The organism is Streptomyces sp. NPDC051310 (assembly GCF_044455245.1).
Lineage (GTDB): Bacteria > Actinomycetota > Actinomycetes > Streptomycetales > Streptomycetaceae > Streptomyces.
The window spans coordinates 56993-170086 of sequence record NZ_JBITEO010000007.1; the positions used below are offsets into that span (position 1 = coordinate 56993).

The window sequence follows — 113094 nt, forward strand, 5'->3', positions numbered from 1 at the left end:
AGGGTGGGGCGCTGGAGCTTCTCGATCATCCAGGCGGTGGTCGCCGACTTGCCGGTGCCGGTCGCCCCGAGCAGGACGACGTCCTTCTCGCCGGCGCGGATGCGCCGGGCGAGGTCGGCGATCGCCGTCGGCTGGTCGCCGCTGGGCTGGTAGGAGCTGACGACCTCGAAGGGCGCCACCGTACGTTCGATCTGGGAAACGGGCCGCATGCAACAACCGTACGACCCCCCACTGACAGTCGGGGCCGAACGGCGTCCGCGCCCCTGTGACCTGCCGTGACGCGGCTCGGCGCCCGGACGGGAAACCGCTGCGGGGCCGGCCGTCAGCGGGGGCGGGAGCGTTCGCGGCGGCGGGCCGGGGCGGCCGCCGACCAGTTGGCGGGCTCCCCGTAGGCGTAGCTCCGCTCCCCTGCCGGGGCACGCCGCAGTGCGGGCGGCCGGCGGTCGCGCTCCCCCGCCCCCGGCAGCGGGTCGAACGTCACCATGACGCCCGCGACCAGCAGGAAGACCGCCGGGCCGATCAGCATGGGCCCGAGGAGGGAGGTGGCGGTGTCCCCGCCGCCCGCCGCCGCGTCGCCGTGGAGGTGGACCCTGACCGCGGCCATGCCCGTGTAGTGCATGCCGGTGACCGCGATGCCCATGATCAGTCCGGCTCCCAGGCTGGGCATCAGCCCGTGGACCGAGACGGCGGCCCAGAGCGCCGAGGTGGCCGCCACGACCGCGATGACGACGGAGAGGGCGACGGTCGCCGTGTCGTACTCGAGCCGGCCCGGGAGCCGCATGCCGGCCATCCCGAGGTAGTGCATGGTGGCGATGCCCAGCCCGGTGATGGTGCCGCCGGTGACGAGCGCCAGCGCGGTGGCCCCCCGGTGGCCCACGATCAGGAGGCCGACGCCGGCCATGGCGACGGCGACGGGCAGGCCGGCGAAGGTCGTGGCCGGGTCGTAGCCGACCGGTGACTCCTGGATGCTGAAGCCCATCATGGCGATGAAGTGCATGGTCCAGATGCCGGAGCCGATGGAGGTGGCGCCGAGGGCCAGCCAGCCGAGCCGCGGCCGGCCGCCGGTGCGGAGCGATCTCGTGGTGCAGCGCAGGCCGAGCGCGCCGCCGAGGCACGCCATCAGAAAGGCGGCCACGGGTGTGACGAGGCCGTAGCTGAATCCGTCGACTGTGCCCTGCATACGTAAGCCCTTCGCCCCTGGTGCCCCGCCGCCTGCCCCGAGTCGTCGTACGTGGTGCGGTCGTGCTGGTGGTGCCATGTGTACCCGCTGGTAGGGGGGTGAGGCTATGCCCCACGACGCTCCGAACGAACATTCCCGGGCCGATCGGTGGCCGCAGCCCCCGGAACCGGGGCGGCCGGCGTTGTCGGTGGCCGGTCGTACCGTGGTCCCCATGGGCAGCAACGGGGAGAACAGCGGGCAGGTCGTGGAGTGGGCCGTCGTCGGGAGCGACATCGGTCCCCTGCTCCTCGCCGCCACGGGCGAGGGGCTGGTCAGCGTGGTGTTCCACGCCGACGAGGAGGTGCGTGACCGGGCGCTGCGCCGGCTGGCGGCGCAGCTCGGCGCGCGGCTCGTGGAGGAGGCGTCCGGACGGCTCGCCGAGCCGGTCCGGGCCCTGGAGGCGTACTTCGCGGGCGGCCTGCGGGAGTTCCGCCTGGAGCTCGACTGGTCGCTGACGACCGGCTTCAACTGGCAGGTGCTTCGCGAGCTGGCGTCCGGGGTGCCGTACGGGACCGTCGTCGGGTACGGCGAGCTGGCGAAGCGCGTCGGACAGCCGGGGGCGGCGCAGGCGGTCGGTGCGGCGATGGGGTCGAATCCGCTTCCGGTGGTGGTGCCGTGCCACCGGGTGGTGGAGAGCGGCGGAGGGCTCGGCGGGTTCGGCGGCGGACTGGAGACCAAGCGCCGGCTGCTGGCGCTGGAGGGGTTGTTGCCACAGCCACTGTTCTGAGATCTGTTCCGCGCGTGTAAGGGGTGACACACTGCCGCAGTGACTACACACTCCGACATGCCCGGCGCTGTGCCGCCCGGGCCGTCCTCCGCCGAGGGCCCGGTGGCGGCGGCCGCGCTGCCCTCCCTGAGGCGGCGGATCACGGCCGTCCTCATCGCCACCCAGATCCTCGGCGGACTGGGCGTGGCGATCGGCATCGCGCTCGCTTCCGTACTGGCGCAGCAGGTGAGCGGGACGGAAGCGCTGTCCGGGCTCGCCCCGACCTCCATGGTGGCCGGGACGGCGCTGCTGTCCATGCCGCTGGCCGCCCTGATGACCGCGCGGGGGCGACGGCCGGGACTGGTCCTGGCGTATGTGATCGGCGCGGCCGGTGCGGGGGTGGTGGTGCTCGCCGCGGTAGCCGGGAGCTTTCCGCTGCTGCTCGTGGGCATGGCGGCCTTCGGTGCGGGGTCGTCGGCGAACCTCCAGGCGCGGTTCGCCGCCGCGGACCTCGCCGAGCCGGCCCACCGGGGCCGCGCCATCTCCACCGTCGTGTGGGCGACGACGATCGGGGCCGTGCTGGGGCCGAACATCGCCGCGCCCGCGGGGCGCAGCGTCACGGGGCTGGGCGTTCCCGCCGCGGCGGGGCCGTTCCTGTGGGCGGCGGGCGTCTTCCTGGTGTCCGCGGTGCTGGTGGCCCTCCTGCTGCGCCCGGACCCCCTCCTCACGGCGCGTGCCCTGGCGGCGGGCACCGAGGAGGACGCGGAGGCCAGGCGCGGGCGCTCCCTGAAGGCGGGCATCCGGGCGGTCCGGGAGTCGTCGCGGGCCCGGCTCGCGCTCGTGACCGTGACGGCGTCGCACACCACGATGGTGTCGATCATGTCGATGACCCCGGTGGCGCTCAGCCACCACGGCGCCGGCATCGAGCTGATCGGCCTGGTCATCAGCGGTCACATCGCGGGGATGTACGCGTTCTCCCCGGTGATGGGCTGGCTGTCGGACAAGCTCGGCCGGCTGTCGGTCATCGGCCTGGCCGTCGGGCTGCTGTCCTGTGCGGCGCTCCTGGCCGGTACGGCCGGCGGGAGCCACGGCCGTACGGCCGCCGGGCTCTTCCTGCTGGGACTGGGCTGGTCCGCGGGCCTGGTCTCCGGCTCCGCGCTGCTGACGGACGCCGTGCCGCAGGCCGCGCGGGCGGCTGTGCAGGGCCTGTCCGACCTGACGATGAACACCGCGGCCGGGATCGGCGGGGCGGCGGCCGGCCTGATCGTCGCCGGCGCCGGTTACGGCTGGCTGAACGCGGTGGGCGCATGCCTTCTCCTGCCGCTCGCCGTGCTGGCGCTTCGGTCGCCGTCGAAGGGCCGGTGAGTCACCGCCGACTGCGGGAGACGCCGGGCGGCGAGCGACGGCCGAGGTTTGCGGGACCCTTCTCCGCGCCAGGGATGGGGACATGCCGGAGACCACAGTGGTGTTGTCCGAAGAGGTACGGGAGGCGACGGCCGCGCACCGCCCCGTCGTCGCCCTCGAATCGACGATCATCGCCCACGGGCTGCCCCGCCCGCGCAACCTGGCCGTGGCCCGAGAGCTGGAGGCGCTCGTCCGGGAGGGCGGCGCCGTCCCGGCCACGATCGCCGTCCTGGACGGCGTCGCGCACATCGGGCTCGACAAGGGGCAGTTGGAGCGGGTCGCGGGCGATCCGGCGGTGCGGAAACTCGGGCACCGCGACCTGGCGCCCGCTCTGGCGGCCGGGGCGAGCGGCGCGACGACGGTCTCCGCGACCGCCTTCCTGGCCGCACGGGCGGGCATCCGGGTCTTCGCGACCGGCGGCCTCGGCGGCGTGCACCGGGAATGGGCGCAGACGCAGGACGAGTCGGCGGACCTGCGCCTGCTGGCGAGGACGCGGATCACGGTGGTGTGCGCGGGGGTCAAATCCATCCTGGACGTACCGGCGACGCTGCAACGCCTGGAGACGCTGGGCGTGGGCGTCGTCGGGTACCGCACGGAGCACTTCCCCGGCTTCTATCTGACCTCCTCCGGAGCGCGGGTCGACTGGACGGTGCGCTCCCCCGAGGAGGTGGCGGCCGTCATACGGGCCCAGGACACCCTGGGCGGGCCCGAGGCGGCGCTGATCGTCGCCAACCCGGTGCCCCGGGCGGAGCAGCTGGACCCGGAGCTGCACGACAGCGTGCTGGCGGCGGCGCTGGAGGCCTGCCGGGAGCAGGGCATCGGGGGGCAGGCGGTGACACCGTTCCTGCTGGAGTACCTGATGCGGCACACCGACGGGGCGTCCCTGGAGGCCAATCTGGCGGCGGTGCGCGGCAATGTGCCGCTGGCGGCGCGCATCGCGGTGGCGGCAGCGGCAGCGGCAGCGGCAGCGGCCGGACGGTGAGCGGCGGACTGCTGGTCGTCGGGGACGTCGTCACCGACGTGGTGGTCCGGCACCGCGCGCCGCTGGCCCGGGCGACGGACACGGCGGCGGAGATCCGTACGCTGCCGGGCGGCGCGGGCGCGAACGCGGCCTGCTGGGCGGCGCGTTCGGGCTGCCGCGACGTGCGGCTCCTGGCACGGGTGGGCACCGACCGGGCGTCATGGCACGAGGAGCGGCTGGCGGCCGCCGGGGTACGCCCGCTGCTGGTACGGGACGAGGAGGCACCGACCGCGACGGTCGTGGCGCTGGTCGACGCGGCGGCGGAACGGACGTTCCTGACGGACAGCGGTGCGGCACTGCGGCTGGAACGTGGCGACTGGTCGCCACGTCTGCTGGACGGCGTGTCACACCTCCATCTGTCCGGGTACCTCTTCTTCGCGGGACCCAGCCGGGAGGCTGCGTCCCAGGCCATGGCCACGGCACGGAAGAGGGGCGTGCCGGTGAGCGTGGACCCCGCGTCGGCGGGCTTCATCGAGGACTCCGGTGTGTCCGGGTTCCTGGCGGCGGTGAAGGGCGCCGACGTCCTGCTGCCCAATGCCGACGAGGCCGCGCTGCTGACGGGACTACCCGACCCGTCGGACGCGGCCGCCGAGCTGAGCCGCGGCTTCCCGCTGGTCGCGGTGACGCTCGGCGCGTCCGGCGCCCTGGTGGCGGCGTCGGGCCGCACCCTCGCACGTGTGTCGGCACCACGCGTGCGGGCGGTCGACTCGACCGGCGCGGGCGACGCGTTCACCGGCGCGTTCCTGGCCGCCCGCCTCTCCGGCGCGACCCCGGCCGCGGCGGCGTCGGCGGGCTGCCGCGCGGGCGCGGAGGCGGTGACGGTACCGGGCGGCAGACCACCGGCCCGGTGAGCACCGCGCCGGCTTCCGGCGCCGGCCAGGCAGGACGGTCCGGCCACGGCCTGCCTGCCTGCCTGCCTGCTAACGGATGCCGGTCCAGGCCGGGTGCCGGGGGTCGTCGGCGCGGACGAGGACATCCGCCGTGTCCGCGGGGGCGACCTCGGCGTCGTAGCGTTCGAACGCCGGCAGCGTCCAGCGCTCGGCCGTACGCCGGGCCAGGGCGCCCCGCGTCAGGCCCACGTGCACGGTCAGGTCGAACGGGAACCAGTGGCCCAGCAGGAAAGGGCCGTGCAGCACCAGCGCACCGCCCGGTGCGAGCCGCGTGTACGGGCTGCGCGTCGCGCGATCCCTGACCGGGTCCCACAGGTCGGGGAGGATCCGCCCGCTGCCGCCCGGCTCCAGCGGTGCGAAGACCTCGCGCCACAGGGCGCCGGTGTCGAACCAGCCGCTGTAGTACGAGTCGGGGTCCTCCTTGCCGTACTCGTACCGCAGCGACGCCGGCCGCAGGAAGCCGCCCGTGCCGACGACCGCGACGGCCCGTCCGCGCAGCCGCAGCGCATCACCGAGCAGCGCGGCCGGCTCCTCGGGCCGCGCTGCCGGCGGTCCGTCGACACCGACCTTCAGCCAGGGCCCGCCGTCACCGGGGTCCAGCCCGTCCACGTGCGCGGCGAGGGCGTCGGCCAGCCGTTCCCAGGTGATCGGTTCGAGTCTCACGCACCCATGCTGCCGCAGCTCCCGGGGAGCGGCGTCCCGGACGTCGCCGCGGCGTCACCCCGGTGCCGGAGCGCGTCCCCAACAACACCGGCCGGACTCGTGGTTGGGGCGTCACCGTACTCTGTTCGCCGCCCGGTCTGCCGACGGGCGCGTCCGCGTCATAGGGTTCTGACAGCCGCGTGCGGGATCGGACCACGGAGGGGTGCGGAAGCGATGGAGACGGCGCTGATTGCTGTGATCGGCACACTGCTCGGCGCGGTGGTCACGCACTTCTTCCAGGGCCGGGCGGCGCAGCGCACCGCCGCGCTCACCCGCGCCGAGCAGCTGCGTCAGGAACGGATCGCGACGTACAGCGCGTTCGCCGACGCGGTCGTCGAATACCGGCAGGCACAGAACGCACGCTGGTACCGCAGGAACGGCTCGCACGCGGAGGCCACGCGCCTGGAGTCGTACGATCGGCGCGCCGCCGCCCGGCAGGCCCTGGTCCGCGTGCAGTTGGTGTGCTCGGACCCGGCGACCGTCCAGCTGGCCGAGAAGGTCTTCGAGGTGACGCACTGCATGCACGAGGCGAGGGACGAAGCGGACCGGGAGCGCCGCTCGGGTCAGGCCGTCGAAGCGCTGACCGCCTTCATCGAGGCGGCGGCGCCGAGCGTGCGCTGACGTGAGCGTACCGGCCCCGATTGTGGTGATCGAGCCGCTGCGGCGCCGGCGCCACTGCGCGGAGTGCCGCAGCGGCCCGCTGGCCCGGATGGTCCTGGAGTTCAACGCTCCACTGTGCTTGGACTGCGCCGATCTCGGGCACTTGGTCCACCTCCCGCGGGGTGACGCGGCGCTCACCCGGCGCGCCCGCGAGGCGAGCACGCTGTGGGCGGTGGTCGTACGGCACAACCGGCACCGTACGCGCTACGAGCGCCAGGGCATCCTCGTGGAGGAGGAGGCCCTGGCGCGGGCGGAGGCCGCGTGCCTCGCCGACGCGGAGGCGCGGGCGCGCCGCCGGGCGAGGGACGCGGAACGGCGCGCGGCCGAGGACGCGCGGTTCACCGCCGCCCTGACCGCCGAGATCCAGCGGCTGTTCCCCGGCTGTCCGCCGGAGCGCGCGGCCGGTATCGCGGCGCACGCCTCCGCCCGCGGCAGCGGGCGCGTGGGGCGTACGGCGGCGGGCCGGGCCCTGGACGAGGGCGCGGTGACGGCGGCGGTGCGGGCGTCGGTGCGGCACCTCGACACCGAGTACGACGCGCTGCTGATGCGCGGTGTCCCCCGCCGCCAGGCGCGTACCCGGGTGGCACCGGCCATGGAGGCGGTGCTGGGGTCCTGGCGGCGGTGAGACCGTGTTCCCTGGAGCGGGCTCAGGCACCGACGCGCGCGGCGTGGCGGAAGCGGCGGTAGAGGACCGCACCCCCGAGCATCAGGCCCAGGGCGGAGGGCAGGCCGATGGCGAGCAGGTCGCTGTCGGAGCCGGTTTCGGCCAGCGGAGTCGTGCTGGTCTCCAGACCCGGCCCGGGGCGGGGCACGGAGACCTCCGGTCCGTCCGGCAGCGGCGCGGTGGGCTTGTCCGTCGTCGGCGGCGTGACCGGCTTCTCGGGCTTCGAGGGCTTCGGCGGCGTGACGGGCGTCGTGCTGCCCCCGTTGCTGGAGGCGTTGCCGAAGACGGGGTTGAGCACACCGACGAAGCTGACCGAGTTGCCGCTGACGTTCACGGGCAGATCGACGGGCAGCTGGATGCCGTTGCCCGAGATGACGCCCGGGGAGCCCTCCATCACGCCTTCGGCGGTCGCGCCGCCGCCGTTCCCGCTGCCGGCGCCGGTGCTGCCGGTGCCGCTGCCGTTGTGCGGCGTACCGGGCTTGTCCTTGTGCGCGGCCTTGCCGCCGCTCTTGTTCGCACACGTGTTGCCGGCCGCGGGGTTGAGCAGCCCCACGACGTTGACGGTGTTGCCGCAGACATTGACCGGGACGGCCACCGGCAGCTGTACGGCGTTGCCGGAGACCAGCCCCGGCGATTCGGCGGCTACACCGGCCGCCTCGGAGTCGGCGTACGCGTAACTCGCAGCAAGGGCGAGCGCGCCACCGGTGGCCACCAGGGTGGCCAGACCACTTCGGCGAGTGTGCCTCATGGCTTCCTGCCTTCCGGAGACTTTCACGGGCACCCGCCCGCACCGGAAATAACGCCTTACAGCCAAGCCGGGTTATGACGCTTCCACCATTCACTCCATCGAGTGGCGACGTAATCGAACCCTCACAGGTCCTCTACGGGCCGTACTCCTGGGTGCCCGCTTGGTGGGGGGGGTTGGGCCGGCCGGCCCAACCACGCCGGTACGGGTGCGGCTGTCCTCCTGCCTACCGTGGCGATCACGACGCATCGGACTACCGGGTGGTCATCCTGCCGACGGGGCCGGACTGGATGACGGGGGCGTGATGCACCCCACCGTCGATGCGGTTGTACGTCGTGATGGTGGTCTGCCCGGCGGAGGTGGCGGGGGCCAACTCGTCCAGGATCGCGCGCAGTTCGTCCGCGGCCTGCGGGTCCGCCCGGAGGGTGCGGCGGATCCGGGCGCGCCACTCGATGCGGGCGTCGTCCCGGGCCTCCGCGGTCGTCCGCTCGTCCCCGGATTCCTCGGCGGCGAGCAGCTCCTCGCGTACCGTGTCGAGTTCCTCGCCCACGGCCTGCGGGTCGGAACCGGAGCGGCGGGCGAAGAACGTGGTGATCCGTCCTCTGGCCTGCTCCCACGTCTCGCCGACCATCTGCTGCACGAGCGCGGTCGCCCCCGCCGTCGCCAGTGCCACCAACTCCGCTTCCATCGGGCCCCCTTCGCGTCCTGCGCCGTCCATGCAGCCTACCTGTCAGCGTCCGAGCAGGGCGGCCAGTGCACCGACCGGGTCCGCGTCCGGGAAGCCGCGCGGCCACCAGTCCTCGCGGTCGGGGTCGGACTCGTACCCGTACCAGAGGCCGTCGCGGCCGTAGCGGAGCTGGAGCGACCGGGTGGAGAGGCGGTTGCGCCAGGGCCGGAAGTGCGGGAAGTCCGCGGCGATGAGGGCCGGGCGGGCGCGGTCGAACGGGCCGGCCGGCGGGTCCCACGACTCCTCCAGGACGGCGAGGCCCGCCGGGCCGCCCTGCCGCCAGGCGGCGACCGCGCGGGCCAGGTCGGCCGGGGTCCGGTCGAGGGCGGCGGCGAGGTCGCGGTAGAGGGCACGGGTGGAGGCCGTCAGGCCGGAGCCGGGGTGGGCGGCGGCCAGGCGGACGGCGTCCTGCCAGGGCGTGAGGGAGGCGACCGGGTCGTGGCCCGTCACCAGGAAGGCGTGGGCGCGGGCGGCCGCCTCGGTGGCGAGGAGCTCCAGTGCCAGCGGGTCGGGGGCGTCGGGGTCCTCCGGGTAGACGGGCGGACGGCCGGGCCGGTCGGGAGCGGGCAGCGGCGGCGGCAGGGCGGGGCCGTCCACGAGCGGGCGGGAACCGGATGCGGAGGTCTGCGCGAGGACCTCACGGGCGGGGACGGTCGGCATCCTCGGGGGCGCGGCGGTGGTCTCGGCTGCCGCACGGGTGGCGTTGCGGTGGCTGAGGGCGGCCAGGATCTCCTGCTCACCGCGGCCCCTCATGAGGAACAGCACGAACGGATCCTCGTCGAGCAGCCGCGCCGCCTGGTAGCAGAGGGCCGCGGTGTGCTTGCAGGGATAGCCGTGGTCAGGGCAGGAGCAGTCGGGGATGAGGTCCCCCGGTCCGGGCAGCAGGTCCACTGCGGCGGCCAGGGCGTGCGGGACGTCCTTGTCGAGGAGCGCCGCGATGTGGTCGGGGCGGGACGCGGCCGCGTCGAGGAAGCGTTCCCAGTCGTCGTCGCCGAGGACGCGCAGGCGGATCTCGGCGCGGTACGGGCGGGGCCGGCTGCCGTGCACGTAGGCGACGACGCGGCCGGGGGTGACGGTGATCGCGTCCACGTGCCCGGTGGACGCGTAGGCGCGCCCGCGCGCCAGTCGGGCCGGGTCCAGGGCGGTGTCCTCCAGTGCCTCCACCCAGGCGTTGCCCCACCAGGTGGCGGCGAACCTGCCGTCGGCGTGCTGCGCGGGGGCGAGCTGGGGGAACGTACGGCGGTGGTCGTCGTGCAGCGGTGCGCGCCGGGCGGGGCCGGGGCGGTGCGGGCTCATGACGGCCTCCGCAGGGAGACGAGGTCGGCCAGCTCGCGGTCGGTGAGCTCCGTCAGGGCCGCCTCCCCGGAGCCGAGGACCGCGTCGGCCAGGGCGCGCTTCGTGCGGAGCATCTCCGCGATGCTGTCCTCCACCGTGCCTTCCGCGATCAGCCGGTGGACCTGGACGGGCTGGGTCTGGCCGATGCGGTAGGCCCGGTCGGTGGCCTGCTCCTCGACGGCCGGGTTCCACCAGCGGTCGTAGTGCACGACATGGCCCGCGCGCGTCAGGTTGAGGCCGGTGCCCGCCGCCTTGAGGGACAGGACGAACACCGGCACCTCCCCCGACTGGAACCGGTCGACCATCCGCTCCCGCTCCGCGACGGGAGTGCCTCCGTGCAGCAGTTGTGCGGGGACCGCGCGGGCGGCCAGGTGTGCCATGAGGAGCCGTGCCATGGAGACGTACTGGGTGAAGACCAGGACCGCGCCGTCCTCGGACAGGATCGTGTCGAGCAGTTCGTCGAGCAGGGAGAGCTTCCCGGAGCGGCCGGCCAGCCGGGCCGGCTCCTCCTTGAGGTACTGGGCGGGATGGTTGCAGATCTGCTTGAGGGAGGTGAGCAACTTCATGATCAGGCCACGGCGTGCCATGCCCTCCGCCGCCTCGATCTGCGCCATCGTCTCGCGCACCACGGCCTCGTACAGGGAAGCCTGTTCGCGGGTGAGGGCGACCGGGTGGTCGGACTCGGTCTTGGGCGGCAGCTCCGGGACGATGCCGGGGTCGGACTTCCGGCGCCGCAGGAGGAAGGGGCGCACGAGCCGGGCGAGGCGCTCGACCGCCTCGTCGTTCTCGATCTGCTCGGCGTTCTCGACGGCTCGGGCGTGGCGGGAGCGGAACGCCTTGAGCGGACCGAGCAGCCCCGGGGTCGTCCAGTCGAGCAGCGCCCACAGCTCGGAGAGGTTGTTCTCGACGGGGGTGCCGGTGAGGGCGACGCGCGCGGGCGAGGGGATGGTGCGCAGCGCCTTGGCGGTGGCGGAGAACGGGTTCTTGACGTGCTGGGCCTCGTCGGCGACGACCATCCCCCACTGCTGTGCGGCCAGTTGCTCGGCGCTGGTGCGCATGGTGCCGTAGGTGGTGAGGACGAATCCCCCGCCGTCCGGACCGTCCAGTCCGTCCAGGGTGCGGTCGGTGCCGTGGAAGCGGCGCACGGGCACCCCGGGCGCGAAGCGCGTGATCTCCCGCTGCCAGTTGCCGAGAAGGGAGGCCGGGCAGACGACGAGGGTGGGGGCGCGGTGGGCGCGCCGCAGGTGGAGGGCGATCAGCGTGACGGTCTTGCCCAGACCCATGTCGTCGGCGAGGCAGCCGCCGAGCCCGAGGGAGGTCATCAGGTCCAGCCACGCCAGGCCGCGCAGCTGGTAGTCGCGCAGGGTGGCGTCCAGGCCGGGCGGCTGCGGGGCCTCGGCCGGGCCGGCGACCAGCCGGTCGCGCAGCGCCGCGAGCGCCCCGGCCGGGACGGCCTTGACCGATTCGCCGTCCACTTCGGCGGTGCCGGTCAGCGCGACGGCGAGCGCGTCGACCGGTTCGAGCAGCCCCAGCTCGCGCTTGCGGGCCTTGCGGACGAGCGCGGGGTCGATGACCACCCACTGGTCGCGCAGCCGCACGATCGGGCGGTGGGCCTCGGCGAGGGCGTCCATCTCGCGCTCGGTGAGCGGGTCGCCGTCCAGCGCAAGCTGCCAGTTGAAGCGCAGCAGCTCCGCACTGTCGAAGAACGCGGTGCCGTCGGTGGCCGAGCCGGGCGCCGGCCGGACCACCGCGGCCGCGGTGAGCGACCGGGCCAGCTCCTTCGGCCAGTGGACGGTGACGCCCGCCGCGCCGAGCCGGGCCGCGGCGGGGCCGAGCAGCTCGTACAGCTCGTCCTCGGTGAGCGACAGCACGTCGGGCACGTCCCGCTCCAGGAGGCGGGCCAGCGGCGGCCAGACGCGGGCGGCGCGGCGCAGCGCCAGCACGGCGTCGATGCGGGCACGCGGGCCGAAGTGGTCGTCGCCCTCCCCCGCCCACAGTCCGGCGGCGTCGACGACCAGCGACGGGTCCGCGAGGCTGTGCACCTGGACCAGCGCCGCTGCCGCCTGCCGCTCGTCGCCGCCCTCCTCGGCGGTGTCGAACAGCTCGTACCCCGCCAGGTCGAGACGGAGCGAGACGCGGACCCCGGCGTCCATGCCCGCCGCCGCCTCCGCGGCCCATGCCCGCGCGCGCGGCAGGTGCTGGGGCGTACGGGCCGCGAACGGTTCGCCCGCGGCGTACGCGGCGGCGGGGGTCCGGGGCAGGGTGTCGGCCACCGCGTCGAGGAACGCCCGCACCAGCGCCTCCGGCTCGGGCAGCCGCAGCGGCCGCAGGCCGGGAACGGGCGCGGCGTGCGCTTCGTACGGCATGGCGGCGGCGATCGCGCGCAGATGGGCGATGTCGTCGGCGTCCAGCGGCCCCGCCCGCCAGGCGTCCAGGTCACCACTGGTCAGCCCCGGCAGCAGCCGGCCGCGCGCGACCAGCTGGAGGGCGTGCAGCGCGGCGGCGCCCCAGCAGGCCGCCGCGGGGTGCGCGCCGCCCGTGCGCCGGGCGGCGACGAGCAGCGGCAGCGCCTCGTCCACCGGCAGGACGACCGCGGGCACGGCACGGCTGCGCGCCCCGTCGCCGTGCGGCCGCACGAGGGTGACCGTGGCCGGGGTGGCACTCCCGGCGGCGTCCGGCCCGGCGTCCCGGGCCGCAGGCACCAGGTCGGGCAGGGCGTCGCCCGTCACGGACCAGAAGGCGACGCGGCCGTCGCGGGGCAGGGCGGCGGGCAGGAAGGTGGCGGCGCACACGGCCGGCAGGGACGGTCGCGCGGAGTGCGCGGCCGACCGCCCGGCGGGTGTGCCGGAGGCCGGCGCGGACGGCGGCGCGGCGGATGTGCCGGGCAGCCGCGCGGCGGCCGGCCGGCTTGTGCCGGAGGCCGGCGCGGACGGCAGCCGGTCGTGCTGCGGCGGACCGGGGCGCATGGCCGGTCACCTCCCCTCACGTGCGTCGTGCCGGGCTGTTCACCTCGTGGAACAGCCTGGATCTACGACCTTACGGCCGGGGTCTGACAATCGGTCCGAACGCCCTCCTCGGCCGGACGGCCGGACGTCACGCCCGGCGGCGGACGAGGGCGAGCAGCTGTGCCGTCCGGTGACGCCGGGTCCAGGCGATCAGCCCGAGCGGCAGCGCGAAGAGGACCGGCGTGAGGGCGTACCGGCCGTCGAACACGGCCAGCTGGGTGATGAAGGCACCGGCCATCAGGCCGATCAGCGCCAGCGCGGACGCCCCGGCGAGGAGGGGGATCACCAGCGCGACGGCGCCGGCGAGCTCCAGGGCCCCGACCACGTACATGAACCAGTCGCCGAAGCCGATCCTGTCTAACGACTCGGCTGCCGACCAGTGCCCCACCAGCTTGGGCCTGGCGCTCGGGACCGCGAAGAACAGGGCCAGGACGATCTGCAGCACGCGCACGCCGATGTCGGCGCGGCGGCCGAGTCCGTCGGCGGAGGACGGGGCGGACAGGTCGGACGGGGAGGACGGAGAGGACGGGGAGGGAGCGGGCACGGTCGCGGTCATGGTGGTCGGTCGCCTCGGGTCCGGCGTGCGGGGTGGTCCCGCAGGCGCCTGCGGGAAACAGGACCGAGGAGGGGGCGCGAACTCATCGCTCCACCGGCGCGGAGTTCCGCGCCGCCGTGGGTACCCGGCGCTCGGGGGTGGCCGGACGAAAGGACGGACGAGGGACGGATCAGGAACGGCCGAGGAACGGATCAGGGACGGACGAACGACGAGGGACGGGCGGAAAAGCCATCATGCGACGTACGGGCAATGAACCGGCGACCGCACGCAGCCCGCTGCGGATCCGCTTCTGGCTGAGTGTCTGGGGCCTGATCTGGGCGGTCGCCGGCACCGTCGGCTTCGCCCTCGCCGGGCGGACCGGGTGGGCCGTCGCCTGTGGCGTGCTGTTCCTGGTCGTCACGGCGGATCTCGTCTTCGTGGTCCGCCACCTCCGTCAGGGCCCGCACTACCAGCCGGGCCGCGACGTGCCTCCGTACGAGCCGTAGCCCCGGCGCTATGAATCCGTGTCGAAGCGCGCCGCTTCGAGGTACTCGGGCTTCGGGTCGAGCGCGGCGGCCAGCCGGAAATGGCGCTTGGCCTGGTCCGGGCGGCCCGAGCGCTGGAAGGTGCGGGCGAGCGCGAAGTGGGCGAAGGCGTTGTCCGGCTCGCGCTCCAGGACCAGCTCGAACTCGAGCTGGGCGGGGCGCAGCTGGGCCGCCGCGAAGAAGGCACGGGCGCGCAGCAGGCGCGCGGCGGTGTTCTCGGGGTGGGCCGCGATCACCGAGTCGAGGAGCTTGACGGCCCCGCGCGGGTCGCGCGCCGCGAGCAGCTGTTCGGCCGCGCGGAAGTCGATGACGTGGGTCTCCGGGTTGCTCTCGGGCACGGTCACATCCTTCCCTTTGCTGCGGCGGTTCAACATCCGCGGCACAGCCGGTATTCCGCGGGTCGCCGACCAGGGCGAGCGGCCCGGCGACCGCCCGAAACCCGGCGACAACCGCCGGAACCGACCCACGACCGCGCGCAGTCGGCCCGCGACCGCCGCGAGGCGGACCGCCGGCCGCCCCCTGCGCTAGCCGGCGGCTCGTTCCGTGAGCTCCGCCCACACCTTGCGCACCTGGGGCTCCAGCGCCTCCAGCGGTCCGTCGTTGTCGATGACCAGGTCGGCGACGGCCAGGCGCTGCTCGCGGGTCGCCTGCACGGCCATCCGGGCCCGTGCTTCGGCCTCGGTCATCCCCCGGAGCCGTACGAGCCGGTCCAGCTGGGTTTCGGGCGTCGCGTCGACCACGACCACCAGGTCGTAGAGCGGCGCCAGGCCGTTCTCGGTGAGCAGGGGTACGTCGTGGACCACCACCGCGTCCGCCCCGGCGGCCGCCTCCAGTTCGGCGGAGCGCGCGCCGACCAGGGGGTGGACGATGCCGTTCAGGGTGGCGAGGCGCTCGGGGTCGGAGAAGACGAGGGCACCGAGGGCGGGCCGGTCGAGGGTGCCCTCGGGCGTGAGGATCCCGGCCCCGAACGCCTCCACGACGGCCGCGAGCCCGGGCGTCCCGGGCTCGACGACCTCACGGGCGATCTTGTCGGCGTCGACGAGGACCGCTCCGTACGAGACGAGCAGCCGCGACACCTCGCTCTTGCCGGCCCCGATCCCGCCGGTCAGCCCCGCTTTCAGCATGAGCGGAAGCTTAGGCCCTGGGGCCCCGGCGTCACAGGTCGCCCTCGCGCTCGGCGAGGAAGCGCTCGAACTGCCGGCCCAGCTCGTCGGCGGACGGCAGGTCGACGGGCTCGGCGACCAGGCTGCCGCGCGTCTCCGCCCCGGCGACCGCGTCGTACTGGTGCTCCAGGCCCCGTACCAGGGAGACCAGTTCCTCGTCGCCCTCGCCGATCTGGCGCTCGATCTCCGTCTGGGTCCGCTGGGCCTCGGCGCGCAGCGCGTGGGCGACACCGGGCAGGACCAGTCCGGTCGCGGCCGTGATGGCCTCCAGGGCGGTCAGCGCGGCGTCCGGGTACGGGGAGCGGGACACGTAGTGCGGCACGTGCGCGGCGACGCCCAGGACGTCGTGGCCGGCGTCCATCAGGCGGTACTCGATCAGCGACTCGGCGCTGCCGGGGACCTGGGCCTCGTCGAAGGGGCTGCGGTGACCGGGCATGAGGTCGGTTCGGTTGCCGTGCGGGGTGAGCCCGACGGGGCGGGTGTGCGGAACCCCCATGGGGATGCCATGGAAGTTGACCGAGAGGCGGACGCCGAGCCGCTCGACGATCTGGCGTACGGCCACGGCGAACCGCTCCCACTCGACGTCCGGTTCGGGCCCGGAGAGCAGCAGGAAGGGCGCCCCGGTGGCGTCCTGTACGAGGCGGACCTCGATGGCCGGCGTCTCGTACCCGCTCCAGCGGTCGCGCCGGAAGGTCAGCAGCGGGCGGCGGGCCCGGTAGTCCACGAGCCTGTCGTGGTCGAAGCGGGCCACCACCTGGTGGGGCAGCGATTCCAGCAGGCCGTCGACGATCTGGTCGCCGGTCTCACCCGCGTCGATGTATCCGTCGAAGTGGTAGAGCATGACCAGGCCGGCCGACTCCTGTGCCAGCGCCATGTCGACGGCGGCCAGGCCCTTCGGCTCCCATTCGTACAAACCCTGCGGATCAAGCACGGTTACCGCTCCTCCTCGTGTCCATAGGGGGGAACGTCACTCAACGCACCCGCATTCCCACTCCTCGCCCGTTCCCCGCGCGTTCCCCGCGCGTCGCCCGTCCGTTCGCAGCACCGTTCACCGGCGGCCCGGCCCGCAGCGCCGGCCGGCGGCCCCGGTCGGGCGCCCCGGAGGCGATGCGCACGCCGTCGGCGATTGGTCCATACCTTGACATGCCCACTCCCCCTCTCTACCGTCACGGGACACCACCCTCGTTCACCATTCCGCTCGCCGTACACGTACAGGAACAGCTACGGGAACACCGACCGGGCTCGACGGGAAGGCAGACCCCACCCATGCGCACCCGGCCGCGGACTGGTCACGCCGGGCGTCCCCCTCAGCTGGACCGCCGGACGGGCCCTCAGCCGCCCCTCTCGGCCGGACCCCTGCAAACCGGACCCCCTCGGCCGCCCTGAGGGAACCGGACCCCCGGAACGCGACCGAGGCCCGCCCCCCTGAAGGGGACGGGCCTCAGTGCTGGTGCTAGCTACTGCTCAGCGGTGAGCCGGGATTCAGCTCTGGCCGCCGGCCAGCTTCTCGCGGAGCGCGGCCAGGGCCTCGTCCGACGCCAGGGCGCCGGAGTTGTCGTCCGACTCCGAGGAGTACGAGCCACCGGAGGCACCCGCCGGGGCACCGGCCGGAGCGGCGGCGCCACCCTCGGCAGCGGCGGCCTCGTCGGCCTCGCGGGACTTGATGACCTGGGCCTGGTGCTGCTCGAAGCGCTGCTGCGCCTCGGCGTACTGGGTCTCCCACGCCTCGCGCTGGGCCTCGTAGCCCGGCAGCCAGTCGTTGGTCTCCGGGTCGAAGCCCTCGGGGTAGATGTAGTTGCCCTGGTCGTCGTACGACGCGGCCATGCCGTACAGGGTCGGGTCGAACTCGACCGAGGCCGGGTCGGCACCGAAGGACTCGTTGGCCTGCTTCAGCGAGAGGCTGATGCGACGGCGCTCGAGGTCGATGTCGATGACCTTGACGAAGATCTCGTCGTTGACCTGGACGACCTGCTCCGGGATCTCCACGTGGCGCTCGGCCAGCTCGGAGATGTGGACCAGACCCTCGATGCCCTCGTCCACGCGGACGAACGCACCGAACGGAACCAGCTTGGTGACCTTACCCGGGACGACCTGACCGATCTGGTGCGTACGGGCGAACTGCTGCCACGGGTCCTCCTGCGTCGCCTTCAGCGACAGGGAGACACGCTCGCGGTCCATGTCGACGTCGAGAACCTCGACGGTGACCTCCTGGCCGACCTCGACAACCTCGGACGGGTGGTCGATGTGCTTCCAGGAGAGCTCGGAGACGTGGACCAGACCGTCGACGCCACCCAGGTCCACGAAGGCACCGAAGTTGACGATCGAGGAGACGACGCCGGAACGGACCTGACCCTTCTGCAGGGTCGTGAGGAACGTCTGGCGGACCTCGGACTGGGTCTGCTCGAGCCAGGCGCGGCGGGACAGGACCACGTTGTTGCGGTTCTTGTCCAGCTCGATGATCTTGGCCTCGAGCTCCTTGCCCACGTAGGGCTGGAGGTCGCGGACACGACGCATCTCGACGAGGGAAGCCGGCAGGAAGCCACGGAGGCCGATGTCGAGGATGAGACCACCCTTGACGACCTCGATGACGGTACCGGTGACGATGCCGTCCTCTTCCTTGATCTTCTCAATGGTGCCCCAGGCACGCTCGTACTGGGCGCGCTTCTTCGAGAGGATCAGGCGGCCTTCCTTGTCCTCCTTCTGGAGAACAAGGGCCTCGATCTCGTCGCCGACCTTGACGACCTCGTTCGGGTCGACGTCGTGCTTGATCGAGAGCTCGCGGCTCGGGATGACACCTTCGGTCTTGTAACCGATGTCGAGCAGGACCTCGTCCCGGTCGACCTTCACGATGACGCCGTCGACGATGTCGCCGTCGTTGAAGTACTTGATCGTCTCGTCGATCGCGGCGAGGAAGGCTTCCTCGTTACCGATGTCGTTGACCGCAACCTGCGGGGTGGTGGCGGTGGTCTCGGTGCTGCTCGTCATGTGGGAAAGGGCTCCGGTACGGACATTGAAGTCGTAGGTACTGCTACGCCGAGAGCCCGTATCGCCTCTGCAGAAGCCGGACAGCCAAGGAAGCGCTCGTCCCGGGAAGGGGGGCGCCTCGACAACCGAGGGGACATACATACAGATGCGAGCGCGGCCTGCTCCGTCTGAGGCGCGCAGGCCCGCAGCGCAACCTTTAGCATACGGGGACGGCCGGACACGGTCAATGCGCGAAGGCGCACACCCGGGGCAGAACGTCATATACCCGGCACATTTAAAGTTTCCCAAGGCCAAAGTGGCCGCGACTCGCGCGACGACGCGTCGAGCCGTGCGCAACCTACAACGGCGGGCGGGAATGATCCAAGAGTACGAGTCCGACCACGAGCCCCAGGCGACGCGGCGCCAGGCCGGTGACGCCGAGAGCAGCCGGGCGAACCGGAGCTGGTGGGACCGGAACGCCGACGAGTACCAGACCGAGCACGGAGCGTTCCTGGGGGACGACCGCTTCGTCTGGGGCCCCGAGGGGCTGGACGAGGCGGAGGCCCGGCTCCTGGGCGACGTCGCCGGACTGGACGTCCTGGAGATCGGCGCGGGAGCCGCCCAGTGCTCCCGCTGGCTGGCCGCGCAGGGCGCCCGCCCCGTGGCCCTGGACCTCTCCCACCGCCAGCTCCAGCACGCCCTGCGCATCGGCGGGGGCGTCCCCCTGGTCGAGGCCGACGCCGGGGCCCTCCCCTTCCGGGGCGGCTCCTTCGACGCGGCCTGCTCGGCGTACGGGGCGGTTCCCTTCGTCGCCGACCCGGTACGGGTCTTCCGGGAGGTCCGCAGGGTGCTGCGCCCCGGGGGCCGGTGGGTGTTCTCCGTGACGCACCCGGTCCGCTGGGCCTTCCCGGACGAGCCCGGACCGGAGGGCCTGTCCGTGACCTCCTCCTACTTCGACCGGACGCCGTACGTCGAGCAGGACGACGAGGGCCGGGCCGTGTACGTGGAGCACCACCGGACCCTGGGCGACCGGGTGCGGGACGTGGTCGCGGGCGGGTTCCGCCTGCTGGACCTGGTCGAGCCGGAGTGGCCCTCCTGGAACACCCAGGAGTGGGGCGGCTGGTCGCCCCTGCGGGGGAACCTGATCCCCGGGACGGCGATCTTCGTCTGCGAGCGGGCGTGAGACTGCGCGCGGAGGCCCTGGACCTTCCCGTACGCAGCGCCCTGCCCGCCCTGGAGCGGGCGCTGGACGGGCACGGCACGGCGGTGCTGTGCGCACCGCCCGGCACCGGCAAGACCACCCTGGTGCCGCTGGCGCTCGCCGAGCGGGGTGCCAGGGTCCTGGTCGCCGAGCCGCGGCGGATCGCGGCGCGGGCGGCGGCCCGGCGGATGGCGTGGCTGCTCGGCGAGGAGACCGGCGGCAGCGTCGGGTTCACGGTGCGCGGTGAGCGGGTGGTGTCCGCCTCGACGGCCGTCGAGGTGGTGACGACGGGCGTCCTGCTCCAGCGGCTCCAGCGGGACCAGGAGCTCGCCGGCGTGGACGTGGTGGTGCTCGACGAGTGCCACGAGCGGCACCTGGACGCGGACACGGCCGCGGCGTTCCTCCTCGACGTACGGGACGCCCTGCGGCCGGAGCTGCGGCTGGTGGCCGCGTCGGCGACGACCGACGCCGAGGGCTGGGCGCGGCTGCTGGGCGGCGCGCCGGTGGTGGAGGCGACGGGCACCGCGCATCCGGTCGAGGTCGTGTGGGCTCCCCCGGCCGCGGCGGTGCGGCCGCCGCACGGGATGCGGGTGGATCCGGCCCAGCTCGCGCACGTCGCGTCGGTGGTGCGGCGGGCGCTGGCCGAGCGGGAGGGCGACGTGCTCTGCTTCCTGCCGGGCGCCGGGGAGATCGCGCGGGTGGCGGGGCTGCTGTCCTCGGTGGACGCGGAGGTCCTCGCGGTGCACGGGAGGGCCCCCGCGGCGGTCCAGGACGCGGTGCTCTCGCCCGGCCGCCGGCGGCGGGTCGTGCTGGCCACGTCGGTGGCGGAGTCGTCACTGACGGTCCCCGGTGTGCGCGTGGTGGTCGACTCGGGCCTGGCCCGCGAGCCGCGCGTGGACCATGCGCGGGGCCTGGGGTCGCTGACCACGGTGCGGGCGTCCCGGGCGGCGGCCCGGCAGCGTGCGGGCCGGGCCGGGCGTGAGGCGCCGGGCGCGGTCTACCGCTGCTGGGCGGAGGCGGAGGACGGCATGCGGCCGCGGTTCCCGGCGCCCGAGATCCAGGTGGCCGACCTGAGCGCGTTCGCGCTGCAGGCCGCTGCCTGGGGTGACCCGGACGCGTCGGGCCTGGCGCTGCTGGACCCGCCGCCCGCGGGCGCGATGGGCGCGGCCCGGGAGGTGCTCACGGCGGTCGGGGCGGTGGACGCGGCGGGCCGGGTGACGGAGCGCGGGGCCCGCATGTCCCGGCTGGGCGTGCATCCGCGGTTGGCCCGCGCGCTGCTGGACGCGGCGCCGCGGGTGGGTGCGCGGCGGGCCGCGGAGGTGGTGGCGCTGCTGAGCGAGGAGCCGCCGCGCGAGTACGGCGACGACCTGCCCGCCGCGTGGCGGGCGGCGCGGCGCGGCGGCGACGCGTACGGCGCGCGGTGGCGGCAGGAGGCGCGGCGGCTCGCGGGCCGGCTCGGCGCCGGCGGCGCGCCGGAGAGCGCCGGCACGCTGTCCGAGGACGCCGCCGCCGGGCTGGTCGCCGCGCTGGCCTTCCCCGAGCGGGTGGCGCGCGCCCGCGGCGAGGGGTCGTACCTCATGGCGTCCGGGACCCGGGCGGAGCTCGGGGACGGGTCCCGTCTGCGGGGCTCGGAGTGGCTGGCCGTCGCCGTGGCGGACCGGCCGGCGCACGCCGCGTCCGCGCGGGTGCGGCTCGCCGCGGTGATCGACGAGGAGACCGCGCGGGCGGCCGCCGGGGGACTGCTCTCGGCGGGCGAGGAGGTGCGGTGGGAGGACGGTGACCTGGTCGCCCGGGCCGTGGAGCGGCTCGGCGCCGTCGAGCTGGCCGTACGGCCGCTGGCGGACCCGGACCCCGTCCTCGTGCGGGAGGCGCTGGTGGAGGGGTTGCGGCGGGACGGGCTGGGGCTGCTGCGCTGGTCGCGGGAGGCGGCGGAGCTGCGCCGGCGGCTGGCGTTCCTGCACCGGGTGCTGGGCGGGCCGTGGCCGGACGTGTCGGACGCCGCGCTGCTGGAGCGGGCCGGCGAGTGGCTGGAGCCGGAGTTGTCGCGGGCCCGGCGGCGGGCGGATCTGGGGCGCCTGGACGCCGGTGGGGCGCTGCAGCGGCTGCTGCCGTGGGCCACGGGTGACGCGGCGCGGCTGGACGAGCTGGCGCCGGAGCGCATCGAGGTGCCGAGCGGGTCGCGGATCCGGGTCGAGTACGGCGACGGTGAGCAGCCCGTCCTGGCCGTGAAGCTCCAGGAGATGTTCGGCCTGGCGCGGACCCCGTCCGTGGCGGGGGTGCCGGTGCTGGTGCATCTGCTGTCCCCCGCGGGCCGGCCGGTGGCCGTCACGGCGGACCTGGCGTCCTTCTGGCGCGACGGCTACCGCTCCGTACGGGCCGAGCTGCGCGGCCGGTACCCGAAGCACCCGTGGCCGGAGGATCCGGCGGCGGCGGAGCCGACCCGGCGGACGAACGCGCGCCGCTGAGGGCCGGGCGCCGGGAGCGCGCCTCCAGGTACAGGGACAGGGCGAGCAGGACCGTGCCGAGGAGCAGGCAGGTCCACGGGAGGTACGAGGTCATCAGCAGCACCAGCCGCCGCTGGGAGGAGACCAGGGCGACGGTGTGGTCGACGTAGTCCTCGCGCATCCTGACGTGCCCGGCGAAGGCGGTGACCTTGTCGCGGCCTCCGAGCAGGGTGCCGCCGCGCAGTTCCTCCCGGTGGATCTCCTCGCCGTTGACGGGGGCTCCGGTGACCGGCTCCACCCAGAACATCCGCTTGGTGGTGTACCAGCGGGTGGTGCCGGTCCGCTGCTCCAGCCGGGTGGCGTCGATGCCGGGCAGGGGCATCTTCCTGGGGTACGGGACCTTCGTCCACGGGACGGTCTGCTCGAAGTAGTAGACCTCCAGGCCGCGGAAGGTGCGGGTGCCCCTGTAGTGGATGGGGGCGGAGGTGCGCGTCTGGGCGTCGAAGTACCGGTAGTCGCGTTTCCCGGTGAGGAACGGCCATTTGAACTGGATGCCGTCGCGCCGCACCGGGTCGCCGTCGACGGATTCGCCGGTGGCGTGGACGGGCGCCTGGGTGTGGGCGTCGAAGACGTACCGCTCGGGGATCTGGGAGACCGTCCGGCCGTCGGGGCCGACGACGTGGGAGAGCGCGTCCCAGACGACGACGTCACGGCCGGCGTCGCGTTCGATCCGCCGCGACTCCTCCACGTTGCCCTTGAGGGTCTGGACGATGGTGACCTTGTCGACCCGGACCGCCCGCATCGTGTCGTAGCGCAGGAGGGTGGCCGGCTTCGCCTCCAGCACCATGTCCTGGTACTGGCCGGCCGGCACCTTGGCGAGCCGCGGGAAGGCGTACCAGCGCAGCGTGGGCGCCAGGGCGGCGCAGAACACGGCGAGGGAGAGGAGGACGAGGCCGGCCCGGTGCCGCATGCCGCCCGCCTACCTCTTCGGTCCGGGCACGGTGGTCAGGAGGGGCCGGGGGGAGGTCTCGCCCTCGGGGGCGAGGTCCGCCACGGCGAGCAGCAGGACCAGCAGCAGGACGGGGACCAGGCCGATGGCGGCGGCTACGAGGGCGCGCATGGGCGGCCTCCCATCTGATGGACCGTCAGGTCGCCTCCGGCCCGCACCGTAGCAACGGCACCGCGAGATGGGAACACGTCGCACCGCCCGCCCCCCGGGGGGGGAGGCGGGCGGTGCGGGGACGGCCGGTGTGCGTGGAGGCCGCCGGTGTGCGCGAGCCGGGTCAGGCGACCGTGAGCTCGACGGTCAGGGTCGCACCGCCGGGGGCGGTCAGCCGGAGCAGGAACGTGCCGGCCTGGCCGTCCGCGTACATCCTCGGGAGCCGCAGGACGCCGTCGGCATCGGTCTTCAGCCCCTCGAGGGTGCGGACCGGCTTGCCTTCCTCGTCCTTGAAGTAGGGGCCCTTGTCGTTGACCGCCGGGTCGTCCGCGGAGGTGATCATGGTGGCGGTGAGCGCGACACCGGACGCCACGGCGCCCTTGTGGGTGGCCTTCACCTCGACCTGGTCGGCGAACTCCGCATCGGGGGCCGCCGTCAGCGCCTTGTCGTCCGTGCGGGTCAGCGCATCGGCCTGGCGCTCGGTGACCGTCGCCGTGAAGTCGACGCCGGGCAGGGCGCGGCGTACGACCGTGGCGCGCACGGTGAACCCGCCCGTCCGCTCGCCCGCCTGGAGCGGGGGCGCGGTGGCGGTTCCGTCGGCGGACGTGGTGACGACCGCGCTGGTGGCGGCACCGGTGGCGGTCGCCAGGCGGGCGTCCGTCGCACCGACGATCTCGAACTTGACCGCGACCTTGGCGACCGGCCGGCCGGCCCTGTCGACCGCCACGACCGCCGGGCGCTCGACGAACCGGCCGCCCGCCGTCGCGCTGAGCGCGCCCGTGCCGGCGTCCTTGATGCGCGCCACCAGGTCGGAGGGCGACGGGGACGGGACGGGGGTGGGAGGCGGCGTCGGCGTCGGCTTGGCCGGCGGGACCGGCTTGGACGGGCCGGGCGCGGGGGTCGGCTTCGGGCTCGGCGACGGCGTGGTGACGGGCGGCGTGACGGACGGCGACGGAGTGGGCACCGGGCGGGTGACCGGCTTGTTGTCGCTGCGGTCGACCGGCAGGACGCCCGTGCCGTCGGGGACCTGGTGCGTACCGCGCTTGTAGTACTCGAACCAGGACAGGACCGTACGGAGGTACTCCGTCGAGCGGTTGTAGCTGAGGATCGCCCTGTCGAGGTCGGCCTTGACGGCGAGGTTGCGGTCGTTGGCGCAGAGGTACATGCCGGCCGCCTGCGCGGCGTCGTAGATGTTGTTGGGGTCCTTCAGACCGTCGCCGTTGGCGTCCTGGCCCCAGGTGGCCCAGGTGGACGGGATGAACTGCATCGGACCGACCGCGCGGTCGTGCGTCTTGTCGCCGTCGTACGCACCGTCGTCGGTGTCGGAGATGTTGGCGAAGCCGACGCCGTTGAGGACCGGGCCGAGGATGGGCGAGGTGGTGGTGCCGTTGGCGTCGACACGGCCGCCGCGGGCCTGCCCGGACTCCACCTTGCCGATGCCCGCGAGGAGCTGCCACGGGAGGTTGCAGCCGGGGTCGGCGGTCTTGAGGTGCGTCTCGGCCTGCTTGTAGGCGGCGAGGACGGTGGCCGGTATGCCCGCTTCCGACGGTCCGGCGGCGGGGAGGTCCACGGAAGTGCCGGATTTGTCCGGCGTGTTGAGCGGGGGCAGGTCCGTGTAGTACGGGGAGCCGCCCGTGGCGGAGCCGCCGGGGGACGACGAGGTCGCGTCGGCGGCCTGAGGGTCGCCGCTGCCGCCGTCGGCGGAAGGCGTCACGCCGGGGGCCTGCGAGGCGGACAGGGCGGCCACTGCGGCCGCGGCAACGGCGGTGCTGGTTGCTCCCTTGCGCAGCCGGCGGCCGATGTGCGCTGCCATAGGTGCGGTCCTCCCCCTGGTGACGGCTGGTCCGTACTCCCCTGCACGGATGCTCAGCAGACCCTACGTCAATCGGCCGCCCCGGCACACCGCCCTCTGACCGCTTTTCACGCTTTCGTCACTACTTGGCGTACCGGAATCCGGAAGGCGAACGTCACGCATACTTGCGGTCATTGACGACCGGATCCAGGGGGACGCACCAGTCATGCCGTTCACGCTCAGCCATGCGGCTGCCGTACTGCCGGGGATACGCAGGTCCGGGGCAGGGCGCGGGCCGCTCGTCGCCTCGGCGCTCGTCGCCGGGTCGTTCGCGCCCGACATGACCTACTTCGCGGACACCGCGCTTCCGGGCGCGATGCGCTTCGGTGATGTCACGCACGCGCCGGCGGGCGTGCTGACCGTCGACGTGGCGGTGACGGCGTTGCTGGTCGCGGTGTGGCTGATGGTGCGTGAGCCGTTGGTGGCGCTGGTGCCGCGGCGGTGGCAGGGGCCCGTGCACACACTGGTACGGGGCCGGGCGTGGCACGGGCGGCCGCGGGTGGCGCTGGCGGCGTGGTTCTACGTCTCGGCGGTCATCGGGGCGACGACGCACGTGGTGTGGGACTCGTTCACGCACCTGGACCGGTGGGGCACGCAGGCGGTGCCCTGGCTGAGCGAGGTGGTGGCCGGGTTCCCGGTGTACCTGTACGCGCAGTACGGCGGGTCCGCGGTGGCGCTGGTCGTGCTGGCGTGGTTCGCCGGCAGTGCGCTGCGGCGGCAGCGGGCGGCGGCGCCTGCCGCTCCCCCGGTGCCGGCACCGGTGCCGGTGCTGGGGCGGCGGGGGCGGTGGCTGGCGGCGGGGCTGCTCGGCGGGTGCGTGGCGGCTGGGGCCGTGCACCGGTGCCTGCGGTGGTACGCGTACTGGGGGCGGGCGCCCGAGACGCCGCTGGACATCATCCCGACGGTCTGCTTCGGCGCGGGCGCGGGGCTCGCCGCGGGGCTGCTGCTGTACGGCGCGGCGATGCGGCTGCGCCAGACGGTCTGAGGGACTCCCCCGCCCGGGGCCGGACCGGTCGGCGGGCCGTGCGCCATGACCCGCCCGGCCCCCGTCCACCCCTCCGCCCGCGGCGCACGACGGTGCCGCGGGCGGAGGGGTGGACGGGGCGGGGCGTCAGTGGGCGGCGGAGTCCCAGTCCGGGCCCACACCGACCGAGACGTCCAGGGGGGCACGGAGGTCGACCGCGGACGACATCTCGTGCCGGACGATCTCCTCCACGCGCTCGCGCTCGCCGGGGGCGACCTCCAGCACGATTTCGTCGTGGACCTGGAGCAGCAGCCGCGTCCTCAGCTCCGCGTCCCGCAGCGCCCGGTCGACCCGCAGCATCGCGACCTTCACGATGTCGGCGGCCGTGCCCTGGATCGGGGCGTTGAGCGCCATGCGCTCCGCGGCCTCGCGGCGCTGGCGGTTGTCGCTGTTGAGGTCCGGCAGGTAGCGGCGGCGGCCGAGCATCGTCTCGGTGTACCCGGTCGCGCGGGCCTCGTCGACGACGCGGCGCAGATAGTCCCGCACCCCGCCGAACCGCTCGAAGTACGTGTCCATCAGGGCGCGTGCCTCACCGGCCTCGATGCTGAGCTGCTGGGACAGGCCGAAGGCGGACAGCCCGTACGCCAGGCCGTACGACATGGCCTTGATCTTGCGGCGCATCTCCGCGTCGACCGCGGTCCGCTCCACGCCGAACACCTGGGAGGCGACGGTGGTGTGCAGGTCCTCGCCGGAGGTGAACGCCTCGATCAGGCCCTCGTCCTCGGAGAGGTGGGCCATGACGCGGAGCTCGATCTGGCTGTAGTCGGCCGTCATCAGCGCCTCGAAGCCCTCGCCGACCACGAAGCCGTGCCGGATGGCGCGGCCCTCGTCGGTGCGGACCGGCACGTTCTGCAGGTTGGGGTCCGTCGAGGACAGGCGGCCGGTCGCCGCCACGGTCTGGCTGAAGGTGGTGTGGATGCGGCCGTCGGCGGCGATCGTCTTGATCAGGCCCTCGACCGTGGAGCGCAGCCGCGCCTGCTCGCGGTGGCGCAGCATGATGACGGGCAGTTCGTGCTCGGTCTGCGCGGCCAGCCAGGCCAGCGCGTCCGCGTCCGTGGTGTAGCCGGTCTTCGTCTTCTTCGTCTTGGGCAGGTTCAGCTCGCCGAAGAGGACCTCCTGGAGCTGCTTGGGCGAGCCCAGGTTGAACTCGTGGCCGACGGAGGCGTGCGCCTCCTTGACCGCCTGCTGCACCGCGCCCGCGAACTGCTGCTCCATCGCCTCCAGATGGGCCCGGTCGGCGGAGATGCCGTACCGCTCCATCCGGGCCAGCAGCACCGACGTGGGCAGTTCCACGTCGTGGAGCAGCTCGGTGGCGCCGACCTCCTTCAGCTTCTCGCCGAACGCCTCACCCAGGTCGAGGACCGCACGGGCCTGCGCCATGAGGGCGTCGGCCTCGGCGCGCTCGTCGGTGCCGAAGGCGAGCTGCCCGTCGGCCGCGGCGGGGGCCAGCTCCCGGTGGAGGTACTCGACGGACAGGGCGTCCAGCGCGAAGGAGCGGCGGCCCGGCTTGACCAGGTAGGCGGCGAGGGCGGTGTCCATGGTGATGCCCTCGACGTGCCAGCCGTGCTCGGGGAAGGTCCGCAGCGCCTCCTTGGCGCTGTGCAGGACCTTCGGGCGGGCCGGGTCGGCGAGCCAGGCGGCGAAGGCCTTGTCGTCGGCCTCGTCCAGCTGGGTCGTGTCGAACCACGCCGCCTTGCCGTCGGCGCCCGCCAGCGCGACCTCGCTGACGTTGCCGACGCCCAGCGCCCAGGTGGCGACGGTGGCCACGCCCAGCGGCTGCGCGCCGTGCCGCTCCAGCCAGGACGCCAGCTCGCCGGCGCCCAGCACCGTGCCGTCGAGTTCCACCCCGGCGTCCGGGACGGGGGCCGCTTCCTCCTCGGCGCCCGGGTCGACCGCGAGGAGCCGCTCGCGCAGGCTCGGGTTGCGGATCTCCAGGATCTCCAGGAAACCCTTGAGCGCGGTCCGGTCGTAGGGCCGGCGCTCCAGCTCCGTGACGGTCTTCGGCAGCTCCACGTCACGGACCAGCTCGGTCAGGTGGCGGTTGAGCTTCACGGACTCCAGGTGGTCGCGCAGCGCCTGCCCGACCTTGCCCTTGACCTCGTCGGCACGCTCGACCAGCTCCGCGAAGGAACCGAACTGGTTGATCCACTTGGTGGCGGTCTTCTCGCCGACGCCGGGGATGCCCGGCAGGTTGTCGGACGGGTCTCCGCGCAGGGCGGCGAAGTCGGGGTACTGCGACGGGGTCAGCCCGTATTTCTCCTGGACCTTCTCCGGGGTGAACCGGGTCAGCTCGGAGACGCCCTTGGTGGGGTAGAGCACGGTCACGTGGTCGGAGACCAGCTGGAAGGAGTCCCGGTCGCCGGTGACGATCAGCACCTCGAAGCCCTCGGCCTCGGCCTGCGTGGCGAGCGTCGCGATGACGTCGTCGGCCTCGAAGCCCTCGACCGCGAACCGCTCCGCGTTCATGGTGTCCAGCAGCTCGCCGATCAGCTCGACCTGGCCCTTGAACTCGTCGGGCGTCGAGGAGCGGTTCGCCTTGTACTCGGGGAAGTCCTGCGAGCGCCAGGTCTTGCGGGACACGTCGAACGCCACCGCGAAGTGCGTGGGCGCCTCGTCACGCAGCGTGTTCGCCAGCATCGACGCGAAGCCGTAGATGGCGTTGGTCGTCTGGCCGCTCGCGGTGGTGAAGTTCTCCGCGGGCAGCGCGAAGAACGCCCGGTACGCCAGGGAGTGCCCGTCCATGAGGAGCAGGCGCGGACGGTTGTCGTCTGGGGTCTTCTTCGATGCTGTCTCAGCCACGGGGACGATCCTGCCACGGACCACTGACAATCCGGCTCCCGGCCGAGGGGCGGTCCCGGCTGTCGGTGGGGCGTGACAGGATCGGATACGTACACGGGACGCAACCGCTCAAGGGAGAGCGCGATGGTCAGCAGGCCGCCGGCAGATGATCCGGTCCAGGACGCGCCGCAGGTCGGGGCGCCGAAGCACTCCGCGGTCGGCCTCCCCGCGATCGGGCACACCCTGAAGGTGGGCCGGGAGCAGATGGGACTGCGGCGGGCGGCGCGGACACTGCTCAAGGTCAACCAGAAGGACGGCTTCGACTGCCCGGGCTGCGCATGGCCCGAGGAGGACAAGCGGCACGTCGCGGAGTTCTGCGAGAACGGCGCGAAGGCCGTCGCCGAGGAGGCGACGCTGCGCCGCGTGACGCCGGAGTTCTTCGCCGCCCATCCGGTCGCGGACCTGGCGGGCCGCAGCGGCTACTGGCTGGGACAGCAGGGCAGGATCACGCACCCGGTGCTCCTCGAGGAGGGCGCCGACCGCTACGCGCCGGTGACCTGGGAGCGGGCCTTCGCGATCATCGCGGAGGAGCTGGCGGCGCTCGGCTCCCCCGACGAGGCCGTCTTCTACACCTCCGGGCGCACCAGCAACGAGGCCGCGTTCCTGCTGCAGCTGTTCGCCCGCGAGTTCGGCACGAACAACCTGCCGGACTGCTCCAACATGTGCCACGAGTCGTCGGGCTCCGCGCTCACCGAGACCATCGGCATCGGCAAGGGCAGCGTCTCGCTGGAGGACATGCACCGGGCGGACCTGATCATCGTGGCGGGGCAGAACCCCGGCACCAACCATCCGCGGATGCTCGTCGCCCTGGAGAAGGCGAAGGCGGCGGGCGCGAAGATCATTTCGGTGAACCCGCTGCCGGAGGCGGGCCTGGAGCGGTTCAAGAACCCGCAGACACCACACGGCATGCTCCGGGGCGCCGCCCTCACCGACCTGTTCCTGAAGATCCGCATCGGCGGCGACCAGGCCCTCTTCCGGCTCCTCAACAAGCTGATCCTCCGGACGGACGGAGCGGTGGACGACGAGTTCGTACGGGAGCACACGCACGGCTTCGAGGAGTTCGCCGCCGCGGCCGAGGCCGCCGACTGGGACGAGACGCTCGCCGCGACCGGTCTGCGGCGCGACGAGATCGAGCGCGCGCTCGCCATGGTGCTGGCGTCGGAGCGCACCATCGTCTGCTGGGCCATGGGGCTCACCCAGCACAAGCACTCCGTGCCGACCATCCGCGAGGTGGTCAACTTCCTGCTGCTGCGCGGCAACATCGGCCGCCCGGGCGCGGGGGTGTGCCCCGTCCGCGGCCACTCCAACGTCCAGGGCGACCGCACCATGGGCATCTTCGAGCGCCCCTCGGCGGCCTTCCTCGACGCCCTGGACAAGGAGTTCGGCATCTCCTCGCCCCGCCACCACGGCTTCGACGTGGTCCGCTCCATCCAGGCGCTGCGGGACGGCGAGGCGAAGGTGTTCTTCGCGATGGGCGGCAACTTCGTGGGGGCCACGCCCGACACGGAGGTCACCGAGGCGGCCGTGCGCCGTGCCCGGCTGACCGTCCACGTGTCGACGAAGCTGAACCGGTCGCACGTGGTCACGGGCGCGCGGGCGCTGATCCTTCCCACGCTCGGCCGCACCGACAAGGACGTGCAGGCGAGCGGCAAACAGTTCGTCACCGTCGAGGACTCGATGGGCCTGGTCCACGCATCCCGCGGGAACCTGCCGCCGGCGAGCCCGGAGCTGCTGTCCGAGCCGGCCATCGTGGCACGCATGGCGCGGGCCGTGCTGGGCGAGGCGTCGGCCACGCCGTGGGAGGAGTTCGAGAAGGACTACGCCACGATCCGCGACCGCATCGCGCGCGTGGTCCCCGGCTTCGAGGACTTCAACACCCGGATCGCCCGTCCCGGCGGATTCACCCTGCCGCACGCCCCGCGCGACGAGCGCCGCTTCCCGACCGGTACCGGCAAGGCGAACTTCACCGCCGCGCCCGTGGAGTACCCGAAGGTCCCCGAGGGCCGGCTGCTGCTGCAGACGCTGCGCTCCCACGACCAGTACAACACCACGATCTACGGCCTCGACGACCGCTACCGGGGCATCAAGGGCGGCCGGCGCGTGGTCCTGGTCCATCCGGACGACGCCCGCGCGCTGGGCCTGGCGGACGGGGCGTACGCCGATCTGGTCAGCGAGTGGCGGGACGGCAGCGAGCGCCGCGCGCCCGGCTTCCGCGTGGTGCACTACCCGACCGCGCGGGGCTGCGCCGCCGCGTACTACCCGGAGACCAACGTCCTGGTGCCGCTGGAGTCGACCGCGGACGTCAGCAACACCCCCGCCAGCAAGTCCGTGATCGTACGTCTGGAACAATCACCGACCGTCTGAGCGTTCGCTTAGGCAGCCAGCGGCCAGTGCCGGCGGCACACATCAGGGACATGACCGTACGACGATCGGAGCCGGGCCCCATGGGCGAGCAGACCACCGTGAAGTTCCCGCAAGAGGTCCTCGACGAGTACAGCGCACTCGGTGTCGACCTGCCCGCCCTCTTCTCCGCCGGGCACCTGGGCACCCGCATGGGCGTGCAGATAGTGGAGGCCTCGGCGGAGCGGGTAGTGGGCACCATGCCGGTCGAGGGCAACACCCAGCCCTACGGGCTGCTCCACGGCGGCGCGTCCGCCGTGCTCGCCGAGACCCTCGGCTCGGTCGGTTCGATGCTGCACGGCGGCGTCTCCAGGATCGCTGTCGGTGTGGACCTGAACTGCACCCACCACCGCGGTGTCCGCAGCGGAGTGGTGACCGGCGTCGCCACCCCCGTGCACCGCGGGCGCTCCACGGCCACGTACGAGATCGTCATCACCGACGAACAGGACAAGCGGGTGTGCACGGCGCGGCTCACCTGCCTGCTCCGCGAGGTGACCGCCGCCGACGAGCAGCGGGTGCGCGGCACCGACTGACCGACCGACCTGCCGTCCGCGGCGCGGGACGACCGGGCCGCGGACAGGACGTCCGCGGCCCGATCCGCAGGCCGCCGCCAGGCGGACGGCGGACACGGCGGGCTCATGCGGCAGGTGCCGCACCGTCCGGCGCCGCCCGGCCGTGACTGCCGCCCCGCGCCGGTGCCGGGCCCGCAGGCTGCGCGCTCATCCGCCGGCCGGTGCCGGGCCAGCGGGCCGCTCGCTCATCCGCCGGGCGGGGGCGCCACCGGGAGCGTCACGCTGCTGAGCCCGGCCCGTACCGTCATCCGCGTGCCCGCCGGGTGGCGCAGCGTGTAGTCGTGGTCGGTGGAGATCAGCACCACGCCCAGCCGGTGCCCCTTCTCGACGACGTAGTCCTGGGGCTGCATGGCCCACCGCAGCCGGTACTCGCGGCCTTCGACGACCGGGGACTGCCGGGCGGCCGAGTGGCGGTTGCGGACGTCGAGCCAGCCCCGGGTCACGATCTTGAAGTCGGCGGTCTCGGTCCGGTGCTTCGTCCGGTACGTGCAGCCGGTGTCGCCGGGGATGCCCTCGCCGTAGCAGACGAGCTGCGAGGTGTCCTGGACGGTGCCGGCGACCGCACGGGTGGCGGTCCCGTAGTCGACGAGCAGCGCCGTCGTATAAGGGGAGGTGCCGTCCAGCGAGCCCCGCACCGACACCTCGGGCGCGCCGTTGACGCGCAGGTCGCGCGGGAGGGGCTCCGTCGTCCAGGCGAGGCGGTGGGGGTGCGGGGTGGCGGGGTCGGCGACGAGCTGCTCGGCGCGCAGGGTGCGGCCGGCGTCGTGCAGCGTCCGCTCGGCCGGCCGGCCGGGCAGCGGTGACAGACCGCCGTCGGCGTTCAGCCGCAGCGTCACCCGCCGGGTGCCGGGCGCCGGCCACGCCGGCTGCTGCCGCCAGGTGAAGTCGGCCTGCTCGATGTCGACCGCGGGTTCGTCGAGGGCGCCGTTGTCGAGGCCGTACAGCCAGTGGTCGTACCACTGGTGCAGCTGGCGCAGCCATTCCTCCATGCGCAGCGGCATGGGGTTGTTGTGCCCGGCCTGGTGCAGCCACAGTTTGCGCGGGACGCCGTGCCGGCCGAGGGCCTCCCACAGCCGGGCGGTGTGCCGGGTCTTCACGTTCCAGTCGTTGAGGCCGTGGACGAGGAAGACCCCGGCCTTGATTTTGCGTGCGTCGGGCAGGTAGTCCCGCTCGCGCCAGAAGGGGCTGTAGTCGCCGGTGGCCCGGTCCTGCTCCGCGGTGAGGCGGTCCAGGACGGGCTTGCAGATCTCGCGGTCGGCTCGGCTGTAGACGGCCTTGGCCAGGACGTCGGTGTCCTCGCCCTGGAAGCCGCCGGGTGCGACGACACCGCCGCCGGCCCGGTAGTAGTCGTACCAGGAGGAGATCCCGGCGATCGGGACGACGGCCTTCAGGCCCTCGACGCCGGTGGCGGCCACCGCGGTGGGCAGGGTGCCGTTGTAGGAAATCCCCATCATCGCCGCGTTGCCGGTGGACCAGTCGGCCCGGACCGGCCGGCCGTCGGGGTCCCAGCCGCGGGCCCGGCCGTTCAGCCAGTCGACCGCCGCCTTGGCGCCGAGCGTCTCCTCGCGGCCGCCGGAGGTGGGGCAGCCGGTCGAGTCGCCCGTCCCCACGCTGTCGACCTGGGCCACGGCGTACCCGCGGGGCAGGAAATAGTTGTCGGTGTAGCCCGGGAAGACGACCGAGGAGGCGGAGACGGCGGGGCCGGTGGGCCGCTCGGTTCCCTGCAGAAGCCCCGGAAGGCCCTTGCGCCCCTTACCACCGGGCAGTCCGTCCTCCTCCAGGTCGACCTCGTGGAAGGGGACGTCGTTGCCGCCACCCCAGTACGGGCTCGCTTCGATGATGGTCGCGACGCGCAGTCCGGCATCCGTTTCGCGGGGCCGGAGGATCCTCATCCGGACGGTGTCCCGCTTGCCGTCCTCGTCACTGTCCGTCTCCGTTTCGACGTCGACCAGCTGGTGGACGGCGTCCGCGCGGGAGAAGGCCGGGTGGGTCCGGCCGTCGATGACGCGCAGGGCAGGACCGCCCGACGCGCCGGCCTGCGCGGCCGGTGCGGGCAGCGCCGCGACCAGTAATCCCGCCAGAGCCACCAGGCCGATCCGGCGGTGCGTGCGGTAGGGGCGTACGGCGTCGCGTACGCGCTGGGGTCTCGCCATCGTGCCTGCCTCCAAGGGGGCCGCGGGGGTGACGATCACGCGGTGGGCGCGGCTCACATTCCATCGCTTCCATCCCAGCCGCACCAGACCCAACACCCGGACAATCACAGGCCATTGTGTGACCGATGGTGACCGCCTAGCGTGCCCGGCATGAGGTTCAGGGACACTCTCGGAGCCGTTTCACGACGCGCCGGGACCGGCTTCACAGCGTCCGGCATTCTGCTCATCCTCCTTACTGGGGGCGGCTGTTCGGATTCCGGATCCCCCGCACCGCAGAGCAGCACACCGGCCGACATCTGCACCCGTCTCGTCTCGTACTGGGCCAAGGAGGCATTGAAAGACAGCACTTGGGCAGGGCTGGACTGGGAACAGAAGGGCCTGTCGAACGAGCAGCTGGAGATCCATGACGACGTGCTCGCCGAGGCCCGCGCGACCGACCGGCGCGAGGGGCGGGAGGCGGCCGAACGCCTCGTCGACCGGGACACCCGGCGCCGCTGCGAGGCGGCCCGCGGGGCGACCGGGAGCTCCGAGAACTGGCGCCCTCCGGACACCGAGGCGACCGGCACCGGCACCGGATCACCACGGCCGAAAAGACACGCACCGATGTAACACTGAGTAACAGGGGCGCCATGAGGAACCGAGCCCGCCGCACCGGCCGCACCGCCACCCCGAGCACACCCCGGGCCCCTCGCCAGGCCCGTCCCGGCCCACACCCCTGTCAGGACCAAGATCCGCTCAAGCCCCTTAGCGGAACTGGGCGTTCTCACTATGTGGGCAACCTCCGGGCGACCGGAAAGCCCGGATGTGTCCACACCGCAAGCACCGACTCTCCCCTCCGGCATAACAAGACAGTCACATCCTGACTTCCCTGGTCCCGGACTCCACCCCCTGCGCCTAGAGTCACGGCCAGTCACCGCGCCGCCGGGCGCGTCTGCTGCACGGACCCGTACCAACCCAGTGCGTACCAACCCAGTGCGGCCCGGCGACCACACGGCACCTCAAATCCGAGGAGGCCGCGCCAGGGAAAGGATTCAACGTGCGACAGCGTTCCTTGCTCATACTCACCACCGTGATCACCACGGGAGCACTCACCCTCACCGCCTGTGGGTCCCGCGACGACAGCAAGGGCGGTAAGGACGACAGCAGCGGCAAGACGACCGTGGTCATCGGCGTCGACGCCCCGCTCACCGGATCGCTTTCCGCGCTCGGCCAGGGCATCAAGAACTCCGTGGACCTGGCGGTCAAGACCGCCAACAAGAACAACGAGGTCCCGGGCGTCGAGTTCAAGATCGAGGCCCTCGACGACCAGGCCGTCCCGGCCTCCGGCCAGGCCAACGCCACCAAGCTCGTCGGCAACAAGGACGTCATCGGCGTCGTCGGCCCGCTGAACTCCGGCGTCGCCCAGTCCATGCAGGGCGTCTTCGAGAAGGCCGGCGTCACGCAGGTCTCCCCGGCCAACACCAACCCGGCCCTCAGCCAGGGCGACAACTGGGGCAAGGGCGAGTTCAAGCGCCCCTTCAAGACCTACTTCCGCACCGCCGCCACCGACGTCGTCCAGGGCAAATTCGCCGCCCAGTACCTCTTCAACGACGCCAAGAAGCGCAAGGTCTACGTCGTCGACGACAAGCAGACCTACGGCGCGGGCCTCGCCGCGATCTTCTCCAAGGAGTTCGAGCGCCTCGGCGGCAAGGTCGTCGGCACCGACCACGTGACGGTCAAGGAGACCGACTTCTCCAGCACCGCCGACAAGGTCAAGAGCTCCGGCGCCGACTCCGTCTACTTCGGCGGCCAGTACCCCGAGGGCGGCCTGCTCTCCGACCAGATCAAGAAGACGGGCGCCAAGATCCCCACCATGGGTGGCGACGGCATCTACGACCCCGCCTTCATCAGCGCCTCCGGCGTCGCGAACGACGGCGACCTCGCGACCTCCATCGGCTACCCGGTCGAGAAGCTCCCGACGGCCAAGAAGTTCATCGACGACTACAAGGCCGCCGGCTACAAGGACCCGTACGCGGCGTACGGCGGCTACTCCTACGACGCCGGCTGGGCGATCATCCAGGCCGTCAAGGCCGTCGTCGCCGCCAACGACGGCAAGCTCCCCGCCGACGCCCGCGAGAAGGTCGTCGAGGCCATGTCCAAGGTCTCCTTCGACGGCGTGACCGGCAAGGTCGCCTTCGACGAGTACGGCGACACCACGAACAAGCAGCTCACCGTCTACAAGGTGGCAGGCACCACCTGGAAGGACGTCAAGAGCGCCACGTTCGAGGACTGATCCGCCGCACCGCCCCGCTCCACCTGATCCAAGCCGCGCGAGGGCGCAAACAGCGCCCTCGCGCGGTGTCATATCCGACAAGCTCATCGGAGGCCCTGCGGTGAACGAACTGCCGCAACAGCTGGCCAACGGCCTTGCCCTCGGCGCCCTTTATGGCCTCATAGCCATCGGGTACACGATGGTGTACGGCATCGTCCAGCTCATCAACTTCGCCCACGGCGAGATCTTCATGATCGGGGGCTTCGGCGCCCTCACTGCATACCTCGTACTTCCCAGCGGGACATCCCTCCTGGTGGCCATCCCGCTCATGATCGTCGGCGGCGCCCTCGCCTCCGTCGCCGTGGCCACCGCCGCCGAACGCTTCGCCTACCGCCCCCTGCGCAGCGCACCCCGGCTGGCCCCGCTGATCACGGCGATCGGCCTCTCGATCGTCCTGCAGCAGCTCGTCTGGGGCTTCTACCCCGACGCGAAGAAGCCGCGCAGCTTCCCCGAGTTCCAGGGCGAGTCGTTCAAGCTCCTCGACAACCTGTACCTCCAGCGCGCCGACCTCTTCGTCCTCGTCCTCGCCCCCCTGTGCATGCTCGCCCTCGGCCTCTTCGTCTCCAAGAGCCGCAGCGGCCGCGCCATGCAGGCCACGGCACAGGACCCGGACACCGCGAAGCTGATGGGCATCAACACCGACCGCATCATCGTGATGGCCTTCGCCATCGGCGCCGCGTTCGCCGCGGTCGCCGCGGTCGCCTACGGACTCGACAAGGGCCAGATCAACTTCGAGATGGGCTTCATCCTCGGACTCAAGGCCTTCACCGCCGCCGTCCTCGGCGGCATCGGCAACATCTACGGCGCGATGGTGGGCGGAGTCGTCCTCGGCCTCGCCGAGTCCCTCTCGATCGCCTACATCGAAGAGATCCCCGGCATGCAGCAGCTCGGCGGCGGCGCCTGGGCCAACGTCTGGGCATTCGTACTTCTCATCGTCGTGCTCCTCGTCAGGCCGCAGGGCCTGCTCGGCGAGCGCGTCGCGGATCGGGCGTGAGAGCCATGACAACCGACACCCTCAAGGTCACCGACGCCACCCCGGCCGACGACACCTCCCGTGTCACCACGCTGCGCTGGACCATCGCCGCCGGCGGCCTGGCCACCATCGCCAGCACCTTCCTCGCCTGGACCTACACCGACGCCTTCCCCGGCGACCTCACCGTCTACGGCTACCCCGGCGGCCTCCAGGTCCTCACCCTCGTCGCCGGCCTCCTCACCGTCGTGTACGCGCTCGCCGCACTCGGCATCCGGGGCCTGCGCTGGCTCGCGCCCACCGGCACCACCAAGGCCCTGCAGCTGCTGGCCCTCGGCGCCTTCGGCACCACCTGGTTCACCGTGATCGCCATCGCGGTCGAACTCGGCGGACTCGCGCACCTCGACCCCGGCGCCTACGTGGCAGCGGTCGCCTCCGCCGTCCCCGCCGTCGCCTTCCTCCTCCCCGACGACACCCGCAAGGCCCAGCGGCCCAAGGCACTGCCCTCCTGGGCCGAGATCCTCGTGATCGTCGCCGCCTTCGGCCTCGGCCTGTACGTCGTCACCTACGGCATCGACACCGAGTACGCCGAACTCTTCACCGGCTACCTCATCACCGCCGGCTTCGCCATCGCCGCCCTCTTCAAGGCCGGCCTCATGGCCCGGCTCTCGGCCCTCACCGCCAAGTACCGGTCCATCACGGTGGCCGCCGCCTTCGTCGCCGCCGCGGCCTTCCCCTTCACCCAGACCACCGACCAGTTCACCCTGATCGCGGTCAACATCCTCATCTTCGCCACCGTCGCCCTCGGCCTGAACATCGTCGTCGGCCTCGCCGGCCTGCTCGACCTCGGATACGTCGCCTTCCTCGGCGTCGGCGCGTACACCGCGGCCCTGGTCTCCGGCACCACCGCCTCGGCCTTCGACATCCAGTTCCCCTTCTGGGCCGCCGTCCTCACCGGCGCCGCCGTGTCCCTCGTCTTCGGCGTCGTCATCGGCGCCCCGACCCTGCGGCTGCGCGGCGACTACCTCGCCATCGTCACCCTCGGCTTCGGCGAGATCTTCCGCATCGCCGTCGGCAACCTGGACGGCGTCTCCGGCCCCCAGGTCACCAACGGCCCCAACGGCATCCCCAACATCCCCGACCTCGTCTTCTTCGGATACGACTTCGGCGAGTCCCACACCGTCCTCGGCTTCGAGCTCGGCTCCTACGCCAACTACTACCTGCTGATGCTGCTCGCGATGATCCTCGTGGTCCTCGTCTTCAGCCGCGCCGGCAGCTCCCGCATCGGCCGGGCCTGGGTCGCCATCCGCGAGGACGAGACCGCCGCCACCGCCATGGGCATCAACGGCTTCCGGGTCAAGCTCATCGCCTTCGCCCTCGGCGCCACCCTCGCCGGCGTCGCCGGTACCGTCCAGGCACACGTCCAGAGCACCGTGGTCCCGGAGATGTACGTCTTCGCCGGACCCGTCCCGCCCAACTCGGCGTTCCTCCTGGCCGCCGTCATCCTCGGCGGCATGGGCACCATCAGCGGACCCCTCATCGGTGCCGCCCTGCTCTACATGATCCCGGCGAAGCTGCAGTTCCTCCAGGACTACCAGCTCCTCGGCTTCGGCATCGCGCTCATCATCCTGATGCGCTTCCGCCCCGAGGGCCTCATCGCCAACCGCCGCGCCCAGCTCGAATACCACGAGACCGGCCAACTGGACGTACCCGACGACAAGCTGCCCGACTCCGCCGTCGGCACCACGAAGGCGGGGGCGTGAACGACATGACGACCACCACCACGACCAAGACCGCAGAGGCCGCCCCGGTCCTCGAAGCCAGCGGCGTCACCATGCGCTTCGGCGGCCTCACCGCCGTACGCTCGGTCGACCTCACCGTCCGCGAAGGCGAGATCGTCGGTCTCATCGGCCCCAACGGCGCCGGCAAGACCACCTTCTTCAACTGCCTCACCGGCCTGTACGTCCCCACCGAGGGCAAGGTCTCCTACAAGGGCACCGTCCTGCCGCCCAAGCCCCACCTCGTCACCCAGGCAGGCATCGCCCGCACCTTCCAGAACATCCGGCTCTTCGCCAACATGACGGTCCTGGAGAACGTCCTCGTCGGACGCCACACCCGGACCAAGGAAGGGCTCTGGTCCGCACTGCTGCGCGGCCCCGGCTTCAAGAAGGCCGAAGCCGCCTCGCACGCACGGGCCATGGAACTGCTGGAGTTCATCGGCCTGGAGCACAAGGCCGACCACCTCGCCCGCAACCTGCCCTACGGCGAGCAGCGCAAGCTGGAGATCGCCCGCGCCCTCGCGAGCGAACCCGGCCTGATCCTGCTCGACGAGCCCACGGCCGGCATGAACCCGCAGGAGACGCGGGCCGCGGAGGAACTCATCTTCGCGATCCGCGACAAGGGCATCGCCGTGCTCGTCATCGAGCACGACATGCGCTTCATCTTCAACCTCTGCGACCGGGTGGCCTGCCTCGTCCAGGGCCAGAAGCTCATCGAGGGCACGCCGTCCGTCGTCCAGGGCGACGAGCGCGTGGTCGCCGCGTACCTCGGCACCCCCTTCGAGGGCGAACCGGGCGCGGAGGAGGCGGCGGAGGTCGCCGCGGCGGAGGCGGCGGCAGGCACGGACGCCCCGCAGGACGCCGAGGCCCCGGAGGCCGCGGCTGCCACCGGCACCACGAAGACCCCGGAAGCTACTGAGGCTTCTGAGGCTTCGGACACCCCGGAGGCGCCGGAGGCCGACGCAGCCGGTGACGGCGACGCACCGACGCAGGCCGCGGCGTCCGCCGAAGCCGCGACCGGGACCGCCGCCACCGCCGCCGAGGCGGCCGCGGTGGCCCAGCAGGCGGAGGAGGCCGACGCAGCCGAAGCCGAGGCCGAGACCGCCGACGGCGAAGCTGCCGACGGCGACGACGCGGCGGCCCGCCCGGAGGCGGCGGACAGCGACGCCGCCACCGCGGACAGCACCACCTCCGCGGACAGCACCACCACCGAAGGAGACACCAAGTGACCGCACTCCTCGAAGTCGAGGACCTCAGGGTCGCCTACGGCAAGATCGAAGCCGTCAAGGGCATCTCCTTCTCGGTCCAGGCCGGCCAGGTCGTCACCCTCATCGGCACCAACGGCGCCGGCAAGACCACCACGCTGCGCACCCTCTCCGGGCTCCTCAAGCCCTCCGGCGGCAAGATCCACTTCGACGGGCAGGTGCTCAACGGCATCCCCGCACACAAGATCGTCGCCCTGGGCATGGCCCACTCCCCCGAGGGCAGGCACATCTTCCCCCGCCTGAGCATCGCCGAGAACCTCCAGCTCGGCGCCTTCCTGCGCAGCGACAAGGCCGGCATCGAGAAGGACATCCAGCGCGCCTACGACCTCTTCCCCATCCTCGGGGAACGCCGGAAGCAGGCCGCGGGCACCCTGTCCGGCGGCGAGCAGCAGATGCTCGCCATGGGCCGGGCCCTGATGTCCCAGCCCAAACTGCTCATGCTCGACGAGCCCTCCATGGGCCTCTCCCCGATCATGATGCAGAAGATCATGGAAACGATCAGCGCGCTCAAGGCCCAGGGCACCACCATCCTGCTCGTCGAGCAGAACGCCCAGGCCGCGCTCTCCCTCGCGGACCAGGCGTACGTGATGGAGACCGGCACCATCAAGCTGTCGGGCAGCGGTCAGGACCTGCTCCACGACGAGTCCGTCCGCAAGACGTACCTCGGCGAGGACTGAGCCCCTCGCACACCGAAGGGCCCGCCCCGCGCGCATCCACTGCCGCGGGGCGGGCCCCTTCGTACGCCCGGGCGGGGGGCTACTGGCCCTTCGCCGCCTTCTTCTCCTCGGCGTCCTCGATGACCGCCTCCGCGACCTGCTGCATCGACATGCGCCGGTCCATCGACGTCTTCTGGATCCAGCGGAACGCGGCGGGCTCCGACAGCCCGTACTGCGTCTGCAGGATGCTCTTCGCCCGGTCCACCAGCTTCCGCGTCTCCAGCCGCTGGGCGAGGTCGGCGACCTCCTTCTCCAGCGCCTTCAGCTCCGCGAACCGCGACACCGCCATCTCGATGGCCGGTACGACGTCGCTCTTGCTGAACGGCTTGACCAGGTACGCCATGGCACCGGCGTCGCGCGCCCGCTCCACGAGCTCGCGCTGCGAGAAGGCGGTGAGCATCAGCACCGGCGCGATCGACTCGCCGGCGATCTTCTCGGCGGCGGAGATCCCGTCGAGGACGGGCATCTTCACGTCCAGGATCACCAGGTCGGGCCGGTGCTCGCGGGCCAGCTCGACGGCCCGGGCGCCGTCACCGGCCTCGCCGACGACGGAGTAGCCCTCCTCCTCCAGCATCTCTTTCAGGTCGAGGCGGATGAGGGCCTCGTCCTCGGCGATGACCACGCGGGTCGTCATCGGCGGGACGTGCGACATGTCGTCGTCGGCGACGGGCTGGGGCGACTCGGGGGCGGTCACGTAGGCTCCTCGTTCCAAGGCTGGTACAGCTCCCCATGAGCCTACCTAGCTGCCGGGGATCATGGGCACCGGGTACACTCCGACAAGCAACCTCGCCGGGTTGGCGGAACGGCAGACGCTGATGTCTCAAACACATCTGCCCGAAAGGGCGTGCGGGTTCGAATCCCGCACCCGGCACAGCGCACCGTTCAAGCGGATGTTCCCGTTCTCGTGAACATCCGCTTTTTCCATGCCGGGCTACGGAGTCATCACGCACAGTAGCCGCATGCAATTCCATGGCACAGAAGTGCGACAGAAGGCCCTTGCGCTGCTCCGCGGCGGATGCCGGAACGCGGACGTCGCCCGCCGGCTCGGTGTGCCGCCGGGCACGGTCGCGTACTGGCTCCACAAGGACCGGGCCGAGCGAGGGGAATGTCCGGGCAGGCACGATCCCGAGTGTCCGCGGTGCGACGGCACGGACCTCGACAGAGCCGCCTACGCGTACCTTTTCGGCCTGTACCTCGGCGACGGGCACATCAGCCACTACTCGGCGCATCGGGTGCCGAACCTCATGATCACCTGCGCCGAGACCTGGCCGGGCCTCATGGACGCATGCGAGCAGGCCATGCGGTCCGTCTTCCCCGGCAATGCCGTGTGCCGGGTCCGCCGCACCGGATGCCGCAACGTGAAGGTGTACTCGAAGCATCTCGCATGCCTCTTCCCCCAGCACGGCCCCGGCAGGAAGCACGAGCGCCGCATCGTGCTCGAGGGGTGGCAGCGGGAGATCGTCGACGCGCACCCGTGGGGATTCGTCCGGGGGCTCATCCATTCCGACGGGTGCCGGATCACCAACTGGACCACGCGCAGGGTCGGCGGCGAGGTGAAGCGGTACGAGTATCCGCGGTACTTCTTCACCAACGTGTCCGACGACATCAGGCGGCTGTACACCGACACCCTCGACACGCTCGCGGTGGAGTGGACGCACTGCGCGCGGGGCGGGAACCCGTACAACATCTCCGTCGCCCGACGGGCGTCCGTCGCGTTGATGGACGCCCACGTCGGGCCGAAGTACTGAGGTGCGTCAGGTGACCCGGTCGCCGATGCGGTGGACGCGGACCAGGTTCGTGGAGCCGGGGACGCCGGGCGGGGAGCCGGCGGTGATGACGACGAGGTCGCCCTCGCGGCAGCGGCCGATCCGGGTGAGCTGCTCGTCGACCTGCGCGACCATCGCGTCCGTGGAGTCCACGTGCGGGCCGAGGAAGGTCTCCACGCCCCAGGTGAGGGTGAGCTGGGAGCGGGTGGCCGGGGCCGGGGTGAAGGCGAGCAGGGGGATCGGGGAGCGGTAGCGGGAGAGGCGCTTGACGGTGTCGCCGGACTGGGTGAAGGCGACGAGGTACTTGGCGCCGAGGAAGTCGCCCATTTCGGCGGCGGCGCGGGCGACGGCGCCGCCCTGGGTGCGGGGCTTGTTGCGTTCGGTCAGGGGGGTCAGGCCCTTGGCGAGGAGGTCCTCCTCGGCGGCTTCGACGATGCGGCCCATGGTGCGGACCGTTTCGATGGGGTAGCGGCCGACGCTGGTCTCGCCGGAGAGCATGACGGCGTCGGTGCCGTCGATGACGGCGTTGGCGACGTCGCTGGCCTCGGCGCGGGTGGGGCGGGAGTTGTCGATCATCGAGTCGAGCATCTGGGTGGCGACGATGACCGGTTTGGCGTTGCGCTTGGCGAGCTTGATGGCGCGCTTCTGGACGATCGGTACCTGTTCGAGGGGCATTTCGACGCCGAGGTCGCCGCGGGCGACCATGATGCCGTCGAAGGCGGCGACGATGTCGTCGATGTTGTCGACGGCCTGCGGTTTCTCGACCTTGGCGATGACGGGGACGCGGCGGCCTTCCTCGTCCATGACCCGGTGGACGTCCTCGATGTCGCGTCCGCTGCGGACGAAGGAGAGGGCGATGACGTCGGCGCCGGTGCGCAGGGCCCAGCGGAGGTCGTCGATGTCCTTGTCGGAGAGGGCGGGGACGGAGACGGCGACGCCGGGGAGGTTCAGGCCCTTGTTGTCGGAGACCATGCCGCCTTCGACGACGGTGGTGTGGACGCGGGGGCCGTCGACGGAGGTGACGTCGAGGGCGACGCGGCCGTCGTCGACGAGGATGCGTTCGCCGGGGGTGACGTCGCCGGCGAGGCCGTCGTAGGTCGTGCCGCAGAGGTGGCGGTCGCCTTCGACGGGTTCGACGGTGATGGTGAATGCGTCGCCCCGTTCGAGGAGGACGGGGCCTTCGCGGAAGCGTCCGAGGCGAATCTTCGGGCCTTGAAGGTCGGCGAGTACGCCGACGCTGCGGCCGGTTTCGTCGGAGGCTTTGCGTACGTGCTGGTAACGCTCCTCGTGCTCGGCGTAGGAGCCGTGGCTGAGGTTGAGTCGGGCGACGTCCATTCCGGCCTCGACCAGTGCCTTGATCTGGTCGTATGTGTCGGTGGCGGGCCCCAGGGTACAGACGATTTTTGCTCGGCGCATGGTTCGACCCTAGAGCTTACCGACGGGTAGAGAATTGGCCGCGCATGACGACTCAACAACCTTTCCGTGAAAGGTTATTGACAAGTGTTGAATTGTGCGGGGGCCCGCTCCGATGAGCGTTGTTCAGGGGGTGTCGTCTCATGGGACGAGATAGCCGCGCAGCCCCTTGGAGCGGCTCGGGTGGCGGAGTTTGGACATGGTCTTGGCTTCGATCTGCCGGATGCGTTCCCGGGTGACGCCGTAGACCTTGCCTATGTCCTCGAGGGTGCGCGGCTCGTCGCCGTCGAGGCCGTACCGGAGGGTGATGACGCCGGCTTCGCGCGGGGTGAACTTGCCGAGGAGGGCGCGGAGGTGGGTGCGCAGGAGGTCGGCGCCGACGACGTCCTCGGCGGTGGGGGTGGCGGTGTCCTCGATGACGTCGCCGAGTTCGCCGTCGCCGGCGGAGTCGCCGAGGGGGGTGTGGAGGGAGACGGGGGTGCGGTCGTAGTGCTGGAGCCGGGTGACGCGTTCGACGGTGGTGTCGAGGGCGGCGGCGAGTTCGCCCGGTGTGGGTTCGCGGTCGAGGGTGGCGGTCAGATCGCGCCGGACGCGGGCGAGCCGGTTGATCTCCTCGACCGTGTGGACGGGGATGCGGATGGTGCGGGACTGGTCGGCGAGAGCGCGGCCGATGGCCTGTTTGATCCACCAGGTGGCGTACGTGGAGAGCTTGAAGCCCTTGGTGGGGTCGAACTTCTCGATGGCGCGCAGGAGGCCGAGGTTGCCTTCCTGGACGAGGTCGGCGAGGGGGAGGCCGCGGTTCGTGTGGTGTTTGGCGATGGAGACGACGAGGCGGAGGTTGGCCTCCAGCATGTGGTTCTTGGCGCGGCGCCCGTCGCGGACGAGGTGTTCGAGTTCGGGGGTGGGGGTGCCGGTGGAGGCGATGCGTTCTTCGGCGCGGAGGCCGGTCTGGACGCGGTGGCCCAGGGCGACTTCCTGGGCGGCGGTGAGGAGGGGGGTGCGGCCGATGGAGCGGAGGTAGTCGTTCAAGCGGGTGCCCTTCCCTGTGTTTGGGTGCGACCTAAATTTATGCTCGACCTAGCAGCTAGGTCAAGCATAAATTTGGGTTCGACCTATGAGAGGGTGGTTCCATGAGTACGGCACAGGGCCTGCGGGAGCAGAAGAAGCAGCAGACCAGGCAGGCGATCTCGGACGCGGCGACCGGCCTGTTCATCGAGCGGGGTTTCGACCGGGTGACGATCGCGGACGTCGCCGCGGCGGCGGGCGTGGCGAAGATGACGGTCACGAACTACTTCCCGCGCAAGGAGGACCTGGTCCTCGATCTGAGCGAGGATTTCGTGGCCGGGCCGGCGCGGGTGGTGGCCGGACGCGCGCCGGGTACGTCACCGGTGGAGGCGCTGCGGGACGACTACCTGGCGGCGGTGGCGCGCCGCGATCCGGTGATCGGCTTCGCTCCGGAGCCGTTCGCGCGGATGCTGGCCGACAGTCCGGTCCTGCTGGCGCGGCTGCGGGAGTTCCACGACCAGCGCGAGGCGGCGCTGGCGGAGGTGCTCGTGGCGGAGTGGGACGGGGCGGAGGAGGACGCCGGGGACGCCCCCGCGGTGGAGGAGGACATCGCACCGCGCGCCGAGGCCGCTCAACTGGGAGCGGCGCTGCGGCTGTTGTTCACCCGGCTGCTGGACCGCGTGCTGTCGGGTGCCGGTGCGGACGCGGTGGCGCGGGCGCACGAGGCGGAGGCGCGCCGGGTCTTCGCGCTGCTGGAGCGGTGAAGCCCCCGCTCGGGGTGCGGTCGCGTGCAGGGCCGGCGGGGCGCTGCGGACACTCGGACATCGAGGGTCCGGCGCGGGCCACTCCCCTGGGAGCGGCGCGGGTCCGGCCGATCCCCCGGGCCGGCACTCGGGGCGCAGGGGCCGGCTACAGCTGAGGGGGGTGCATGGTGAAGCGTGCGTTCACCTGGGCGGTGACCGTCTGGCGCTGCGGTTCGAGGTCGAGGGCGGGGGCCGCTTCCGTGGCTTCGGCGGCGAACGCCATGCGGGGCGCGCCGGCCCGGGTGCCGGGGACCGCGGGGTAGGGGGAGGCGTTCTCGGCGCCGAGGTCGGCGAGTTCGACGAGGGCCGCGAGGCGGGTGCCGAGGGCGTCGGCGTACTCGCGGGCACGCTGGACCGCTTCCCTGACGGCTTGGCGGCGGGCCTCGCGGTGGGCGGGTGAGTCGGGGCGCAGCGCCCACCAGGGGCCGTCCACGCGGGTGAGTTCCAGGTCGGCGAGGCGGGTCGTCAGTTCACCGAGGGCCGTGAAGTCGGTGAGTTCGGCGGTGAGGTGGACGCGGCCGTGGTAGGCGCGGGCGCGTTCGCCCTTGCCGTGTCCGCTCAGTTCGGGGCTGATGGAGAAGGAGCCGGTCTCGAGCTTCTCGACGGCGTCGCCGTAGGTCTTGACCAGGTCGGTCACGGCGGTGTTGCGGCGGGTCAGGTCCTCCAGGGCGCTGCGCCGGTCCTTTCCGCGTGCGCCGACCGTGATGGCGATGCGGGCGACTTCGGGGTCGACCTCCAGGTGGGCTTCGCCGCGCACGGCGACGCGCGGGGCCTCGGCGGTTCCGTACGGCAGGTCACTGGTCATGGCGGGTCCCTTTCCTCGTGGTCATCAGATCGAAACCTGGCACACCTATCCGGCGGGAGCGCCGCTGCGTCAGAATCTACGCGCGTTGTGCGACGGAACGAAGGAGATCTCATGCCGCTGAACCGTAGGACCTTCCTGGAGCGGTCGGCCGCCGCCGGAGCCGGTGCGGCCCTGGCCGGGGCCCTGGTGGAACCCGCCGCGGCCGCGCCGGGGAAGGGTGGGGAGAAGCGGTACTCCTTCACCGTCATGGGCACGACCGACCTCCATGGCAATGTCTTCAACTGGGACTACTTCACGGACAGGGAGTTCGACGACAAGGCGCACAACGACGTCGGCCTCGCGAAGATCTCGACGCTCGTGGAGCAGGTGCGGGCGGCGAAGGGCCGCCGCAACACGCTCCTCATCGACGCGGGTGACACCATCCAGGGCACCCAGCTGTCGTACTACTACGCGAAGGTCGACCCGATCACGGCGCGCCGCGGTCCGGTGCATCCCATGGCGCAGGCCATGAACGCCATCGGGTACGACGCGGCCGCGCTGGGCAACCACGAGTTCAACTACGGCATACCGGTCCTGCGGAAGTTCCAGGAGCAGTGCGACTTCCCGCTGCTGGGCGCCAACGCGCTGGACGCCAAGACGCTGCGGCCGGCGTTCCCGCCGTACAGCATGCACCGGCTGCGTACGCCGTGCGGGCGGGACGTGCGGGTGGCGGTGCTCGGGCTCACCAATCCGGGCATCGCGATCTGGGACAAGGCGAACGTGAGCGGCAAAATGGTGTTCCCGGGGCTGGAGGAGCAGGCCGCGAAGTGGGTGCCGCGGCTGCGGTCGATGGGCGCGGACGTGGTGATCGTGTCGGCGCACTCGGGGTCGAGCGGGACGTCGTCGTACGGGGACCAGCTGCCGTACATCGAGAACGCCGCGGCGCTCGTGGCGGAGCAGGTGCCGGGCATCGACGCGATCCTGGTCGGGCACGCGCACACCGAGATCCCCGAGTACCGGGTGAAGAACAAGGAGACGGGCCGGGACGTCGTGCTGTCCGAGCCGCTCAAGTGGGGTCAGCGGCTGACCCTGTTCGACTTCGGCCTGGTGTGGCGGAAGGGCCGCTGGGTGGTGGAGACGGTCGGCGCGCAGGTGCTGAACTCCAACACCGTCGAGGAGGACCCGGAGATCGTCAAGCTGCTCGGTGACGAGCACGAGAAGGTCGTGGCGTACGTCAATCAGGTCATCGGCACCTCCACCGCCGCGATGTCCACGGCCGACGCGCCGTGGAAGGACGAGCCGATCATCGACCTGATCAACCACGTGCAGGCGGAGACGGTGAAGGCGGCGCTGGCGGGCGGCGCGTACGCGGGGCTGCCGGTGCTGTCGCAGGCGTCCTGCTTCTCCCGTACGGCGAAGATCCCGGCCGGCCGGGTGACGATCCGCGACGCGGCGGGGCTGTACCCGTTCGAGAACACGCTGGAGGCCCGGCTGATGACGGGCGCCCAGCTCAAGGACTACCTGGAGTACTCGGCGCGGTACTACGTCCAGACGCCGGCCGGTGCGCCGGTCGACACGGCGAAGCTGACCAACGCGGGCGGCACGCCGGACTACAACTACGACGCCGTGTACGGGCTGACGTACGAGATCGACATCGCCCGGCCGGCCGGTTCGCGGATCGTGAACCTGTCGTTCGAGGGCGAGCCGCTCGACCCGGCGGCGCGGTTCGTGCTGGCGGTGAACAACTACCGTGCGAGCGGCGGTGGCGCGTTCCCGCACGTCGCCGCGGCGCAGCAGCTGTGGGCGAACTCGGACGAGATCCGCAACACGATCATCCAGTGGGTGCAGGCGAAGGGGACGGTGGACCCGGCCGCGTTCGCGTCGGTGGGCTGGAAGCTGACCCGGGACGGCGTCCCGGTGTTCCAGGCGGCGTCCTAGCGGCCGGCGCCGCGCTGCTGCGGCAGGAGCCCGAACCTGGTGAACGCCGTGCGGCGGGGCAGCGGGTAGGGCTCCTTGCCGGTGAGGGAGTTGAGGATGGTGGCGGCGCGCCAGGCCGCGAGGCCGAGGTCGGGGGTGCCGACGCCGTGGGTGTGCGTCTCGGCGTTCTGCACGTGGACGGCGCCGGTGACGGAGGGGTCGAGGACCATCCGGTACTGGTCGTCGATGCGCGGCCGGCCGGCGGAGTCGCGGCGCAGGTAGGGGTCGAGGCCGGCGAGGATGGTGTCCAGGGGGCGCTCGCGGTAGCCGGTGGCGAGGACGACGGCGTCGGTGACGATGCGGTCGCGGGTGCCCTGCTGGACGTGCTCGACGTGCAGTTCGACCTTGGTGGTGGCGAGGCGGCCGGCGGTGCGGACGCGGACGCCGGGGGTGAGGACGGCGTCGGGCCAGCCGCCGTCGAGGCTGCGGCGGTAGAGCTCGTCGTGGATGGCGGCGATGGTGCCGGCGTCGATGCCCTTGTGGAGCTGCCACTGGCGGGGGACGAGGTCGTTGCGGACGTGCTCGGGAAGGGCGTGGAAGTAGCGGGTGTAGTCGGGGGTGAAGTGCTCCAGGCCGAGCTTGGAGTACTCCATGGGGGCGAAGGCCTCGGTGCGGGCGAGCCAGTGGATGCGTTCGGCGCCGGCGGGGCGGGCGCGCAGGAGGTCGAGGAAGACCTCGGCGCCGGACTGGCCCGAGCCGATGACGGTGACGTGGTCGGCGGCGGTGAGCCGGGCGCGGTGGTGCAGGTAGTCGGAGGAGTGGAAGACGGGGACGGTGGGGGCGGCGGCGAGGGGCCGGAGGGGTTCGGGGACGTACGGCTCGGTGCCGACGCCGAGGACGAGGTGCCGGGCGTGGGTGCGGCCGAGGGCTTCGGCTTCGCCGCCCGGGTCGAGCTGGGTGTAGTCGACCTCGAAGACGTCGCGTTCGTTGTTCCAGCGGACGGCGTCGACCTGGTGGCCGAAGTGGAGTCCGGGCAGGTGGTCGCTGACCCAGCGGCAGTAGGCGTCGTACTCGGTGCGCTGGATGTGGAACGTCTCGGCGAAGTAGAAGGGGAAGAGGCGCTCGCGGCGGCGCAGGTAGTTGAGGAACGACCAGGGGCTGGTGGGGTCGGCGAGCGTGACGAGGTCGGCGAGGAAGGGCACTTGGAGGGTGGTGCCCTCGATGAGGAGCCCGGGGTGCCAGCGGAAGGACGGCCGCTGCTCGTAGAAGGCGGTGGCGAGTCCGCCGGGGACGCCGTGGGCCAGGGCGGCGAGGGACAGGTTGAACGGGCCGATGCCGATGCCCACCAGGTCGTGGGGCTGTTCGAGGCTGCTCTGGGGTCCGGGTGCGGTCATCGGGTGGTGCTGCCTTCCACGAGGTTGAGGATCTGTGCCAGGTCGTCGGGGGTGGTGTGGGGGTTGAGCAGGGTGGCCTTCAGCCAGAGGCGTCCGTCGGCGCCGCGGGCGCGGCCGAGGACGGCGCGGCCTTCGGTGAGGAGGGTGCGGCGGATCGCGGCGACCCCGGTGTCGTCGGCGCCGGCCGGGCGGAAGAGCACGGTGGAGAGGGCGGGGCGTTCGTGGAGTTCGAGGCGGGGGCGCTTCTCGACGAGGTCGGCGAGGTGCTGGGCGAGGTCGCAGACCCGGTCGACGAGGGCGCCCAGTCCGGTGCGGCCGAGGGCCCGGAGGGTGACGGCGATCTTGAAGATGTCGGGGCGGCGGCTGGTGCGCAGGGAACGGCCGAGGAGGTCGGGCAGGCCGGCTTCGGTGTCGTCGTCGGCGTTGAGGTAGTCGGCGGTGTGGGCGAGGGGCTGCAGCAGGGCGCGGTCGGGTACGGCGAGGAGTCCGGCGGCGAGCGGCTGCCAGCCCAGTTTGTGCAGGTCGAAGGTGACGGTGCGGGCGCGGTCGAGGCCGGCGAGGAGGTGGCGGCGGGTCTCGCTGAACAGCAGCGGGCCGCCGTAGGCGGCGTCGACGTGGAGGTCGGCGCCGTGGGCGTCGCACAGGTCGGCGATCTCGGTCAGCGGGTCGATGCGGCCGGTGTCGGTGGTGCCGGCGGTGGCGGTGACGAGGAGGGGGCCGCGCAGCCCGGAGAGGACGGCGTCGAGGGCGGTGAGGTCGAGGGTGCCGTCGGGGGCGGGGACGGTGACGGGTTCGGGCAGGCCGAGGAGCCAGGCGGCGCGGTGGACGGAGTGGTGGGTGCCGGCGCCGCACACCGTCTGGACGGTGGCGCCGAGGCGGCCGTGGCGTTCGCGGGCGAGGAGCAGGGCGAGCTGGTTGGCCTCGGTGCCGCCGGTGGTGACCAGGGCGTCGGGGTCGGGGCCGGTGGGATACGCCTCGGTGGCCAGGGCGCGGGTGACGGACTCTTCGAGCGCGGCGGCGGCGGGGGCCTGGTCCCATGAGTCGAGGGACGGGTTGAGCGCGGCGGCGGCGAGGTCGGCGGCGGCGGCAAGTGCGAGCGGCGGGGTGTGCAGGTGGGCGGCGCAGTGGGGGTGCGCGGGGTCGGCGGCGCCGTAGGCGAGGAGGCGGGTGAGGGTGGTGAGCGCTTCGTGTTCCCCGGTGCCGGTACGGGGGATCGCGCCGGTTTCCGGCGGGGCGGTGCCGTGCCCGGCGGGGGCCGCGTGGGCGGGGGCCGGAGCGGGGGCGGCGGCGAGGGTCCGGCGGACGTGGGCGGTGACGGCCGCGGGGCCGCCGGGCGGCAGGGGGCCGACGCGGGCGGCGGCGCCTTCGTGCAGGGCGTCGAGCACGGTGTCGACGAGGGGGCGCAGCGCGTCGGGGCCTGCGGGACCTCCGGCGAGGGACGGGGTGCTCATGGGCCCAGCGTGGACCGGGCCCGCGCCGGGTGGTTCCCGTGGAGGGCGATCACAACCCGAAAGGAGGACGGCCGCGGCGAGGGGTACGCCGCGGCCGTCCGAGCCTGCTATGCGTCCTGCGGCTGTACCGGTGGTGCGGCCTGCGCCGGTGGCTGCGGCTGCGACCCGGTCTGTGTCTGCGCCGCGGTCCGGACGCGCAGCGCGCGGCGGAGGTCGTCGAGCTGGTCGACGAGCTTGCGGCGCAGCGCCGGGATGAGGTCGTCGGAGGCCAGGTGCTGCTCGCCCAGTGCGAGGGCTTCGGCGTCGACGGCGTGGGCGGGGAAGGCGTGGCGACCGGCGGCCTCGGCGATGGCGGGGCCGCGGCGCCGGGCGAGGGCGGCGGCGTCGGGGTAGAAGCGCGGCACGTACTGCCGTACGAGGTCGGCCTGCTCGGGCTGCCAGAAGCCCTGCGCGATGGCGGTGAACAGGTAGTTGGACAGGGAGTCGTCGGTGAACATGCGCTCCCAGGCTGCGGCCTTGGCCTCCGCGGTCGGCAGGGCGGCGCGGCAGCGGGCGGCGCCTTCCTGGCCGGTGGCGCTGGGGTCGCGGTCGAGTTCGGCGGCGATCGCGGCCTCGTCGACGGCGCCGAGGACGGCGAGGCGGCCGAGGATCCGCCAGCGCAGCTCGGGGTCGAGGTCGGGTCCGCCCGGTACGGCGCCCTCGGCGAGCCAGCCCTGGAGGGTGCCGGGCCGCGCGGCGGCGTCGATGCAGTGGCGTACGGCGGTGAGCCGCAGGCCGGGGTCCTTGCCGTCCTCGGTGCGGCGGATGAGGTCGCGGGTGAGGTCGGTGAGCAGGGACAGCGCGGCGGGCCGGTCCTCGGGGGCGAGGTAGCGGTCGGTGATGTGGGCGGACGCGAAGCCGAGGACGCCCTGGACGATCGCGAGGTCCTTCTCGTGCGGCAGGTGCGCGCGGGCGGCGGTCAGGTAGGCGGTGGGGGCCAGTTCGCCGTCGCGGACCATGTCGCGGGCGGCGTTCCAGACGACGGCGCGGGTGATCGGGTCGGGGATGCCGGAGAGGGACCGTACGGCGGTGTCCCACGAGGCGGCGTCGAGGCGCACCTTGGCGTAGGTGTAGTCGCCGTCGTTGAGGACGAGCAGGGCGGGGCGGGGTCCGGGGACGGTGGTGGGGGCGGTCTGCGGTACGTCGATCTCGATGCGGTCGCGCAGCACGAGCCGGGCGTCGTCGCCGAGGTCGTGGTCGTAGAGGCCGACGGTGATGCGGTGCGGGCGGCTGCCGCTGCGGTGCACGTCGAGGGTGCCGGCGGCGGGGTCGTACACGGGGGTGAGGGTGTCGATGCCGGTGGTGCGCAGCCAGGTCCCGGCCCAGCCGTGGACGTCGCGGTCGGTGGCTGAGGCGAGGTTGTCGATGAAGTCGGCGAGGGTGGCGTTGCCGAACTTGTGCCGGGCGAAGTGGGCGTTGATGCCGGCGAGGAACTCCTTCTCCCCCATCCAGGCCACGAGCTGGCGTAGGGCGGAGGCGCCCTTGGCGTACGAGATGCCGTCGAAGTTCAGCATCGCGGAGGCGGTGTCGGGAACGGCCTCGGGGTCGGGGGCGACGGGGTGGGTGGAGGGCCGCTGGTCGGCGTCGTACCCCCAGGGCTTGCGGACGACGCCGAAGTCGACCCAGGTGTCGGGGAAGCGGCTCGTGGCCTCGTTGACGGTCTGGTAGCCCATGTACTCGGCGAACGACTCGTTGAGCCAGATGTCGTCCCACCACTGGAGGGTGACGAGGTCGCCGAACCACATGTGGGCCATCTCGTGGGCGATGACCATGGCGCGGGTCTGCCGCTCGGTGACGGTGACGGCGGAGCGGTAGACGAACTCGTCGCGGAAGGTGATCAGGCCCGGGTTCTCCATGGCGCCCGCGTTGAACTCGGGCACGAAGGCCTGGTCGTACGAGTCGAAGGGGTACGGCTCCTCGAACTTCTCGTGGTAGCGGTCGAAGCACTGGCGGGTGACGTCGAGGATCTCGTCGGCGTCGGCGTCGAGGTAGGGCGCGAGGGAGCGGCGGCAGTGGATGCCGAAGGGCAGACCGGCGTGCTCGGTGCGGATGGAGTGCCAGGGGCCGGCGGCGACGGCGACGAGGTAGGTGGAGATGCGGGGGGTGGGGGCGGCCTGCCAGCGGCCGTCGGAGCCGCGGGTGGTGATGCCGTTGGCGAGGACGGTCCAGGTGTCCGGTGCCGTGACGGTCAGCTCGAAGACGGCCTTCAGGTCGGGCTGGTCGAAGGCGGCGAAGACCTGCTGGACGTCCTCCATGAACATCTGGGTGTACGTGTAGGTCTCGCCGTCGCTGGGGTCGGTGAACCGGTGCATGCCCTCGCCGGTGCGCGAGTAGCGCATCGCGGCGTCGACGCGCAGCTCGTGGGGGCCCTCGGTGAGGGTGAGGGGGAAGCGGTTGCCGGTGAGCGCCTCGGGGTCGAGGGGCTGCCCGTCGAGCGTGACGGAGCGGAGGGTGGCGGGCCTGAGCTCGACGAAGGTGTCCCCGGCGGTACGGGCGGTGAACCGGATGAGACTGGTGGAGTCGAAGGTCTCGTCACCGGTGGTCAGGTCGAGGTCGACGGTGTACCGCTGGACGTCGAGGAGCTGGGCTCGGGTCTGCGCTTCGTCGCGCGTCAGTACGGGCATGGCCCCATGCTGCCCGATGCCCGAACGCCGGACACGCCAGTTCTTCTCACGGCTGAGCGCGGGGACGCGGCGGGCGGTACGCGGGAGCGGGCGCGGGCGGCGGCCGGGCGCGGGCGCTCGGTACGCGCGGCGCGGCGGCCGGGCGCTCGGTACCCGGTGCACGGCGGCGGTACGCGGAAGCGAGGCGTGCGCGGGTGCGGCCGGCCCAGGAGGCGGCGCCGGGGCTCAGTCCGCCCGCGGGGGGCGGGGGGCGTCCGCGATCTGCTCGTGGTGCCTGATCACTTCGGCGATGATGAAGTTCAGCAGCTTCTCGGCGAACGTCGGGTCGAGCTTCGCGCTCTCCGCGAGGCGGCGCAGCCGGGCGATCTGGCGGGCCTCGCGGGCCGGGTCGGCCGGGGGCAGGTGGTGCCGGGCCTTGAGGTGGCCCACGCGCTGGGTGCACTTGAAACGCTCGGCCAGCATGTGGACGACCGCGGCGTCGATGTTGTCGATGCTCTCGCGCAGCTCGTTCAGTTCCGCCTGGACGGAATCGTCGATGCCGTCGATCTCGCTGGTGCTCATGAGGGGCGAGCTTAGACGGGTCCGGTGCCGATCGTCGGCGGGTGTTCGGGATCTGGGACCCGGGTGCTCCACCCGCCGGGCACCGTACGCCCCTGCTGCTCGCGGAAGCGGACCGGCGCGGTGCCCACGCGGCGGGCGAACAGCCGCGAGAAGTACGCCGGGTCGTCGTAGCCGACGCGGCGCGCCACCGCGGCGACGGGCAGCTCGGTGCCGGCGAGGAGCTCCTTGGCGCGCCCGAGGCGGATGCCGAGGAGGTAGTCCTTGGGGGTGCACCCGGCGCCGCGGCGCACCGCCGTGCGCAGCTCGGCGGGGGTCATGCCGTGGCGGGCGGCGTGCTCGGCGACCGACAGCGGCCGGCAGGCGTCGCGGGCGAGGGCGTCCAGGACGGGGTCGCCGTCGGCGGTGGTGCCGGCGCGGGCGCGGCGCAGGGCGACCAGGAGTTCGTGGACGGCGGCGGACGTCTCCACCTCGAGGAGCGGGTTGCCGTGCCGGGCCGCCCGCGCGATGCGGCCGATGACGGAGCGGGCGGGGCCGGCGTCGCCGAGCGGGACGAGGGGGCGGTCGGGCTCGATGTAGCCGAGTTCGGTGTAGGTGGCGGTGACGGGGCCGGTGAAGTCGACGAACCCCTCGTCCCAGCCGGTGGCCGGGTCGGGTGCGTAGTGGTGCGGGACGCCGGGGGTGAGCCAGAGCAGGGCGGGCGCGGTGACGGTCAGGCGCCGCCCGTCGGGGCAGCGGTACCAGCCGCTGCCCGCGGTGATCACGACGGCGACGTGGTGGTCGAGGGTGCGGGGGCCGACCGTGGGCAGGGTGCCGTGCTGGAGGCCGACGCCGAGGCAGACCAGGCCCAGGCGCCGGTGCTGGGGGCCGGGCGTGAAGAAGCGCATCCAGGTGTGGTACATCCTTCGGCCTCCCTGACCCCCGTGTCCGCGTCGTCCTCGGGTCCACACAGCGCTGCATCTTTGTCCATGGACCGGCCTGCCGCCAGAGGGCGAGGCTCGGGTCGCGGGACGTGACCGGAAGAGGGGTGGGGCCGTGGCCGGGTTCGCGGTGGGTGACGAGGATTTCCTGCTGGACGGGCGGCCCGTGCGGCTGCTGTCGGGTGCGCTGCACTACTTCCGGGTGCACGAGGAGCAGTGGGACCACCGGCTGGCGATGCTCCGCGCGATGGGCCTGAACTGCGTGGAGACGTACGTCCCCTGGAACCTGCACGAGCCGGAGCCCGGCCGGTACCGGGACGTGGAGGCCCTGGGCCGCTTCCTGGACGCGGTGCGGGAGGCCGGTCTGTGGGCGATCGTGCGGCCGGGCCCGTACATCTGCGCCGAGTGGGATAACGGGGGGCTGCCGCACTGGCTGACGGGCCGGCTGGGGCGGCGGGTGCGGACGGGGGACGCCGCGTACCTCGGCCATGTCACCCGCTGGTTCCGCTCGCTGCTGCCCCAGGTGGTGGCGCGGCAGATCGACCGCGGGGGCCCGGTGCTGATGGTGCAGGCGGAGAACGAGTACGGCAGTTGGGGCTCGGACCGGGGCTGTCCGCGGTACGTCGCCGATCTGCTGGGGGCCTGCGGGGTGACCGTGCCGCTGTGCACGTCGGACGGGCCCGAGGACCACATGCTCACCGGCGGGTCGGTCCCGGGCGTCCTGGCCACGGTGAACTTCGGGTCGGGGGCGCGGGAGGCCTTCGAGGTGCTGCGGCGCCACCAGCCGCGGGGGCCGCTGATGTGCATGGAGTTCTGGTGCGGCTGGTTCGGCCACTGGGGGGACGGGCACGCCGTGCGGGACGCGCGGGACGCGGCGGCGGCACTGCGGGAGATCCTGGAGTGCGGGGCGTCGGTCAACGTGTACATGGCGCACGGCGGCTCGACCTTCGGCGGCTGGGCGGGGGCGAACCGGGCGGGTCCGCTGCACGACGGACCGCTGGAGCCGACGGTGACGTCGTACGACTACGACGCGCCGGTCGACGAGGCGGGGCTGCCGACGGCGAAGTTCTGGGCGTTCCGGTCGGTGCTGCAGGAGTACGCGGCGGCTCCGCTGCCGGACGTGCCCCCGCCGCCCGCGCGGCTGGCGGCGCCGGTGCGGGCCGCCGCGGTGGAGTGGGCGCCCCTGGACGGCGTCCTGGAGGCGCTGGGCGACGAGGAGCGGAGCGGTCCGGTGCCCCCGGACTTCGAGGAGCTCGGCGTGGACCGCGGGCTGGTGCGCTACCGGCTGCGGGTACCGGGGCCGCGGCGGCCGTACCCGCTGTCGGTGTCGGGACTGCGCGACCGTGCGGTGGTGTACGTGGACGGGGTGCGCGTGGGCGTGCTGGATGCGGGGGACGCGGTGCTCGCGGAGCCGGTGGCGGGGCCGGCGGCGGTGGAGCTGTGGGTGGAGTCGCTGGGCCGGGTGAACTACGGGCCGCGGCTCGGGGAGCGCAAGGGCATCACGGGCGGGGTGCGGCACGAGCGCCAGTACGTGCACGGGGTGCTGGCGCGGGGGCTGCGGCTCGACGCGTTCACGGCGGAGGGGGTGGCGGAGGTGCCGTTCACGCCGTGCACGCCGCTCACGCCGGCGACGGGCGCCGGCGGGCCTGCGGGTCCGGGAGGGCCGGGGCTGTACCGGGCGGTCGCGGAGGTGTCCGGGCCGGGGGACGCGGCGCTGGAACTGCCGGGCTGGACCCGGGGGTTCGTGTGGGTGAACGGCTTCTGCCTGGGGCGGTACTGGCACGTGGGCCCGCAGGAGTCGCTGTTCGTGCCGGGCCCGGTGCTGCGGCGGGGCGCGAACGAGGTGTGGGTGCTGGAGGTGGAGGGCGCCGCGGGTGGCTGCGTACGGCTGGCGCCGCGGCGGGCGCAGGAGGGGCCGGTCCCGGTGGAACGGCCCCTCCCCCGGTCGGCTAGAGCGTGGCGGCCGCGGACTTGATGGCGGCGGCGAAGGTGGACACCTCGGTGTAGACGCCGGGGTAGCCGGGCCGTGCGCAGCCCTCACCCCAGCTGACGATGCCTACCTGGATCCACGCCCCGGCGTTGTCCTTGCGGAACATGGGGCCTCCGGAGTCGCCCTGGCAGGTGTCGACACCGCCCTGGGCGTAACCGGCGCAGATCTCCTCGCCCGGCACGAGGTCGTTGCCGTACGACTGCTGGCAGCTGGCGTCGGAGACGAACGGCACCTGTGCCTTGAGCAGGTAGCGCTGCTGGCTGCCGCCCTCGCGGGCCGCGCCCCAGCCGGCGACGGTGAACGTGCCGCTGTTGTACGCCGTGGTGGTGGCGATCGGCAGCGTGGGCAGGTTGATCGGGCGGGCGAGCTTGATCAGCGCCCAGTCCTTGCCCTTGCCGTTGTAGCCGGGGGCCTGGAGGACCTTGGTGGACTTGACCTTGATGGCGCTGGCGCTCTGCAGATCCACGACACCGGCGGTGGCGGTGATGCTCGTGTTGTTCCCGGATCCGCTGACGCAGTGGGCGGCGGTCAGGACGATCTGCTGGGTGTAGAGCGCGCCGCCGCAGCCCATGGAGAGCCGGACCATCCACGGGAACTCGCCCTGCGCGGCGCGGGTGCCGCCGACGACGGGCTGGGGGGCGGCCTGGGCGGAGGAGAGGGGCTGGAGGCTGATCGCGGCGAGTATCACGGCACCTGCCGCCGCGCATCTCTTGAACGTGCGAAGAAGCTTGTTCAACTGTCTGCCTTTCGTGGGGGGTTGTGCCTTGCGCGCGAGACGGCCCGGTGCCACCCGGCAGTTCGGTGACATGGGCTCGTCAAGGCGTGGCTCCGATTGTCCGGAGGTGATCTCGGGCGCCACAAGAGCGTCTTTTCGGCCACCCGGCCCCTCGCCCGCCCCTGGCCCGCCCCTCACCCGCACAGCGCGCATACCTCACATGCCGCGCACACCGCCCATGCCGCATACGCCGCGCATACCGCCCGTACGTGCCGCCGTACAGTTGAAGCAGGTCGGCTCGGCGTCGTGCTTGGGGGTACGGGACGTGGCGAACGGCAATGTCGGCAGCGAGGTCGTGCACGGCTACCCGCACCTCGCCACCGTGCGGGCGGCGATCACGGCGGTGTACCGGCGGCTGAGCACCGAGGGTCTGTACGCCTACGGCACGAGTGTCGCCCCCGCGGACGTGGCCTTCGCGGACGCCGACGACCTGCACCTGGGGGCGCAGCGGGTGGCGCACGCGCTGGTGCAGCAGCTGCGGCTGCCGGAGGCGCGGATGATCGTGAGCTTCCGGGAGATGGAGCACGCGGCGAGCGTCGAACTGGCTGCCGGGCCGGAGTACTTCATCGAGCTGAACGACCGCTTCCGCACCCACCGGCGGGACATCGGGGCCGCGCTGGCCCACGAGATCACGCACGTGCTGCTGCACCGGCTGGGCCTGAGCTTCCCGGGGACGCGGGACAACGAGATCCTGACGGACACGGTGACGACCTACCTGGGCGCCGGGTGGCTGCTGCTGGACGCCTACCGGGAGGACGGCGTGACGAGCCAGAAGCTGGGCTACCTCACGCCGGAGGAGTTCGGGTACGTCCTCGCCAAGCGCGCGCTGGCGTTCGACGAGGACCCGTCGCCGTGGTTCACCAGCCCGCAGGCCTACACCGCGTACACCCGGGGCCGCGCGGAGGCGCTGTGCGACGGCCGCCGGCCCCCGCTGACGGCCGCGGGCCGGGTGGGCCGCCACCGGTACGCCAAGGACCGGCGCGCCGCGCAGGACCGACCGGGCGCCCGGCCCGCCGCGCCTGCCGCCCCCGAGGTGCCGTACGCCTTCGAGGGCGGCGGGCCCGGCGGCCCGGGGCTGCGCGTCTCCTTCCCGTGCCCCACCTGCCACCAGCGCATCCGCGTCCCGGTCCGGGGCCGGGTGCGCGCCCGGTGCGGGCTGTGCCGGACGGTGCTGGAGTGCGACACCTGAGACGCCGCGGCCGCCGGGTGCCCCGCCGGCGGCGGTGAGCGCCGGCGGCCCCGGCCGTCCGTCAGCAGCCGTGGTCGACCAGGTCGAAGGACGCGTAGTGGTCGGCCGTGTAGTAGTGCTCCTCCGGCGCGCCCGTGACGACGCGGCGCGCGCCGCGGTCGGGGGAAACGGGGGTGGCGACGGTGTACTCGCGGTAGTAGCCGGTGTCGTGGCGCGGCAGGATCCCCTCGCGGTTCTCGAAGACGTCGCCGTCCTCGGGGTGGGGGTAGGGACCGCCGGAGTCGATCAGGTCGAGGGTGTCGTGGGCCTGCGCGGGCAGGGCGGACAGGCAGACGTCGCCGACGTCCTGCCGGTCGGGCCGTACGGGTGCGCTCGCGGCGGCCGGGCCCGCGAGCAGCGCGGGCAGCAGGGCGGTGGCGGCGGCGAGCATGCTGATACGCGGGGGGATGCGCATGGGCTCATCCTGGCGGCGAACACCCGTGCGCCGGGGCCACGTTGACGCGATCCGCACGTTTGGGCGGAACGGTGAACGCGGCCTTCACCGGGCGCCGCGGGTGCCGCCGCCCCGGACGCGGCTGTCCCCGGGCGGCGGGTGCCGGGCCGCTCCGGACGCGGCTTCCACCGGGCGCCGCGGGGCCGCCCCCGAGCGCGGCCTTCACCGGGCGCCGCGGGTGCCCCCGGGCGGGACGGCGTCCGCGGCCCGGCCCGGCGGGGCCGCGTCCGGGCGCGCGCGGGCCGGCGCGCCGTCGCGCGCCAGCAGGCCGCCCAGGGCGGTGCGTTCGTGCAGGACGGACTTGCCGGCGCGGACGGTGGTGATCAGGCCCGCGGCGCGCAGGGCGGCGGTGTGGGCGGAGACGGTGGCGTCGCTGACCCGCAGCCGCCGGGCGAGCCCGCCGGTGGTGTGCTGCTCGGCGAGCAGCAGCAGGATGTCCAGGCGGGTCCGGCCGAGCACCCCGGCCAGCGCTTCGTGCGTGCCGCCGGGGCCGTACGGCGTGGGCGGCGGCCCCGTACCGGCGGGGTAGGTCACGCCGAGGGGGCCGCCGGGCGGTTCGGCGAGCAGCGGGCGGCCGGTCCAGTGGAAGGTCGGCAGCAGGACGAGGCCGCGGCCGTTCAGTGCGATGTCCTGGTCCCCCGGGGCCGCCTCCCCCGCCGCCTCCCACTCCCACACCCCGCCGCGCAGCCGGCTGCCCGGGACGAGCTCGGTGAGCGCGGCGCCGACGCCGTGCTCGGCCACGGTCACGGCGTGGCGTGTGAACTCCGCCCGGTGCAGGTCCCGCACCACCTCCCACACCGGGCCCAGGACCGTGCCGAAGGCCGCGCTCTGCGCCCGGCGCAACCGCTGCCAGGCGTCGGTGTCGCCCCGGTGCAGGCCCCGGACCCACGGCGGGGCGGGAGCGGCGTGGTGGGCGTACGCCCGCTCCAGCTCGGAGCGTACGAAGGCGGGCGGGGCCGCCCGTACGCCGTCCAGCGCGTCCTCCAGGCCGTCGCCGAGCACATCGAGGAAGCGCGGCGCCACGGCCGCGGGCACCAGGTCGGCCAGCGGTGCGGCGGCGGCCGGCAGGGAGCGGAGCAGCCGCTGCCGCCAGTGGCCGAGGAGCAGGTCGCCGCCGGGGCGGAACAGCTGCATGAAGGCCGCGTTCAGCTCCTGCAGCGGGGCGGGGCGGGCGGGGAACCGCACCCGCGCGAAGTCGTCGGCCGTGAGGTGGATCCGGATCACTGCGCTCCCCCGGCGGCTGTGCGCCATCCTTTCGGGCAGGGCCTCGATGATCGCCCGTGCTCCGCGTCGCCCGCCAGCATGCACCACACGACACCGGCGTACGACGCACGAGGAGAACATCATGTCCGGAGGCACCATGGACCGGCGAACCGTGACCAGGTCGGCTGCCGTACTGGCGGCCGCGCTGCTGAGCGGCGGGGCCGGCGCGACCGCGCAGGCACGGGCGTGCGAGGCGGCACGGGCGGGGACGCGCGACGCTGCCCCGGCGGGGGCGCGCGGGCCGTCGCGGGCGGGGACGCGCGACGCGGCACGGGCTGCCGGCGAGGACGTCGTCCTGACGCTGCCGGCCCCGACCGGCCGCCACCGGGTCGGAGTGACCACGCTGTACCTGGTCGACCGCGACCGGCGCGATCCGTGGGCGCCGGAGGTTCCCGTACGGGAGGTCATGGCCACCGTCCTCTACCCGGCCCGCACCGTGCGGGGCTGCCCGCGGGCACCGCAGATGACGCGGGGGGCCGCGGAGTTCTTCGCGGGGTTCGTCCCCGCTCACCAGCACCCCGAGCTGCCGAAGGCGGGGGTGGACTGGGCGGCGACCCTGACCCATGCCCACACCGGCGCCCCCGCGCAGCCCGTGCGGCGGCCGGTGGTGCTGTACAGCCCCGGTGGCGGTGACGCCCGCACGTTCGGCACCGGGGTCGCCGAGGAGCTGGCGAGCCACGGGTACGTGGTGGTGACCGTCGATCACCCCGGGGACGCCAGCGAGGTCGAGTTCCCCGGCACCACGGCGTACCGGGACGACCCCCTGCGCACCACCGTCTTCCGCGGTGACCCGCGGACGGACCCCGGGCTCTTCCGCACCATGATCGAAACCCGTGTCGCGGACGTCCGGTTCGTCCTCGACCGGCTGGCGGTCCTGGCGGCCGGCGGCAACCCCGACGCCGCCGGGCGTCCGCTGCCGGAGCATCTCGGCAGGGCGCTGGACCTGCGCCGGGTGGGCGTCTACGGCCACTCGGCGGGCGGCACCACCGCGGCCCAGGCGCTGTACGAGGACCGCCGCATCGCCGCGGCGATCGATCTTGAGGGCTATCTGGACCATCCGGCCCGGACGCCCGGCGGGGCGGGAGAACTGTTCCCGGTCGCGCGGGACGGGGTGGACCGGCCGCTGCTGCTGGTGCGTACGGACGGCTTCCGCCACGGGCAGGCCCTGGAGCCCTCGTGGTCGGCGGTGGCCGCCCGCTCGGGGGGACGCGTCCGGCGCTGCCGCGTCGACCGCGCCGGCCACGCGGTCTTCACCGACTACGCCGCCATCGCACCGCAGTTGCAGGCCGCCGGGCTGATGAGCTCCGAGGACCGGGCCGGACTGGTCGGCACACTGGAGCCCGCCGTGTCGGTGCCCCTGGTGCGCGACCGGGTGCGCGGCTTCTTCACCCGGCACCTGGGGAGGCCGGGCCTCGTCTAGGCCCGGTCGGGCCAGGGGTCCGGGGCCGCGGCCGACGCCGGGCCGCGGGCCGGGGCAGCGGTGGGGCGAGGCCGTGGCCAGAGGAAGCCGAAGCCGGTGGCGCGCACCGCGAGGCGGCGCATGGCGCCGTACGGCTCGTCGGGCCCGTACGCCCCGCCCGGCCGCGGCTGGGCGCGCAGGCTCAGGCCCCGGCGCCCGAGGCCGCGCAGGAAGAACGGCAGGCCCGCCGCCCACATCAGCGCCGCCGCGACGAGCCCGCCCAGCAGGAAGGTGCCCGAGCCCGAGACGTGGAGCGTGGGCCGCAGCGCCGTGCTGAACCAGGACACCAGCCACAGCATCAGCGCGCTGCCGGCGACGGAGCCCAGGGCGAGGAACGGCAGCGTCCGGAGCACCATTCGCCGCAGGGCGGGCCACCCCAGGTCGTGCCAGAGCGTGAACCCGGTGCCGAGCAGGGAGAACAGCACGGCGAGCGCCACCATGACGAGGAGGGTCCGCCACCACGCGCCGGCGTCCGGCCGGATGCCGTCGAGCACCGCCGTCAGGAGCCACAGCACCCCGAAGCACACGGCCAGGCGGCCGAGCCGGCCCACCGCGCCCTGCGCCCTGCCTGCCGCCGTGAGCGGACCGCGCAGTGCGGTGAGAGCCATGCCCAGCAGCAGGTCCGCCAGCGCGACGACCACCAGGGGCCGGGCGCCGGAGATGCGCAGGGGGAGGTCCAGCAACCCGCACACGGCCTCCGCCAGCCACCACAGGAAGGGGGCCGCCACCACGACGCCGCCCACCATGGCGGCGGTGACCGTGCAGCCCACCGCCCCCTCGTGACGGCGTACGGCGCCGACGCGCCCCAGCCGGGGCAGTCCGTGCTTCAGCGCCAGGACCGGCAGATGGGCCAGCCTCGCCAGTGCGAGCACGATGAGCACGACCGCCGCCTGCCGGCCGGCCGGGCCGTCCAGTTCCACCCCGCGGGTGACCTGTGCCGCACCCCATGTGGAGGCGCTGCCCGCGACCAGCCCCCACACCGCTTTCGTCGCCCGTTCCCGCATCTGCGTCCGCATCTGCGCCCCCTCGCACTTCGTACGGGATGTGCACGTACGGCCCCCTCGTACGGGCCACCTCCTGCGGGCCCGTTCGCACGGGCCTCCTCCTGCGGGTCTCCTCCTGTGCCCTGCCCGCCCCTGCGCCTCCCCCATGCTGAGGGTCCCGCCCGGCCCTGTGAAGACGCCGTGCGGGACGCCGTGCGCGGTGTGCCGGGTGTGAGCGGTGCGCCGGGTGTGGGCGGTGCGCGGCCGGGCGGCTACGTCGTGCCGTAGACGGGGAGCGGCTTCTGCGCCGCGGCCAGGAGGGAGCGGGCGGCCTGTCCGGCGGCGGCGGGGGTCCAGCGGCCGGGCCGGTCGGCGGTGGGGCCGCGGCGCCAGCCGTCCATGACGGTGATGCGGCCGGCCTCCGCCTCGAAGACGCGTCCGGTGACCCCCTCGCACGCCGGGGAGCCGAGCCAGACCACGAGCGGTGAGACGTTCCCGGGTGCCATGGCGTCGAAGCCGCCGTCGGCCGGAGCGGCCATGGCGGCGGCGAAGGTGCGCTCGGTCATGCGGGTGCGGGCGGCGGGGGCGACGGCGTTGACCTGGACGCCGTAACGGGCGAGTTCGGCGGCCGCGACGAGGGTGAGGGCGAGGACGCCCGCCTTGGCGGCGGCGTAGTTGGCCTGTCCGACGCTGCCGAGGAGCCCGGCTCCGGAACTGGTGTTGACCACGCGGGCCCGGGGGGTGCGGCCCGCCTTCGCCTCGGAGCGCCAGTGGGCCGCGGCGTGCTTGAGAGGCAGGAAGTGACCCGTGAGGTGGACGCGTACGACGGCGTCCCAGTCCTCCTCGCCGAGGTTGACGAGCATGCGGTCGCGCAGGAAGCCCGCGTTGTTGACGAGGGTGTCGAGCCCGCCGAAGGCGTCCAGCGCGGTGGCGACGAGCGAGGCTGCGCCGTCGGTGGTGGCGATGTCGCCGCCGTGTGCGACGGCTTCGCCGCCCGCGGCACGGATCTCCGCCGCAACCTCCCGCGCGGGGCTGTCGGCGGCCGGGGTGCCGTCGGGGCCGACACCCAGGTCGTTGACGACGACGCGGGCGCCCTCGGCGGCGAAGGCGAGGGCGTGGGCGCGTCCGAGACCCCGGCCGGCGCCGGTGACGGCGACGACGCGGCCCGGGCAGAGTCCGGCCGTGGGGTTCATGTCGGGTCTCCTTGGGGGCTGGCGGTCGCGGCGTCAAGGAACGCGGGGCGTTCGCCGCCGCCGTGGACGAGGAGCGAGGCGCCGGTGATGTACGCGGCACGGTCGGAGGCGAGGAAGACCGCCGCGTCGCCGGCGTCGGACGGCTCGGCGAGCCGCCCCAGGGGGACGGTGCGCGCGACGGCGGCGACGCCCTCCTCGTCGCCGTAGTGCAGGTGGGCGAGTTCGGTGCGGACCATGCCGAGGAGCAGGGTGTTGACCCGTACGCCGGGCGCCCACTCGGCGGCCATCGAGCGGGCCAGGTGGTCCAGGCCGGCCTTGGCCGCGCCGTACGCCGCCGAGCCGGGTGACGGGCGCGTCCCGCTCACGCTGCCGACCATCACGATCGAGCCGCGGGCGGCGTGCAGGTGCTCGTACGCGGCGAGGGAGGCGGTCAGCGGCGCGAGGAGGTTCAGCTCCACGACCCGCCGGTGCTGCTCGGCGCTCCCGCCGGCGAGCGTCCGGTACGGCGTGCCGCCCGCGTTGTTGACCAGGACGTCGAGACGGCCGTGCGTGGCCGCCACGTCCGCGAAGAAGTCCCGTACGGCGGCCGGGTCGCGCAGGTCGAGCGGGCGGAACGCAGCCCGGCGGCCGGCCGCCCGCACCGGCTGCGGCGGTGGTCTCCGGGCGCAGACCACCACCTGGGCGCCCGCCGCCAGGCAGGCCCGTGCGATGCCGGCGCCGACGCCGCGCGTGCCGCCGGTGACGACCGCGACCCTCCCGTCGAGCTCCATCCGCTGCTACCTTCCGCCTAACAAACGTTTGGTGGAAAGGTAGCTGATCGGCTCATGGGTGTCTCCACCACGAACCCCGCCGAGGGGGTCACGGTCGTCGAGGTCGACGTGCCGCCCGTCAACGCCCTTCCCGTGCGGGGCTGGTACGGGCTCGCCGACGCCGTGCGCGCCGCCGGGCATGACCCGGACACGCGCTGCGTGGTCCTCGCGGCGGCCGGCCGGGGCTTCAACGCGGGTGTCGACCTCAAGGAGTTGCAGCGGGACGACGCCGGCCGCACGGCGCTGATCGGCGTCAACCGCGCCTGCGCGGAGGCGTTCGCGGCGGTGTACGAGTGCGAGGTGCCGGTGGTGGCGGCGGTGCAGGGCTTCTGCCTGGGCGGCGGCATCGGGCTGGTCGGCAACGCCGACGCGGTCGTGGCCTCGCACGACGCCGTGTTCGGGCTGCCCGAGCTCGACCGGGGCGCGCTGGGCGCGGCCACCCATCTGGCCCGGCTGGTCCCCCGGCACCTGATGCGCGCCCTGTACTTCACCTCGCGGACCGCCACGGCCGCCGAGCTGCACGCCCACGGGTCGGTGTGGCGGGTCGTGCCGCGTGAGGGGCTGCGGGAGGCCGCGCTGGACCTGGCACGGGAGATCGCGCGCAAGGACGGGTACCTGCTGCGGCTCGCCAAAGCCGCGATCAACGGGGTCGACCCGGTCGACGTGCGCCGCAGCTACCGCTTCGAACAGGGCTTCACCTTCGAGGCGGCCCTGAGCGGGGTCGCCGACCGGGTTCGCGGCACCTTCGGGGCCGCCGGGACGGGAGAGGGCGGCCGGCCGTGACGGACAGGGCGACGAACCACCGGACCACGACGGACGGAACCATGGCGGACGGAACCGCCGGAGGCAGGGCCGCGGCCGAGAGGACCGGGAGCGAGCGGGCCGGGACCGGCAGGCCCCGGAGCGACGGGACCGGGAGCGACGGGACCGGGAGGGACGGGCCCGGGACCGACCGGGTCGCGAGGGGCAAGGTCATGACGGCGGACGAGGTCGTGGCGCGACTGCGCAGCGGCATGACCATCGGCATCGGCGGCTGGGGGTCCCGCCGTAAGCCCATGACTCTGGTAAGAGCGCTGCTCCGGTCGGAGATCACCGATCTCACCGTGATCTCGTGCGGTGGTCCGGACGTCGGCCTGCTCGCCGCCGCCGGCCGGATCCGCCGGCTCGTCGCCGCCTTCGTCACCCTCGACTCCATCCCGCTGGAGCCGCACTTCCGGGCGGCCCGCGAGAGCGGTGGTCTCGCCCTCACGGAGCTCGACGAGGCGATGTTCCTGTGGGGCCTGCACGCCGCCGCGAACCGCCTGCCCTTCCTCCCCGCCCGCGCCGGCCTCGGCTCCGGCGTCATGCGGGCCTTCCCCGGCCTGCGCACGGTCCGCTCCCCGTACGACGACGGCGAGGAGTTCGTCGCCGTCCCGGCCCTGCGCATGGACGCCGCTCTCGTCCACGTCAACCGCGCCGACCGCCTCGGCAACGGCCAGTACCTCGGCCCCGACCCGTACTTCGACGACCTGTTCTGCCGCGCCGCCGACACCGCGTACGTCTCCTGCGAGCAGTGCGTCCCGACCGCCGCCCTCACCGCCGACGCGGCACCGCAGACCCTGCTGATCCAGCGGCAGTACGTCACCGGCGTGGTCGAGGCGCCCAACGGCGCGCACTTCACCTCCTGCGCGCCCGACTACGCGCGCGACGAGGCGTTCCAGCGGCTGTACGCGTCCACGCCCTGGCCCGCGTTCGCCGGCCGGTTCCTGGCGGGCGGCGAGGGCGCCTACCAGGCGGCCGTCCGGGCCTGGCACGAGGAGGGGAAGTGACCGTGTCCCGCGCCGAGTACTGCGTCATCGCCTGCGCCGACGCCTGGCGCGGCGACGGCGAGGTGCTCGCCGGCCCCATGGGGCTGATCCCGTCCCTGGGCGCCCGGCTCGCCCGGCTCACCTTCTCCCCCGACCTGCTGCTCACCGACGGCGAGGCGCTGCTCGTACGGCCCGACGGCACGGTCGAGGGCTGGCTGCCCTACCGCGACCACCTCGCGCTCGTCACCGGCGGGCGACGGCACGTGATGATGGGCGCGAGCCAGCTCGACCGGTACGGCAACCAGAACATCTCGTGCATCGGTGACCGGTCCCGGCCCCTCCGCCAGCTCCTGGGCGTGCGCGGTGCGCCGGTCAACACCCTGAACCACCCGACCAGTTACTGGGTCCCCCGGCACTCCCCGCGCGTCTTCGTGGAGCGGGTCGACATGGTCTGCGGCATCGGGTACGACCGTGTCCCGCCGGGCTCCGCGCCCTTCCACCGCATCCCGCGCGTGGTCACCGACCTCGCCGTCCTCGACTTCGCCACGCCCGACCGTTCGATGCGGCTGGCCTCGCTCCACCCCGGCGTCACGGTGGAGCAGGTCCGGGCGGCGACCGGTTTCCCGCTCGCGGGCGGCGATGACGTCCCGTACACCCGGGAGCCGACCGCCGAGGAGCTGCGGATCATCCGGGAGGTCCTCGACCCGGACGGGGCGCGCGAGCGTGAGGTGCGGTGACCGTGCGGACGGCACTGACCGGGCTGACCGGCGTGAGGTACCCCCTCGTGCAGACCGGCATGGGCTGGGTCGCGGGGCCCCGCCTGGTGACCGCCACCGCCCGGGCCGGCGCCCTCGGGATCCTCGCCTCGGCGACGATGACGGCCGACGAGCTGCGGGCGGCGGTGCGGGAGGTGAAGTCCCGCACGGACGCGCCGTTCGGGGTGAACCTGCGGGCGGACGCGGCCGACGCCCGCGAGCGGGTCCGGATCGTCGTCGACGAGGGCGTCCGGGTGGCGTCGTTCGCCCTCGCGCCGTCGCGGGACCTCATCGCCGAACTGAAGGACGCGGGTGTGGTCGTGATCCCGTCCGTCGGCGCCCGCCGCCACGCCGAGAAGGTCGCGGCGTGGGGTGCGGACGCGGTGCTCGTGCAGGGCTCCGAGGGCGGCGGTCACACCGGCGGGGTGGCCACCTCGGTCCTGCTCCCGCAGGTCGTGGACGCCGTCGGCATCCCGGTGGTGGCGGCGGGCGGCTTCCACGACGGGCGGGGGCTGGTCGCGGCGCTGGCCTACGGAGCGGCGGGCATCGCCATGGGGACCCGTTTCCTGCTCACCTCGGACTCGCCCGTGCCCGGCCCGGTGAAGGCCGCGTATCTGGCGGCGACGGTCGACGACGTGACGCTGACGCGGGCCGTCGACGGGCTGCCGCACCGCATGCTCCGCACGGATTTCGTCGCCTCGCTGGAGCGGGCGGGCCGGGTGCGGGCCCTCGCGGCGGCGGTGCGGCGGGCGGCCCGCTTCCGCGCGCTGTCGGGCCTGTCGTGGCCCCGGATGGTGCGGGACGGGCTGGCCCTGAAGCGGGGGAAGGACCTGACCTGGAGCCAGATCCTGCTCGCCGCGAACACCCCCGTGCTGCTGCGGGCCGCGATGGTCGAGGGCCGCACCGACCTGGGCGTCATGGCCTCGGGGCAGGTGGCGGGGCTGATCGACGACCTGCCGAGCTGCGAGGAGCTCGTCCGGCGCGTCATGTCCGAGGCGCGGCAGGTGCTGGGCTCCCTGCCGGCGCCGGACGGGAGCGGGCCGTGACGTGACCGCCGGCGGCGCCGCGGCGCCCGGCCCGGCGGACGCGCACCCCGCACCTCACCGGCGCCATGCGCCACGCGTGACGCGTCACGCCCGATGCCACGCGTCACGCGTCACGCCCGGCGGACGCCCCGCCCGGCTCAAGGCCACGCCCTGGGGCCGCACGCCCGGCGGCGCGGCCCCGGGGCAGCACCGCCCCCGAGCGCCGGCCTCCGTCGAACGACCGCGACTACGACCGCGACCGAATATCGGCCTCCGTCAGGCGGCCGTGCGGCGTCCCCCGCGGGCGGCGCCGCCGGATCCGCCGGCGCGGTGGCGCCTGGGGCTCGCCTGGGTGCTCGCGCCCGCGCTCGCGCCCTGGCCGGCGCGGCGGGGCCGGCGCCGGCGGGCGGGCTTGTCGCCGCCCTGCGCGGACCTGGCCGCCGGGGCCGGCTGCGGCACCTCGATGGTGACCGGGACGCCGGACGGCTCGCGGGCGCCGGTCAGCCGGGCCAGCTCCTCGTCGGACGACTTCACCCGGGCGGCGCTCGGCGTGATGCCCGCGTGGGACATCAGCCGGGTCATGTCGCGCTTCTGGTCGGGCAGGACGAGCGTGACGACGCTGCCGGACTCGCCCGCGCGGGCGGTGCGGCCGCCGCGGTGCAGGTAGTCCTTGTGGTCGGTGGGCGGGTCGACGTTCACGACGAGGTCGAGGTCGTCGACGTGGATGCCGCGGGCCGCGACGTTGGTCGCGACGAGCGCGGTGACCCGGCCGTCCTTGAACTGCTCCAGGGTGCGGTTGCGCTGCGGCTGCGAGCGGCCGCCGTGCAGGCCCGCCGCGCGCACGCCGCTGGCGAGGAGCCGCTTGACCAGCCGGTCCACGGAGCGCTTGGTGTCCAGGAAGAGGATCACCCGGCCGTCGCGGGCCGCGATGCGCACGGTGACGGCCTTCTTGTCGGTCTCGTCGGCGACGTACAGGACGTGGTGCTCCATGGTGGAGACCGCGCCGGCGGAGGGGTCGACCGAGTGCACGACCGGGTCGGTGAGGAACATCCGCACCAGCCGGTCGATGTTCTTGTCGAGCGTCGCGGAGAACAGCATGCGCTGCCCGTCCGGCTCGACCTGCTTCAGCAGCGCGGTGACCTGCGGCAGGAAGCCCATGTCGGCCATCTGGTCGGCTTCGTCCAGGACGGTGACGGCGACCTGGTCGAGGCGGCAGTCGCCCCGTTCGATGAGGTCCTTCAGGCGGCCGGGCGTGGCCACGAGGATCTCGGCGCCGCGCCGCAGCGCGCCCGACTGACGGCTGATCGACATACCGCCGACGACGGTGGCGATGCGCAGCTGCACGGAGGTCGCGTACGGGGTGAGCGCGTCGGTCACCTGCTGCGCGAGCTCGCGGGTGGGCACGAGGACCAGCCCGAGCGGCGCCTTGCTCTCGGCGCGGCGGCCCGCCGTGCGGGCGAGCAGCGCCAGCCCGAAGGCGAGGGTCTTGCCGGAGCCGGTGCGCCCGCGGCCGAGGATGTCGCGGCCGGCGAGGGAGTTCGGCAGGGTGGCGGCCTGGATCGGGAACGGCTCGGTGACGCCCTGCGCGGTGAGCGTCTTCAGCAGCGCGGCCGGCATGTCGAGGTCGTCGAAGCCGGCGACCGGGGGCAGCGCGGGGGTGAGGGTCTGCGGCGGCGTGAACTCCCGCGGCGGGGGCGGGGACGCCGGTGCCGTGCTCTTCGCGCCGCGGCGCGACGTCGCTGCGCGGGCGGGGCGGTTGCGGGTGGTCGTGCGGTCGGGTCGGGTCATGCAGCAGCCTTTCTGGGCCTGAGGACAGCGCAAGCCGGGACCCGCACCTGCGACTGCATGGTGCGGGCCCCGGCTGCGGGAGTCGCGTCCGGCGATCAGGCGGGGAGGATGTTCTCCGCCTGCGGGCCCTTCTGGCCCTGCGTGACGTCGAAGGTCACCTTCTGGCCTTCCTGGAGCTCACGGAAGCCCGAGGTGGCGATGTTCGAGTAGTGGGCGAAGACGTCGGCACCGCCGCCGTCCTGCTCGATGAAGCCGAAGCCCTTTTCCGAGTTGAACCACTTCACGGTTCCAGTAGCCATGTTGTTCTCCTGAATGGTGTCGAGGGCCCCATCCGGAGATGCCGGAAACAAATGATGCGCCTGCGGAGCATTCCCGTCAGGCGCACACAAAGTTCATGGGTACCAAAACTGCAACTCGGAAACCGTAGCACGACCCGCGCCACTGTGCGGAGCCGGTCGAGTGAGCTGTGCCACGTCGGCCGGGGGAGGTGGGGGAAGACGGCCGGAGGTCGCTGCGCCACGTCGGCGAGGGCCGGGGGGGAGACGGCCGGAGGCGCCCGGAGGCCGACGCCCAAGCCGCGGCCCGAGCCCCGGCCCTCAGAGCCGCTCGATGATCGTCACGTTCGCCTGGCCGCCGCCCTCGCACATCGTCTGCAGGCCGTAGCGGCCGCCGGTGCGCTCCAGTTCGTGCAGGAGCGTGGTCATCAGGCGGGCTCCCGTCGCGCCGAGAGGGTGGCCGAGCGCGAGGGCGCCGCCGTTGACGTTGACCCGGGCGGGGTCCGCGCCGGTCTCCTTCAGCCAGGCGAGGACCACCGGGGCGAACGCCTCGTTGATCTCGACCAGGTCGATGTCGTCCATCGCCAGGCCCGTCCTTCCCAGGGCGTGGGCGGTGGCCGGGATGGGCGCGGTGAGCATGCGGATCGGGTCCTCGCCCCGCACGGAGAGGTGGTGGACGCGGGCGCGGGGGGTGAGTCCGTGGTCCGCCACCGCACGTCCGCTCGCCAGCAGCAGCGCCGCGGCGCCGTCGGAGACCTGCGAGGAGCAGGCGGCGGTGACGGTGCCGCCGGGCAGCACCGGCGGGAGGGCCGCCATCTTCTCGGGGGTCGTGTCGCGGCGCGGCCCCTCGTCGGCGGTGAGCGTGCCGTACGCCGTGATCTCGCGGTCGAAGCGGCCCTCGTCGGCCGCGCGTATCGCCCGCCGGTGGGAGATGAGCGCGTACTCCTCCTGGTCGCGGCGGGTGATGCCCCACCGACGGGCGATCATCTCGGCGCCGGCGAACTGGTTGACCGGCGCGTCGCCGTACCGGGCCCGCCATCCCCGCGAGCCGGCGAACGGCCCATCGGTCAGCCCCAGCGGTTCGGCCGCCTGCCGTGAGGCGTACGCGATGGGGATCATGGTCATGTTCTGGGTGCCGCCCGCCACGACGAGGTCCTGGGTTCCGGACAGCACCGCCTGGGCGGCGAAGTGCACCGCCTGCTGCGAGGAGCCGCACTGCCGGTCGACGGTGACGCCGGGCACCTCCTCGGGCAGCCCGGCGGCCAGCCATGCCGTGCGGGCGATGTCCCCCGCCTGCGGCCCCACCGCGTCGAGGCACCCGAACACGACGTCGTCGACGGCGGCCGGGTCGATGCCCGCGCGGGCCACCAGCTCGCGCAGGACGTGCGCGCCGAGGTCGGCGGGGTGGACGGCGCCGAGGCCCCCTCCGCGCCGTCCGACCGGGGTGCGGACCGCTTCGACGATGTAGGCCTCGCCCATGACGACTCCTTGTCGGGTCAGTTCCGTACGGCGATACCGTCCAGCACCATCGACAGGTACTGGCGGGCGATCTCCTCGGGGCTGTGCAGGCCCCCGGGGCGGTACCAGGACGCCGCGACCCACACCGTGTCGCGCACGAACCGGTAGGTGAGCCGGATGTCGAGGTCGGCGCGGAACACCTGCGCCGCCACACCGCGTTCCAGCGTGCCGAGCCAGGCCTTCTCGAACTTCCGCTGCGACTCGGTGAGGTACCGGAAGCGCGGCTGGGCGGCCAGGTGCCGGACTTCCTTCTGGTAGATGGCGACGGCGGCGCGGTGCCGGTCGATCTCCCGGAACGACTCGGTGACGAGCGCCTCGATGGTCTCCCGCGGTCCGAGCCCGGCGGCGAGGACGGCGTCGTACCCCGCCCAGAGCTCGTCGAGGAAGGCGGAGAGGATCTCGTCGACCATCGATTCCTTGGAGTCGAAGTGGTAGTAGAGGCTCCCGGCGAGCATCCCGGCCTCGTCGGCGATGCGGCGGACCGTCGTGGCGTTGTACCCCTGGGCGGCGAACACCTCGGCCGCCGTGGCGAGGATCTCGTCGCGCCGCAGCGGCGCGGCGGCGGTCACCTGGGTCTTCTTCTTGTTCGGCACGTGCCCATTCTGGGCCTACGCGTGCTGGCTGCTGACGGAGACGACCTCGCCGGTGAGGTAGGAGGCGTAGCCGCTGGCGAGGAAGACGATGACGTTGGCGACCTCCCAGGGCTCCGCCCACCGGCCGAACGCCTCGCGGGCGGTGAGTTCGTCCAGCACCCCGGCGGAGGTGACCTTCACCAGGTGCGGGTGCATGGCGAGGCTGGGGGCGACGGCGTTGACGCGGACGGGGTCCCCCGGGTACGCCGCCGCTTCGGCCGCCGCGCAGCGGGTGAGGGCCATGACGCCGGCCTTGGCGGCGGCGTAGTGCGCCTGTCCGGCCTGGGCGCGCCAGCCGAGGACGGACGCGTTGTTGACGATCACTCCGCCGCCGCCCTGGTCGCGGAGCAGCCGCAGCGCCGCGCGGGTGCAGCGGAAGGTGCCGTTGAGTGTCACGTCGACGACCCGTTCCCACTGCTCGTCGGTCATGTCGGCGAGCGGGGCGGTGCCTCCGAGTCCGGCGTTGTTGACGACGACGTCGAGTCTGCCGTGGCGGCTCACGGCCGCCGCGAAGAGCGCCTGGACCTGGTCCTCGCGGGTGACGTCGCACGGCAGCGCGGCGACGGCATCCGGCCCGAACTCCGCCGCGAGCGCCCGCCCGGCCTGCTCCAGGCGGCGCGGGTGGGTGTCGCTGATGAGCACCCGCGCGCCCTCCTCCAGGAGCCGGCGGGCGGTGGCGCCGCCGATGCCGGCGCCTGCGGCGGCGGTGACGACGGCGGTGCGCCCGGCCAGCAGACCGTGTCCCGCGACGTACTCGACGCTCCTCATGGCCGTACGCTAACCTGCCAAACGCTTGTTAGGGAAGGTGCTGGCATGGACCTGACGTACACCGGCGCACAGCAGGAGTTCCGCCGCCGGGCCCGGGCGTGGCTGGCGGCGCACGTACCGGAGGACCCCCTCCCCTCCCTGGAGACGCCCGAGGGCTTCGCCGCCCACCGCGCCTGGGAGGCGGAGCTGCACGCCGGCGGCTGGTCGGTGGTGTCCTGGCCGCGGCGGTACGGCGGCCGGGACGCCGGTCTCACCGAGTGGCTGCTCTTCGAGGAGGAGTACTGGGCGGCCGGTGCGCCCGGCCGCGTCTCGCAGAACGGCATCGGCCTGCTGGCCCCGACGCTCCTGGCCCACGGCACCGCGGAGCAGCGGGCGCGGATCCTGCCGCCGATGGCGGACGGCGGGACGGTCTGGGCGCAGGCGTGGTCCGAGCCGGAGGCGGGCTCGGACCTCGCCTCGCTCCGCTCGCGCGCGGTCCGCGCGGACGGCGGCTGGCTGCTGCACGGCCACAAGACGTGGTCGTCCCGCGCCGCCTTCGCCGACCGGGCCTTCGGCCTCTTCCGTACGGATCCGGACGCCCGGCGGCACCACGGCCTGACGTACCTGATGTTCGGCCTGCGCGCGCCCGGGGTGACGGTGCGGCCGATCGGGCGGCTCGACGGCCGGCCGGCTTTCGCCGAGCTGTTCCTGGACGGCGTCTTCGTGCCGGACGAGGACGTGATCGGCGCGCCGGGCGAGGGCTGGCGGATCGCCATGTCGGCGACGCGTGACGAGCGCGGCCTCACGCTCCGCTCCCCGGGCCGCTACCTCGCGGCCGCCGACCGTCTCGTACGGCTGTGGCGGGAGCGCGGCGAGGACCCGGGGCTGGGCGACCGGGTGGCGGACGCGGTGATCGGGGCGCGGGCGTACCGGCTGTTCGCGGCGGCGGCCGCGGCGGGCGGGACGGCCGCCGCGGAGTCCAGCCTGACCAAGCTCTTCTGGTCCGCGTACGACATCGCCCTGCACGAGACGGCCCTCGATCTGCTGGGCGGGGAGGGCGAGTTCGCGGACCACGCGTGGGCGGAGGGGTACACCTTCGCGCTCGCCGGGCCCATCTACGCCGGGACGAACGAGATCCAGCGCGACATCGTCGCCGAGCGGCTGCTCGGCCTGCCGAAGGGCCGCCGCTGATGCGCTTCCGGCTCACCGGGGAGCAGCAGGCGTTCGCCGGCTCCCTGCACGCCCTGCTGTCGGCCTCCGCCGTCCCGGCCGCCGCGCGGTCCTGGGCGGCCGGGGACGCGCGCCCCGGCCGGGCGCTGTGGTCGCGGCTGGCGGGGGCGGGGGTGTTCGCGCTGGCGGTCCCGGAGGCGTACGAGGGCGGGCTGGGCCCCCGGCCGGTCGAGGTCGCCGTCGCCTTCACCGAGCTGGGCCGCCACGCGGCGCCGGGCCCCCTGGTGGAGACGGTCGCGGCCGCGGCCCTGCTCGCGCGGCTCGCGGAGCGGGGCGGGGACGGCCCGGCCCGGCGGCTGCTGCCGCCCCTGGCCTCGGGTGCGCTGACGGCGACCCTCCCGTCCGCGCACGGCTGGGCCCTGGACGCCGACACCGCCGGCGTGACGCTCGTCGCGGACGCCGCCACCGGGGAGCTGCGCCTCGCGCCGGGCCACGGGCCGGTCCGCGCCTCCGCCGACCCCGTGCGCCGCCTCGCGCGCCCGTCACCCGGCGGGGAGCTGCTGGCGGCGGGGCCGCAGGTCGCGGAAGCGGCCCGGTACGCGGCGGACTGGGCCGCGCTCGCCACGGCCGCGCAGTCGCTCGGCGTCGGGTACGCGCTGCTGGACCGGACCGTCGCGTACGTCGGACAGCGCACCCAGTTCGGCGCGGCCGTCGGCTCCTTCCAGGCGGTCAAGCACCGGCTGGCGGACACGCTGCTGGGCCTGGCGTTCGCCCGGCCGCTGCTCCTCGGGGCGGCGCTGTCCCTGCGGACCGCGGACATCGCGGCGGCCAAGGCGGCGGCGGGCGACGCGGCGTACGCGGCCGCCCGCACCGCGCTCCAGCTGCACGGCGCCGTCGGCTACACCGATGAGCTGGACCTCGCGCTGTGGCTGCGCAAGGCGCGCCCGCTGCGCGCCGCGTGGGGGGACCCCGCGTGGTGCCGCCGGGAGGTCCTGGCCGACGCGGGGTGAGGGAGCCGTAGGCTGCCCGCGGGCGGGCACGCGGCCCGGCCCCGGGAGGAGCGACCGTGCGCGACTGGCGAAACGAACCTGGGATGGAACCGCATCCGGAGGGCGGCTTCTTCCGCCGCCTCTACACGAGCCCCGGGCACGTCGCGCTGCCCCGGGGCGAGCGTCCGCTCGCCACGTCGATCCACTACCTGCTCACCCGGGAGCAGCCGCGCGGGAGGCTGCACCGCAACCGCAGCGACATCCTGCACTTCCTCGTCGACGGCGGGCCGGTGCGGTACGTGACGGCCGGCGAGCGGGGGACGGTCGAGTACGTCACGCTGCGGTCGGGCGCGGACCACTTCCTGGTCGTGCCCGGAGGGCGGTGGAAGGCGTCGCACCTGGTCGAGGACGCGCCGTACGCCCTGGTGGCGGAGGTGGTCACGCCGGGGTTCGACTACGCCGACCACGAGTTCGCCACCGCCGAGGACGTCGCGCACCTCGGTCAGGCCGCCGCGGAGCTGGCACCGTTCCTGCCCTGACGCCGCCGCAGCGCCTGGTGCACCGCCCACACCACGGACACCAGCGGGACCGCGATCACCGCGCCCAGCACCCCCGCCGCGACGGCTCCGCCGATGACGGCGAGGGCAACCACGACGGGGTGCAGCCGGACGGCCCAGCTCATCACGACCGGGTGCAGCACATGGCCCTCGATCTGCCCGATGACCACGATGAGGGCGACGACGACGGCGGCGGTGACCGGCCCCTTGGCGGCGAGCGCCACGACCGCCGCCACGGCGAGCGCGACGGGCGAGCCGATCAGCGGGACGAAGGCGGCGAAGAACTCCAGCAGCGCGAGCGGCAGGGCCAGCGGCACGCCGAGGAGGAAGAGCGCGATGCCGACGAGGACCGCGTTGGTCGCGGCGACCAGGACGATGCCGTGCGTGTAGCCGGTGAACGTCCGCCACGCCGTGGTGCCCGCGAGCGCCACCCTGTCCCGTGCCGACGCCGGGAGCTGGTCGCAGAACCAGCGCCACTGCCGGCCGCCCGAGAACAGGAAGAAGACGGAGCAGAAGAGCGCGAGGGCGATGACGGTCACGACCTCCACGAGCCGCCGGCCGCCGCTGATGGCGGTGGAGATGAGGGTGGAGCGGTGGCTGGAGAGGAACTGGCCAAGCCGCGCCTGGATGTCGCTCAGCGCTTCCGGGTGGAGCCGGAACGGAGGCCGTTCCAGCCGGCGCTCGACCCGCTCCACCCCCGTGACGAACTCCTCCTGCAGCACCCGGCGCTCCCCCGCGACCGCCTCCCCCACCAGCGCCAGGGCGCCCAGCACCAGCACGACGCCAGCGAGCAGCGACAGGGCCACCGCCAACTGCCGCGGCAGCGCGCGGTCCAGCAGGTCGACGACCGGGCGGAGCAGTGCCGTCACCACCATGCCCAGGAACACGGCCGCGGCGAGCTCGTGGAACCGGCCGAGGAGCGCGAACACGGCGTAGACCAGCACTCCGACCACCAGCAGGCGCCAGGAGTGGGCAGCGGCGGTGCGCAGCGCGGGAGCGACCCGCACCCCCGCCTCGGGGCCGCTCGCGGCGGCGGCCGGGGCGGCGCCGGGGCTCCGGCCGGCCGGCGGGACGGCCCCCGGCCCGCCGCGGCGCGCGGGACGGGCCGCCGCGCGGGGGTACGGGCGGGGCGACGGCCGTCTCCGGGGCCGGCGGGCCGGCCGCCCGGGCGGCCGGGGTTCGATGGGCACCCCCCACCTCGTACCACCGGGGAGCGGTGCCTTCCCGGCACGGCGCGCGCGGGCCGGGGAAGTCCGCCCGGAGAGCGCTCTCACAGTTATTGACAGGGTCGCGCCAACGGCGCTTCACTTCCCGAAGGCAGGTCCGGACCAAGGCCGGTGAACCGGCCCCACTTCCTCCACACTCCGAAGGCACTCCCATGTCCCCACGGATACGACCCCACGCCCTGCGCGGCGTCGCCCTCGCGGCCGCCGCCCTCACCGCCTTACTGAGCTGGTCGCCGGGACCGGCGACCGCGACCTCCCCGGCCTCCCCCACCGCCCCGCCCGCCGCGGAGCCCGCGGCGGCGGTCCGCGCGGTGACCTTCGAGGACACCTTCGACGGTCCCGCCGGGGCGGCGGTCGACGGCCGCAAGTGGCAGACCGAGACCGGCGACAACGTTGCCAACCACGAGCGCCAGTACTACACGGCGGGCGCGGCCAACGCCGCGCTGAACGGCCGGGGCCAGCTCGTGATCACCGCCCGCCGGGAGAACCCCGGCAACTACCAGTGCTGGTACGGGCGGTGCGAGTACACCTCCGCCCGGCTCAACACCGCGGGCCGCTTCACCACCACGTACGGCCGCGTCGAGGCCCGTATGAAGGTCCCGCGGGGCCAGGGCATGTGGCCGGCGTTCTGGATGCTCGGCAACGACATCGGCCAGGTCGGCTGGCCCGCCAGCGGTGAGATCGACGTCATGGAGAACGTCGGGTTCGAACCCGGCACCGTGCACGGCACGCTCCACGGCCCCGGCTACTCGGGCAGCGGCGGCATCGGCGCCGGGTACACCCTGCCCGGCGGCCAGGCCTTCGCCGACGCCTTCCACACCTTCGCCGTCGAGTGGTCGCCCGGCGTCATCACCTGGTCCGTCGACGGCACCGTCTACCAGCGCCGCACACCCGCCGACCTCGGCGGCCGCCAGTGGGTCTTCGACAAGCCGTTCTTCCTGATCCTCAACCTCGCCGTCGGCGGCTACTGGCCGGGCGACCCCGACGGGTCCACCGTCTTCCCCCAGCAGCTCGTCGTCGACCACGTCCGCGTCACCACCGCGGACACCCCCGGCACCACGGGCTCCCTGCGGGGCCTGGCCGGCAAGTGCCTGGACGTGGCGGGCGCCGGGACCGCCAACGGCACGCCGGTCCAGCTGTACGGCTGCAACGGGACGGCGGCCCAGCGCTGGACCGTGGGCGGCGACGGGACCGTCCGGGCCCTCGGCAAGTGCCTCGACGCCGCCTCGGCGGGCACGGCCGACGGCACCCGCGTCCAGCTGTGGGACTGCAACGGCACCGGTGCGCAGCGCTGGTCGTACAACGCCGCGACGAACGACCTGGTGAACCTGCCGGCGAACAAGTGCCTGGACGTCCTCGGAGCCGATGCCGCCGACGGGACACCGACGCAGCTGTGGACGTGCACCGGCGGCGCCCACCAGAAGTGGTCCCTGGTGACCTGAGCCCCCGGGGCGGGTGCCGGGCCCGGGGCGCGGGACTGCTCCGGACGACACCCCCGGGCCCTGCCTTCCGGATCAGGCCGCGCGGACCCGGCAGGATCCGGAGGACAGGCCCCCCGGGCAAGGACTCGCCGCCCCGCTCGCGCGGACGGACGCCTGGACGCCGTCGGCCGGCCCGGACAGCCGAGCCGGGCTTCCTCGTCGAGGACCCCACGCGGGCAGTGGCCCACCGGGAAGAATGTGGGCCGTCACCCTCACGGGCTGCCGTCGCCGGCATCTCCGCCGGCCGGCATCCCGGAACGATCAGCAAGAGGCCCACGGCGCCCGTGCCGCGGCGGATTCCGGAGTTCTGGCAGTGCTTTTCGACGTCGATCGCAGCGACCTCGCCGACATCTTCGGCGAGGACCGGCTCGCGACCCTGCCCGCCACCGCCTTCCCACCGTCCACCGAGGACACCGAGGGCGCCCGCCTCCTGCGAACCGTCGGCGTCCCTACCGGGACGCTGCGGCTGCGTGAGCCCGATGAGGACTCCGGCCGGCTGCCGCTCGTCCGGGACGTCATCGACACGGAGGACTTCGTGGACGCCTCGGAGGACGCGGGCGAATGGCCCGTCATCGGCTGGCTGCTCACCGCTCACCTCGCCCTCGACACCGGTTCCGGCAAGGTGTACGCCTTCGACACCGGCGAGGATGCGGTGCAGGAACTCCACACGGACGTCTCCTCCCTCGTCCAGGTCACCCTCCGGTTCCAGCGCCTGCTCGACGAGTTCGCCTTCAGCGGCGACGGCGGCGACGGGGCAGCCGATTTCGAGCGCCTGGAGCGCGAGGTCGAGCGCATCCGTCAGGAGACGAGCAGCGTCGACCCGCTCCCCTTCCGGGACGACGGGACCGTCTGGTCGGTGGTCGGGGACGAGATCGCTGCGGGCCGGCGTTTCCGGGGCACCAGCCCGGGTGGGCGGTCGCTCTACGGGTGATCACCGGTCGGTGTCGCCCGGGCATCACCGCGTCAGTCGTTGCCCCGCCGTACCGTGCGCAGGGGCTCGCCCGGGTGCCAGGTCTCCACGACGAGCAGTTCGCCGTCGACCGAGGTGCGCACGACCTCGGAGAGCTCCGCGCGGAAGAGGTGGAAGGCCTGCGGCGCGTCCGCCTCGTCGGCGAACCGCGCCATCACCGCCGGGTCCGTCACCTCGACGGCCCGGCCCCCGATCCGCACGTCACCGCCGCCCATGGCGGTCCCGCCGCCCGGATTGGCGAACAGGGCGAAGCGGGGGTCGCGCCGCAGGTCGTACGCCTTGTACGACCTCGGCATCATGCCGAGCCACAGCTCGTCGAAGCGGAAGGTGGCTTCGAGGCCGCTCAGCCGCGGTGAGCCGTCCTTGCGCAGGGTGCCGAGGACGTGGTGCGTGTACGCGGCGAAGCGCTGTTCGACGAGCTGCGCGAACTGCGGCTCCGCCGCCCGGAAGTCTGCCCAACGGAATGCCATGGCACCAGGGAAGCCGGGATACCGGACATCTTGTGTCGGGTATCAGAAGGGAAGCGCGTCCAGCCGGTACGGGTTGGCCCCCTCGTAGCGTGTCTCACAGGTGCCGCCGTCCCGGCAGATCGTCAGCGTCAGCCGGCGGATCCCGCTGTCGTCGGACGCGGCGATGTCGCGGAACTCGGCGCTCGTGCCGCAGCCGCCCGCATGGCGCCGGTCGCCGAGCGACACGTTTTGGCCGGCGCCGGTGGTGACCGCGACGGAGACGGACACGGGGCGGTCGTCGCAGGTGGTGTCGGTGATGATGAGGGTGCCGCCCTCGACGGTGTGCCGTTCGGTCCAGGTGAAGCGGAGCTGGGCGCGGTCGCCCCAGCTCGCCGACACGCCGGCGGCCACGGTCGAGTCCGCCCGGGCGGTCCCGCCGCCCGCCCCCAGCGCGAGTGCGGTCGCCGCGGCGACCACGAGTCCTGTACGGCGCATGTGTGTGTCTCCCATCCGGTAGCCGGTACCGAGGAGCAGCCCTACCCCGGGGCTCCCGGGCATCCCGCGGCGGGGGCGACAATCACACGTCAGGCCGAGCGCACGATGCCCCGGGCCCGTGCCGCGGCGAGCCAGGCCGGGAACTCCCCGACCAGCCGGTCGTAGAGCTCGGCGTCGGGGACGCGGGACGGGTCGGTGCCCGCGTGGAAGAAGCCCGCGTTGTCGACGCAGCGCTTCGCGGGTACGGCGAGCTCGTCGAGCCTGCGCAGGAAGTCGAACTGGTGGCTGTCCGGGTCGCCGAAGCCGATGAACTGCCAGAACATCGGCAGCTTGGCCGCCTTGCACACATAGCGTTCGGCCGCGAGCTTGCTGCTCGGTCCGCCGTCCGTCTGGAAGACGACGAGCGCGGGGGCGGTGGTACCGCTGTCGAGGTAGTGGTCGATGACCGCGTCCATGGCCAGGTGGTAGTTGGTCCTGCCCATGTGGCCGAGGTTCGCCACGATCCGGTCGATCCGGCCGTGGTGGTTCGCCAGGGCGATCTCGGTCTCGGCGTCGATGTCCGTCGAGAAGAGGACGACGGGGACGCGTCCGTCGTCGTCGAGGTGGGCCGACAGCCCCAGCACCCGGTCGGCGAGGGCCTGGACGCTGCCGTCCCGGTAGTACGGCCGCATCGAGCCGGAGTGGTCGACCACGAGGTATACAGCCGCGCGCTCGCCGCTCAGCCCGTGCTTGCGGAGGGAGACACCCGCGCTCTTGTAGAGGTCGACCAGCGCGGGCGCGGTCTCCTCCATCTTCCGGAGGCTGATCGGCATACGAGGAGCGTAGGGGACGGTCGCGGTTCCCCGCGGGGCCTTCGGGAAAGGGCGCAGCGCCTGCCGAAGGTCCGGTCGGGGACACGGCAGGCGCTGCTGTGTTCCGCACGCCGTTGTACGGGACGTATGAGGGGTGCCTCGGGCCGCCGAGGGCCGGGGCCGGTGGAGAAGGCGGTCCGGCCGGGGGCACCGCGTACGTCATCGTACGCGGTGCCGGCCGGTGTGCGGCACCGGCCGTCCGGGACGCCGGTCGGCAGGGGCCTCGGTGGCCGGGCGGTCAGACCGCCAGGGCGCGGTCCGTCGGGCGGATGGGGGCGGGCAGTTCGCTCGTGCCCGTCAGGTAGCGGTCCACTCCGCGGGCGGCGGAGCGGCCCTCGGCGATGGCCCAGACGATGAGCGACTGGCCGCGGCCGGCGTCACCGGCGACGAAGACGCCGTCGACGTTGGTCGCGTAGTTCTCGTCCCGCGCGATGTTGCCGCGCGCGTCGAGCTCCAGGCCGAACTGATCCACCAGGCCGTTGGACCGGTCGGTGCCGGTGAAGCCCATGGCGAGGGTGACCAGCTGGGCCGGGATCCTCCGCTCGGTGCCCGGCTTCTGCTCCAGCTTGCCGTCCTTGAACTCGACCTCGACGAGGTGGAGGAACTGGACGTTGCCCTCCTCGTCGCCCTCGAAGTGGGTGGTGGAGACGGAGTAGACCCGCTCGCCGCCCTCCTCGTGGGCCGAGGTGACCTTGTAGAGCATGGGGAAGGTCGGCCAGGGCTGCGTGACCGGGTTCCGGTCCTCGCCCGGCTTGGGCATGATCTCCAGCTGCGTGACGGACAGCGCGCCCTGCCGGTGGGCGGTGCCGACGCAGTCCGCGCCGGTGTCGCCGCCGCCGATGACCACGACGTGCTTGCCCTCGGCGGTGATCGGGGGCGCCACGAAGTCGCCCTCCTGCACCTTGTTGGCGAGCGGCAGGTACTCCATCGCGAAGTGGATGCCCTTGAGCTCGCGCCCCGGCACGGGCAGGTCGCGCGAGACGGTGGCGCCGGCGGCGATGACGACCGCGTCGTACCGCTGCCGCAGCTTCACGGCGTCGATGTCGCGGCCGATCTCGATCTCGGTGCGGAACTTGGTGCCCTCCGCGCGCATCTGCTCGATGCGGCGGTTGATGTGCACCTTCTCCATCTTGAACTCGGGGATGCCGTACCGCAGCAGACCGCCGATGCGGTCGGCCCGCTCGTACACGGCGACCGTGTGGCCGGCGCGGGTCAGCTGCTGCGCGGCGGCGAGGCCCGCCGGGCCGGAGCCGATGACGGCGACGGTCTTGCCGGACAGCCGCTCCGGCGGCTGCGGCGTGACGTCACCGCTGTCCCACGCCTTGTCGATGATCGAGACCTCGACGTTCTTGATGGTGACCGCCGGCTGGTTGATGCCCAGCACGCACGCCGACTCGCACGGGGCCGGGCACAGCCGCCCGGTGAACTCCGGGAAGTTGTTCGTGGCGTGCAGGCGCTCGCTCGCGGCCTGCCAGTCCTCGCGGTAGGCGTAGTCGTTCCACTCGGGGATCAGGTTCCCGAGCGGACAGCCGTTGTGGCAGAACGGGATGCCGCAGTCCATGCACCGGCCGGCCTGCTTGCTGATGATCGGCAGCAGGGAGCCGGGGACGTAGACCTCGTTCCAGTCCTTGACGCGCTCGGCCACGGGGCGGGTCTTGGCGACCTCGCGCCCGGTGGTCAGGAAGCCCTTGGGGTCAGCCATTGGTCGCCGCCTCCATCATCTTCTCGGTGGTCTCCTGCTCGGAGAGACCGGCGAGCTCAGCGGCGTCCTTGGCGGCGAGCACGGCCTTGTACGTGGTCGGGATGATCTTGCTGAACCGCTCCACGGCGGTGGACCAGTCGGCAAGGAGCTTCTCGGCTACGGTCGAGCCCGTCTCCTCGTGGTGGCGGCGCACGACGTCGTGCAGCCACACCCGGTCGGCCTCGTCCAGGGCCTCGACGGCCCCGAGGTTGCCGGAGTTGACGTTGTCCCGGTCGAGGTCGATGACGTACGCGGTGCCGCCCGACATACCGGCCGCGAAGTTGCGGCCCGTCTCGCCGAGGACCACCGCGTGCCCGCCGGTCATGTACTCGCAGCCGTGGTCGCCCACGCCCTCGGAGACGACCAGCGCGCCGGAGTTGCGGACGCAGAACCGCTCGCCGGTGCGGCCGCGGAGGAAGATCTCGCCGCCGGTCGCGCCGTACGCGATGGTGTTGCCCGCGATGGTGGAGTACTCGGCCAGGTGGTCGGCGCCCCGGTCGGGGCGGACGATCACGCGGCCGCCGGACAGGCCCTTGCCGACGTAGTCGTTGGCATCGCCCTCCAGGCGCAGCGTGACGCCGCGCGGCAGGAACGCGCCGAAGGACTGGCCGGCCGAGCCGGTGAAGGTGATGTCGATGGTGTCGTCGGGCAGGCCCGCGCCACCGAACTTCTTCGTCACCTCGTGGCCGAGCATGGTGCCGACCGTGCGGTTGATGTTGCGGATCGCGATCTGCGCGCGGACCGGTCGGGCGTCCTCGGCGGAGGCCGCGTTCAGGGCGTCGGCGGCGAGCTCGATGAGCTCGTTGTCCAGCGCCTTCTCCAGACCGTGGTCCTGCTCGACGACCTGGTGGCGCACCGCGCCCTCCGGCAGCTCGGGGACGTGGAACAGCGGGGCCAGGTCGAGGCCCTGCGCCTTCCAGTGGTTCACGGCCTCGGTGGTGTCGAGCAGCTCGGCGTGGCCGACGGCCTCCTCCAGGGTGCGGAAGCCGAGCTCGGCGAGGAGCTCGCGCACCTCCTCGGCGATGAACCGGAAGAAGTTGACGACGAATTCGGCCTTGCCGGAGAAGCGCTCGCGCAGCACCGGGTTCTGGGTCGCGATGCCGACCGGGCAGGTGTCCAGGTGGCAGACGCGCATCATGACGCAGCCGGAGACGACGAGCGGCGCGGTCGCGAAACCGAACTCCTCGGCGCCGAGCAGCGCGGCGATGACGACGTCGCGGCCGGTCTTGAGCTGACCGTCGGTCTGGACGACGATCCGGTCGCGCAGGCCGTTGAGCAGCAGGGTCTGCTGGGTCTCGGCGAGGCCGAGCTCCCAGGGGCCGCCCGCGTGCTTCAGCGACGTCAGCGGGGACGCGCCCGTACCGCCGTCGTGGCCGGAGATGAGCACGACGTCCGCGTGGGCCTTGGACACGCCGGCGGCGACCGTGCCGACGCCGACCTCGGACACCAGCTTCACGTGGATGCGGGCGGCCGGGTTGGCGTTCTTGAGGTCGTGGATCAGCTGAGCCAGGTCCTCGATGGAGTAGATGTCGTGGTGCGGCGGCGGGGAGATCAGGCCGACGCCCGGGGTGGAGTGCCGCGTCTTGGCGACCCACGGGTAGACCTTGTGGCCGGGCAGCTGGCCGCCCTCGCCGGGCTTGGCGCCCTGGGCCATCTTGATCTGGATGTCGTCCGCGTTGACCAGGTACTCGGAGGTGACGCCGAAGCGGCCGGAGGCGACCTGCTTGATCGACGAACGCCGCGCCGGGTCGTACAGGCGCTCGGGGTCCTCGCCGCCCTCACCGGTGTTGGACTTGCCGCCCAGCTGGTTCATGGCGATGGCCAGCGTCTCGTGCGCCTCCTGGGAGATGGAGCCGTACGACATGGCGCCGGTGGAGAACCGCTTGACGATCTCGCTCGCCGGCTCGACCTCCTCGATCGGGATCGACGGGCGGTCGGACTTGAAGCCGAACAGGCCGCGCAGCGTCATCAGGCGCTCGGACTGCTCGTTCACCCGGTCCGTGTACTTCTTGAAGATGTCGTAGCGGCCGGCGCGCGTGGCGTGCTGGAGGCGGAAGACCGTCTCCGGGTCGAACAGGTGCGGCTCACCCTCGCGGCGCCACTGGTACTCGCCGCCGATCTCCAGCGCGCGGTGCGCGGAGGGGACGCCGGAGGCGGGGTACGCCTTGGCGTGGCGGGCGGCGACCTCCTTGGCGACGACGTCGAGGCCGGCGCCGCCGATCTTGGTGGCGGTGCCGTTGAAGTACTTCTCGACGAAGGCCTCGTCGAGGCCGACGGCCTCGAAGACCTGGGCGCCGCGGTAGGAGGCGACGGTCGAGATGCCCATCTTGGACATGACCTTCAGGACGCCCTTGCCGAGGGCGTATATGAGGTTGCGGATGGCCTGCTCGGGCTCCAGGCCCTCGACGAAGGTGCCGGCGCGGACCAGGTCCTCGACGGTCTCCATGGCGAGATACGGGTTGACGGCGGCGGCGCCGTACCCGATGAGCAGCGCGACGTGGTGGACCTCGCGGACGTCGCCGGCCTCGACCAGCAGGCCCACCTGGGTGCGCTGCTTGGTGCGGATGAGGTGGTGGTGGACGGCCGAGGTGAGCAGCAGCGACGGGATCGGCGCGTGCTCGGCGTCGGAGTGCCGGTCGGACAGCACGATCAGGCGGGCGCCGCCCTCGATGGCGGCGTCGGCCTCGGCGCAGATCTCCTCGATGCGGGCCGCGAGGGCCTCGCCGCCGCCGGAGACCCGGTAGAGGCCGGAGAGCGTGGCGGCCTTCATGCCGGGCATGTCGCCGTCGGCGTTGATGTGGATGAGCTTGGCCAGCTCGTCGTTGTCGATGACCGGGAACGGCAGGGTGACGCTGCGGCAGGACGCGGCCGTCGGCTCCAGCAGGTTGCCCTGCGGGCCGAGCGAGGAGTGCAGCGAGGTGACGAGCTCCTCGCGGATGGCGTCCAGCGGCGGGTTGGTGACCTGCGCGAACAGCTGGGTGAAGTAGTCGAAGAGCAGGCGCGGCCGCTCGGAGAGCGCGGCGATCGGCGAGTCCGTGCCCATGGAGCCGATCGGCTCGGCGCCGGTGCGGGCCATCGGCGCGAGGAGGACGCGCAGCTCCTCCTCGGTGTAGCCGAAGGTCTGCTGGCGGCGGGTGACCGAGGCGTGGGTGTGGACGATGTGCTCGCGCTCGGGGAGGTCCTCGAGCTCGATGATCCCCGTCTCCAGCCATTCCTGGTACGGGTGCTCCGCGGCGAGGGCGGCCTTGATCTCGTCGTCCTCGATGATGCGGTGCTCGGCGGTGTCGACGAGGAACATCTTGCCGGGCTGGAGACGGCCCTTGCGGACGACCTTGGCGGGGTCGATGTCGAGGACGCCGACCTCGGAGGAGAGGACGACGAGGCCCTCGTCGGTGACCCAGTACCGGCCCGGACGCAGACCGTTGCGGTCGAGAACGGCGCCGACCTGGACGCCGTCGGTGAAGGTGACACAGGCCGGGCCGTCCCAGGGCTCCATCATCGTGGAGTGGTACTGGTAGAAGGCGCGCCGGGCCGGGTCCATGGAGTCGTGGTTCTCCCACGCCTCGGGAACCATCATCAGGACGCTGTGCGGCAGCGAACGGCCGCCGAGGTGGAGCAGCTCCAGCACCTCGTCGAAGGAGGCGGAGTCGGAGGCGTCCGGCGTGCAGACCGGGAAGATCCGCTCCAGGCCCTTGTCCCCGAACAGGTCGGACAGGAGCTGCGACTCGCGGGCCCGCATCCAGTTGCGGTTGCCCTTGACCGTGTTGATCTCACCGTTGTGCGCGACGAAGCGGTACGGGTGGGCCAGCGGCCAGCTCGGGAAGGTGTTCGTGGAGAAGCGGGAGTGGACGAGCGCGACGGCCGTGGCGCAGCGCCGGTCGGACAGGTCCGGGAAGAAGGGCTCCAGCTGACCGGTGGTGAGCATGCCCTTGTAGACGATGGTGCGGGCGGAGAGCGAGGGGAAGTAGACCCCGGCCTCGCGCTCGGCGCGCTTGCGCAGCAGGAACGCCTTGCGGTCGAGGGCGATACCCGTGCTGGTGCCGCCGTCGCTCACGAACAGCTGGCGGAAGGCCGGCATGGTCGAGCGGGCGGTGGCGCCGAGCAGCTCGGGGGCGACGGGGACCTCGCGCCAGCCGAGGACGGTGAGGTTCTCCTCGGCGGCGATCGTCTCGATCCGTGAGACGGCCTGTGCGGAGCCGTCCGCGGGGAGGAAGGCGATGCCGACGGCGTACTCGCCGGCTGCCGGGAGCTCGAAGTCGGTGACCTCGCGGAGGAAGGCGTCCGGGACCTGGAGCAGGATGCCCGCGCCGTCGCCGGAGTCGGGCTCGGAGCCGGTGGCGCCCCGGTGCTCCAGGTTGCGCAGAACGGTCAGCGCCTGCTCCACCAGCGCGTGGCTGGCGACACCGGTGAGGGTGGCAACGAAGCCGACACCGCAGGCGTCGTGCTCGTTGCGGGGGTCGTACATACCCTGCGGGGCGGGGCGACCGTCCATGGGCGACCAGGCGTCGGAACGCATCGGCTCTCCCGTCGTCGTCGTGGCATATCCAAGTGCCAGAGGGACGACGTTGGCCCTCCGCGAAATTTCGTGCAGGTTACATGATGGAGTGTTTCTCGGGAAGCGGATACTTCATTCCAACATGCGGACACCGCATGAGGCGGTGGAGTGTGTTGTCGCAGGTGGGACCGGATGGGCGTGGTGGGCCGTCCGACGGCCTGCGAGGGGGAGCGGGCTTCGTTGCCCGCAGCGCTCACGGCTCATGCCCGCTGATGAAGGAATCGAAACCGCCGTGTTACGGGTCAGTATGCGCCGCGGCGCATAGTGTCTCACCGGCGGGTGGCGTCCCGCCATTGGAGGTTCATCACATCCGGCAGTGGGGCGCGTCCGCCGTGTCCGGAGCGCGGGGATACGGGAGGAACGGGAGCTTCCACCGTAACCGCCGCTCGCCCGGCGCGGAAGCGGAACCAGCGGCGCCGCGAGCACCCCGGCCGTTCCGGCCGCCCCCGGCTCGCCGGCCCGGGCACGGGCGGCCGCGTCGGCGTGTACGACTCCCCGCGGGGCCGGGGCAGTCGCGGCGCGTGCCGGGGGCGAGAGGTGCGGGCGCCGGTGCACCGCTCACGAGACCGCCGGCGGCGGTCGCAGCGCGGGCCGGGAGCGCCCCGCCGGGGCGGGGGCGGTCGCGGCGCGCGCGGGCGTCCCTGCGCCGGGCGTCCGCCGAACGCGTGCGCAGGCCCGGATGCCTCGCGACCCGCGCCGGGGCCGCCGGCGGTTCGCGGCGCGCGCGGGGGCAAGAAGTGCGGGCGCCGGTGCCGCCCGCCGCCGGGCCGACACCGGCGAGCCCCGCCGGCCGGGTGCGGGCGGAACGGCCGCGGCGGCGTCGGAGCGGGCGGCGCATGCACCCCACGGCGGCGGAGCATGCCGCCGCCACAGCCACGGCGAGGGCAACGGCGGCAGCCCGATGCAGGGGCCGCTGTTCACCGCCCGGTGCGGCCGAGCGCCGGGGGCTCGGCCCGCACCGGTCCGCGCGGGGCGCCGGCCCGGTGGGTCAGAGTGCCGCGCCGAACAAGGCGCCGAGACCGTAGGTGACGGCGGCAGCCGCGCCGCCGAGGGCGAGCTGGCGCAGGCCGCTGTACCACCAGCTGCGCGCGGTCACGCGCGCCACCAGCGCACCGCAGGCGAACAGCCCGAGCAGCGCCAGCAGCACGGCCGGCCAGAGCGCGGTCGCGCCGAGCAGGTACGGCAGGACGGGCAGGAGCGCGCCGAGCGCGAAGGACCCGAAGGAGGAGACCGCGGCGACCACCGGCGAGGGCAGGTCGTCGGGGTCGATGCCGAGTTCCTCGCGGGCGTGGATCTCCAGCGCCTGCTCGGGGTCCCTGGACAGCTGCATGGCCACCTCGCGGGCGAGCGGCGGCTCGACGCCCCGCGCCACGTACAGCGCGGCCAGCTCCTCCATCTCGTCGACCGGATGCTTGCGCAACTCGCGGCGCTCGACGTCCAGTTCGGCCTCCACCAGCTCGCGCTGGGACGCCACGGACGTGTACTCGCCCGCCGCCATGGAGAACGCGCCGGCGGCCAGTCCGGCGAGGCCCGTGAGGACGATGGCCTGCTGGGACACCGCACCCCCCGCGACACCGGTCATCAGGGCGAGGTTCGACACGAGCCCGTCCATCGCGCCGAACACCGCCGGCCGCAGCCACCCGCCGTTCACGTCGCGGTGCGTGTGGTTGTCGCGGTGCGCTTCGTGAAGCGTCGCCTCGGTCTCGATGATGGACACAGCTCTCCCCTTGCTCCGGTGCAGCGGGTCCGGGTGACCCCGCTCCCCCAACACCTCGAAAATACGCGCGATGTAAGGGGCTCGCTAGCAAGGCAGGCTTTACTTACCACCTGTCATCAGGGTGACAGAGCCGTCATTCGCGACACCGCCGGGCCGCCGCGGGGCACACATCCGGGAATCGGATCGCCGCGCACCGAAGGGCCACGCGATGGAGTCGACGGCAGCCCCGCCCCTCCTCGACCGGGCGCGGGGCGCACTGCTCGGACTGGCCGTCGGGGACGCGCTCGGGGCTCCGGCCGAGAACATGCGTCCGTCCGAGATCCGCCGCACGTGGGGCCGTATCGAAGGGTTCGTGGCGGACGAGCCCGCGGGCACCGACGACACCGAGTACGCGATCTTCTCCGGGCTGCTGCTGGCCCGGCACGGCTCGGCGCTGACCGTGGCGCACGTCGAGAAGGCGTGGCACCACTGGATCGCGGACCTGGACGAAGGACCGTTCCGCGGCGCCGGGTTCAGCGAGCGCGGCACGCTGGAGAACCTCCGGCGCGGCCTCGCCGCCCCGATCTCCGCACAGCACCGCCACGCCTGGAGCGACGGTCTGGCGATGCGGGCGGCGCCGTTCGGGGTGTTCGCCGCGGGGCGCCCGGCGGAAGCGGCACGGCTGGTGGCGATCGACGGCTCGGTCAGCCACGAGGGCGAGGGCATCTACGGCGGCCAGGCGGTCGCGGCGGGCGTGGCGGCGGCCATGTCGGGCGCGGACCCGGCCTCGATCATCGCCGCGGCCCTGTCGGTGGTGCCGATGGACTCGTGGACCGCCCGCTCGATGCGCCGCGCGGTCGTCGCGGCGCAGCGCGTCCAGCCCGACCCGCTCGTCCGCGAACGCACCGTCCGCTCGACCGTCGTCATCGGCGGCTACCCGTGGACGGATCTGGCGCCGGAGGCCGTCGGCCTGGCCTTCGGGGCGTTCGCGGCCGCGCGCGGCGACTTCCGTACGGCCGTCCTGACCGCGGTCAACATGGGCCGGGACGCCGACACGACCGCCGCGGTGGCGGGCGCCCTGGCCGGTGCGATGTCGGGCGCCTCGGCCATCCCCCCGGAGTGGGCCTCCGCGATCGGCCCGGTGCGCGGGAGCTGTCTGCCCTCCATGCGGGGCCACCACGTCCTGGACATCGCGGAACTCCTCATCCCCGACGACGAACCGGAGGCCCCGTGACGCCCCCCACCCCGGCCGAGCACGCCCCCGCCCCTGCCCGTCCCCAGGCCGGCCGGTCCGACACCGCGCACCTGGACACCGTCCGGTCCGACCCGCGGGACCCGGCCCCGGCTCCACCGCCCGAGGGCGAGCGGACCCGGCCGCCGGCCCCCGGGAGCCGGCAGCGGAACGGCGGCCCCGGCCCGCGGCCCGCCGTGCCTCCGGCAGCCCGCGCCGCGGGGGTACGGCGGATCGAGGGGCTCCTCCTGGGCCTCGCCTCGGGCGACGCCGCCGGGTGGCCCGCCGCCCGTCACCGTGCCGCCCGCATGCCCGAGTGGACCCGCCGCCTGACCCGCGAGCTGGACACCTTCGCCGAGCAGAACGCCACCACCACCCTCCCGGTCCCCATCGCCCTCAACCAGCCGCCGGAGCCGCTGCGACTCGGCCCCTCCGACGACGCCGAGTGGGCGGTCTTCACCGCCGAGACCCTGCTCACCGCGGCCGGTGACCTCTTCCTCGCGCTGCCTCCCGCACGCCGCATGTGCGCGGCCGTCGACCTGGCCTGGAACTCCCTCGCCGCCGAGATCGCCGCCGCCGCCGACCGCGCGCCCGAGGTCGAGTCGGCCGTGCTCCCCCTGCGCGCGCGCATCTCGGTGCGGGCCGGGCTCGGGAACCTCGCCACGGGTCTGCGCCCGCCCGCCACCGGCCACGACAACCCGCACTACTTCGACGACGCCGCCTGCGTCCGCGCCGCCGTCCTCGCCGTCGCCCATCCCGGGGACCCCCGCGCCGCCGCCGAACTCGCCGAGTTCGACGCCCGCTACACCCAGGACGGCGACGGCGTGCACGGCGCCCGCGCGATGGCCGCCGCCGTCGCCGCGGCCCTGGGCGGCGCACCGGTCGGCGACGCCGTGGAGGCCGCGCTCGGCCAGCTCCCGGACGCCACCGAGATCGGCCGCAACGCCCGGCACGCCACCCGGCTGGCCCGTACCGCCGGCAGCGCCTTCGAACTGGTGCCGCTGCTGGAGCACCAGATCGTCGACCACGTCTACAGCTACGGCATCGCCGCCGCCGAGACCGTGCCGGTCGCCCTCGCGCTCGCCCTCGCCGCCCGCGGCGAGGTCACCGAGGCGGTGCCGGCCGCCGCGTGCCTGTCGCGGGTGGCCGACTCGGCGCCCGCCCTCGCGGGGGCGCTGACCGGCGCGCTCACCGGAGGCGACGGTGTTCCGGCCACCTGGCGCGACGCCTGCCGCACCCTCGCCGGCTGCGCGCTCCCCCGCCTCGCGGGCACGGACCTGGTGGAACTCGCCGAGCGGCTCGCACACACGGGACTCGCCACCCCGGGTGGACAATTCCGACATGACGACCTTTCCGACCTCTCCGACGCCTCCGCCCTCACCGACGCCGCGGATCACTCCGACGTCCAGGAGCGGACCCGCGGCGACGACCTCGCCCACGCCGCCCGCGCTCACGCTCGAGGACCGGATCACCGGTAGCCTCGTCGGGGCCGCCGTCGGTGACGCGCTCGGCGGGCCCGTCGAGGGCTACACCCCCGAGCAGATCGCGGAACGCCACTTCGGCCGCGTCACCGGCATTGTCGGCCCCTGGCACGGCGACGCCTGGCGCACCGCCCGGCCCCTCGCGCCGTACCACAAGGGCGACGGGCACGTCACCGACGACACCCTGATGACGCACGCGCTGATCCGGGTGTACGAAACGGTCCGCGACCACCTCGACGCGTACGCCGTCGCCGACCACCTCGTCCCCGACCTGATCTCCCACCCCCGCTGGATCCCGGAGCTGGAGGCCGAGGCCCTGCCGCTGCAGCGGATCTTCCTCGCCGAGAAGTGGCTGGTCACCCGCCTCCACTACGGCCACGCCGACCCTCGCGAGGCCGGCACCGGAAACATCGTCAACTGCGGTGCCGCGATGTACATGGCGCCCGTCGGCCTGGTCAACGCCGCCAACCCGGCCGCCGCCTACGCCGAGGCCCTCGACATCGCGGGCGCCCACCAGTCCTCGTACGGCCGCGAGGCCGCGGGCGTCTTCGCCGCCGCGGTCGCCGAGGCATGCCGGCCCACCGCGACCCCGGCCACGGTCGTCGACGCGGCGCTCGCCCTGGCGAAGGACGGCACCCGCGCGGCGATCGAAGCCGTTTGCGAAGAGGCCGTGCGCCACACCGACTTCGAGGCGGCGCTGCGGCCCCTGCGCGACGCCGTGGCCCCCTTCGACACGGTCGGCCCCGATTATCGCTCCCCCTCCCTGGCGGCGCGGCGCCCTTCCCGGCTGCACTCCATCGAGGAGCTCCCCATCGCCCTCGGCATGCTGCTGGTCGGCGCGGGCGACTACCGCCGTACGGTGCTGGGCGCCGTCAACTACGGCCGCGACTGCGACTCGATCGCCACCATGGCGGGCGCGATCGTGGGCGCGCTGGGCGGCGAGGCCGCGGTACCCGGCCCCTGGGCGAAGCAGGTGGCCGAGGCGAGCCGCCTCGACCTGCACGCTCCGGCCACGGCGCTGGCCGAGGTCACCCGGGAGATCTTCATGCGGGACACGGCCCTGCGCCGCGTCCACGAGACCGCGTTCATCGCGCTCTCGCCCAAGCCCGGGGTGACCGCGTGAACGTGCGCCTCACCTGGGTCCAGCCGGAGGACCTGATCGGCCACGAACTGCGCCAGGCCGCGGAGGACGGCCGCAACGCCTCGGCCGTCGAGGCGCGCTGGCTCGCCGCCGGCGGCTCCCGGGCCCCCTTCGCGGCGGGTGCCTCCGCGAGCCCGGCACCCCCGCACCTGCGTGCCCTCGCGGAGCGCCTGCTGGACGAACTCGCCGCGCTGCCGAGCCCCCTGGCCCCGGCGGAACCCACCTCCCTCGCTCTCATCAAGCGGGCCTGCTCCACCTGGCCGGAGCCCTCCTCCGCCCCCCGTCCCGCCCCGCCCGACACCGGCACCGGCACCGGCACCGGCACCGCATCGTCCCGCCCCGCACCGTCCGCCGCGGCACCCGGCCCCACGCGGCACGGCACCCGGCGCCCGGGCAAGGCCCACCGCCCGGACGCCCGCGCCACCCCGGCCCGCGGCGGCCCCGACCCTGCCGCCGCCCCCGGGCTCGGTGAGCGGTTGCATGCCGCCTGGCTCGGCCGCGCCGCCGGGTGCCTGCTCGGCAAGCCCGTCGAGAAGCTGCCCCTCTCGGCCATCCGGGCCCTCGCCCGCGCCACCGGCAACTGGCCGCTGACCACCTGGTTCACCGCCAAGGGCGTACCGCCGGCGCTCGCCGCGGCCCACCCCTGGAACCGCCGGTCCGCCGCCACCTCCCTCGCCGAGAACATCGACGGCATGCCCGAGGACGACGACCTCGACCACACCCTGCTCGCCCTGCTGCTGCTCCAGCGCTACGGCCCCGGATTCACCACCGCGGACGTCGCCCGCCTCTGGCTCGACGAGCTGCCCGCCGGCCGTGCCTTCACCGCGGAACGCGTCGCCTACCGCAACCTCCTCTCCGGTCTCGAACCACCGCTCACCGCCACCCACCGCAACCCTTTCCGCGAGTGGATCGGCGCCCGGATCCGCGCGGACGTCCACGGCTGGACCCACCCGGGCGACCCGGCCGCCGCCGCCGAGCAGGTCCACCGGGACGCGACCCTCAGCCACACCGCGAACGGCGTGTACGCGGCGATGTTCACCGCGGCGGTCATCGCCGCCGCGGCCTCCGGCACCGGCGACGTCCACCAGGCCCTCGCCACCGGGCTGACCGTCGTACCGCCCGACTCACGGCTCGCCCGGGCGGTCCGCTTCGGCATCGCCACGGCCCGCGCCCACGCCGACTTCGACACCGTCACCGACCGCCTCCACACCGCATACGGCGCCTACCACTGGGTACATGCCGTCCCGAACGCCGCCCTCCTCTCCGCCGCCCTCACCCACGCCGACGGCGACTTCACCCTGTCCATCTGCCGTGCCGTCTCCGGCGGCTGGGACACCGACTCCAACGGCGCCACCGCCGGCTCCGTCGCCGGACTGCTCGCCGGACACCCGGACCGGATCCCGGAACGCTGGACCTCGCCCCTGAAGAACCGGCTCGCCACGTCCGTCCGCCCCTTCGACGGCACCGGGTTCGACACCCTCGCCACCCTCACCCACGACCTCGCCCACCACCCCCGACCCCAGGAGACACACCGCCCATGACGCACATCGCGGTGCTCGGCAGCACCAACATGGACCTGGTCGCCTATGTGCCCCGCGCGCCCAAGCTCGGCGAGACGGTCACGGGACGCGCGTTCCGTACGGTCCCCGGCGGCAAAGGCGCCAACCAGGCCGTCGCCGCCGCACGCGCCGGGGCCGAGGTGTCGATGATCGGCGCCGTCGGCTCCGACGACTTCGGCGCCCGCCTGCGCGCCGCCCTCGACGGCGCGGGCGTGGACACCGACCTCCTGCGTACCGTCGAGGGGCCCTCGGGAACCGCCCACATCGTCGTGGACGACGAGGGCGACAACGCGATCGTCGTCATCCCCGGTGCGAACGGCACCGTCACCTCCCTCCTCCCCGGCGACGACGCCCTCATCGCCACCGCGGACGTCCTGCTGCTCCAGCTCGAACTCCCCCTCTCCGCCGTCGTCGCGGGCGCCGAGGCGGCCCGCCGCCACGGCGTCCGCACGCTCCTCACACCCGCCCCCGCCCAGCCGCTGCCGCCCGGACTCCTCGCGGCCACCGATCTGCTGCTGCCCAACGAGCACGAGGCCGCGTCCCTCACCGGTGTCGCCGACCCGCACGCGGCCGCGGCCGAACTGCTGCGGCACGTCCCCGAGGTGGTCATCACCCTGGGCGGGGCCGGCAGCCTCTACGCGGCCCGCGGCACCGAGCCCGTCACGGTCCCGGCCCCGCAGGTCCGGGCCGTCGACACCACCGCCGCGGGCGACACGTTCGCCGGCACCCTGGCCGTGGCGCTCGGCGAGGGCCGGCCCGTACCGGACGCCCTGGCCTGGGCGTCGTCCGCCGCGGCGCTCTCGGTCCAGCGCCCCGGCGCCTCCTCATCGATGCCGTACCGCTCGGAGATCGACGCCGTATGACCACCACACCTCCCCTCGCGGGTCTCCGCGTCCTCGACCTCGCCACCCTCTTCGCGGGCCCGCTCGCGGCGACCATGCTCGGCGACTTCGGCGCCGACGTCATCAAGGTCGAGCACCCCCGCAAGCCCGACCCGTCCCGGGGCCACGGTCCCGCGAAGGACGGGGTGGGCCTGTGGTGGAAGCTGCTCGGACGCAACAAGCGCACCATCACCCTCGACCTGTCCACCCCCGGCGGCCGTGCCACCCTGCTCCGCCTCGCCACCACCTCCGACGTGATCATCGAGAACTTCCGCCCCGGCACCCTGGAGCGCTGGGGCCTGGGCTGGCCCGAACTGTCGGCCGTCAACGACCGGCTGGTGCTGGCCCGGGTCACCGGCTTCGGCCAGGACGGCCCGTACGCACGCCGCCCCGGCTTCGGCACCCTGGCCGAGGCGATGAGCGGCTTCGCCGCCATCACCGGCGAACCCGACGGCCCGCCCACGCTCCCTCCCTTCGGCCTGGCCGACTCGATCGCCGCCCTGGCCACCTCCTATGCCGTGATGACGGCCCTGCACGCCCGGGCCGCCACGGGCCGCGGCCAGGTGGTGGACATGGCGATCATCGAGCCGATCCTCACGGTGCTGGGCCCCCAGCCGCTCTGGTACGACCAGCTCGGCTACGTCCAGCCCCGTACCGGCAACCGCTCCCGGAACAACGCCCCCCGGAACACCTACCGCGCCGCCGACGGCTCCTGGCTGGCCGTCTCCACCTCCGCGCAGTCGGTCGCCGAGCGTGTGATGCGCCTGGTCGGCCGCCCCGAGCTGATCGACGAGCCCTGGTTCGCCGAAGGCACCACCCGCGCCGAGCACGCCGACGAACTCGACGAGGCGGTGGGCGACTGGATCGCCCGGCACACCCGCGACGAGGCCATGACCGCCTTCGAGAAGGCCGAGGCCGCGATCGCCCCGATCTACGACATCAGCGACGTCATGAACGATCCGCAGTACCGGGCGCTGGGGACGCTGGCCGATGTCCCGGACCCGGACTTCGGCACCATCCGTATGCAGAACGTCCTCTTCCGGCTTTCCGAGACCCCCGGCTCCATCCGCTGGTCCGGCCGCCCGCACGGCGCGGACACCGACACCGTCCTCACCCAGGCCGGCCTGACCCCGGCCGAGATCACCGCGCTGCGCGCCGAGGGCGCCGTATGACCTCCGGTCCCCGCGCTCCCCTGACCCTGCTGTACGCGCCGGGCGACCGCCCGGACGTGGTGGCCAAGGCCCTGCGGTCCGGCGCCGACGCGGTGATCGTGGACCTGGAGGACGCGGTGGCGCCGGAGCGCAAGGCGTACGCCCTGGACGCCACCGCCGAACTCCTCTCGTCCCCCCAGCCCGTACCCGTCCATGTCCGCCTCCCCGGCGCGCACGACACCGCGCACGACAACGCAGCCATCGCATCGCTGGCCCCCCTCCCCGGTCTCGCAGCTCTGCGTGTTCCCAAGGTGACACACGGCACTGACATCCACCGGATCGCGGCCCTCGCCCCGGGCGTCCCGCTGTACGCGCTGCTGGAGTCCGCGCTCGCCATCGAGCGCGCGCACGCCGTCGCCACCGCCCACCCGGCCGTCCGCGGCATCGCGATCGGCGAGGCGGACCTCCGCGCCGACCTGGGCGTCCGCGACGACCGCGGCCTCGACTGGTCGCGCAGCCGGGTGGTGGTCGCCGCCCGCGCCGCCGGCCTGCCGCCGCCCGCACAGTCCATCCACCCCGACATCCACGACCTCGAGGGCCTGGCGGCGTCCTGCGCCCATGGCCGCACCCTCGGTTTCCTGGGCCGCGCCGCGATCCATCCGCGCCAGCTCCCGGTCATCGAGCGCGCGTACCTGCCCACCTCAGCGGAGATCGCGGCGGCGGAGGAGATCGTCGCTGCCGCCGCCACCGGCACCGGCGCGCTGGCCCTGCCGGACGGCCGCTTCGTCGACGCGGCGATCGTCGCGGCGGCCCGCCGGACCCTGTCCCTGGCCCGGCGCAGCTGACCCCCTCCGTGCCGCGGCCCCGCACGGGCCCTGTCCCTCGGCCGCGGTCCGCCCCGGTGTGTATGCCCACGGCAGGACGCCGCCGCCGGACCCGCGTCCCCTCTTCCCCGGCGGGGGGGACCCCTGAGGCGTGTGCGGCCGGGCCCGCCCGCACACGCACGGAGGCGGCCGCCGGAACCTCCCGGTCCCGGCGGCCGCCTCACCCGTGCGGCGCGTCAGCGCTGTGGTGCCGCCCTTCGGCCGGCTATGCGTCGGCCGCTTCGGCCGTGCCCGGCTTGCGCAGCGGGTCGCCCGGCGCCGTGTCCACGGCGGAACCCGCCCGTCCCACACCCGCCGCGTCGGCGGAGTCCGCGGGCTCCTGTGCGGTCGCGTCGGCCGTCCCGCCGGGCTCGCCACCCTTGGTGCCGCCGCCCGTCGTGACCGCGGCCGGCTCCACGACCTCCTCGCGCCCGGGCCGTACCCGCGACGAGACGACGATGTACGCCACGGCCGCCAGGAAGACCAGGATCGCGGTCCACACGTTGAGCCGGACGCCCAGGATGTGGTGCGCCTCGTCCACCCGCATGTACTCGATCCAGCCGCGCCCGGCGCAGTACGCCGCGACGTAGAGGGCGAACGCCCGCCCGTGGCCCAGGGTGAACCGCCGGTCCGCCCAGATGACCAGGAGCGCCACGCCCACGCACCACAGCGACTCGTACAGGAAGGTCGGGTGGTACAGCCCCGCCTCGCGGTTCACACCCTCGCTGATCTTCAGCGCCCACGGCAGGTCGGTCGGCCGGCCGTACAGCTCCTGGTTGAACCAGTTGCCCCAGCGGCCGATGGCCTGGGCGAAGGCGATGCCGGGCGCGATGGCGTCCGCGTAGGCCGGCAGCGGGATGCCGCGGCGCCGGCAGCCGATCCAGGCGCCGACCGCGCCGAGCGCGATCGCGCCCCAGATACCGAGGCCGCCTTCCCAGATCTTGAAGGCGTCGACCCAGTCCTCGCCCTCGCTGAAGTACAGCTGGTAGTCGGTGATGACGTGGTAGAGCCGGCCGCCCACGAGTCCGAAGGGCACCGCCCAGACGGCGATGTCGGCCACGGTGCCGGCTTTGCCGCCCCGGGCGAGCCAGCGCTTGTTGCCGTACCAGACGGCGACGAAGACACCGATGATGATGCAGAAGGCATAGCCGCGCAGCGGGAGCGGTCCGAGGTGGATCACGCCGGTCGACGGGCTCGGGATGTAGGCAAGGTCCATGGCAGACCCGACGCTACCGTGCCGGGTGGGCGACAGGGCCACCCGCCCGGCAAAGACTCCATAACGAGCCGGTACGGGGTCGTGCGGCGGTGGCGGCTAGGAGCCGGCCGGCGACGGGGAGGCCGGGGGCGAGGCGGGGGCGGAGGGGAAGGCGGTGCCGGGCTTCTTGCCCTTGTTCGCCTCGGCCACCCACTTCTTCAGGTTCGCCACGGAGATCTGCTCCTTGCCCTTGGTCGGGAAGATCGATTCTCCGTTCAGCAGCACCGTCGGCGTGCCGCGGAAGCCGCCCTCGCTGAACGCCTGGTCCGACTGCTTCACCCAGTTGTCGTGCGTGCCGTCCGACACGCACGAGCGGAAGGCCGGCGTGTCGAGACCGGGCACCTTTCCGGCCAGCTCGAACAGCTTGTCGTCGTCGGCGAAGGCGTCGTCCGGCTCCGGCGGCTGGTTCTGGTAGAGGACGTCGTGGTACGCCACGAACTTGCCGGCGTCCTGCGCGCAGGCCGCGGCGTTCGCCGCGTTCAGCGAGCCGCTTCCGCCCATGTTCCCGTCGATGATCGTGGCGAGGTGGTACTCGACCTTGATCTGTCCGGAGTCGGTCAGTCCGTGGATCGTGTCCCGGACGGCGTTCTCGAACTGGGCACAGGCCGGACAGCGGAAGTCCTCCCAGATCGTGAGCGTGGACGGGGCGTCGGTCGCGCCTACGGGGATGGCCAGCCGGTCCTTGCCGGTCGCGCCGGTGGGCGCCGCGACGGGCCCGGCGCCGGAGCCCTCGCCGTCGTCGCCGGTGTTGGCGGCGATGACACCGACCACGGCGGCAAGGCCGAGCACTCCGACGACGGCCGCCGACACGAGCAGGGTGCGCCTGCGCCGCTCCCGGGACCTCTGCTGCTCGCGTTCCATCTGGAGCCGTTCGCGCGCGCTCCGCTTGCCTGCACTGTTCTTCTCGCTCACGCCCACAGCAACGAACCGGGGAGGCGCGGGCGCGCCTCCCCGGTCCAGAACCACCCGTTCGAGCGACGAACGCCCCGGGGGTGTCCGCACCGTCCCGTCCGCCGGGCGTTGCCGGCCCCGCCTGGCGGGCGGACGGCGCTACTTCGCGGACATTCCCTGGGAGCGCTTCACTCCGCGGGCGAGTTCACCCGCGAGGTTCCGCACGGCGGCGACACCTGCCGCGTGGTCGTCGGCGTCGAGCATCCGCTTGACGAACGCCGATCCGACGATGACGCCGTCGGCGAAGGAGGCCACCTCGGCGGCCTGCTCGGCGTTCGACACACCGAGGCCGACGCATACCGGCAGTTCGGTGGTGGCACGGGTGCGCCGTACCAGGTCGGCGGCCTGGGCGCCGACGGACGCCCGGGTGCCGGTGACGCCCATCAGGGAGGCGGCGTAGACGAAGCCGGATCCGGCGCTCGTGATGGTGGCCAGCCGCTCGTCCTTGCTGCTGGGGGCGACGACGAAGACGGTGGCCAGGCCGTGCTTCTCGGCGTGCTCGCGCCACAGGGCGGACTCCTGGACCGGCAGGTCGGGCAGGATGCAGCCGGCGCCGCCCGCCTCGGCCAGTTCGGCGGTGAAGCGCTCGACGCCGTACCGGTCGATGGGGTTCCAGTACGTCATCACCAGGACCGGCTTGCCGGTCGCCTCGTGAGCCTCGCGGACGGTGCGCATCACATCGGCGATCTTCACCCCGCCGCGCAGGGCGATGTCGTCGGCGGTCTGGATGACCGGCCCGTCGAGCACCGGGTCGCTGTGCGGCAGCCCGACCTCGACGATGTCCGCGCCGCCGTCGAGAACGGCTTTGACGGCTTCGATCCCGCCGTCGACGCTCGGGAAGCCGGCCGGCAGGTACGCGATGAGGGCGGCCCGGTTCTCCGCCTTCGCCCGCTCCAGGGTGTCGCTCAGCAGCTGGATGTTCCCGCTCACTTGGTCTCCCCCTGGGTCTCGGTGCCCCGCTGGATGTCGGTGTCCCGCTGGATCTCCGCGGCGCCGTCCTCGGCGGAGGCGTCGGCCTCGACGGGGGCCGCGTCGGTCTCGTACAGGCCGAAGTAGCGCGCGGCGGTGTCCATGTCCTTGTCGCCGCGGCCGGAGAGGTTGACGACGATCAGTCCGTCCTCGCCGAGCTCCCGCCCGAGCTCCAGGGCGCCCGCCAGCGCGTGCGCCGACTCGATCGCCGGGATGATGCCCTCGGTGCGCGACAGCAGGCGCAGGGCCTGCATCGCCGCGTCGTCGGTGACCGCGCGGTACTCGCCGCGCCCGCTGTCCTTGAGGTACGCGTGCTCCGGGCCAATGCCCGGGTAGTCGAGGCCCGCGGAGATCGAGTACGGCTCGGTGATCTGGCCCTCCTCGTCCTGCAGGACGTAGGAGCGCGAGCCGTGCAGGATGCCGGGCTCGCCCGCGGTCAGGGTGGCCGCGTGCTCGCCGGTCTCGACGCCGTGCCCGGCCGGCTCGCAGCCCACCAGGCGCACGGCGGCGTCCGGGATGAAGGCGTGGAACAGGCCGATGGCGTTGGAGCCGCCGCCGACGCAGGCGACGACGGCGTCGGGCAGGCGGCCGGCCCGCTCCAGGATCTGGCGGCGGGCCTCGACGCCGATGACGCGGTGGAAGTCGCGCACCATGGCCGGGAAGGGGTGGGGACCGGCGACCGTGCCGAAGAGGTAGTGCGTGCGGTCGACGTTGGCGACCCAGTCGCGGAACGCCTCGTTGATGGCGTCCTTCAGGGTGCGGCTGCCCGACTTCACCGGCACGACCTCGGCGCCGAGCATGCGCATCCGGGCGACGTTCAGCGCCTGGCGCTGGGTGTCGATCTCGCCCATGTAGATGGTGCATTCGAGGCCGAACAGCGCGCAGGCGGTGGCGGTGGCGACGCCGTGCTGGCCGGCGCCGGTCTCGGCGATGACCCGGGTCTTGCCCATGCGCTGGGTGAGCAGGGCCTGGCCGAGCACGTTGTTGATCTTGTGCGAGCCGGTGTGGTTGAGGTCTTCGCGCTTGAGGAAGACCCGTGCGCCGCCCGCGTGCCGGGCGAACCGGGGCACCTCCGTGAGCGCGGAGGGCCGGCCGGTGTAGTGCACGAGCAGGTCGTCGAGCTCGGCCGCGAAGGCCGGGTCGGCCTTGGCCTTGTCGTACTCGACGGCCACCTCGTCGACGGCGGCGACGAGCGCCTCGGGGATGAACTTGCCGCCGTAGGCGCCGAACCAACCGTCCGCGCTGGGGACCTGGGCGTCGGGGTCGGGGATGAAGAACTCGCTGGGCATGCGACTGCTCCTCACGGGGGCGGGCGCCCCCGGGATGTCTCGGTCAACGGTGGTCGCGGTGTGCTCCGGCGCCGCCGCCTCCGGTCCGTTGCGGGAGCCGTCACCCGGGCGTCACCCGGAGCCGGGTGCGCGGCGGCGGTCCCGCCACACCGGATGGCGTCCGGTGCGGCCCGTCGAGGAGGACGGGCTAGCGGTGGTGCAGGCGGCGCGCGGTGCGGCGCGCACGCCATCGCATGCCGTTGACCTGGCCCGGCTCGTCCCCGATGACGTACCGGACGCGGCGTCCGTGCACGCGCCGTGCCGGGGCGCGGCAGCCGCGCGGACGGCAGCCGCGGGCGAGCCGGGCGTACGCGTCGGGCAGGGTGCGGACGGCGGTCGCGAGGACGGTCGCGTACGGCGGGAGCACCCGGTGCGCGGTCGTGGAGCTCACGGGACTGGTGCCGGGGCCCGGGCACGCGCGCGTGGCGGCGGCCGGGGTCATGGCAGGGTCCGCGGCCGAGGGAGCCCGGGAGCCGTCCGCTCGCCGGCGCACCGCACCGGCCGACGGCACCGGGCGCGCGGGCGCGCGGTGCGGTGTCGGCGCGAAGGCGCGGGCGGCGGCGGTCATGGCGGGGTCAGCCCCGTCCGTGCCGCAGGGCGGGGTGGGCGCCGGCGGCGACCAGGTCGGCCACCGCGGCCTTGGGGTCGCGTCCGGTGACGAGCGACTCGCCGACGAGGACGGCGTCGGCGCCCGCGTTGGCGTAGGCGATCAGGTCGTGCGGGCCGCGGATGCCGGACTCGGCGATCTTGACGATGCCCGTCGGGATCTCCGGGACGACCCGCTCGAAGGTGGAGCGGTCGACCTTGAGGGTCTTGAGGTTGCGCGCGTTGACGCCGATCACCCGGGCGCCCGCGTCGACGGCCCGCTCGACCTCTTCCTCGTCGTGGACCTCGACCAGCGGGGTCAGACCGATGGACTCGGCGCGCTCGATGAGGGACTCCAGGGCGGGCTGGTCCAGGGCGGCGACGATCAGCAGGGCGAGGTCGGCGCCGTACGCCCGGGCCTCCCACAGCTGGTAGGCGGTGACGATGAAGTCCTTGCGCAGGACCGGGATGTCGACCCGGGCGCGGACGGCCTCCAGGTCGGCGAGGGAGCCGCCGAAGCGGCGCTGCTCGGTCAGCACGGAGATGACGGAAGCGCCGCCCGCTTCGTAGTCAGCGGCGAGGCCGGCCGGGTCCGCGATCGCGGCGAGCGCGCCCTTGGACGGGCTGGAGCGCTTCACCTCGCAGATCACCTGGACGCCGTCGCCGCGCAGTGCGGCCGCGCCGTCCTTCGCCTGGGGCGCCTTCGCCGCCCGCTCCTTGAGCTCGTCGAGGGAGACCCGCGCCTGCCGCTCTGCGAGGTCGGCGCGTACGCCCTCGATGATCTCGTCGAGCACACTCACGCGAGAGGCCCCCTTCCGGGAGGGTGATGGTGAATCCGGATCAGTCACCTCGATGGTATCCGGAGGTGGCCCGAGTCTCCGCATCCGGTTGACGCCACCGCGTTGACCTGCGACTTCACGGGGCCAGCGCCGAACCGAACGGCAAGTTCCGGACAATGGCGAAAAATGCCGGCACCGCGCCCAGGACCCACCCCCAGACGGGCCCGACGGTGACCCGTACGGGCAGGGCGCGCACGGCCCGCACCAGCCAGAGAACCATCACGACGGCGAAGACCAGATAGCCGGTGACGGCGAGGGCGTTGGCCCCGAAGGCGGCCGCGAGGTCGCCGTGGACGAAGGCGTGGGCACTGCGCAGGCCGCCGCAGCCGGGGCAGTACAGGCCGGTGAAGCGCAGCAGGGGGCAGACCGGGTAGTGCCCGGGCTCGTTGGGGTCGACGGCGCCCACGTACGCGAAGGCCCCCGCGACCGCGGCGAGGGTCCCCAGGGGCGGTGCCAGCCGCCGTGCGAGCGAGGGCGGGCCGGGCGGCGGCGCGTATCCCGGCGGCGGGTATCCCGGCGGCGCGCCCGTCCGTACCGGTCCGGCGACGGGAGGCCCGCCCGGCGCACCGGGTCCGGGAGGTGCGGCAGGTCCGGCAGGTGCGGCAGGTCCGGGTTCCGGGCCTTCAGGGGCAGGGGTCGGCATGGCGTCCACCCGGGGATTGTCGCCGGTGCGACGGAAAGGCGCAGCCCGGCCGTGCCGGACCGCGCCTCGTGTCGTGGCTGCGTCTGAACGGGTCAGGAGCGGGCGGCCTGAGCGGTCTCCGGGGTGTGGTCCTTACGGGCCGCCTCTTCGCGGGCGCGCTCGAGCTCGGGCGACGGCTTCTGGCCGAGACCGGCGACCTTCATGGCGCCACCGACGACGCCGCCGAGCAGGATGACGGCGATGCCCGCCCAGAACCCCAGCGGGTTGTTCCCCACCATGAAGGCACCGGCGACGCAGAAGCCGATGAAGGAGATGGTGACACCGGTCCAGGCGGCCGGGGTGTGTCCGTGGTCGCTGCCCGCCATGAATTGCTCCTCGTTGATGTTGCTCTGGTACGGCCCCGCCGGGTGCGGACGCTCTCGCGACATTGTCCCGTACGCGCGCGTGCGGGGTGATCCGGGGTCACCCTCGGGGGCCGGGGGGCTTGAGCTCCGGGCGGCGGCGGGCGCGTCAGGCGCCGCCGGTCGGGTCCTCGCCGCGGTCCAGGGCCTTCCACAGGTCCTCGGGCCGGTCCGGGTCCGCGGCGGTCCGGGCGCCGCGCGCGCGGGGGCTGCCGTCGCGCTCGTACCGCCCGGACATGGCGGGCCACGTCCGGCCGTAGCGCAGCGCCAGCAGCCCGGCGATCAGGATCAGCAGTCCGCCGGCCGCCGTGACGTACGGCCAGGCGGTGTGGGTGAGTCCCGCGACGCGGGCCGCGGCGTCACCGGTGGTCGTCGCGGCCTCGGCGTCCAGCGCCGAGCCGTCGGAGGCGCCCAGGTACGCGGCGGCCGCCGCGCCCGCGCCGCTCAGGGCGAGCAGCAGCGAGACGACGAGCCGTCCGGCCCTGCGCACGGCGAAGACTGCCACCAGGGCCGCCAGGCCCACGATGGCGAGGGCGGTCGGCACACCCGTGACATCGCCGCCCGCGGCGTGCAGCGGCACGCTCCCGCCGCCCACCGCGACGGTGCCCTCCGACCATGTCTGCCCCGACGCGAGCAGCACGACCGCCGCTCCGACGGCACCGAGGAACAGGGCGGCGGCGAGACTGCGGCGGCCACCGGGGGCGGCCGTCGCCTCGTCCGCGCGCGTGGCACGGGGCTGGGGTACGGATGCGGCACTCACGTACTCCACTATCCCTTACACCGTCATGCGCCGTTCATCCGGTTGGCGGTGTGCACGGCGCGGAGCACGGCGGCCGCCTTGTTGCGGCACTCGGTGTCCTCGGCGACCGGGTCGGAGTCCGCGACGACACCGGCTCCGGCCTGCACGTACGCGGTGCCGTCGCGCAGGAGGGCGGTGCGGATGGCGATGGCGGTGTCGGAGTCGCCGGCGAAGTCGAGGTAGCCGACGCAGCCGCCGTACAGGCCGCGGCGGGAGGGTTCGAGCTCCTCGATGATCTGCATGGCCCGCGGCTTGGGCGCGCCGGAGAGGGTGCCGGCGGGGAAGCAGGCGGTCAGCACGTCGAAGGCGGTGCGGCCGGCGGCGACGCGGCCGGTGACGGTGGAGACGATGTGCATGACGTGCGAGTACCGCTCGATCGACATGAAGTCGACGACCTCGACCGAGCCGGGCTCGCAGACGCGGCCGAGGTCGTTGCGGCCGAGGTCGACCAGCATGAGGTGCTCGGCGCGCTCCTTGGGGTCGGCGATGAGCTCGTCGGCCAGCGCCTGGTCCTCCTGGGGGGTGGCCCCGCGCGGGCGGGTCCCGGCGATGGGGTGCACCATCGCGCGGCCGTCCGCGACCTTGACCAGCGCCTCGGGACTGGACCCCACGACGTCGAAACCGTCGAAACGGAAGAGGTACATGTACGGGGACGGGTTGGTGGCCCGCAGGACGCGGTAGACGTCCAGGGCGCTCGCGGTGCACGGCGTCTCGAACCGCTGCGAGGGCACCACCTGGAAGGCCTCACCGGCCCGGATGCGCTCCTTGATGTCCTCGACGGCCCCCTGGTACGCCTCGCCGCCCCACAGGACCGTGTACGGCGGCAGCTCGGAGGGCGGCAGGCCGACGGGCTTTGTGGCCAGGGGCTCGGCGAGGTCGGCGGCCATGGCGTCGAGGCGGGCGACGGCGTCCGCGTAGGCCTCGTCCACACCGGTGTCGAGGTCGTTGTGGTTGATCGCGTTGGCGATCAGCAGGACCGTGCCGTCCCAGTGGTCGAGGACGGCCAGGTCGGAGGTGAGCAGCATGGTGAGCTCGGGCAGCCGCAGATCGTCGGTGCCGTGCTCGCCGATCCGCTCCAGTCGGCGCACGATGTCGTACCCCAGGTAGCCGACCATGCCGCCGGTGAAGGGCGGCAGCTCCGCGGCCAGGTCGCGCGGGGTGTGCAGGGTCTCGACGGTGGCGCGCAGCGCTTCGAGCGGGTCGCCGTCGACGGGTACGCCGACGGGCGGGGTGCCGAGCCAGTGGGCCTGCCCGTCGCGCGCGGTCAGGGTGGCGGCGCTGCGGACACCGATGAACGAGTACCGCGACCAGGAGCGGCCTCCCCCACCACCTACGGTGTGGGAGGTGCCCCCATCCGCTGATTCCAGGAGGAATGTGCCGGGGCGCTCGGCCGCGAGCTTCCGGTAGAGCCCGACCGGGGTGTCGCCGTCCGCGAGCAGGCGGCGGCTGACGGGGATGACGCGGCGGTCGGCCGCCAGCTTGCGGAAGGTCTCGAGATCCATGGCGCCAGACCCTACTTGCCGAGGGGCAGGACGTCTTCGTCGAAGCAGGTGCGGGCGCCGGTGTGGCAGGCGGCCCCCACCTGGTCGACCTTGACCAGGACGGTGTCGGCGTCGCAGTCCAGGGCGACGGACTTGACGTGCTGGACGTGACCGGAGGTGTCGCCCTTGACCCAGTACTCCCGGCGGCTGCGGGACCAGTAGGTGCAGCGGCCGGTGGTGAGGGTGCGGTGCAGGGCCTCGTCGTCCATCCAGCCCAGCATGAGCACCTCGCCGGTGTCGTACTGCTGGGCGATGGCCGGGACCAGCCCGTCGGGGCTGCGCTTGAGACGGGCGGCGATGGCCGGGTCAAGGTTGCTGGTCATGTCGCCATTGTGCCGTGGTCGCGGCGTCTTCCCGGAGGTGCGTCCACTGGGCGGACCGGCGCCTGCCCCCGTACGCTGGCGGACATGTCGACCCATGCCAAGCGTGAACGGCTTCTGCTCGCTGATCTGTTGGAGGCGGCGGGCCCGGACGCCCTGACCCTGTGCGAGGGATGGAAGACCCGTGACCTGGCGGCGCACGTGGTGGTGCGGGAGCGCCGCCCGGACGCCGCGGCGGGGATCCTGATCGGGGCGCTGCGCGGGCGCCTGGAGCAGGTCCAGGCCGAGTACGCCTCCAAGCCCTACGAGGAGCTGGTCCAGCTGATCCGTACGGGCCCGCCGCGGATGTCCCCGTACGCGATCAAGCAGGTCGACGAGGGCGCCAACACGGTGGAGTTCTACGTGCACGCCGAGGACGTGCGGCGGGCGCAGCCGGGCTGGACGCCGCGCGATCTGGACCCGGTCTTCGCCGACGCGCTCTGGTCCCGCCTGGACAAGGCGGCGCGGATGCTGTGCCGCAAGGTCCCGGTGGGCCTGGTGCTGCGGCGGCCGAACGGGCAGACGACGGTGGCGCGGCGGGGCACCCCGGTGGTGACCGTGACCGGGGAGCCGGGCGAACTGACGATGTTCGCGTTCGGGCGGCAGGACTCCGCACGCGTGGAGGTCGAGGGCGACAAGGAGGCCGTGGAGCGGCTGCACGGGGCCGGCCAGCTGGGCCTGTGACGGCCGCGGCCGCCGGGCCCCCTCTACTGAGGCCGTTCTTCATGGGGCCGTTCTTCATGGGGTCCCGCTTCATGGGGCCGGCCTTTGTGGAGCCCTTCTCCGCGGGGCCGGCCTTTGTGGAGCCCTTCTGCGCGGGGCCGGCCTTTGTGGAGCCCTTCTGCGCGGGGCCGCTCCTTGTGGGGGCGTCCTTCACGGGGCCCTCCGGGCAGCTCGGCGCGGCGCAGGGGCGCGGAGCTCAGGCCGAGGACGGCCCCGGCCGCGCAGATCGCCGCGCTCGCCGTGAACACGGGCCCGGCGCCCCACAGCCCGATGGCCGCGCCGGTGAGCGGGAAGGTCAGCGGGGCGACGCCGAGGCTGAAGACGTTGGCGACGGAGGTGACCCGGCCCAGATGGGCCGGGTCCGCTTCGGTCTGGAGGAGCGCGGAACACAGGGCACCGCTGAGCCCGGTGAGGAGACCGATCGCGAGGGCGGTCGCCACCGCGGTCTCCAGCCGGGGTACGAACGCGAGGGCCGCGATCGCGACCGCCCCGGCGGCGAGGGTCCAGGCGAGTACGGAGCCCGCGCGGGGCACCCTGCCCCGCACGGCCAGCAGCAGGGACGCGGCGGCGGAGCCGGTGCCGAACCCGGCGAGGATCCAGCCGATGCCGGCGGCGCCCCAGCCGCGCGCCTCGGCGAGGAGGGCGAGGCCGACGTTCAGCGGCCCGACGAAGCCCAGGTCGCTGAGGGCGATGACGACGACCAGCGGGGCGAGGACGCGGTGCCGCCGCAGGGCGCGCAGACCGTCGGCGAGGTCGCGCAGCGCGGTGGTGGAGCGGCGGTCCGCGTCCGCGGGGAGCGGAGCGACGCGGAGGCACGCCAGGAGGGGCAGGGAGAGCGCGAACAGCGCTGCGGCGAGGGCGAAGGCGAAGGCGGAGCCGCCCACCGCCACCGCGAGACCGCCCAGGGGGGCGCCGAGGACGAGGGCCACCCGGTGGGCGAGGCCGCGCATGCCCTGGATGCGGGCGAGCTGCCCGGCCGGGGCGATGCGGGGCGGCAGGGCGCCGACGGCCGGCATGAAGAGCGCGTCCACGGTGCCGAAGAGGACGGCGAGGGCGGTGAGCGGCCAGAGTCCCGGGGTGGTGGCGAACAGCAGGGCGGCGACGCCGAAGGTGCTCAGGCAGCGCACGGTGTCGCTGAGCAGGACCACGCGGCGGGGACCGAACCGGTCGGCGACGACTCCCCCGCCCAGCATGAGCAGGGCGCGCGGCAGGGCGCTGACCGCCATGACGATGCCCGCCTGGGCGGCGGTGCCGCTGCGGACCGCGGCCCAGGAGAGGGCCAGGTAGTAGACGCTGTCGCCGAGGGTCGAGGCGGTGTAGGCGCCGAGCCAGCGCAGGACGTTCCCGTCCCGGTGGGCGGGCGGCGGCGCGCCGGACGTGCCCGGAAGCGCCTCCTCGACGGCGCGGTCGCTGATCCGGCGCGGCGCTGGGCTGGTCATGCTGCGCGACCGTAGATCCACCGGGGAAGGCGTGCAACGTCTTTTGCGTGCGGAACGGGCTCGCCCCCCGCAACAGCGCCCGGTGCGGACGGCCGTGCCGGACGACACCGTCGGCAGCCCCGTACGGCTCGCGCGGCCGGCCGCCTGATCCCTGCGGTCGGGCGGCCGGCCGCGCGGACGTCAGCGGACCGGGTGGCCGGCCTCCCGCAGTGTGTCCTTCACCTCGGAGATCCGCAGATCGCCGAAGTGGAACACCGACGCCGCCAGGACCGCGTCGGCGCCCGCCGCGATGGCGGGCGGGAAGTCGGCGAGCCGGCCGGCCCCGCCGGAGGCGATCACCGGGACCGTGACGTGCTTGCGCACTGCGGCGATCATCTCGGTGTCGTAGCCGTCCTTGGTGCCGTCGGCGTCCATCGAGTTGAGGAGGATTTCCCCCGCGCCCAGCTCGGCGGCCCGGTGGGCCCACTCGACGGCGTCGATGCCGGTGCCGCGGCGGCCGCCGTGGGTGGTGACCTCGAACGTGCCCTCGGGCGTGCGGCGGGCGTCGACCGACAGCACCAGCACCTGGCGGCCGAAGCGCTCGGCGATCTCCTGGATCAGCTCCGGGCGGGCGATCGCCGCGGTGTTGACGCCGACCTTGTCCGCGCCGGCGCGCAGCAGCTTGTCGACGTCGTCGGCGCTGCGGACGCCGCCGCCGACGGTCAGCGGGATGAAGACCTGTTCGGCGGTGCGGCGCACCACGTCGTAGGTGGTCTCCCGGTTGCCGGACGAGGCGGTGATGTCGAGGAAGGTGAGCTCGTCGGCGCCTTCGGCGTCGTACAGCTTGGCCATCTCGACGGGGTCGCCGGCGTCGCGCAGGTTCTGGAAGTTGACGCCCTTGACGACCCGGCCGTTGTCGACGTCCAGGCAGGGGATGACTCGGACCGCGAGGGTCATGACGCGGCACCTCCTCGGTACGCCTCGACCTCGACCTCGACGACCAGGCTCGGGTCGACCAAGCCGGAGACGATGATCATCGACGCGGCGGGGCGGATGTCGTCGAACAGCTCCTTGTGGGCGCGGCCCACCTCGTCGACGTCGCGGGCGTGGGTGAGGTACATCCGGGTGCGGACGACGTCGGACGGGCCCAGGCCGAGCTGCTTCAGCGCGGCGAAGGCGACGTTGAAGGAGTTGACCGCCTGCTCGTACGGGCCGCCCCCGGCGATCTGGCCGTCGACGATTGAGGTGCAGCCGGAGACGAGGACCAGGCCGCTCGGCAGTTCCACGGCGCGGGAGTAGCCGAACTGCTCCTCCCACGGAGCGCCGGTCACCACCCTGCGCACGGTCGTGCTCTGTCCGGGCGCGGTCATTCCGCCACCGCCGCGACCGCCACGAGGGCCTCTTCGAGGGTGAACGCCTTGGCGTACAGCGCCTTGCCGACGATCGCGCCCTCGACGCCGTCGGGGACGAGACCGGCGAGCGCCCGCAGGTCGTCGAGCGAGGAGACGCCGCCCGAGGCGACGACCGGCTTGTCGGTGGCGGCGCAGACGTTGCGCAGCAGCTCCAGGTTGGGGCCCTGCAGGGTGCCGTCCTTGGCGATGTCGGTGACGACGTACCGCGCGCAGCCCTCGGAGTCGAGGCGGGCCAGTGTCTCGTACAGGTCGCCGCCGTCGCGGGTCCAGCCGCGGCCGCGCAGGGTGGTGCCGCGGACGTCCAGGCCGACCGCGATCTTGTCGCCGTGCTCGGCGATGACCTTGGCGACCCACTCGGGCGTCTCCAGTGCGGCCGTGCCCAGGTTGACCCGGGTGCAGCCGGTGGCGAGCGCTGCGGCCAGGGAGGCGTCGTCGCGGATGCCGCCGGACAGCTCGACCTTGATGTCCATGGCCCCGGCCACCTCGGCGATCAGCTCGCGGTTGTCCCCGGTGCCGAAAGCGGCGTCGAGGTCGACGAGATGCAGCCACTCGGCGCCCGCCCGCTGCCAGGTCAGGGCCGCCTCCAGGGGAGAGCCGTACGACGTCTCCGTGCCGGACTCGCCATGGACGAGCCGTACGGCCTGGCCGTCCCGGACGTCGACGGCGGGGAGGAGTTCGAGCTTGCTCATCTCAGCGGATCCTCAGGTGGAGTGGTGGAGTAGAAGGAGCTAGGAGCGGGGGCCGGGGAGCCGCGGACGGGGCCGCGGCTCCGGGCGGCTAGAAGGTGCCGAGCCAGTTGGTCAGCAGCTGGGCGCCGGCGTCGCCGGACTTCTCGGGGTGGAACTGCGTCGCCCACAGGGCGCCGTTCTCGACGGCGGCCACGAACCGCTCGCCGTGCGTGGACCACGTCACCTTGGGTGCGCGCATGGCGGGGTTCGTGATCTCCAGGCTCCAGTCGTGCACGGCGTAGGAGTGCACGAAGTAGAACCGGCTGTCGGCGTCGAGGCCGGCGAAGAGCTCGCTGTCCCCGGGCGCCTCGACGGTGTTCCAGCCCATGTGGG

General features: G+C 73.7%; 98 protein-coding genes, 1 tRNA gene and 3 pseudogenes (2 of these 102 only partly in view). 42 read left to right on the forward strand and 60 right to left on the reverse strand.

Annotated elements, in window-relative coordinates:
• Positions 1–209 carry the start of an excinuclease ABC subunit UvrB gene (gene uvrB, locus ACIA79_RS12475; protein WP_399428172.1) on the reverse strand. It extends 1954 nt beyond the left edge of the window, so the window shows 209 of its 2163 coding nt (coding positions 1–209); its start codon is at positions 207–209; its stop codon lies beyond the left edge, outside the window.
• 113 nt (positions 210–322) lie between these two features.
• A complete protein-coding gene (locus ACIA79_RS12480; protein ID WP_399428173.1) occupies positions 323–1180 on the reverse strand; it encodes an MHYT domain-containing protein in 858 nt (285 codons plus the stop codon).
• A 211-nt stretch (positions 1181–1391) separates the two neighbouring features.
• On the opposite strand from ACIA79_RS12480, the gene ACIA79_RS12485 reads away from it, so the two are divergent.
• The 4 genes from ACIA79_RS12485 (at position 1392) to ACIA79_RS12500 (ending at position 5201) form a co-directional block, all read left to right on the forward strand.
• A complete protein-coding gene (locus ACIA79_RS12485) occupies positions 1392–1946 on the forward strand; it encodes a methylated-DNA--[protein]-cysteine S-methyltransferase (protein ID WP_399428174.1) in 555 nt (184 codons plus the stop codon).
• A 57-nt stretch (positions 1947–2003) separates the two neighbouring features.
• The gene (locus tag ACIA79_RS12490) at positions 2004–3290 is read left to right on the forward strand and encodes an MFS transporter (RefSeq protein WP_399428175.1); all 1287 of its coding nucleotides are present in this window, start codon (positions 2004–2006) and stop codon (positions 3288–3290) included.
• Positions 3291–3372: 82 nt separating this feature from the next.
• Positions 3373–4311 carry a pseudouridine-5'-phosphate glycosidase gene (locus tag ACIA79_RS12495; protein ID WP_399428176.1) on the forward strand — a complete coding sequence of 313 codons (939 nt, stop codon included), beginning with the start codon at positions 3373–3375 and terminating at the stop codon, positions 4309–4311.
• A complete protein-coding gene (locus ACIA79_RS12500) occupies positions 4308–5201 on the forward strand; it encodes a carbohydrate kinase family protein (protein WP_399428177.1) in 894 nt (297 codons plus the stop codon). Before ACIA79_RS12495 ends, ACIA79_RS12500 begins: the two co-directional genes overlap by 4 nt.
• A gap of 69 nt (positions 5202–5270) precedes the next feature.
• On the opposite strand, the gene ACIA79_RS12505 is transcribed toward ACIA79_RS12500, so the two are convergent.
• Positions 5271–5903 carry a uridine kinase gene (locus tag ACIA79_RS12505; RefSeq protein ID WP_399428178.1) on the reverse strand — a complete coding sequence of 211 codons (633 nt, stop codon included), beginning with the start codon at positions 5901–5903 and terminating at the stop codon, positions 5271–5273.
• A gap of 213 nt (positions 5904–6116) precedes the next feature.
• Here ACIA79_RS12505 and ACIA79_RS12510 point away from each other — a divergent pair, with 213 nt between their 5' ends.
• Together ACIA79_RS12510 and ACIA79_RS12515 are read left to right on the forward strand one after the other, a co-directional pair.
• The gene (locus tag ACIA79_RS12510; protein ID WP_399428179.1) at positions 6117–6563 is read left to right on the forward strand and encodes a hypothetical protein; all 447 of its coding nucleotides are present in this window, start codon (positions 6117–6119) and stop codon (positions 6561–6563) included.
• Between the two features lies 1 nt (position 6564).
• Complete coding sequence (locus tag ACIA79_RS12515) at positions 6565–7227, forward strand: DUF2293 domain-containing protein (protein WP_399428180.1); 663 nt, start codon at positions 6565–6567, stop codon at positions 7225–7227.
• 22 nt (positions 7228–7249) lie between these two features.
• Here ACIA79_RS12515 and ACIA79_RS12520 read toward each other — a convergent pair whose 3' ends face one another.
• The 5 genes from ACIA79_RS12520 to ACIA79_RS12540 all read right to left on the reverse strand — a co-directional run bounded on the left by ACIA79_RS12520 (position 7250) and on the right by ACIA79_RS12540 (position 13634).
• Complete coding sequence (locus ACIA79_RS12520) at positions 7250–8014, reverse strand: chaplin family protein (protein WP_399428181.1); 765 nt, start codon at positions 8012–8014, stop codon at positions 7250–7252.
• A 250-nt stretch (positions 8015–8264) separates the two neighbouring features.
• Complete coding sequence (locus tag ACIA79_RS12525; protein WP_399428182.1) at positions 8265–8699, reverse strand: hypothetical protein; 435 nt, start codon at positions 8697–8699, stop codon at positions 8265–8267.
• A 42-nt stretch (positions 8700–8741) separates the two neighbouring features.
• A complete protein-coding gene (locus tag ACIA79_RS12530; protein ID WP_399428183.1) occupies positions 8742–10034 on the reverse strand; it encodes an SWIM zinc finger family protein in 1293 nt (430 codons plus the stop codon).
• On the reverse strand, positions 10031–13039 hold the full coding sequence (locus ACIA79_RS12535) for an SNF2-related protein (RefSeq protein WP_399428184.1): 3009 nt from the start codon (positions 13037–13039) through the stop codon (positions 10031–10033). Before ACIA79_RS12535 ends, ACIA79_RS12530 begins: the two co-directional genes overlap by 4 nt.
• A gap of 127 nt (positions 13040–13166) precedes the next feature.
• Positions 13167–13634 carry a DoxX family protein gene (locus tag ACIA79_RS12540; protein ID WP_399428185.1) on the reverse strand — a complete coding sequence of 156 codons (468 nt, stop codon included), beginning with the start codon at positions 13632–13634 and terminating at the stop codon, positions 13167–13169.
• A gap of 233 nt (positions 13635–13867) precedes the next feature.
• On the opposite strand from ACIA79_RS12540, the gene ACIA79_RS12545 reads away from it, so the two are divergent.
• Positions 13868–14119: a DUF6343 family protein gene (locus tag ACIA79_RS12545; protein WP_399428186.1), complete on the forward strand. Its 252-nt coding sequence runs from the start codon at positions 13868–13870 to the stop codon at positions 14117–14119.
• 8 nt (positions 14120–14127) lie between these two features.
• Here the strand turns inward: ACIA79_RS12545 and ACIA79_RS12550 are convergent, their stop codons facing one another.
• The 4 genes from ACIA79_RS12550 to rpsA all read right to left on the reverse strand — a co-directional run bounded on the left by ACIA79_RS12550 (position 14128) and on the right by rpsA (position 18306).
• A complete protein-coding gene (locus ACIA79_RS12550) occupies positions 14128–14496 on the reverse strand; it encodes a tetratricopeptide repeat protein (protein ID WP_399428187.1) in 369 nt (122 codons plus the stop codon).
• A gap of 186 nt (positions 14497–14682) precedes the next feature.
• Complete coding sequence (gene coaE / locus ACIA79_RS12555) at positions 14683–15282, reverse strand: dephospho-CoA kinase (protein WP_399428188.1); 600 nt, start codon at positions 15280–15282, stop codon at positions 14683–14685.
• Positions 15283–15313: 31 nt separating this feature from the next.
• Positions 15314–16252, reverse strand: a complete 939-nt coding sequence (locus ACIA79_RS12560; RefSeq protein ID WP_399428189.1) for a PAC2 family protein — start codon at positions 16250–16252, stop codon at positions 15314–15316.
• A 551-nt stretch (positions 16253–16803) separates the two neighbouring features.
• Complete coding sequence (gene rpsA / locus ACIA79_RS12565) at positions 16804–18306, reverse strand: 30S ribosomal protein S1 (RefSeq protein ID WP_392714135.1); 1503 nt, start codon at positions 18304–18306, stop codon at positions 16804–16806.
• 355 nt (positions 18307–18661) lie between these two features.
• Between rpsA and ACIA79_RS12570 the strand changes: the two genes are divergently transcribed.
• Together ACIA79_RS12570 and hrpB are read left to right on the forward strand one after the other, a co-directional pair.
• Complete coding sequence (locus ACIA79_RS12570; protein WP_399428190.1) at positions 18662–19468, forward strand: class I SAM-dependent methyltransferase; 807 nt, start codon at positions 18662–18664, stop codon at positions 19466–19468.
• On the forward strand, positions 19465–21951 hold the full coding sequence (gene hrpB, locus ACIA79_RS12575) for an ATP-dependent helicase HrpB (RefSeq protein WP_399428191.1): 2487 nt from the start codon (positions 19465–19467) through the stop codon (positions 21949–21951). The genes ACIA79_RS12570 and hrpB overlap by 4 nt, the downstream gene beginning before the upstream one ends.
• Here hrpB and ACIA79_RS12580 read toward each other — a convergent pair.
• From ACIA79_RS12580 to ACIA79_RS12590, 3 genes and pseudogenes are all read right to left on the reverse strand, one after another.
• Positions 21917–22900, reverse strand: a pseudogene (locus ACIA79_RS12580) (DUF3068 domain-containing protein); the annotation flags it as partial. The gene hrpB and the pseudogene ACIA79_RS12580 overlap by 35 nt on opposite strands.
• Positions 22901–22909: 9 nt before the next feature.
• Positions 22910–23050 carry an SPW_0924 family protein gene (locus ACIA79_RS12585; protein WP_107064450.1) on the reverse strand — a complete coding sequence of 47 codons (141 nt, stop codon included), beginning with the start codon at positions 23048–23050 and terminating at the stop codon, positions 22910–22912.
• 163 nt (positions 23051–23213) lie between these two features.
• Positions 23214–24902, reverse strand: a complete 1689-nt coding sequence (locus tag ACIA79_RS12590) for a lytic transglycosylase domain-containing protein (RefSeq protein ID WP_399428192.1) — start codon at positions 24900–24902, stop codon at positions 23214–23216.
• A gap of 205 nt (positions 24903–25107) precedes the next feature.
• Here ACIA79_RS12590 and ACIA79_RS12595 point away from each other — a divergent pair, with 205 nt between their 5' ends.
• Complete coding sequence (locus ACIA79_RS12595) at positions 25108–25926, forward strand: DUF4184 family protein (protein WP_399428193.1); 819 nt, start codon at positions 25108–25110, stop codon at positions 25924–25926.
• A 126-nt stretch (positions 25927–26052) separates the two neighbouring features.
• Here ACIA79_RS12595 and polA read toward each other — a convergent pair whose 3' ends face one another.
• Entirely contained in the window at positions 26053–28707 is a 2655-nt protein-coding gene (gene polA, locus ACIA79_RS12600; RefSeq protein ID WP_399428373.1) for a DNA polymerase I, read from the reverse strand.
• Positions 28708–28887: 180 nt separating this feature from the next.
• On the opposite strand from polA, the gene ACIA79_RS12605 reads away from it, so the two are divergent.
• Positions 28888–31167 (forward strand): FdhF/YdeP family oxidoreductase, encoded by a 2280-nt coding sequence (locus tag ACIA79_RS12605; protein WP_399428194.1) that lies wholly within the window; start codon positions 28888–28890, stop codon positions 31165–31167.
• An 80-nt stretch (positions 31168–31247) separates the two neighbouring features.
• Entirely contained in the window at positions 31248–31736 is a 489-nt protein-coding gene (locus ACIA79_RS12610) for a PaaI family thioesterase (protein WP_399428374.1), read from the forward strand.
• A 224-nt stretch (positions 31737–31960) separates the two neighbouring features.
• On the opposite strand, the gene ACIA79_RS12615 is transcribed toward ACIA79_RS12610, so the two are convergent.
• Complete coding sequence (locus ACIA79_RS12615; RefSeq protein ID WP_399428195.1) at positions 31961–33928, reverse strand: Xaa-Pro dipeptidyl-peptidase; 1968 nt, start codon at positions 33926–33928, stop codon at positions 31961–31963.
• Between the two features lie 333 nt (positions 33929–34261).
• Between ACIA79_RS12615 and ACIA79_RS12620 the strand changes: the two genes are divergently transcribed.
• From ACIA79_RS12620 to ACIA79_RS12645, 6 genes and pseudogenes are all read left to right on the forward strand, one after another.
• Positions 34262–34537, forward strand: coding sequence for a hypothetical protein (locus ACIA79_RS12620; protein WP_399428196.1), 276 nt, complete (start codon positions 34262–34264; stop codon positions 34535–34537).
• Between the two features lie 427 nt (positions 34538–34964).
• Positions 34965–36200 (forward strand): branched-chain amino acid ABC transporter substrate-binding protein, encoded by a 1236-nt coding sequence (locus ACIA79_RS12625; protein WP_399428197.1) that lies wholly within the window; start codon positions 34965–34967, stop codon positions 36198–36200.
• 100 nt (positions 36201–36300) lie between these two features.
• Entirely contained in the window at positions 36301–37233 is a 933-nt protein-coding gene (locus tag ACIA79_RS12630; RefSeq protein ID WP_399428198.1) for a branched-chain amino acid ABC transporter permease, read from the forward strand.
• A 5-nt stretch (positions 37234–37238) separates the two neighbouring features.
• A complete protein-coding gene (locus ACIA79_RS12635) occupies positions 37239–38972 on the forward strand; it encodes a branched-chain amino acid ABC transporter permease (RefSeq protein ID WP_399428199.1) in 1734 nt (577 codons plus the stop codon).
• 5 nt (positions 38973–38977) lie between these two features.
• Positions 38978–39859: pseudogene (locus ACIA79_RS12640) on the forward strand (ABC transporter ATP-binding protein); the annotation flags it as partial.
• A 353-nt stretch (positions 39860–40212) separates the two neighbouring features.
• A complete protein-coding gene (locus ACIA79_RS12645; RefSeq protein ID WP_399428200.1) occupies positions 40213–40929 on the forward strand; it encodes an ABC transporter ATP-binding protein in 717 nt (238 codons plus the stop codon).
• A gap of 79 nt (positions 40930–41008) precedes the next feature.
• Here ACIA79_RS12645 and ACIA79_RS12650 read toward each other — a convergent pair whose 3' ends face one another.
• Positions 41009–41662, reverse strand: a complete 654-nt coding sequence (locus ACIA79_RS12650) for an ANTAR domain-containing response regulator (protein ID WP_391815008.1) — start codon at positions 41660–41662, stop codon at positions 41009–41011.
• 94 nt (positions 41663–41756) lie between these two features.
• Here ACIA79_RS12650 and ACIA79_RS12655 point away from each other — a divergent pair.
• A tRNA-Leu gene (locus ACIA79_RS12655) sits at positions 41757–41839 on the forward strand.
• A gap of 88 nt (positions 41840–41927) precedes the next feature.
• Entirely contained in the window at positions 41928–42716 is a 789-nt protein-coding gene (locus tag ACIA79_RS12660) for a helix-turn-helix domain-containing protein (protein ID WP_399428201.1), read from the forward strand.
• A 6-nt stretch (positions 42717–42722) separates the two neighbouring features.
• Here the strand turns inward: ACIA79_RS12660 and pyk are convergent, their stop codons facing one another.
• Positions 42723–44150 carry a pyruvate kinase gene (gene pyk / locus ACIA79_RS12665; protein ID WP_399428202.1) on the reverse strand — a complete coding sequence of 476 codons (1428 nt, stop codon included), beginning with the start codon at positions 44148–44150 and terminating at the stop codon, positions 42723–42725.
• A gap of 138 nt (positions 44151–44288) precedes the next feature.
• Positions 44289–45176, reverse strand: a pseudogene (locus ACIA79_RS12670) (RNA polymerase sigma factor); the annotation flags it as partial.
• A 101-nt stretch (positions 45177–45277) separates the two neighbouring features.
• Here ACIA79_RS12670 and ACIA79_RS12675 point away from each other — a divergent pair.
• Complete coding sequence (locus tag ACIA79_RS12675) at positions 45278–45916, forward strand: TetR/AcrR family transcriptional regulator (protein WP_399428203.1); 639 nt, start codon at positions 45278–45280, stop codon at positions 45914–45916.
• Between the two features lie 145 nt (positions 45917–46061).
• Here ACIA79_RS12675 and ACIA79_RS12680 read toward each other — a convergent pair whose 3' ends face one another.
• Positions 46062–46760 (reverse strand): SIMPL domain-containing protein, encoded by a 699-nt coding sequence (locus ACIA79_RS12680; protein ID WP_399428204.1) that lies wholly within the window; start codon positions 46758–46760, stop codon positions 46062–46064.
• Between the two features lie 111 nt (positions 46761–46871).
• Between ACIA79_RS12680 and ACIA79_RS12685 the strand changes: the two genes are divergently transcribed.
• Positions 46872–48677 carry a bifunctional metallophosphatase/5'-nucleotidase gene (locus ACIA79_RS12685; RefSeq protein ID WP_399428205.1) on the forward strand — a complete coding sequence of 602 codons (1806 nt, stop codon included), beginning with the start codon at positions 46872–46874 and terminating at the stop codon, positions 48675–48677.
• Here the strand turns inward: ACIA79_RS12685 and ACIA79_RS12690 are convergent.
• From ACIA79_RS12690 to ACIA79_RS12710, 5 genes are all read right to left on the reverse strand, one after another.
• Positions 48674–50050 (reverse strand): lysine N(6)-hydroxylase/L-ornithine N(5)-oxygenase family protein, encoded by a 1377-nt coding sequence (locus tag ACIA79_RS12690; protein WP_399428206.1) that lies wholly within the window; start codon positions 50048–50050, stop codon positions 48674–48676. The genes ACIA79_RS12685 and ACIA79_RS12690 overlap by 4 nt on opposite strands.
• A complete protein-coding gene (locus ACIA79_RS12695; protein WP_399428207.1) occupies positions 50047–51501 on the reverse strand; it encodes a pyridoxal phosphate-dependent decarboxylase family protein in 1455 nt (484 codons plus the stop codon). Before ACIA79_RS12695 ends, ACIA79_RS12690 begins: the two co-directional genes overlap by 4 nt.
• A gap of 107 nt (positions 51502–51608) precedes the next feature.
• A complete protein-coding gene (gene pepN / locus ACIA79_RS12700) occupies positions 51609–54164 on the reverse strand; it encodes an aminopeptidase N (RefSeq protein ID WP_399428208.1) in 2556 nt (851 codons plus the stop codon).
• 225 nt (positions 54165–54389) lie between these two features.
• The gene (locus ACIA79_RS12705; RefSeq protein ID WP_399428209.1) at positions 54390–54725 is read right to left on the reverse strand and encodes a chorismate mutase; all 336 of its coding nucleotides are present in this window, start codon (positions 54723–54725) and stop codon (positions 54390–54392) included.
• 11 nt (positions 54726–54736) lie between these two features.
• Positions 54737–55624, reverse strand: a complete 888-nt coding sequence (locus ACIA79_RS12710) for a helix-turn-helix domain-containing protein (RefSeq protein WP_399428210.1) — start codon at positions 55622–55624, stop codon at positions 54737–54739.
• Positions 55625–55757: 133 nt separating this feature from the next.
• Between ACIA79_RS12710 and ACIA79_RS12715 the strand changes: the two genes are divergently transcribed.
• A complete protein-coding gene (locus ACIA79_RS12715; protein WP_399428211.1) occupies positions 55758–57617 on the forward strand; it encodes a beta-galactosidase family protein in 1860 nt (619 codons plus the stop codon).
• Here the strand turns inward: ACIA79_RS12715 and ACIA79_RS12720 are convergent.
• Complete coding sequence (locus ACIA79_RS12720) at positions 57592–58368, reverse strand: S1 family peptidase (RefSeq protein WP_399428212.1); 777 nt, start codon at positions 58366–58368, stop codon at positions 57592–57594. The genes ACIA79_RS12715 and ACIA79_RS12720 overlap by 26 nt on opposite strands.
• A 304-nt stretch (positions 58369–58672) precedes the next feature.
• On the opposite strand from ACIA79_RS12720, the gene ACIA79_RS12725 reads away from it, so the two are divergent.
• On the forward strand, positions 58673–59596 hold the full coding sequence (locus ACIA79_RS12725) for a hypothetical protein (protein WP_399428213.1): 924 nt from the start codon (positions 58673–58675) through the stop codon (positions 59594–59596).
• Between the two features lie 61 nt (positions 59597–59657).
• On the opposite strand, the gene ACIA79_RS12730 is transcribed toward ACIA79_RS12725, so the two are convergent.
• Positions 59658–60050: a ribonuclease domain-containing protein gene (locus tag ACIA79_RS12730; protein ID WP_399428214.1), complete on the reverse strand. Its 393-nt coding sequence runs from the start codon at positions 60048–60050 to the stop codon at positions 59658–59660.
• Positions 60051–60251: 201 nt separating this feature from the next.
• On the reverse strand, positions 60252–61313 hold the full coding sequence (locus ACIA79_RS12735; RefSeq protein ID WP_399428215.1) for an ArsR/SmtB family transcription factor: 1062 nt from the start codon (positions 61311–61313) through the stop codon (positions 60252–60254).
• Positions 61314–61434: 121 nt separating this feature from the next.
• Here ACIA79_RS12735 and ACIA79_RS12740 point away from each other — a divergent pair, with 121 nt between their 5' ends.
• Entirely contained in the window at positions 61435–62772 is a 1338-nt protein-coding gene (locus tag ACIA79_RS12740; protein ID WP_399428216.1) for an alpha/beta hydrolase family protein, read from the forward strand.
• Here the strand turns inward: ACIA79_RS12740 and ACIA79_RS12745 are convergent.
• The 3 genes from ACIA79_RS12745 to ACIA79_RS12755 form a co-directional block, all read right to left on the reverse strand.
• Positions 62769–63827, reverse strand: a complete 1059-nt coding sequence (locus tag ACIA79_RS12745) for a hypothetical protein (protein WP_399428217.1) — start codon at positions 63825–63827, stop codon at positions 62769–62771. The two genes, ACIA79_RS12740 and ACIA79_RS12745, sit on opposite strands and share 4 nt — an antisense overlap.
• 239 nt (positions 63828–64066) lie before the next feature.
• A complete protein-coding gene (locus ACIA79_RS12750) occupies positions 64067–64987 on the reverse strand; it encodes an SDR family oxidoreductase (RefSeq protein WP_399428218.1) in 921 nt (306 codons plus the stop codon).
• Entirely contained in the window at positions 64984–65757 is a 774-nt protein-coding gene (locus ACIA79_RS12755; protein WP_399428219.1) for an SDR family oxidoreductase, read from the reverse strand. Before ACIA79_RS12755 ends, ACIA79_RS12750 begins: the two co-directional genes overlap by 4 nt.
• Before the next feature lie 54 nt (positions 65758–65811).
• On the opposite strand from ACIA79_RS12755, the gene ACIA79_RS12760 reads away from it, so the two are divergent.
• The 4 genes from ACIA79_RS12760 (at position 65812) to ACIA79_RS12775 (ending at position 69384) form a co-directional block, all read left to right on the forward strand.
• Positions 65812–66579 carry an enoyl-CoA hydratase family protein gene (locus tag ACIA79_RS12760; RefSeq protein WP_399428220.1) on the forward strand — a complete coding sequence of 256 codons (768 nt, stop codon included), beginning with the start codon at positions 65812–65814 and terminating at the stop codon, positions 66577–66579.
• Positions 66580–66770: 191 nt separating this feature from the next.
• On the forward strand, positions 66771–67604 hold the full coding sequence (locus tag ACIA79_RS12765; protein WP_399428221.1) for a CoA transferase subunit A: 834 nt from the start codon (positions 66771–66773) through the stop codon (positions 67602–67604).
• On the forward strand, positions 67601–68320 hold the full coding sequence (locus ACIA79_RS12770) for a CoA-transferase subunit beta (RefSeq protein WP_399428222.1): 720 nt from the start codon (positions 67601–67603) through the stop codon (positions 68318–68320). The genes ACIA79_RS12765 and ACIA79_RS12770 overlap by 4 nt, the downstream gene beginning before the upstream one ends.
• A gap of 2 nt (positions 68321–68322) precedes the next feature.
• Positions 68323–69384, forward strand: a complete 1062-nt coding sequence (locus ACIA79_RS12775; RefSeq protein ID WP_399428223.1) for an NAD(P)H-dependent flavin oxidoreductase — start codon at positions 68323–68325, stop codon at positions 69382–69384.
• A 255-nt stretch (positions 69385–69639) separates the two neighbouring features.
• Here the strand turns inward: ACIA79_RS12775 and ACIA79_RS12780 are convergent, their stop codons facing one another.
• The 5 genes from ACIA79_RS12780 to ACIA79_RS12800 all read right to left on the reverse strand — a co-directional run bounded on the left by ACIA79_RS12780 (position 69640) and on the right by ACIA79_RS12800 (position 74344).
• Positions 69640–71151: a DEAD/DEAH box helicase gene (locus ACIA79_RS12780; protein ID WP_399428224.1), complete on the reverse strand. Its 1512-nt coding sequence runs from the start codon at positions 71149–71151 to the stop codon at positions 69640–69642.
• 95 nt (positions 71152–71246) lie between these two features.
• On the reverse strand, positions 71247–71450 hold the full coding sequence (locus ACIA79_RS12785) for a cold-shock protein (RefSeq protein ID WP_005318814.1): 204 nt from the start codon (positions 71448–71450) through the stop codon (positions 71247–71249).
• Positions 71451–71747: 297 nt separating this feature from the next.
• Complete coding sequence (locus tag ACIA79_RS12790; RefSeq protein ID WP_399428225.1) at positions 71748–72905, reverse strand: acetyl-CoA C-acetyltransferase; 1158 nt, start codon at positions 72903–72905, stop codon at positions 71748–71750.
• Positions 72906–72922: 17 nt separating this feature from the next.
• Complete coding sequence (locus ACIA79_RS12795; RefSeq protein ID WP_399428226.1) at positions 72923–73537, reverse strand: TetR/AcrR family transcriptional regulator; 615 nt, start codon at positions 73535–73537, stop codon at positions 72923–72925.
• 15 nt (positions 73538–73552) lie between these two features.
• Positions 73553–74344, reverse strand: coding sequence for an SDR family oxidoreductase (locus ACIA79_RS12800; protein WP_399428227.1), 792 nt, complete (start codon positions 74342–74344; stop codon positions 73553–73555).
• 45 nt (positions 74345–74389) lie between these two features.
• On the opposite strand from ACIA79_RS12800, the gene ACIA79_RS12805 reads away from it, so the two are divergent.
• From ACIA79_RS12805 to ACIA79_RS12815, 3 genes are all read left to right on the forward strand, one after another.
• A complete protein-coding gene (locus ACIA79_RS12805) occupies positions 74390–75514 on the forward strand; it encodes an acyl-CoA dehydrogenase family protein (protein ID WP_399428229.1) in 1125 nt (374 codons plus the stop codon).
• A complete protein-coding gene (locus ACIA79_RS12810; protein WP_399428231.1) occupies positions 75514–76503 on the forward strand; it encodes an acyl-CoA dehydrogenase family protein in 990 nt (329 codons plus the stop codon). The genes ACIA79_RS12805 and ACIA79_RS12810 overlap by 1 nt, the downstream gene beginning before the upstream one ends.
• Before the next feature lie 83 nt (positions 76504–76586).
• On the forward strand, positions 76587–77021 hold the full coding sequence (locus ACIA79_RS12815) for a cupin domain-containing protein (protein ID WP_399428232.1): 435 nt from the start codon (positions 76587–76589) through the stop codon (positions 77019–77021).
• Here ACIA79_RS12815 and ACIA79_RS12820 read toward each other — a convergent pair.
• The gene (locus ACIA79_RS12820) at positions 76985–78046 is read right to left on the reverse strand and encodes an AI-2E family transporter (RefSeq protein WP_399428233.1); all 1062 of its coding nucleotides are present in this window, start codon (positions 78044–78046) and stop codon (positions 76985–76987) included. The genes ACIA79_RS12815 and ACIA79_RS12820 overlap by 37 nt on opposite strands.
• Positions 78047–78417: 371 nt before the next feature.
• Here ACIA79_RS12820 and ACIA79_RS12825 point away from each other — a divergent pair, with 371 nt between their 5' ends.
• Together ACIA79_RS12825 and ACIA79_RS12830 are read left to right on the forward strand one after the other, a co-directional pair.
• Positions 78418–79707: a ricin-type beta-trefoil lectin domain protein gene (locus ACIA79_RS12825; RefSeq protein ID WP_399428235.1), complete on the forward strand. Its 1290-nt coding sequence runs from the start codon at positions 78418–78420 to the stop codon at positions 79705–79707.
• 352 nt (positions 79708–80059) lie between these two features.
• Positions 80060–80677, forward strand: coding sequence for an SUKH-4 family immunity protein (locus ACIA79_RS12830; RefSeq protein ID WP_399428236.1), 618 nt, complete (start codon positions 80060–80062; stop codon positions 80675–80677).
• A 32-nt stretch (positions 80678–80709) separates the two neighbouring features.
• Here the strand turns inward: ACIA79_RS12830 and ACIA79_RS12835 are convergent, their stop codons facing one another.
• The 6 genes from ACIA79_RS12835 to ACIA79_RS12860 all read right to left on the reverse strand — a co-directional run bounded on the left by ACIA79_RS12835 (position 80710) and on the right by ACIA79_RS12860 (position 90524).
• A complete protein-coding gene (locus tag ACIA79_RS12835; RefSeq protein ID WP_399428237.1) occupies positions 80710–81186 on the reverse strand; it encodes a pyridoxamine 5'-phosphate oxidase family protein in 477 nt (158 codons plus the stop codon).
• A gap of 42 nt (positions 81187–81228) precedes the next feature.
• Positions 81229–81660, reverse strand: a complete 432-nt coding sequence (locus tag ACIA79_RS12840) for a hypothetical protein (RefSeq protein ID WP_399428238.1) — start codon at positions 81658–81660, stop codon at positions 81229–81231.
• An 89-nt stretch (positions 81661–81749) separates the two neighbouring features.
• The gene (locus tag ACIA79_RS12845; protein WP_399428239.1) at positions 81750–82472 is read right to left on the reverse strand and encodes a vWA domain-containing protein; all 723 of its coding nucleotides are present in this window, start codon (positions 82470–82472) and stop codon (positions 81750–81752) included.
• Between the two features lie 277 nt (positions 82473–82749).
• The gene (locus tag ACIA79_RS12850; protein ID WP_399428240.1) at positions 82750–84213 is read right to left on the reverse strand and encodes a glutamate synthase subunit beta; all 1464 of its coding nucleotides are present in this window, start codon (positions 84211–84213) and stop codon (positions 82750–82752) included.
• Entirely contained in the window at positions 84206–88768 is a 4563-nt protein-coding gene (gene gltB, locus ACIA79_RS12855) for a glutamate synthase large subunit (RefSeq protein WP_399428241.1), read from the reverse strand. The genes ACIA79_RS12850 and gltB overlap by 8 nt, the downstream gene beginning before the upstream one ends.
• Before the next feature lie 1027 nt (positions 88769–89795).
• A complete protein-coding gene (locus tag ACIA79_RS12860; RefSeq protein ID WP_399428242.1) occupies positions 89796–90524 on the reverse strand; it encodes a VIT1/CCC1 transporter family protein in 729 nt (242 codons plus the stop codon).
• Between the two features lie 208 nt (positions 90525–90732).
• Here ACIA79_RS12860 and ACIA79_RS12865 point away from each other — a divergent pair, with 208 nt between their 5' ends.
• The 7 genes from ACIA79_RS12865 (at position 90733) to ACIA79_RS12895 (ending at position 98792) form a co-directional block, all read left to right on the forward strand.
• Positions 90733–91737: an ADP-ribosylglycohydrolase family protein gene (locus tag ACIA79_RS12865; RefSeq protein WP_399428243.1), complete on the forward strand. Its 1005-nt coding sequence runs from the start codon at positions 90733–90735 to the stop codon at positions 91735–91737.
• A 194-nt stretch (positions 91738–91931) separates the two neighbouring features.
• Complete coding sequence (locus ACIA79_RS12870; RefSeq protein WP_399428375.1) at positions 91932–93212, forward strand: ADP-ribosylglycohydrolase family protein; 1281 nt, start codon at positions 91932–91934, stop codon at positions 93210–93212.
• A complete protein-coding gene (locus ACIA79_RS12875; protein ID WP_399428376.1) occupies positions 93127–94338 on the forward strand; it encodes an ADP-ribosylglycohydrolase family protein in 1212 nt (403 codons plus the stop codon). Before ACIA79_RS12870 ends, ACIA79_RS12875 begins: the two co-directional genes overlap by 86 nt.
• Positions 94335–95897, forward strand: a complete 1563-nt coding sequence (locus tag ACIA79_RS12880) for an ADP-ribosylglycohydrolase family protein (RefSeq protein ID WP_399428244.1) — start codon at positions 94335–94337, stop codon at positions 95895–95897. The genes ACIA79_RS12875 and ACIA79_RS12880 overlap by 4 nt, the downstream gene beginning before the upstream one ends.
• Positions 95894–96778, forward strand: a complete 885-nt coding sequence (gene rbsK / locus ACIA79_RS12885) for a ribokinase (RefSeq protein WP_399428245.1) — start codon at positions 95894–95896, stop codon at positions 96776–96778. The genes ACIA79_RS12880 and rbsK overlap by 4 nt, the downstream gene beginning before the upstream one ends.
• Positions 96775–97968, forward strand: a complete 1194-nt coding sequence (locus ACIA79_RS12890) for a CaiB/BaiF CoA transferase family protein (RefSeq protein ID WP_399428246.1) — start codon at positions 96775–96777, stop codon at positions 97966–97968. The genes rbsK and ACIA79_RS12890 overlap by 4 nt, the downstream gene beginning before the upstream one ends.
• The gene (locus ACIA79_RS12895) at positions 97965–98792 is read left to right on the forward strand and encodes an HpcH/HpaI aldolase/citrate lyase family protein (protein WP_399428247.1); all 828 of its coding nucleotides are present in this window, start codon (positions 97965–97967) and stop codon (positions 98790–98792) included. Before ACIA79_RS12890 ends, ACIA79_RS12895 begins: the two co-directional genes overlap by 4 nt.
• Positions 98793–99036: 244 nt before the next feature.
• On the opposite strand, the gene lgt is transcribed toward ACIA79_RS12895, so the two are convergent.
• The 11 genes from lgt to hisI form a co-directional block, all read right to left on the reverse strand.
• Complete coding sequence (gene lgt / locus ACIA79_RS12900) at positions 99037–100026, reverse strand: prolipoprotein diacylglyceryl transferase (RefSeq protein ID WP_399428248.1); 990 nt, start codon at positions 100024–100026, stop codon at positions 99037–99039.
• 96 nt (positions 100027–100122) lie between these two features.
• Positions 100123–100977 carry a DsbA family protein gene (locus tag ACIA79_RS12905; RefSeq protein WP_399428249.1) on the reverse strand — a complete coding sequence of 285 codons (855 nt, stop codon included), beginning with the start codon at positions 100975–100977 and terminating at the stop codon, positions 100123–100125.
• Positions 100978–101115: 138 nt separating this feature from the next.
• Positions 101116–101946 (reverse strand): tryptophan synthase subunit alpha, encoded by an 831-nt coding sequence (gene trpA, locus ACIA79_RS12910; RefSeq protein ID WP_399428250.1) that lies wholly within the window; start codon positions 101944–101946, stop codon positions 101116–101118.
• Positions 101943–103274 carry a tryptophan synthase subunit beta gene (gene trpB / locus ACIA79_RS12915; protein WP_399428251.1) on the reverse strand — a complete coding sequence of 444 codons (1332 nt, stop codon included), beginning with the start codon at positions 103272–103274 and terminating at the stop codon, positions 101943–101945. Before trpB ends, trpA begins: the two co-directional genes overlap by 4 nt.
• Positions 103275–103461: 187 nt before the next feature.
• Positions 103462–103680 (reverse strand): tryptophan biosynthesis modulator TrpM, encoded by a 219-nt coding sequence (trpM, locus tag ACIA79_RS12920; RefSeq protein ID WP_399428377.1) that lies wholly within the window; start codon positions 103678–103680, stop codon positions 103462–103464.
• Positions 103681–103888: 208 nt separating this feature from the next.
• Positions 103889–104698: an indole-3-glycerol phosphate synthase TrpC gene (gene trpC, locus ACIA79_RS12925; RefSeq protein WP_399428252.1), complete on the reverse strand. Its 810-nt coding sequence runs from the start codon at positions 104696–104698 to the stop codon at positions 103889–103891.
• Positions 104699–104813: 115 nt separating this feature from the next.
• Entirely contained in the window at positions 104814–105380 is a 567-nt protein-coding gene (locus ACIA79_RS12930) for a DUF2752 domain-containing protein (protein WP_399428378.1), read from the reverse strand.
• A 92-nt stretch (positions 105381–105472) separates the two neighbouring features.
• The gene (locus ACIA79_RS12935) at positions 105473–105745 is read right to left on the reverse strand and encodes an HGxxPAAW family protein (RefSeq protein WP_399428253.1); all 273 of its coding nucleotides are present in this window, start codon (positions 105743–105745) and stop codon (positions 105473–105475) included.
• Positions 105746–105890: 145 nt separating this feature from the next.
• Positions 105891–106550: a TIGR02234 family membrane protein gene (locus ACIA79_RS12940; protein ID WP_399428254.1), complete on the reverse strand. Its 660-nt coding sequence runs from the start codon at positions 106548–106550 to the stop codon at positions 105891–105893.
• A gap of 14 nt (positions 106551–106564) precedes the next feature.
• Positions 106565–108082 carry an anthranilate synthase component I gene (locus ACIA79_RS12945; RefSeq protein WP_399428255.1) on the reverse strand — a complete coding sequence of 506 codons (1518 nt, stop codon included), beginning with the start codon at positions 108080–108082 and terminating at the stop codon, positions 106565–106567.
• A gap of 11 nt (positions 108083–108093) precedes the next feature.
• Positions 108094–108444, reverse strand: coding sequence for a phosphoribosyl-AMP cyclohydrolase (hisI, locus tag ACIA79_RS12950; RefSeq protein ID WP_399428256.1), 351 nt, complete (start codon positions 108442–108444; stop codon positions 108094–108096).
• Between the two features lie 84 nt (positions 108445–108528).
• Between hisI and ACIA79_RS12955 the strand changes: the two genes are divergently transcribed.
• The gene (locus ACIA79_RS12955; protein ID WP_399428257.1) at positions 108529–109164 is read left to right on the forward strand and encodes a TIGR03085 family metal-binding protein; all 636 of its coding nucleotides are present in this window, start codon (positions 108529–108531) and stop codon (positions 109162–109164) included.
• A gap of 23 nt (positions 109165–109187) precedes the next feature.
• On the opposite strand, the gene ACIA79_RS12960 is transcribed toward ACIA79_RS12955, so the two are convergent.
• The 5 genes from ACIA79_RS12960 to hisH all read right to left on the reverse strand — a co-directional run.
• The gene (locus ACIA79_RS12960) at positions 109188–110642 is read right to left on the reverse strand and encodes an MFS transporter (RefSeq protein WP_399428258.1); all 1455 of its coding nucleotides are present in this window, start codon (positions 110640–110642) and stop codon (positions 109188–109190) included.
• A gap of 180 nt (positions 110643–110822) precedes the next feature.
• On the reverse strand, positions 110823–111578 hold the full coding sequence (gene hisF, locus ACIA79_RS12965) for an imidazole glycerol phosphate synthase subunit HisF (protein WP_399428259.1): 756 nt from the start codon (positions 111576–111578) through the stop codon (positions 110823–110825).
• Positions 111575–111991 (reverse strand): RidA family protein, encoded by a 417-nt coding sequence (locus ACIA79_RS12970; protein WP_399428261.1) that lies wholly within the window; start codon positions 111989–111991, stop codon positions 111575–111577. The genes hisF and ACIA79_RS12970 overlap by 4 nt, the downstream gene beginning before the upstream one ends.
• Positions 111988–112722, reverse strand: a complete 735-nt coding sequence (gene priA, locus ACIA79_RS12975; RefSeq protein WP_399428262.1) for a bifunctional 1-(5-phosphoribosyl)-5-((5-phosphoribosylamino)methylideneamino)imidazole-4-carboxamide isomerase/phosphoribosylanthranilate isomerase PriA — start codon at positions 112720–112722, stop codon at positions 111988–111990. Before priA ends, ACIA79_RS12970 begins: the two co-directional genes overlap by 4 nt.
• Positions 112723–112810: 88 nt before the next feature.
• On the reverse strand, positions 112811–113094 hold the 3' end of the coding sequence (gene hisH / locus ACIA79_RS12980) for an imidazole glycerol phosphate synthase subunit HisH (RefSeq protein ID WP_399428263.1). It continues 358 nt past the right edge of the window; 284 of the gene's 642 nt are visible here — the last part of the coding sequence; the start codon falls outside the window, past its right edge; the stop codon is at positions 112811–112813.

Bases quoted from the DNA above. Each gene is read 5' to 3' on its own strand.
- ACIA79_RS12480 (WP_399428173.1), bottom strand. From the start codon at position 1,180: ATGCAGGGCACAGTCGACGGATTCAGCTACGGCCTCGTCACACCCGTG.
- ACIA79_RS12485 (WP_399428174.1), top strand. From the start codon at position 1,392: ATGGGCAGCAACGGGGAGAACAGCGGGCAGGTCGTGGAGTGGGCCGTC.
- ACIA79_RS12490 (WP_399428175.1), top strand. From the start codon at position 2,004: ATGCCCGGCGCTGTGCCGCCCGGGCCGTCCTCCGCCGAGGGCCCGGTG.
- ACIA79_RS12495 (WP_399428176.1), top strand. From the start codon at position 3,373: ATGCCGGAGACCACAGTGGTGTTGTCCGAAGAGGTACGGGAGGCGACG.
- ACIA79_RS12510 (WP_399428179.1), top strand. From the start codon at position 6,117: ATGGAGACGGCGCTGATTGCTGTGATCGGCACACTGCTCGGCGCGGTG.
- ACIA79_RS12520 (WP_399428181.1), bottom strand. From the start codon at position 8,014: ATGAGGCACACTCGCCGAAGTGGTCTGGCCACCCTGGTGGCCACCGGT.
- ACIA79_RS12525 (WP_399428182.1), bottom strand. From the start codon at position 8,699: ATGGAAGCGGAGTTGGTGGCACTGGCGACGGCGGGGGCGACCGCGCTC.
- ACIA79_RS12530 (WP_399428183.1), bottom strand. From the start codon at position 10,034: ATGAGCCCGCACCGCCCCGGCCCCGCCCGGCGCGCACCGCTGCACGAC.
- ACIA79_RS12535 (WP_399428184.1), bottom strand. From the start codon at position 13,039: ATGCGCCCCGGTCCGCCGCAGCACGACCGGCTGCCGTCCGCGCCGGCC.
- ACIA79_RS12540 (WP_399428185.1), bottom strand. From the start codon at position 13,634: ATGACCGCGACCGTGCCCGCTCCCTCCCCGTCCTCTCCGTCCTCCCCG.
- ACIA79_RS12545 (WP_399428186.1), top strand. From the start codon at position 13,868: ATGCGACGTACGGGCAATGAACCGGCGACCGCACGCAGCCCGCTGCGG.
- coaE (WP_399428188.1), bottom strand. From the start codon at position 15,282: ATGCTGAAAGCGGGGCTGACCGGCGGGATCGGGGCCGGCAAGAGCGAG.
- rpsA (WP_392714135.1), bottom strand. From the start codon at position 18,306: ATGACGAGCAGCACCGAGACCACCGCCACCACCCCGCAGGTTGCGGTC.
- ACIA79_RS12570 (WP_399428190.1), top strand. From the start codon at position 18,662: ATGATCCAAGAGTACGAGTCCGACCACGAGCCCCAGGCGACGCGGCGC.
- ACIA79_RS12585 (WP_107064450.1), bottom strand. From the start codon at position 23,050: ATGCGCGCCCTCGTAGCCGCCGCCATCGGCCTGGTCCCCGTCCTGCTG.
- ACIA79_RS12590 (WP_399428192.1), bottom strand. From the start codon at position 24,902: ATGGCAGCGCACATCGGCCGCCGGCTGCGCAAGGGAGCAACCAGCACC.
- ACIA79_RS12595 (WP_399428193.1), top strand. From the start codon at position 25,108: ATGCCGTTCACGCTCAGCCATGCGGCTGCCGTACTGCCGGGGATACGC.
- polA (WP_399428373.1), bottom strand. From the start codon at position 28,707: ATGGACGGGCACTCCCTGGCGTACCGGGCGTTCTTCGCGCTGCCCGCG.
- ACIA79_RS12605 (WP_399428194.1), top strand. From the start codon at position 28,888: ATGGTCAGCAGGCCGCCGGCAGATGATCCGGTCCAGGACGCGCCGCAG.
- ACIA79_RS12610 (WP_399428374.1), top strand. From the start codon at position 31,248: ATGGGCGAGCAGACCACCGTGAAGTTCCCGCAAGAGGTCCTCGACGAG.
- ACIA79_RS12615 (WP_399428195.1), bottom strand. From the start codon at position 33,928: ATGGCGAGACCCCAGCGCGTACGCGACGCCGTACGCCCCTACCGCACG.
- ACIA79_RS12635 (WP_399428199.1), top strand. From the start codon at position 37,239: ATGACAACCGACACCCTCAAGGTCACCGACGCCACCCCGGCCGACGAC.
- ACIA79_RS12660 (WP_399428201.1), top strand. From the start codon at position 41,928: ATGCAATTCCATGGCACAGAAGTGCGACAGAAGGCCCTTGCGCTGCTC.
- pyk (WP_399428202.1), bottom strand. From the start codon at position 44,150: ATGCGCCGAGCAAAAATCGTCTGTACCCTGGGGCCCGCCACCGACACA.
- ACIA79_RS12675 (WP_399428203.1), top strand. From the start codon at position 45,278: ATGAGTACGGCACAGGGCCTGCGGGAGCAGAAGAAGCAGCAGACCAGG.
- ACIA79_RS12680 (WP_399428204.1), bottom strand. From the start codon at position 46,760: ATGACCAGTGACCTGCCGTACGGAACCGCCGAGGCCCCGCGCGTCGCC.
- ACIA79_RS12685 (WP_399428205.1), top strand. From the start codon at position 46,872: ATGCCGCTGAACCGTAGGACCTTCCTGGAGCGGTCGGCCGCCGCCGGA.
- ACIA79_RS12690 (WP_399428206.1), bottom strand. From the start codon at position 50,050: ATGACCGCACCCGGACCCCAGAGCAGCCTCGAACAGCCCCACGACCTG.
- ACIA79_RS12695 (WP_399428207.1), bottom strand. From the start codon at position 51,501: ATGAGCACCCCGTCCCTCGCCGGAGGTCCCGCAGGCCCCGACGCGCTG.
- pepN (WP_399428208.1), bottom strand. From the start codon at position 54,164: ATGCCCGTACTGACGCGCGACGAAGCGCAGACCCGAGCCCAGCTCCTC.
- ACIA79_RS12705 (WP_399428209.1), bottom strand. From the start codon at position 54,725: ATGAGCACCAGCGAGATCGACGGCATCGACGATTCCGTCCAGGCGGAA.
- ACIA79_RS12710 (WP_399428210.1), bottom strand. From the start codon at position 55,624: ATGTACCACACCTGGATGCGCTTCTTCACGCCCGGCCCCCAGCACCGG.
- ACIA79_RS12730 (WP_399428214.1), bottom strand. From the start codon at position 60,050: ATGCGCATCCCCCCGCGTATCAGCATGCTCGCCGCCGCCACCGCCCTG.
- ACIA79_RS12740 (WP_399428216.1), top strand. From the start codon at position 61,435: ATGTCCGGAGGCACCATGGACCGGCGAACCGTGACCAGGTCGGCTGCC.
- ACIA79_RS12745 (WP_399428217.1), bottom strand. From the start codon at position 63,827: ATGCGGACGCAGATGCGGGAACGGGCGACGAAAGCGGTGTGGGGGCTG.
- ACIA79_RS12750 (WP_399428218.1), bottom strand. From the start codon at position 64,987: ATGAACCCCACGGCCGGACTCTGCCCGGGCCGCGTCGTCGCCGTCACC.
- ACIA79_RS12755 (WP_399428219.1), bottom strand. From the start codon at position 65,757: ATGGAGCTCGACGGGAGGGTCGCGGTCGTCACCGGCGGCACGCGCGGC.
- ACIA79_RS12760 (WP_399428220.1), top strand. From the start codon at position 65,812: ATGGGTGTCTCCACCACGAACCCCGCCGAGGGGGTCACGGTCGTCGAG.
- ACIA79_RS12765 (WP_399428221.1), top strand. From the start codon at position 66,771: ATGACGGCGGACGAGGTCGTGGCGCGACTGCGCAGCGGCATGACCATC.
- ACIA79_RS12780 (WP_399428224.1), bottom strand. From the start codon at position 71,151: ATGACCCGACCCGACCGCACGACCACCCGCAACCGCCCCGCCCGCGCA.
- ACIA79_RS12785 (WP_005318814.1), bottom strand. From the start codon at position 71,450: ATGGCTACTGGAACCGTGAAGTGGTTCAACTCGGAAAAGGGCTTCGGC.
- ACIA79_RS12790 (WP_399428225.1), bottom strand. From the start codon at position 72,905: ATGGGCGAGGCCTACATCGTCGAAGCGGTCCGCACCCCGGTCGGACGG.
- ACIA79_RS12800 (WP_399428227.1), bottom strand. From the start codon at position 74,344: ATGAGGAGCGTCGAGTACGTCGCGGGACACGGTCTGCTGGCCGGGCGC.
- ACIA79_RS12805 (WP_399428229.1), top strand. From the start codon at position 74,390: ATGGACCTGACGTACACCGGCGCACAGCAGGAGTTCCGCCGCCGGGCC.
- ACIA79_RS12810 (WP_399428231.1), top strand. From the start codon at position 75,514: ATGCGCTTCCGGCTCACCGGGGAGCAGCAGGCGTTCGCCGGCTCCCTG.
- ACIA79_RS12815 (WP_399428232.1), top strand. From the start codon at position 76,587: ATGGAACCGCATCCGGAGGGCGGCTTCTTCCGCCGCCTCTACACGAGC.
- ACIA79_RS12825 (WP_399428235.1), top strand. From the start codon at position 78,418: ATGTCCCCACGGATACGACCCCACGCCCTGCGCGGCGTCGCCCTCGCG.
- ACIA79_RS12835 (WP_399428237.1), bottom strand. From the start codon at position 81,186: ATGGCATTCCGTTGGGCAGACTTCCGGGCGGCGGAGCCGCAGTTCGCG.
- ACIA79_RS12840 (WP_399428238.1), bottom strand. From the start codon at position 81,660: ATGCGCCGTACAGGACTCGTGGTCGCCGCGGCGACCGCACTCGCGCTG.
- ACIA79_RS12845 (WP_399428239.1), bottom strand. From the start codon at position 82,472: ATGCCGATCAGCCTCCGGAAGATGGAGGAGACCGCGCCCGCGCTGGTC.
- ACIA79_RS12850 (WP_399428240.1), bottom strand. From the start codon at position 84,213: ATGGCTGACCCCAAGGGCTTCCTGACCACCGGGCGCGAGGTCGCCAAG.
- gltB (WP_399428241.1), bottom strand. From the start codon at position 88,768: ATGCGTTCCGACGCCTGGTCGCCCATGGACGGTCGCCCCGCCCCGCAG.
- ACIA79_RS12865 (WP_399428243.1), top strand. From the start codon at position 90,733: ATGGAGTCGACGGCAGCCCCGCCCCTCCTCGACCGGGCGCGGGGCGCA.
- rbsK (WP_399428245.1), top strand. From the start codon at position 95,894: ATGACGCACATCGCGGTGCTCGGCAGCACCAACATGGACCTGGTCGCC.
- ACIA79_RS12890 (WP_399428246.1), top strand. From the start codon at position 96,775: ATGACCACCACACCTCCCCTCGCGGGTCTCCGCGTCCTCGACCTCGCC.
- ACIA79_RS12895 (WP_399428247.1), top strand. From the start codon at position 97,965: ATGACCTCCGGTCCCCGCGCTCCCCTGACCCTGCTGTACGCGCCGGGC.
- lgt (WP_399428248.1), bottom strand. From the start codon at position 100,026: ATGGACCTTGCCTACATCCCGAGCCCGTCGACCGGCGTGATCCACCTC.
- trpB (WP_399428251.1), bottom strand. From the start codon at position 103,274: ATGCCCAGCGAGTTCTTCATCCCCGACCCCGACGCCCAGGTCCCCAGC.
- ACIA79_RS12930 (WP_399428378.1), bottom strand. From the start codon at position 105,380: ATGCCGACCCCTGCCCCTGAAGGCCCGGAACCCGGACCTGCCGCACCT.
- ACIA79_RS12935 (WP_399428253.1), bottom strand. From the start codon at position 105,745: ATGGCGGGCAGCGACCACGGACACACCCCGGCCGCCTGGACCGGTGTC.
- ACIA79_RS12945 (WP_399428255.1), bottom strand. From the start codon at position 108,082: ATGGATCTCGAGACCTTCCGCAAGCTGGCGGCCGACCGCCGCGTCATC.
- hisI (WP_399428256.1), bottom strand. From the start codon at position 108,444: ATGACCAGCAACCTTGACCCGGCCATCGCCGCCCGTCTCAAGCGCAGC.
- ACIA79_RS12955 (WP_399428257.1), top strand. From the start codon at position 108,529: ATGTCGACCCATGCCAAGCGTGAACGGCTTCTGCTCGCTGATCTGTTG.
- ACIA79_RS12960 (WP_399428258.1), bottom strand. From the start codon at position 110,642: ATGACCAGCCCAGCGCCGCGCCGGATCAGCGACCGCGCCGTCGAGGAG.
- hisF (WP_399428259.1), bottom strand. From the start codon at position 111,578: ATGACCCTCGCGGTCCGAGTCATCCCCTGCCTGGACGTCGACAACGGC.
- ACIA79_RS12970 (WP_399428261.1), bottom strand. From the start codon at position 111,991: ATGACCGCGCCCGGACAGAGCACGACCGTGCGCAGGGTGGTGACCGGC.
- priA (WP_399428262.1), bottom strand. From the start codon at position 112,722: ATGAGCAAGCTCGAACTCCTCCCCGCCGTCGACGTCCGGGACGGCCAG.